The sequence below is a fragment of the Streptomyces sp. A5-4 genome, assembly GCF_051131715.1.
Lineage (GTDB): Bacteria > Actinomycetota > Actinomycetes > Streptomycetales > Streptomycetaceae > Streptomyces.
This window is the reverse complement of the sequence record NZ_CP178591.1, coordinates 3,575,001-3,690,343: the sequence shown is the minus strand read 5'-3', so window position 1 is coordinate 3,690,343 and position 115,343 is coordinate 3,575,001. Positions and strand designations below refer to the sequence as shown.

Genomic DNA, 115,343 nt, shown 5'->3' with positions numbered 1-115,343 from the left:
GTGCGGGTGACCACCTGATCGATCTCCTCGGCTAGGTTCCGCTCGGTGACCGTGAGGCCGGACGGTGCGTGGTCGTGGATGATCCGCGAAAGTACACCTACATGATCGTCGTCCAGCACGATGACTTCGTCGGGGTGCTTTTCTGCGTTCACGATGGTGCGGGCGACGCGGAGCGCTTCGGCCAGGAACTCCAGGGCGTCCTGGGCGTTCTGGATGATTCGGTCCCGCAGTTGCCTGATTCGCTCTGCCAAGGCGGTGTACTTCGCGGACCCTGGTTCGACGCCCTTTTCGAGGGCGGCCTTGATGTTGTCCAGAATCTCGGCCGCAGACGGCGGCCTCTTGTCCTCGTCGTCCTTGTCGGACTTGGGGCGGACGAGGGCCAGCAACTCCTTGAGGATGAAGATGCCCTGGGCGTCCAGGACGAGGGCTTCCTCCTGTGAGGCAGCCACAGAGAAGGAGTGGACGTGGGCATTGATTATTTCCAGGACCATCGGTCCCAGCTCGCCCAACCGTTCCCTCCTCTCCTCGTCGGAGGACTTCTTGAACAGTGTCGCGTACGCGGACCCGAAGAGCCCGAAGCCGTCCTGGTACTTGGCGACCCGCTTGTCGGTATTGATGAGCGGGTACAGCCGGGCCAGTAGCCGGAAGTCCTTGGCGAACGCCTCGGCGGCGGCCGGGGTGGCGTCCAGGAAGGCGTTGATGGTTCGCACGGACTCGTAACCGTGGACCGTGAGGTCCAAGCCATCCACGTTAGCGAGTAGGTCTTCGATGCGGGCGAAGGTGGTGCGGAACTCGGCGACCAGATCGGTCAGGTCGGTGACGAACCCGCCCCCCTTGCCGGCGGACCCCTCTGAAGTGGGGTCGACGACGGCGCGCTGGACCTCTTCGCCCAGGCTGATGTAGTCCACTACAACGCCGGTGGTCTTCATGAATCCGGTGGTCGGGGACACCCAAGTGCGGTTCGGGCGGGTGATCGTCTGGAACAGGTTGTGGGCCTTCAGCGGCTTGTCCAGGTAGAGGACGCCCTCGTTGGGTGCGTCGAACCCGGTCATCAGCTTGGCCGTCACGACCAGGAAGCACAGAGGGTCGTCCGGGGCGAGGAATCGCCGCTTCTGGTCCTCTTCGTCGACATCCGAGAGCCGATACGGCTTCATGGCGGCGTCTTCGCTCTTGGCCTCCGAAACGTGGATGTTCACCTCTGCGGTGATCTGGTCATGCTTGCCGACCTCCGCGAGCACCCGCGACACCTCGAAGCCGGCCAGCAGCTCGTTGATCTTGTCCGTGTATGCCACGGCCAACTCACGGTTGTAAGCGACGACCTGGGCCTTGAGGCCGTTGCGGTACATGCCGGCCAGGTAATGGTCCACGATGTCCTGGCAGACCGTGTGTATGCGGTCGGGATTAGCGAAGACCGAGGTGAGACGCCCGAACTTGCGGGACAGGGTCTCACGGTCAGGGTCGTCGAGGTCGAATTGGTCGGCGAATTCGTCGAACTCGGCCTGCAACGCCTGGTCGTTCATCTCGAAGGTGACCGGGTGCGGGTCCAGCATGACCGGGACGGTCGCTTCGTCCTGCAGAGACCGGGACACCGAGTACCGGTGCAACACTCGTTCTGGGTCGGTCTCTTCGCCGAAAAGAGCGAAAGTGTCGGTTGCGAGGTTCCTGACGGGGGTTCCGGTCATGCCGAAGTACTTCGCGTTCGGCAGTGCTGCGCGCATCTGCCCGGCCAGGGACTTCGAATCGGAGGACTGGGTGCGATGTGCTTCGTCGACCAGCACGATGATGTTGCCGCGGGTCGATAGGTCCTTACCAGCTTCGGCGAACTTGTGGACGGTGGTGGAGATGACGCCGCGCACGTCATCGGCCAGCAGGGAACGTAAATCCGCGCTGAGGGCAGGTTGGTGGAAATAGGCGTCTCCCATCGCCGCGGTGAACACCCCGGAGGTCTGCCGGACGAGCTGGGTGCGGTCCGAGAGCAAGACGATCGTGGGCGACTCGGTCCGAGTGTCGGCCAGCAACAGTGAGGCGGCGAACACCATCAGCAGTGTCTTTCCGCTGCCCTGGTGGTGCCAGATCAGCCCCTTCTTGCCGTTGGCAAGGACTCGCCTGTGGATCAGATGGGCGGCTTCCATCTGCGGGTATCGGGGAAGGTACTTCCTGTCCGCCCCGCCCCCGGAGGTGTCGAAGAGGGCGAAATTGGCAAGCATGTCCAGGATCGTGGCCGGGTTGAGCAACAGCTCGACGGAGCGATGTACGTCGGCTGGCCCGGACAGGCTCTCGTCGTCGTCAGTGGATCGGAACGGCTGCCACAGATTCAGGGGCGAACCAGCGGCACCGAACCGCAACTTCAGCCCGTCGGAGGCGACAGCAAAGACGTTAGGAGTGAAGAACCACGGATATTCGGTGGCGTATATGTCGTTGATTTCGCGGGCTGCGTTGGCCCACCCGGACTTGGCGGTCGGTGACTTGACCTCCACGACAACGAGGGGCAGGCCGTTGACCCAGTAGATGAGATCGAAGCGGCGAGGAGACTTTCCGGGGACGGTAATGGTCACCTCGTCGGACACGACCAGCGCGTTGGCGGTCGGGTTCTCGAAATCGATGACCTTCAAGGCGTGCCACACGCCGTCGGCGCCTCGGAACTCCTTGCGCCCGCGAAGCAGGTGCAGCACCTGCTCGTTGGCCCGCACCAAGCCGCCGTCGACAGCGTTGACTGTGGCGACGATTTCCTCGACCACCCCGTCCACGTCGAACCCGTCGATCACCCCTGGGTTGAGCCGGACGATGGCATCCCGTAGCTGGCCGACGATCACCGTTTGTGTCGTCGCACGTTGCAGCAACCTGCCCGCTGTGAAACGCCAGCCCATCGGGAGGGACCACTGGACCATCAGGTTCTGGAACTCACGCTCTCGAATTCCTTTCGCCACGGCTCAAACCTCCATTTCGGCGGACTCGATGTCGATGGTGCCGTCCAGCAGCCCCGACAGCAGCCTCGCCCGGATTCCGCGGAGACGGGCGGCCTCCGTGCGGATCACACTGATCTGCCCCTCCACCGCATCCAGAACCTCCGCTGTCTGCTCCTGCTCAGGTCGGGACGGGATGGGAAGCGCCAATGACAGGAGTTGGTCGGGATTGAGGCGCTTACGGCGCTGCACGGTTCCGACGACCCTGCTCTGCATCTCCGCCCACAGCCGAGGTGTCCGACAGACGTGCTTCATCCACCCGGGGGCGAGGCCAGCGGCGAGAGTGAAGGTCGGGAACTCGCTGCTTGCCACGAAGCCGGCGAACTTGGCAGGAACCACGGTGATCGGCCCCTCCCAAGCCGTCAGCTTCCGCATCACCACTCGGTTCTCCCGAAGGACGTTCATCGCGGGGTACTCGGTATCCGCGCCGTCGAACGTATCTTTGTCAACAAGCCCTTTTCCCGCATTGAGTACTCCAGCGAGGCGGTAAGTCGTTCCCGCGTCCATCGGAGTCCGCACGACATCGAGGTGCATCACGTCGCCGAGGAACTGGGACTCCGCCTCTCCGCCCTCAGCGGTGCGCCAGAGCAGAGATGTTGCCGCTCGATACACACCCTCTAGCGCATCTGCTTCGTCCCTGAGTGCGACAATTTGATCGTCGACCGCGCCGACAACCTCAACGATCCGTTCTTGCATTCGCTGAGGGGGTACGGGAATCTCGATCCTGCCCAGGTTCGCACCCGAGATACGCACGACCTTCGTCTCGGATACGTACTTGATCTTCTGCGAATGGAACAGAGATGACGCGAAGAAGTATGAGACGTATGCAGGATTGAAATTGTGACGGAAGATGTAGCAGTCATCGTGAACTGCAACGTCGTCGTCGCCCAGCCATGCAACCGCTTTGCCGACGTCATCCACGTTCTCGCTGGTCGCGGCAATGACCAAATCTCCAGAGTGGGCAAGGCGCATTCGTGCACGAGAATCTTCAGCTAGGAATGTGAGGGGATCCCTCGCAGTAGCCTCAAAGTCAGTGTGGATCTGTGCGTAGTGGATACATCCAAGCCCAGACTCCACATAGTCGTTCTTCGTAAAACGGCGACCGCGGACCAAGTCTCCAACTTCTGAGAGCGTCTTTCGGGGCCATTCCCACTGCTCACTCATCGAATCCCTCGATTCCGGCGGACGCGAGGACCGCGAGCATGCGCTGCTCGACCTTCTGGCGCTCGGCGCGGGCGACGTTGTAGACGTCGATGAGGGTGCCGAGGTCTTCCTGCTCGGCAGCGGCATGTTTGATGTACCGGCCGATGTTGAGGTCGTACTCGTTCACCACGATTTCCGAATGTGGTGCAAATCGTGCGGCCAGACCGCCGGGGTGGGCGGGATGACCGTCGACATCAAAGGTGGAGTGGTAGGCGGCCACCACGTTGGCGATGTCAATGTCGGTGAGGATGTTTCGGTTGGTGGATTTAGTGAAGTGTGTGGAGGCGTCGATAAACAGCACGCCGTTTTGCCGCTCTGGGGCCTTGGTTCCGGGAGCACGGAAAACCAGAACACAGGTCGGGATGGTGGTGTTGTAGAAGAGGTTGGCCGGCAGCCCGATGACGGCTTCGAGGAGGTTCTCGTCCAGGACCCGCCGACGGATAGCTCCTTCTTCGCCGCCGCGGAAAAGGACGCCGTGGGGCAGGACGACTCCGGCGCGGCCCTTCTTGGGGTCCATGCTTGCGATCATGTGCTGAACGAACGCCCAGTCGGCCGACTTCGCGGGTGCGGTGCCGCCGAGGGCGCGCGGGTCATTGGCCCAGGGCTTCCACTTCAGGCTGTAGGGCGGGTTGGCGACGATTACGTCGAATTGCTTGACGGACCCGTCCGGCTTCTTGAAGCGCGGGTCCCTCAGGGTGTCGCCGATCTCGACCTTGAACTCGGTCAGGTTGTGCATGAAGAGGTTCATGCGGGCCACACCGGCGGTGTCCGTTACTGCTTCTTGCCCGTTCAGGTTGAGTGTGTACCCCCGCCCTCCATGGGACTTCAGGAGGCTTGCGGAGGCGATGAGCATGCCGCCTGACCCACAGGTCGGGTCATACACCGACTCGTGATTCTTGGGGGCCAGCAGTTCGATGATCAGCTCGACTACCTCGCGCGGGGTGAAGAACTGGCCAGCACGGGTACCGGACCCGTCGGAGAACCGCTTCAGTAGGTACTCGTAGGCTCCGCCGAGCACGTCGTGGGACATGTTGTCCTCGTGCATTTTGGGAGTGCGGTCCATCGCTCGCATGACCGACGCCAGCACTTCCCCCGGCAACACTGCTTCGGAGGTCCAGGTCATGGACCCGAACAGACGGGAGAACTTGTCAGGGTTGGCCGACTCGATGGCTTGGAGGGAAGCGCGAACCCGCTGGCCGAGGCCATGTTGGGCGACGGTGGCGAGGATGGACGACCAAGAGGCGCGCCGTTCCTGGACGGTGCCGGCGTGGATGGACGGAATCTCGAACGACTGGTGGTCGCGGTACTCGATCTCGTGGGCTTCCTCGGCGGAGAGGTTGTCCAGGTCCTTGTACTGGGCCAGGAACTCTTGGTGGTTGTATTCCCAGGTGTCCGACAGATACTTCCAGAACATCAGGGGGAAGACGACCGAGGAGTATTGCGCCTCGGGCATCGCCACGCGCAGCTCGTCGGCGGCGTCCCACAGCCGGCTCTGGATCTCCTGCTGGGTCACTGCCATCAGTTGGGGTCGTCCTTGCTCGTGTCCGGGTGGCGATCTAAAGGCCGTGGAGTCTCCGCTGGGCATCCTATTTAGTCCCTCTGATGGTGAGGGCGTGGTCGCCCTCTTCTGCTGGCCGGTTCACGAAGTCGACTCGGGCTGGTGCAGCCGCGCACACTGCTGCGAGCCTCGTGCTGGTCACCCAAAAAGGATCTTGGCCTCGATGTGGTCGACGATCACGACCTCGGTGAGCTGATCGATGGCAGGGAACAACTGAAGGCTGTCCGTCAGGGCCACGGCTGTCCGCCCAGCGCAACTGAGACCAAAACTGAGACCACGGAACGACGAAGGTCCCGGCCGCTGAGCGGTCGGGACCTTCGTCTGCCCTGGTGGGCGGGTGCGGAGGATACGAGATTCGAACTCGTGAGGGGTTGCCCCCAACACGCTTTCCAAGCGTGCGCCCTAGGCCACTAGGCGAATCCTCCGCCGCAAACAATACAAGACGTTGGGCAGTGCTCGCGAACACGATCCCGGGGGCCGGGGCCCGGCTCGTTTTCCGGGGTGGGCATCGGCTAGGGTGGGTGACAGCCCCTCACGTGGCGCTATCTCACCGAACTCCCCCAGGGCCGGAAGGCAGCAAGGGTAAGTGGGCTCTGGCGGGTGCGTGGGGGGCGTTTTCGTTTGCGCGGGAACAGTTGTCAGTGGGTCCCGATAACCTCGTATACGTGTCGTCCCTTGCGCTGTACCGCCGCTACCGTCCCGAGTCGTTCGCCGAGGTCATCGGGCAGGAGCATGTCACTGCCCCGCTCCAGCAGGCCCTGCGTAACAACCGGGTCAATCACGCGTACCTGTTCAGCGGGCCGCGCGGCTGTGGAAAGACGACCAGCGCGCGCATCCTGGCCCGCTGTCTGAACTGCGTGGAGGGGCCCACACCCACCCCCTGCGGCGTGTGCCAGTCCTGCCTCGATCTTGCTCGTACCGGGCCCGGATCCATCGATGTCATCGAGATCGACGCGGCTTCGCACGGTGGTGTGGACGACGCCCGTGACCTGCGGGAGAAGGCCTTCTTCGGCCCTGCGGGCAGCCGGTACAAGATCTACATCATCGATGAGGCGCACATGGTCACCCCGGCGGGCTTCAACGCCCTGCTGAAGGTGGTCGAGGAGCCGCCGGAGCATCTGAAGTTCATCTTCGCGACGACCGAGCCCGAGAAGGTCATCGGGACGATTCGGTCGAGGACCCACCACTACCCCTTCCGGCTGGTGCCGCCGGGGACGCTGCGCGAATACCTCGGCGAGGTGTGCGGCAAGGAGGGCATTCCCGTCGAGGACGGGGTGCTTCCGCTGGTCGTGCGGTCCGGGGCCGGGTCCGTGCGTGACTCGATGTCCGTCATGGACCAGTTGCTCGCCGGAGCGGCCGAGGATGGTGTGACATACGCCATGGCGACCGCCCTCCTCGGTTACACGGAGAGTTCCCTGCTCGACTCGGTCGTGGATGCCTTCGCGGCGGGCGACGGAGCCGCCGCGTTCGAAATCGTGGACCAGGTCATCGAGGGTGGCAACGATCCGCGCCGGTTCGTCGCCGACCTGCTGGAGCGGCTGCGGGACCTGGTGATCCTGGCCGCCGTGCCGGACGCGCGCGAGAAGGGCCTGATCGACGCGCCGTCGGACGTTGTGGAGCGCATGCAGGCGCAGGCCTCGGTGTTCGGCGCGGCCGAGCTGAGCCGCGCGGCGGACCTGGTCAACACGGGGCTCACCGAGATGCGCGGCGCGACGTCGCCGCGGCTCCAGCTGGAGCTGATCTGCGCCCGGGTGCTGCTGCCCGCCGCCTTCGACGACGAGCGTTCGTTGCAGGCGCGGCTGGACAGGCTGGAGCGCAATGGCGGCGCGTTCATGGCCGCGGCCCCCGGCCCCGCCATGGGGTACGTGCCCGGTCCCGAGGCGCAGGCGCACGCGGCGGTACCGGCGGACGCACCCCCGACCGCTGTCGCCCCGCCCGTGATGCCCGCGCCCGTGGCCCCGGCCGTCCCCACCCCCGTGATGCCCCAGGCTGCCGCCCCGGCGACCGCCGTCCCGCCGGCTGCCCCCGCTCCGCCGGCTGAGCCCGCGCGCCGCCCCGGTGGCTGGCCGACGGCCTCCGCGCCGGGACAGGGGCCCACGACACCGCCGCCCGCGCAGGCCGGGCCCGCTGCGACGGCCCCGGCAGGCGCGCCCGCCCCGGCCGTCGCTCCCACAACGGGCGGCCAGGGCATTTTGAACGTGCAGAGCATGTGGCCGGGCGTCCTGGAGGCCGTGAAGAACAAGCGCCGCTTCACCTGGATCCTGCTCAGTCAGAACGCCCAGGTGACCGGCTTCGACGGGACGACCCTGCAGATCGGCTTCATCAACGCCGGGGCGAGGGACAACTTCGCGAGCAGCGGCAGCGAGGACGTCCTGAAGGAGGCGCTCGCCGAGTCCTTCAACGTGAAGTGGAAGGTCGAGGCACTCGTCGACCCGACCGGCGGCGGCGCCCAGCCGTTGCCCGGCGGCGCCGGAGGCGGCTTCGCCGGACGGCCCCCCGCCCCGGCCCAGCCGCCCGTCCAGGCCCCGCGCCCCGCCCCGTCCGCCCCCCAGGGCCGGCCCGCCGCACCGCCGTCACAGGACAGGCAGGCCCAGCAGCCACCCCAGTCCCAGGGGCCGCCCCAGGGGCAGCAGGCACCGCAGGCGTCGGCGCCCGAGCCCTCCTACCGCTCGGACGCGCCGCCGCCGCCCCGGGTCGCGATCGAGGACGACGTACCGCAGGAGGACGACGCGGACCTCGTCGACTCCGCGCTGTCCGGCCACGACCTGATCATGCGGGAGCTGGGCGCGACGGTCGTCGAGGAGTTCAGCAACGAGTAGGGCCGGACCGCCGGGCGAGCTGCCCGGCAGGGGGACCCCGGCGCGCGGGCTAGGCTGCACCCCGTGAAGGTCCTCGTCATCGGCGGCGGCGCCCGCGAACACGCCCTGTGCCGCTCTTTGTCCCTCGATCCCGACGTCACCGCGCTGTACTGCGCCCCCGGCAACGCAGGAATCGCCGAGGTGGCCGAGCTGCGCCCGGTCGACGCCCTCGACGGTGCTGCCGTGGCCGGACTCGCCACCGAGCTGGGCGCCGGCCTCGTCGTCGTCGGCCCGGAGGCGCCCCTGGTCGCCGGGGTAGCCGATGCCGTGCGCACGGCCGGTATCCCCTGCTTCGGCCCGTCCGGGGAGGCCGCCCGACTTGAGGGTTCCAAGGCCTTCGCCAAGGACGTGATGGCCGCGGCGAACGTCCCCACCGCCCGCAGTTACGTCTGCACCACCCCCCAGGAGATCGACACTGCGCTCGACGCCTTCGGCGCCCCCTACGTCGTCAAGGACGACGGCCTCGCCGCAGGCAAGGGCGTTGTCGTCACCGACGACCTCGAAGAAGCCCGCGCACACGCGCTGGCCTGCGACAACGTGGTCATCGAAGAGTTCCTCGACGGCCCAGAGGTGTCGCTGTTCGCGATCACCGACGGAGTGACCGTCCTCCCGCTGACGCCCGCGCAGGACTTCAAGCGCGCCCGCGACGGCGACGAGGGCCCTAACACCGGCGGCATGGGCGCGTACTCCCCGCTCCCGTGGGCCGACCCCAAGCTGGTCGACGAGGTCATGCAGAGCGTCCTGCAGCCCACCGTCGACGAGCTGCGCCGCCGCGGCACGCCCTTCTCGGGGCTGCTGTACGCGGGCCTCGCGATCACCTCGCGCGGGGTGCGGGTCATCGAGTTCAACGCCCGGTTCGGCGACCCGGAGACCCAGGTCGTGCTGGCCCGGCTGAAGACCCCGCTCGCGCGGATCCTGCTGGGCTCGGCCAACGGCACGCTCGACACCGAGCCCCCGCTGAACTGGCGCGACGACGCGGCCGTGACCGTGGTCATCGCCTCGCACAACTACCCCGGTACGCCCCGCACCGGAGACCCGATCGAGGGCCTCGACGCGGTGGCGGCCCAGGACGCGCCCCATGCGTACGTCCTGCACGCCGGCACCAGGCAGGACGGCGACGCCGTCGTGAGCGCGGGCGGCCGGGTCCTTTCCGTGACGGCGACGGGAGCGGACCTGACGCAGGCCCGCGAGCGCGCGTACGCGGCGGTGGCCAGGATCCGGCTCGACGGTTCGCAGCACCGCACGGACATCGCGCAGAAGGCGGCCTCCGAGGCCTGAGTGCCGCCGCGGGGCCCGGGCTATGCCGGCCCCGTACTGCCGGGCCCGCACGACCTGGCTGGTACTGCCGGGCCCTCGCGTCGCCTGGCCCGGCCTCGCCCTCCCGACTCCGGCACCGCCCGACCCGGCACGACCGCATCCCGGTCGGGGCCGGGCCCTGACACGGCTGGGTCCTTTCCGCAACCCCGCCCGCGGCCCCCGCACGTCAGCACCTTTAGCCAAAGCCATTCCATCGAGTGACCGCTGGGCCATCCGGCTGACGCATGTCGAACCCCCAACTAGGGTGCGGCGAAAGCGTTCCGGCACATGGCCCACCGGCATTGCGATGTCAGTGGTCGGTGCCACAGTGGGGGAGTGAGCAAGCCGTCGCAGGGCGAAGGGGGTGACGTCCGGCTGTGTCCGGTACCGGTTTGAGTGTGGAGAAGGGCGTGCGGTCCGCGCGTTCCAGGGCGCTGTCCGTGGTGCGGATCCGCAGCACGGCCCTGGCCGTCGCTCTGCTGCCCGCGGCCGTCGCCGTCGTGCTGCTCGTGGGAGGCGCCACGGGCCATATCGGCGGCGGTAGTTGGGACGCGGCGCGTTGGGCGGTGACCGTCGGCGCGGTGCTGGTGCTGCTGGTCGCGGCTGCCATCGCGGTCGTGATCGTGCGGGCACGGCCGGCCGTCAGCCCGACGGTGGAGATCGCCGAGTCGTCCGCCCCCGATCTCTACCGGCTGGTGCGGGACCTGGCGGACCGCCTCGACGTGCCCGCGCCGTCCGCCGTGGCACTCACGCCCGATTGCGACAGCTGGCTGGAGGACCGCACGCATCCGGCTTCGGCGTCCCCGTCCGAGCCGGCCTCCGGCCGGCGCAGGTCGACGGCCGCGCCGGTGCTGGTCATCGGCTCGCCCTTCCTGTGGTGGATGCGGGTGGCCGAGCTGCGGGCGGTGCTCGCGCCGGTCGTCGCCGGTACGGGCCCCTCCGCGCACCCCGACATAGCCGCCGCCCGACGCTTCGTGCGCGGGCTCGACGCCGCGGTCGCGGTCTCCGCCCGGCCCGGACAGGGCGCGATACGCAAGCTCCCGCTCGCCTTCGTCGGCTGGGTGTCCCGGCTGCTGCTGCGCGCCTGCCGGGTGCACGCCGCGGAGATGGAGCGGGGCGTCGCCGCCGCCGCGTCCGAGCGGGCGCTGACCGTGGACTACGGGCTGCGGATCGTCGCGCAGGAGCAGGTCGGCCTCGCGTACGCGGGCTGGGACCGGCTGCTGACCCGGGTCGCGCTGCCCGCCTGGCGCATGGGCCGCTGGCCGTCCCGCCTCGACGCGGGCGTGGTCTCCGCCCTCACCGAGCTCTCCCGGCGCGACCGCCTCGCCGAGGGCTTCACCTCCCGGCTCGGCGAGCGCCCCGCGTGCGATCTGCTGGAGGAGCCCGGCGCGGTCGACGAGGCCACGTCGCTCCTCGCCGCCCGGCTCTTCCACGGCGGGCCCGCGGAGCCGGGCCCCGACTGGTCGCCGGTCGACTGGCAGCAGTATCCGGAAGAGGTCGTCGACCGGAAGTGGCGCGCGGACGCGGCACGGCTGCACCGGGTCCTGGACGAGATGGGCGTACGCCGCCCTCCGGACCCGGCGGATCCGGTGGGCCCGACGCTGGCGCGGGTCATCGCACACCTGACGGTGGAGCGCGGCGCGGCCGATGGCCAGGACAGCGGTGACGACGCGGACGCGGAAGCCCTTGGGGCCAGCGGCGCGGAGGCCGGCGTGGGCAGCGATGCGGAAGCCGGCCGACGCGACGACGTGCAAGTCGGGGAGTACGACCACGCCGAAGCCGGAGAGTACGACCCCGCGGAATCCGGCGTGGGCAGCGACCTGGAAGAAGCCCTTGAGGGCATCGATACGAGGGCCGGTGAGGGCGGCGGATCGGAGGCGGGGGAGACGCTCGCCGCGTGCATCAGCGCCGAAGTGGCCCGCGAGGAGGCGGCGGCGCCGCCCGTCGCGCCGAGCGGCTTCACCGACGAGGACCTGTGGGACATGGGCCCCCTCCCGCTCTTCCCGCTCCAGCCGCCGCGTACGGGACGGGAGTTGCTCGCCGATCACGTCACGGCGATGGTCTGCTGCGCCGCTGTCGACACGGCGGGCGCGGCCCCCGGCCTGGACTGGCTCGACGGGCCGACGCTCCTCGTCGACGGTGAGCGTCGGGCGGATCTGGCGGGCCGGGTGCTGAGCCTGGTCGAGGGCGGGGACGCGGAGCCGCTGCGCGAGTGGCTGGCGTCGGTCGGCGTCCGGCCGGAGAAGCCGGTCCGGCTGGTCTGAGGGGCGGGCGGTCCGCCGCCGGATCGGGTCGCCGGGCGGATCCTCGCTGCCCGGGGCTGATCATCCCCCGCGCCCCAACCGCTCCTGCCCGAAACGGCGGGCAGATCCTCGGCCCCGGGCCTTTCGGGTAATCAGCCGTCCCGCACGCCCTAGCCGTCCCGGGCGCCCCGAGCCTCGCGGCACCTCGGCCGTCCCCGAGCCGCCCAGCCTTCAAGCCGTATCGGGCCTTCCGGCACCTCGGGCGCCCGTAGCCTCCCACCCGCTCCAGCCGTCCCACCCGCCCCAGCCACTCTGCGGACATGCTCCCCACCGCCACTCACTCACTCACTCACGCACCCCAGCCACTCCGCGGGCATGCTCCACACCGCCCGCCGCCAAGCGTGTTCCCCGCGCCAGCCGCCAGCCGCCAGCCGCCCACCCCCGTACCCCCAGCGGCGGCAAGCCAAATTCCGGCCCTCCCACTCCCCCGCCCTCGCTAGCTCGCGCCCCCAACCTCCGGACTCCAACGTTCCGTTCACGTCAATTCGCGACGAAGGGTGACGGAGTGCGTGCGTTATGTGATGTGCTGGGGCAAGTAGCTGACAGGTGGAGCACCACTGTTGCCCAGGGGGATCGAGGGAGGGAAGCGGCATGGGGGCGGAATACAGCCGGCGCTGGGAATCGGGGGCCCTCGCGCATGCCGTTTCGGATCCCTTCGGGCAGGGGCCGCTCCCCTGGCTGCGCGGGGGTGAGCACTACTTCGGCGACAGCGGGCAGGTGATCCCCTGGTACGCCGAGCAGCCGGAGTACGGCGACCACGTCGACCACATCGACCAGGCCACCGGGGCCAGGATCCCGCGCCCCCGCAACGCCACCTCCGGCTCCCCCCGCACCGCCGACGACGTACGCCAGCAGATCAAGGGCTTCGTGTCCCCCGGCGCCGCGGCGCCCGGCGAGGCGATCGACTTCCACATCACGGTGGACCCGCCGCAGCAGTTCTCTGTCGACATCTACCGCATCGGCCATTACAGCGGCGACGGCGCGGCCAAGATCACCACCAGCCCGCGGTTGTCCGGCATCGTCCAGCCGCCCCCGCTCACCGCCGACCGCACGGTGTCCTGCCACCACTGGTGGCTCTCCTGGCGGCTCCAGATCCCGACGTACTGGAACATCGGCGCGTACGTCGCCGTGCTCACCACCGCCGACGGCTACCGCTCGCACGTCCCCTTCACGGTCCGCGACGACCACCCCGCCGACCTGCTGCTGCTCATGCCGGACATCACCTGGCAGGCGTACAACCTCTACCCCGAGGACGGCCGCACGGGCGCCAGCCTTTACCACGCGTGGGACAGCATGGGCCGGCTCCTCGGCGAGGAGGACGCGGCGGTCACGGTTTCCTTCGACCGCCCCTACGCGGGCGCGGGCCTGCCCCTGCACGTCGGTCACGCGTACGACTTCATCCGCTGGGCCGAGCGCTACGGCTACGACGTGGCCTACGCCGACGCCAGCGATCTGCACGCGGGCCGCATCGACCCGACCCGCTACCGGGGCCTGGTCTTCCCGGGGCACGACGAGTACTGGTCGGTCCCGATGCGCCGCACCGCCGAGCTGGCCCGCGCCGCAGGCACCTCCCTCGTCTTCCTCTCCGCCAACACCATGTACTGGCAGGTGGAGCTGAGCCCGTCGCCGTCCGGCACCGCCGACCGCCTGCTCACCTGCCACAAACGCCACGGCCCCGGCAAGTCCGCCCTCTGGCGGGAGGCGGACCGTCCCGAGCAGCAGCTGATGGGCATCCAGTACGCCGGGAGAGTCCCCGAGCCGCGCCCCTTGGTCGTGCGGAACGCGGGCCACTGGCTGTGGGAGGCGACCGGCGCCGTCGAGAACGACGAGATCGACGGCCTGGTCGCGGGCGAGGCCGACCGGTACTTCCCACGCACCGCCCTTCCCGAGCACCAGGGCCGCATCCTGCTCGCCCACTCGCCGTACCGCGACGGTGCGGGCACCCGCCGCCACCAGGAGACTTCCCTCTACCGGGCCCCCAGCGGCGCCCTGGTCTTCGCCTCGGGCACCTTCGCCTGGTCCCCGGCCCTGGACCGCCCGGGACACGTCGATCCCCGGGTGCAGCGGGCGACGGCCAATCTGCTCGACCACATCTGCAAACGGGACTGAGAACCGCCCGAAGAGACAGGGCCGGAGCGACGGGGCCGAGGACCCGCCCGGACGGCCGCGGCCCGCATGCGGGAGAATCAGCAACGCTCCTGGATCAACCTACGCGGAGGAACCGTGTCCGGATTCGTAGAAAAGCCCGAGCCACTCCAGCTCCCGGGCCTGACCCACCTCCACACGGGCAAGGTGCGTGACCTCTACCAGAACGAGGCGGGCGACCTCGTGATGGTCGCCAGCGACCGCATCTCCGCGTACGACTGGGTGCTGCCCACGGAGATCCCCGACAAGGGGCGGGTGCTGACCCAGCTCTCCCTCTGGTGGTTCGACCAGCTCGCCGACATCGTCCCCAACCACGTCATCTCCGCGGAGCTACCGCCCGGCGCCCCGGCGGACTGGGCGGGGCGCACTCTCATCTGCAAGTCGCTGAAGATGGTGCCGGTCGAGTGCGTGGCCCGCGGCTACCTCACGGGTTCCGGCCTCGTCGAGTACCGGCAGACCCGCACGGTCTGCGGGCTCGCCCTGCCCGAGGGCCTGGTCGACGGCTCGGAGCTGCCCGCCCCGATCTTCACGCCCGCCACCAAGGCGGCCGTCGGTGACCACGACGAGAACGTGAGTTACGAGGAAGTCGCCCGCCAGGCCGGCGCCGAGACCGCCGCCCAGCTGCGTCAGGCGACCCTCGCCGTCTATGGCCGGGCCCGTGACATCGCCCGTGACCGCGGCATCATCCTCGCCGACACGAAGTTCGAGTTCGGGTTCGAGGGCGAGCAGCTGATCATCGCCGACGAGGTGCTGACGCCGGACTCCTCCCGGTTCTGGCCCGCCGCCACCTGGGAGCCCGGCCACGCGCAGCCGTCGTACGACAAGCAGTACGTCCGCGACTGGCTGACCTCGGACGCCTCCGGCTGGGACCGCAAGGCGGAGCTGCCGCCGCCGGCGCTCCCGCAGGAGGTCGTGGAAGCGACCCGGTCGAAGTACCTGGAGGCGTACGAGCTGCTCACCGGCATCTCCTGGAGCTGAGCAGGGGCCCGAGCGCACGAAGAAGGCCCCGGTCGCGTGGACCGGGGCCTTCTTGCTTCGCTGAGCGGACGACCAGGTTCGAACTGGCGACCTCAACCTTGGCAAGGTTGCGCTCTACCAACTGAGCTACGTCCGCGAGCACCCGAAGGCGCGGAGCTCACTATACCCAACCTCGCTCACGTGCGATGCGCACCGCTGTGTGCCGGTTCTCGGCCCCGATCTTCGACGCGGCCGACGACAGATAGTTGCGTACGGTCCCCGGCGAGAGCGCCGCCCGCTGCGCGATCTCCGCGACGGGCGCCCCGTCCGCTGCCAGTTCCAGCACCTCCGCCTCGCGCGCGGTCAGCGGCGAGTCCCCCGCGGAGATCGCGTCGGCCGCCAACTCCGGGTCCACATAACGGTTTCCGTCCCGCACGCTACGGATCAGCTCGGCCAGCCGCTGCGCGCTGACCGTCTTGGGTACGAATGCCCGCACCCCCGCCGCCAGCGCCCGCTTCAGCTGCCCCGGCCGGCCGTGGCTGGTCACGATCATGCAGCGGCAGTCGGGCAGCTCGACCCGGAGCGCTGTGGCGACACTCACACCGTCGGCGCCGGGCATCCGCAGGTCGAGCACGGCGACGTCGGGCCGGTACGCCATCGCCATCGCCAGCGCCTCGGGCCCGGTGGCCGCCTGCGCGACGACGATCAGATCGTCCTCCAGCGCGAGCAGCGCGGCGAGAGCGCCCCGGATCAGATGCTCGTCGTCGGCGAGCAGAATCCGTACGGGCACAACGCCGGGTACGGGCGGTACGGGCGGTACGGGCCGCTCGGCCGGCCCGGGGGGAGTGGTCATCGCGGCACCTCGCGGTTCAGCGGCGCCTGCGGGCCCGGGGCCACCTCACCGGCGCCGAGCGCCCGCGCGTCCGGCGCCACCTCGCGGACACCCGCCACCCTCTGCTCCAACGGCACCTCCCCGGCCTCCCGCGGATCGCACGCCTCCCGCGGATCGCGCGCTTCTCCGGCCTCCCGCGCTTCTCCGGCCTCCCGCGCCTCTCTGGCCTCCCCCGCCTCCCCCGCCTCCCCGGCCTCCTCCGGATCTCGCGCCTCCCGCACCTCTCCGGCCCCCCGCGCCTCCCGCATTTCCCCAGCCCCCCGAGCCTCCCGCACCTCTCCGGCCCCCCGCCCCAGCGGTACCTCCGCCGTCAGCCGGAAGCGGTCGCCGTCCCGTACGCCCGTGTTCAGCGTGCCGTCCAGCGCCGCCAGTCGCTCCCCGAGCCCTGCGAGCCCCGCGCCCCCGGAGCTGCCCGCAGCTTCGGAGCCGCCCACGCCGCCCAGGCCGCCCAGGCCGCCCGCGTCTCCAGTGCTCGGCGCGCTCTCCGCCCGCACCGCCACCCCGTCGTTCTCCACGATCAGCGTGGCCACTTCGCCCGTCGCCGCCAGCGAGATCACACAGATACTGGCGTCCCCGTGCCGCAGCACATTCGTCGTCGCCTCCCGCACGACCCACCCCAGCGCCGACTGCACGGCCGGCGGCAGGTGCTGCGTGCCTTCGTCGCCGCTCACTCGGCAGTCGATGCCCGCCGCCCTCAACACCCCACGCGCACCTTCCAGTTCGGCCCGTAGATCGGCCTCGCGGTAACCGCGCACCACATCCCTGATCTCGCGCTGCGCCTCCCGCGCGATCCGCTGCACGTCGGCCATCTGGTCCACCGCCTCCGGCTTGCCGCGCCGCGCCAGCTGTACGGCCAGCTCGCTCTTGAGCGCGATCACGGCCAGATTCCGGCCCATGACGTCATGCATGTCCCGCCCGAACCGCAGTCGTTCTTCCGCGACCGCCAGCCGCGCCTGCGCGCCCCGGGCCCGGTCGAGCTCCCAGATCAGCGACAGGAACCAGGCCGTGGGCCGCGCCGCGAGCAGCGCGACGAGCGCCATGATCAGGACCGCCAGCGCGCAACCCACGGCGAGTCCGGTGTCCTCCCCGACCGCGACGATCACCCCGGCGAGGGCCGCCACGAGCGCGACGGTCCAGAGAACGAGCCGTCGGACCGTCGACAGCATGTACACGGACAGGGCGGTGGGCACCAGGGCGAACGGCAGCATCTGGGCCAGGGCCGCCCCGTCACCGATGGCGCCGGACGACTGCAGGGCCACCGCCAGCCCTGTCACACAGGCACCCAGTGCCAGGGAGACGCCCGCCGAGAGGCGGGGAACGGGCGCCGCGTCCAGATAGTGCGCGAGTGCGCGTCGCATCGTGTCCATCGCCACCGCGCACTGGGCCACTCCGAGCACCAACAGGCTCTGCCCGAGGGCGACGGCGCCGGGCTCCCCGTCCAGGGAGACCGTGAGGGGGACGAGGAAGCCGGCCATGAACGACCACGGCAGTACGTACAGCGTCACGCGCATGTACAGGTCCAGCTGCTCGGCCTGGCTCCGCTTGCGCCAGATGCGCCTCATGCCCGCTCCCACACTCGTCCGCACGCTCCCGGCGCTAGCGCCTCGGCTCCCACCGGAAATACCTCTGCACGGCGAATCCTGACAGTACGGTCCACGCCACCGCCGTAGCGACGGCGCCCAGTGCCTCGTAGGCCCCCCGCTGTCCGGTCCAGCCGCCGCGTACCAGCTCCACTATCGGCGACAGCGGCAGCAGCTCACAGATCGAGGCCAGCTTGTCGGGCAGCATCTCCAGCGGCACGACCACTCCGGAGCCGGCCATCGACACCAGCATCATCGGCATGATCGTGAGCTGCGAACCCTCCGCGGACCTCGTGAGGATCGTGGTCGCCGCCGCCAGCGTGCCCGAGAGCACCATGCCGAGCAGGATCCCGACCACCACGAGGAGGGGGTTCTCCGGCATCTCCATGCCGAGGACGGCCGCCCCCGCGACGACCAGCACCGCGCACTGCGCGAGTCCGGCCGCGATCGTGGCGACCGCCGTGCCAGTCAGGATCTCCGCGTCCCCCGGCTCCCCGGTGCGCAGCCGCTTGAGCACCAGCTCATCGCGCCGCACCACATAGACGGTCACCAGCGCCGAGTACACCCCGAAGAGCAGCACGAACGCCACGGCCATCGGCATCACCGCCGACCCCATGGTCAGTCCGGCCTTCTCCAGGTCCATGTCGTCGAAGACCGGACGCATCGCGAAGGTCAGAGCGACCGGCAGCACCAGCGCGGTGAAGAGGACCGCCTTGTGCCGTACGAGCAGGGTCAGTTCGGCCCGGGTCAGCGCGGCCACCCGGCCCGTCGCGGTCGTGCGCACCCGGCTCGACCCGCCCTTCGTGCCCGCCGGATCCATCGTGGTCACTGTGCTCATCGTGCGGCCACCTCTTCGCGCTCCGCCGTTCCGGACGTACCCGTCTTCGCCTCCCGTGCGATGTGCAGGAAGGCCTCCTCCAGCGACGCGGACCGCACATCGAGCCCGCGCAGCTCGACCCCGGAGTCCGAGGCCCAGGCCAGCAGCCCGGTGGCGGTCCGCTGAAGCGTCGCGGTGTGCAGCCGCACCCTGCGGCCGCCCTTCAGTTCGTGTCCTGTGACGCCCAGTTCCCGCAGTGGCGGCAGGTCTCCGAGGTGGTAGGCGTCGGGGAGCTCGAAGGAGATCTGCGCGGGGTACGCGGCCACCACCTCGTCGACGCGGCCCTCGGCGGCGATCCGCCCCTCGTGCATGATCGCCAGCCGGTCGGCGAGCTGCTCCGCCTCCTCCAGGTAGTGCGTGGTGAGCAGGACGGTTGTTCCGTTGTCCCGCAGCTCGCGCACCAACTCCCAGGTGTCGCGCCGCCCTTCGGCGTCCAGGCCGGTCGTCGGCTCGTCCAGGAAGAGCACCTCGGGCCGGCCGATCAGCGCCATCGCCAGGTCGAGCCTGCGCCGCTCACCCCCGGACAGCTGCTTCACCCGTACGCCCGTCCGCCCGCCGAGCCCCACCAGGTCCAGCGCCTCGTCCACGGGCCGTGCGCCGCTGGTGCACCCCGCCCACATGCGCCCCGTCTCGCGCACGGTCAGCTCGGACGGGAAGCCGCCTTCCTGGAGCATCACGCCGATCCGGGGCCGGACCTCGGCGCGTTCGGTGTACGGGTCGTGGCCGAGCACCCGCACCCGGCCCGCGCTCGGCCGGGACAGGCCCTCGACCATTTCCAGGGTGGAGGTCTTGCCCGCGCCGTTGGTGCCGAGCAGCGCGAAGAGCTCACCGCGCGCCACGGAGAAGGAAAGGGAACGTACGGCTGCGAAACCGCCGGCGTAGGTGCGCCCGAGTTCCTCGGCCTCGATCACGTACTCATGGGTGGTCATGTCTCCAGACTTCCGCCCGGTGGCGGTCGGCAGCAGTGCGCGCTGTCATCGGAGCTCATGACAAATGTCATCGGGGCGGGCACACGAAGAAGGCCCCGGTCGCGTGGACCGGGGCCTTCTTGCTTCACTGAGCGGACGACCAGGTTCGAACTGGCGACCTCAACCTTGGCAAGGTTGCGCTCTACCAACTGAGCTACGTCCGCATTGCAACCGGCCCTGAACCTGAGGGCGGTGCGAGCATCATCCTACCGGATCCACCGGAGTGGTCGGTGAGCGATGCAGAGCGGGTGACAGGAATTGCACACTGCGCCTTCCCCCTGGAAGGGGGATGTTCTACTACTGAACTACACCCGCACGCTGCTTGGGGCCCGGCTTTTCGGCCTTGCCCTTCGGCGTGCTCCGAACTCTAGCCGACGTTCAGGGGTGCAATGCAAGTCGGTGCTTCGGCCACTCCCCGGCCGGGCGCCGGACGGCCCTCGGCCGGACCGCTGCCGGGCTCCCGCGCGACCTCGGTCCGTGAGTCGGCCGCGGTCACCGGTCCGGGGACCGCGGCCGACTCACGGACCTCAGACCGATGCCGCGGTGAAGGCCTCGTAGACCTTCTTCGGGATACGTCCGCGGGCCGGCACGTCCATCTGGTGCGAGCGGGCCCAGGCGCGGACCGCCGCCGGATCGGGAGCGACGTCGGTGTGCCGGTAGACCTTGCCGGACCTCGACTGCTTTCGGCCCGCCTCCAGGAACGGCTCCAGGGAGGTGCGCAGTTTCTTTGCATTGGCGGGATTCAGGTCGATCTCGTACGACTTCCCGTCCAGGCCGAACGTGACCGTTTCCGCTGCTTCCCCTCCGTCGATGTCGTCGGAGAGCGTGACCACGACGCGCTGAGCCACGGATATCGGTCCTTTCCTGCGGTAACACCGCGTCTGACGTGCGGCGACACCGGCCATCCGGCGGATTTTCGGCAATGCTGATTTTGTCGCTATTCCTTTGTACAACGACAAGCATTGCATTGTGAAGCCCAGTTAATTTCATCCGCGTGTCCGTGCGCAATCGGGTGCGCTCATTTTTTCCTCGATTTTCCCCCGGGTTGTCGCCGCCGATACCGGAACGTGATCGGAGTCAACCGATATCTACCCGCGTAGATTTTCTGGGCGGGTACGCTGACTGAACCGCCTTACGCACCACACCACCACCGGGAGTGCCCGTGGCACGCGTCGTAGTCGACGTCATGCTCAAGCCCGAGATTCTCGATCCGCAGGGCCAGGCGGTGCAGCGTGCACTGCCCCGGCTTGGCTTCGAGGGAATCGCGGACGTACGTCAGGGAAAGCGCTTCGAGCTGGAGGTCGAGGGGCCGGTCGATGCCGCCGCCCTCGCCCGCATCAATCAGATGGCCGAAACTTTCCTCGCCAACACCGTCATCGAGGACTTCACCGTGAAGGTGGAGGAGTCGAAGTGACCGCTCGCATCGGAGTCGTCACCTTCCCAGGGACGCTCGACGATCGGGACAGCCTGCGCGCCGTCCGGATCGCGGGCGCCGAGCCGGTCTCTCTGTGGCACCGCGACAAGGACCTCAAGCAGGTCGACGCGGTGGTGCTCGCGGGAGGCTTCTCCTACGGCGACTACCTGCGGGCCGGGGCGATTTCGCGCTTCTCGCCGGTGATGGAGACCGTCATCGAGCAGGCGAAGGCCGGTATGCCGGTCCTCGGAATCTGCAACGGTTTCCAGGTGCTGACCGAGTCGCACCTGCTGCCCGGCGCGATGCTTCGCAACAATCACCTGCACTTCATCTGCCGTGATCAGAAGCTGCGGGTGGAAAACGCGAAGACCGCCTGGACCGCCGATTACGCCGCCGGTCAGGAGATCTCCGTACCCCTCAAGAACATCGACGGCCGGTACGTCGCCGACGAGCACACGCTCGACGAGCTGGAGGCCGAGGGCCGGGTCGCCTTCCGCTACCTCGACGGAAACCCGAACGGCTCGCTGCGCGACATCGCCGGCATCAGCAACGCCGCGGGCAATGTCGTCGGCCTGATGCCGCACCCGGAGCACGCCGTGGACCCGCTGGTCGGCACCGGGCGCACCGACGGCCTCGGATTCTTCACCTCGATCCTCAAGAAGCTGGTCAACGCATGAGCCTCGACACGGTCAAGCACGCGACCGAGACCCCGGACGCCGAGCAGCCCTGGGCCGAACTCGGCCTGAAGCAGGACGAGTACGCGCGCATTCGCGAAATCCTTGAGCGCCGTCCGACCGGCGCCGAGCTCGCCATGTACTCCGTGATGTGGTCCGAGCACTGCTCGTACAAGAGCAGCAAGGTCCACCTCAAGCAGTTCAGCGAGAAGGTCCCGCCGAACGACGCGATGCTCGTCGGCATCGGCGAGAACGCCGGCGTGGTGGACATCGGCCAGGGTTACGCCGTCACCTTCAAGGTCGAGTCGCACAACCACCCCTCGTACATCGAGCCCTACCAGGGCGCGGCCACGGGCGTCGGCGGCATTGTCCGCGACATCCTGGCGATGGGCGCCCGCCCGGTCGCCGTCGTGGACCCGCTGCGTTTCGGCGCGGCCGACCACCCCGACACCAGGCGTGTGCTGCCCGGTGTCGTCTCCGGCATCGGCGGCTACGGCAACTGCCTCGGCCTGCCGAACATCGGCGGCGAGGTCGTCTTCGACGAGTGCTACCAGGGCAACCCGCTGGTCAACGCCGGCTGCATCGGCGTCATGAAGCACGAGGACATCCACCTCGCCAAGGCCAGCGGCCCCGGCAACAAGGTGATCCTGTACGGCGCCAGGACCGGCGGCGACGGCATCGGCGGCGTCTCGGTCCTCGCGTCCGAGACCTTCACGGATGCATCAGCGGCCGGCGCCGCGGGCGCGAAGCCCACCAAGCGTCCCGCCGTGCAGGTCGGCGACCCCTTCCAGGAGAAGCTCCTCATCGAGTGCACCCTGGAGATCTTCCGCGAGGACCTCGTGGACGGCATCCAGGACCTCGGCGGCGCGGGTCTGTCCTGCGCCACCTCGGAGCTGGCTTCGGCCGGGTCCGGCGGCATGCGCGTGGAGCTGGACACCGTTCCGCTGCGCGACTCCTCGCTCTCGCCCGAGGAAATCCTCATGAGCGAGTCGCAGGAGCGCATGTGCGCGATCGTGGAGCCCGCCAAGGTCGAGCGCTTTATGGAGATCTGCGAGAAGTGGGACGTCATCGCCACCGTCATCGGTGAGGTCACCGAGGGCACCCAGCTGGAGATCTTCTGGCACGGCGAGCAGATCGTCGACGTACCGCCGCGGTCCGTGGCCCACGAGGGCCCGACGTACCACCGGCCGTACGCCCGCCCGTCCTGGCAGGACGCTCTGCAGGCCGACGACGCCAACAGGCTGGCACGGCCCGCGAATTCGGCCGAGCTGCGCGAGCAGGTCCTCAAGCTGGTCGGCTCACCGAACCAGGCTTCGAAGTCCTGGATCACCGACCAGTACGACCGCTTCGTGCAGGGCAACACGGTGCTCGCCCAGCCCGAGGACGCCGGCATGGTCCGGGTCGACGAGGACACCAACCTCGGTGTCGCCATCGCGACGGACGGCAACGGCCGGTTCGCGAAGCTCGACCCGTACACCGGCGCGCAGCTCGCGCTGGCCGAGTCGTACCGCAATGTCGCCGCGTCCGGCGCCAAGCCGCTCGCCATCTCCGACTGCCTGAACTTCGGCTCCCCCGAGGACCCGGACGTCATGTGGCAGTTCGCCGAGGCGTGTCGTGGACTGGCCGACGGCTGCCAGCAGTTGGGCACCCCGGTGACCGGCGGCAATGTGTCGCTCTACAACCAGACCGGCGAGACCGCCATCCACCCGACACCCGTCGTCGCGGTGCTCGGCGTCATCGACGACGTGACGCGGCGCACCCCGGTCGCCTTCGCGGAAGAGGGCCAGCTCCTCTACCTGCTCGGCGACACCCACGAGGAACTGGGCGGCTCCGCCTGGTCCCAGGTCGTGCACAACCACCTCGGCGGCATGCCGCCCAAGGTCGACCTGGACCGCGAGAAGCTGCTTGGCGAGATCCTGATCTCGGGCTCGCGCGACGGCATGGTCGACGCGGCGCACGACCTGAGCGACGGCGGCCTGATCCAGGCCGTCACCGAGTCCTGCCTGCGGGGCGGGAAGGGGGCGCGGCTGGTCGTGCCGGACGGGCTGGACCCGTTCGTCTTCCTCTTCTCCGAGTCCGCGGGCCGGGCGATCGTGTCCGTGCCGCGCAGCGAGGAGCTCCGGTTCAACGACATGTGCGGGGCGCGTGGCCTGCCGGTCACCCGCATCGGTGTCGTGGACGGCGACGAGGTCGAGGTGCAGGGCGAGTTCAGCATTCCGCTGAGCGAGCTCCGGACGGCGCACGAGGAGACGATCCCGGGCCTGTTCGCCGACACCACCAGCGCCTGACCGTACGAGCGCAGTGCCCCCGCCCGGACCGTTCGGGCGGGGGCACTGTCGTCTCCCCCTTGTGCGGGATTACGTAATTACGTAAAATCGGCCTCATGGAGCTTGAGCAGCGCGTCGCGGAGCTGGAACGACGGATCGTGGCGCTGGAGAGCACGGACGGGGAAGCCGCCGGGAGCACCCCGGCGGTGGGCCTCGGCGACGAATTCTGGGCGCTCGAAGGGCTCAGGGCGCTGCTCGCCGGGGCCGGAGCCACCGACGGCGGTGTGCTGTTCACCGGGGCGGTGCGGCTGCCGACGGGGGAGCGCTACGAGTGGCAGGAGGGCGCGCTCACCGAAGGCGTCCTGGACACCGACTGGGCACCGGCCGCCGAATCCTTCGCCGCGCTCGGGAATCCGGTCCGGCTGCGGCTGCTGCGCGAGATCCTCGCCGGCCGTCGCACCGCGGCCGAGCTGACCGAGCTCGACGAGGTCGGCACGACCGGCCAGATCTACCACCACCTGCGCCAACTGACCGGCGCGGGCTGGCTGCATACGGCCACGCGAGGGCGCTGGGAGGTGCCCGCCGGCCGGGTGGTGCCGCTGCTGGTGATGCTGGCCGCGGCCTCCTGACGACCCCGCAACTCCGATAACCCTGCGATCAAGGGGGAACCGTGACTGCGGCACGTCTGTTCGCGAACCTGTACCGCTGCCTCGCGGTGGCGTTCTTCGCACTCGTCGTCGGAGCGGTATTCGTCGACTACCCGTTCGCCCTCGGGTGGGTGGCGCTGCCCCTGGTCGCGGCGTACGCCGTCACCCTCACCCGGGGCCGCATCGCCCACCGCCGCACAGCGGGCCGGGCCGCGCACCCGGTCGAGGTCGCGCCGCCGGTCACGGGCCGCTGGCCGGCGATCAACAGCCCGGCGGGCAAGACCCCGAGCCACGGCACGCACCAGTACGGCCAGACCTTCGCGATCGACATCGTGGCCGAGCCGGATCCCGGGTCCGGCTCCGCCACCCGCCCCGGCTTCGGTTGGCTCTGGCCGGTCGTCCGGCGGCCCGCCGCGTTCCCCGCCTTCGGTGCCCCGCTGCCGGCGGTGGCCGGGGGGACGGTCGTACGGGCCGCCGACCGTCAGCGTGACCACCTCAGCCGCAACTCGCTTCCGGCGGCGCTCTACCAACCTGTTTGCCGAGGGGGAGATGCGGGCCATGTACGCGCATCTCCAGCAGGGTTCACTGACCGTCGGCCCCGGCGACCGGGTCGAGCGCGGCCAGCTGTTGGCCCGGTGCGGCAACTCCGGCAACACCACCGAGCCCCATCCGCACTTCCAGCTGATGGACGGCCCCGACCCGGACACCTCCCACGGCATCCCGTTCACCTGGACCGGCGTCGGAGTCCCGCGCAACGGCGAGCATTTCACGGTGATCGGCGCCGGTGTCGGATCCAGCAGTTAATGTCGGCTCATGCCTCCGGCCCAGAAGCGCACGCGCCGTTACGACCCCGCGAAGACCCGCGCCGCCGTCCTCGCCCAGATCGACCATGTGCGGGAGGCGTTCCGGGCGCTGACGCCCGAGCAGCTCGCGCTGCCCACCCACCTGGGCGACTGGACGGTCCACGAGCTGGCGGCGCATCTCACCATGGTCGTGGGGACGATCAGCCGCAACATCGAGGGGCCGACCCCACTCAAGCAGGAACTGGCCCTGCTGGAATGGCCGTTCGCGACGGCCGAGCACGCCGGGGACATCTCCGAGGACACCAAGGGCATCGCCGCGTCGGCCCCGGACCCCGGTGCGCTGTCCGCGCTGCTCGACCGCACGGCGGCGCGGGTCGTCGAGCTGCTGGCCGCGACGCCGGACGACCGGCTCGTCGCGGCCCGGCCGGGCGCGATGCGCCTGGACGACTTCCTGGTCAGCCGCACCGTGGAGCTGACCGTCCACACGGACGACCTGAACCGGGCAGCGAGCCTGGCCGTCCCCCTCGACCGCCAGGCGCTGGCGGCCTGCACACGGCTGCTCGCCGACGCGCTCGCGGTGAAGGCACCGGGCGGCTCGGTGGAGGTCCGCATCCCGCCGTTCGCGGTGGTGCAGTGCGTGGAGGGCCCCCGGCACACGCGCGGCACCCCGCCGAACGTGGTCGAGACGGACCCGCTGACGTGGATCCGGCTGGCGACGGGCCGGCTGGGGTGGGCGGAGGCACGGGCCGAGGCGAAGGTCGGCGCGAGCGGAGAGCGGGCGGACCTCGCGCAGCTGCTGCCGCTCCTGGGCTAACGGGCCCGGCCCACGGCGGGCTGCGCCCTTCCCGGCCGCCACGCTCCGCTGCCGGGCCGGCCACGCGCGGCGCCCCCGGCCCCCAAGTGGAACCGGATCCACCACTCGCCCCGTCCCATCGCCATGGATATGTCACGCACATGCCTCCCCGCCACCGCCCTGGCCCTCCTCGCCCTGACCGCGACCGCCTGCGGAACGGACACCGGATCGGACGCCGGAAGCGACGGCACCGTAAAGCCGGATCTGGCCGTCACCGGGATCGACTGGGCCGTCGAGAGCGTGACCGTGGACGGCAAGAAGATGCCCGCGCCCGAAGGGGCGCGGGTCACGATCGACAAGGGCCGCGCCTCCGGCAACAGCGGCTGCAATTCCTTCGGAGCCGATGCCGCCGTCAAGGGCGACACGGTCACTGTCGGCACGGTCCAGTCCACGGAGATGGCCTGCGAGAAGGACATCCAGAAGTTCGAGGGAAGCCTGCAGGCCGCCTTCACCGGGAAGCTCAAGGGCAAGGTGGCCGACGACCGCCTGACGCTGACGACGCCGAAGGGCGACAGCATCGCGATGTCGGCCAAGCCCCCGGAGCCCAACGCCGAGCTCACCGGAACGAGGTGGAACGTGGAATCGCTGATCAAGGGCAAGAGCGTCACCTCGCTGCCCTCGGACACGGCGGGCAAGGCGGAGCTGACCTTCGACAAGGACGGTTCGGTGGGCGGCAGCACCAGCTGCAACAACCTCAGCGGCAAGGCGGCCGTCGCCGGGTCCACCATCACCTTCTCCAAGGTGGCGACGACCCGGAAGATGTGCGTGCCGGAGGCCATGCAGACCGAGCGGGCCCTGCTCAAGATCCTTGGCGGCAAGGCGGATTACGAGATCAAGGGATCCACCCTGTCACTCACCGCCGCGGGCGGCGAGGGCCTGCAGGCCAGGGCCGCTCAGCGGAAGTAGTGGCTCCGGGGGCCGGAGATCACCCGCTTCGCGGACCCTCCGGAATCACCTGGTGGCACTGAGTGCCGCGGCCCGACGGGCGCCCCGCGATACGCACCCACCCGCACCACCACCCCACCTCGCTCCCGCGGTACCCGCGCAAAGCGGGCGGTTCCGGCGCACACCCTGTCGTACTCCCGATCCGGACATTGCCCGGAACCGTCCGCTCCGCCCCAGGTGGGCGCCCGTCCGCGTCCCCAATTCGGACCAGTGGTCGATCTCGCCTACACTGGGTGCCGTGCCTCGTGGTGATGGACGACTCAACCACGACCTGCTCCCCGGAGAGAAAGGCCCCCAGGACGCTTGCGGCGTCTTCGGTGTCTGGGCTCCGGGCGAAGAGGTCGCCAAGCTCACCTATTTCGGACTGTATGCCCTGCAGCACCGTGGACAGGAGTCCGCGGGCATCGCAGTGAGCAACGGGTCCCAGATCCTCGTCTTCAAGGACATGGGACTGGTCTCGCAAGTCTTCGACGAAACATCTCTCAGCTCCCTCCTGGGTCATATCGCGGTGGGCCATGCCCGCTACTCCACCACCGGAGCCTCGGTGTGGGAGAACGCCCAGCCGACCTTCCGTGCCACCGCGCACGGATCGATCGCGCTGGGTCACAACGGCAACCTGGTCAATACGGCGCAGCTCGCCGAGATGGTCGCCGACCTCCCCAAGGAGAACGGTCGCGCGACGCAGGTCGCCGCCACCAACGACACCGATCTGGTCACCGCGCTGCTGGCCGGCCAGACGGACGACGACGGCAAGCCGCTCACCATTGAGGAAGCCGCCGCAAAGGTTCTCCCTCAGGTGATGGGCGCCTTCTCCCTCGTCTTCATGGACGAGGGCACGCTGTACGCGGCCAGGGACCCGCAGGGCATCCGCCCGCTCGTCCTGGGCCGTCTGGAGCGCGGCTGGGTGGTGGCCTCCGAGTCCGCCGCCCTGGACATCTGCGGCGCCTCCTACGTCCGTGAGGTCGAGCCCGGCGAGATGCTGGCCATCGACGAGAACGGACTGCGCACCTCCCGATTCGCGGAAGCGAAGCCCAAGGGGTGTGTCTTCGAGTACGTCTATCTGGCTCGTCCCGACACCGATATCGCCGGCCGGAACGTCTATCTCTCCCGGGTGGAGATGGGCCGCAAGCTCGCCAAGGAAGCACCGGCGGAAGCCGACCTGGTGATAGCGACGCCGGAATCCGGCACGCCGGCCGCCATCGGCTACGCGGAGGCCAGCGGAATCCCGTTCGGCGCCGGACTGGTCAAGAACGCCTATGTCGGCCGGACCTTCATCCAGCCGTCCCAGACGATCCGCCAGCTGGGCATCCGCCTCAAGCTCAACCCGCTCAAGGAAGTCATCCGCGGCAAGCGCCTGGTGGTCGTCGACGACTCGATCGTCCGCGGCAACACCCAGCGCGCCCTCGTCAAGATGCTCCGCGAGGCGGGCGCGGCCGAGATCCACATCCGGATCTCGTCCCCGCCGGTGAAGTGGCCCTGCTTCTTCGGCATCGACTTCGCCACCCGCGCGGAGCTGATCGCCAACGGCATGTCCGTCGACGAGATCGCCACCTCCATGGGTGCGGACTCCCTCTCGTACATCTCCCTCGAAGGGATGATCGAGTCGACCACCATCCCGAAGCCGAACCTCTGCTGTGCCTGCTTCGACGGTGAGTACCCGATGGACCTGCCCGACCCGGAGCTGCTCGGTAAGCAGCTCCTGGAGAGCGAGCTGGCCGCGGGCCCGGCCAACACGGCCGCAGCCGACGCGCTCCGCCGCCCGTAACGCCCCGTTTCACGACACGAAAGTTCCCAGCGCCATGCCTCCTGAATCTTCTGAGCATGCTCCGCAAGCGGGCAACAGTGCCAGCTATGCCTCCGCGGGCGTCGACATCGAAGCCGGCGACCGCGCCGTCGAGCTGATGAAGGAGTGGGTGAAGAAGACGCGGCGCCCCGAGGTCCTCGGCGGCCTCGGCGGTTTCGCCGGCCTCTTCGACGCCTCCGCGCTCAAGCGCTACGAGCGTCCGCTGCTCGCCTCCGCCACCGACGGCGTCGGCACGAAGGTCGATCTCGCCCGCAAGATGGGCGTGTACGACACGATCGGCCACGACCTCGTCGGCATGGTCGTGGACGACCTCGTCGTCTGTGGCGCCGAGCCGCTCTTCATGACCGACTACATCTGTGTCGGCAAGGTGCATCCCGAGCGTGTCGCGGCGATCGTCAAGGGCATCGCCGAGGGCTGTGTCCTCGCGGGCTGCGCCCTGGTCGGCGGGGAGACCGCCGAGCACCCGGGTCTGCTCGGCGAGGACGACTTCGATGTCGCGGGGGCCGGCACGGGAGTGGTGGAGTACGACCAGCTGCTGGGCGCGGACCGTATCCGTAAGGGGGACGCGGTGATCGCCATGGCGTCCTCCGGTCTTCACTCGAACGGGTACTCGCTGGTGCGGCATGTGGTCTTCGACCGGGCCGGCTGGTCGCTGGACCGCGAGGTCGAGGAGTTCGGCCGGACGCTCGGCGAGGAGCTGCTGGAGCCCACCAAGATCTACTCGCTGGACTGCCTGGCCGTCACGCGCACCACCCAGGTGCACGCTTTCAGCCACATCACGGGCGGCGGTCTCGCGAACAACCTCGGCCGGGTGATCCCCGAGCACCTGCACGCCACGGTGGACCGCTCGACCTGGACCCCCGGCGCGGTCTTCGACCTCGTCGGCAAGACGGGCAACGTCGAGCAGCTGGAGCTCGAGAAGACTCTCAACATGGGCGTCGGCATGATGGCCGTCGTCCCGGAGGAGTCGGTGGACGTGACCCTCTCGGTCCTCGCCGACCGCGGAGTGGACGCCTGGATCGCAGGAGAGATCACCGAGCGGGGCGAGCACCGCGAGGGTGCCACGCTGACCGGCACCTATTCACGCTGAGGACACCTTGCGGGCGGTTTGTCGGGGAGACCCCGACAAGCCGCTGAAGGGCACCGTGAACCATGTCCTCGCGGGGAAAGCACAGCCCCCGCGGGGAGCACAGAACCCGGTCCCGGGCTCGCGCCCCGGACCGGGTCAGGTGATGAAGCTGTACGACGTCAAGCGCCGCGACGTTGCGCCGAGGGGCCGGACTGGTCGTCCTCGTCCCCGTCGTCGTTGTACTGCGACGCGTACTGTGCGTACGGGTCGTCTTCTTCGTCGTCGTCCTCGAACGGCTCGCCATTCGGCGGCTGTTGCGAAGTCGAAGCGCCCAGCTCATTGGCCAGACGCGACAGATCTGTCCCGCCGCTGCTGTACTTCAGCTGGCGGGCGACCTTGGTCTGCTTGGCCTTTGCCCGGCCGCGCCCCATGGCTCGACCCCCTCGGTGACGGGGCTCGATGGCCCCAGAGTCTTGACACCCGTTCATGGTTGGGAACGGTCTCTCCTCGGAGAGGCCGGTCCGCAGGACTTCAACGGTACCTGCTTCCGCGGCCATACGGTACGCCGCCCGCATGACATGCCCCGGTGCAGAACCCGCGAGATGCCCTGTACTCGCTGGTCAACCGCGATTTTAACCTCTTCTGGAGGGCCGACCCGCCGAGCGGCGTGAGGCATCTCTCCCCGCCGTCGGGCCGGCCCCGCCGAATGTCAGCGTCCGCGTGCCTCGGACATCCGCTGTTCGGCGATCCTGTCGGCCGCCGCGGCCGGAGGAATGCCGTCACTCTTCGCACGTGCGAATATTGCCAGCGTGGTGTCGTAGATCTTCGCGGCCTTCGCCCTGCACCGGTCGAAGTCGAACCCGTGCAGCTCGTCGGCGACCTGGATCACGCCGCCGGCGTTCACCACGTAGTCGGGCGCGTAGAGGATCCCGCGGTCGGCGAGATCCTTCTCGACGCCCGGGTGTGCGAGCTGGTTGTTGGCAGCTCCGCACACGACCGTGGCGGTGAGCACCGGCACGCTCTCGTCGTTGAGCGCGCCGCCGAGGGCGCACGGCGCGTAGATGTCGAGGCCCTCGACCCTGATCAGTGCCTCGGTGTCGGCGACCGCGGTCACCTGCGGGTGCCGGTCGGTGAGGCGGCGTACGGACGCTTCCCGCACATCGGTGATCACGACCTCGGCGCCGTCCTCCAGGAGGTGCTCGACGAGGTGGTGCCCGACCTTGCCGACGCCGGCGACACCGACCTTGCGGCCGCGCAGCGTCGGGTCGCCCCACAGGTGCTGGGCGCTCGCCCGCATGCCCTGGAAGACGCCGAAGGCGGTCAGCACGGACGAGTCGCCCGCGCCGCCGTTCTCGGGGGAGCGACCGGTCGTCCACTGGCACTCGCGCGCCACGACGTCCATGTCCGCGACGTACGTGCCGACGTCGCACGCCGTCACGTACCGGCCACCGAGGGAGGCCACGCAGCGGCCGTAGGCCAGCAGCAGCTCTTCGCTCTTGACGGTGTCCGGGTCGCCGATGATCACGGCCTTGCCGCCGCCGTGGTCGAGGCCGGCCATGGCGTTCTTGTACGACATCCCGCGCGAGAGGTTCAGGGCGTCGGCGACGGCCTCTTCCTCGGACGCGTACGGGTAGAAGCGGGTGCCGCCGAGGGCCGGGCCCAGGGCGGTGGAGTGGATGGCGATGACGGCCTTGAGGCCGCTGGCTCGGTCCTGGCACAGCACGACCTGCTCGTGGCCGCCCTGTTCCGATCGGAACAGGGTGTGCAGTACGTCGACAGCGCTGCCGGTTGAGTCGGTCACGGTGGTGACTCCCAAATACGAAGCGGCGATGCCCTCCTGCGGGTGGGGAGGGCTGATGGGCAAGAGCGTAGAACCTGGCGGACCCCCTGATGACCGCAGTGCCCAGGATCACCCCCCGGCGCGGTGCCCGTGGGACGATTCCCCTCCGTCCGATCCGTCCGAGTGAGGAGCAGGCGTGGCCCAGGCGTCATCGGTGACCGTCCCGTACGTCTCGTATCTGCGGGTGTACGAACCGCTGGCGGCCTTCCCGGAGCCCGAGCGGGAGCACTGGGCGGGCTACGCGCGGCGCGGGCACCTGCCCACCGCCCAGGACGAGCTGCGGCGCTCCCTGGCCGACCTGCTGCCGACACCTCCGGTCGCGGTGCCGGTGCACGAGAGCGGGGACGCGTTCGTCGCCGAGCTGGACGGGGTGGTGTGTGTCTGCCCCTGGCGCACCCGTCTGCGGGGCTGGTTGGCCCTCCAGGAGCTTCCCGAGCTGTTTCCCGAGCCGATGTTGGACGCGGCGCTGCCGCCCGTCGTACGCCGTCAGGCGGCCGCGGACTTCGAGCGGTGGCTGGAGCGCAATCCGGACGCGCGGCCGTGGATCAGGAGCTCGGTGTGGCACGTGCCGGTGAGCTGGTTCGCGCTGTTCGCGGGCGAGGAGCGCACGTACACGAAGGCGCGGGAGGGCTCGGCGCCGACGCTGAGCTACCGGACGCCGATGGTGCAGGCGCGGCGGCGGGTGGCGCGGGCGCTGAAGGCGCTGCGGGAGCTGCTCGGCGAGGGCCGGGGCGACGGTGGTGCGGGCGACAGCGAGGGCGGCGTCGAGGTGCTGCTCATCGGGGGGCTGGTGGATCGCCTGGTGGATGTGGGGCGCTGGCTGGAGGAGTTCCATCCCCGGTCGCTGGTCGAGCTCGACTACGGCGGCCTGGTGCACACGCTTCCGGCGGAGCACCTCGCCGATGATGTGTCGGCGGCGGACGTCGCCGAGGGGATCGCGGCGCTGCGGGCGGGTGACGGCGCCGGGGCCGGCGAGGCGTACGAGCGGCTGATGGAGCGGTGGCGGACGGTGCGGGAGCGTCAGTTCGCGAACTGAGTGGCTCCGGGGAACGCGGCCGGCGGGCCGAAGGGCCGGGACGTAGGTCCTGATCCGGGCCTTTGACTCAAGCGTGACGGACAGCACTTAGCGGGCTCTTGCGCCCATCCCCCATCCTCATGCCAAAATAGGACAAGGAGTCCGGTAGGGGCTCCTTCCGTCCAAGTAAGGGCGGAAATCTCGGCATTGCGCGCTATGGGGGGTCTGGTGGCTCCTGATCGCTCTGTGACTGATCGTCACCGTGGTGTGACTGTCCGCTATGGCATGGTCCATCGGCTTCGTCGCTGATGAACACCTGGGAGGGCAATTCCATCGGTTTGGCCGACGTGGCTGGACGGATGGTGTAGTTGTAGTGCCGAGGACAAGCCGTTCGTCCTATAACCGACTCGGCCCGCGTCCGCCATTTCGGGCAACGCGGGTCAAGGTGCAGAATTTAGAGGAAAGAACCGTGATGGTTCGGTTCTCCCGAGGAGGCCGCTCATGACCGCTCGCACCCCTGACGCCGAGCCGCTGCTGACCCCGGCTGAGGTCGCCACGATGTTCCGCGTGGACCCTAAGACGGTCACTCGCTGGGCAAAGGCTGGCAAGCTCACGTCCATCCGCACGCTTGGTGGACACCGGCGTTACCGCGAGGCAGAGGTCCGCGCACTGCTTGCGGGTATTCCGCAGCAGCGCAGCGAGGCCTGAACAACCGCATGACCCGCACAACCCCGCATTAACGGGCATCTTCCGGGCCCCCCAACCCGGGAAGCCCACTTGAGCACCAAACGGCAGGAGTCCGCCCCAACGGGCTCCACATCCATGCAGCACGGGTGCGCCGTCGATCGCGCTGGACTCCGCCGGGTCCAGCGCGATCTTTTTTATGCCCTGAGCCATGCCCCCGGGCGGGCTGTCGGCCATGCCCTGGGAGCGCCCCGAGCGGCCGCGCTGTGACCTGCGGGGCGACCTCGCGCCGACCTGTTCCGGGGGTGCTGCGGGCGGCCCCGCGGCCACCTCGTGGCGGTCCCTGCCCCTCCCGCACTCGACCCTCGGGCGGCCTCCGCAGGGTGGTGCAATTGCACATATTAAATTGACCTGTTGTAGGAGGGGAGTAAGTTGACCCGTTCCCGAAACTCTTTCGGTGACTCCCGTCACACGGCAAAAGTCTTGCCAACTCCGAGCCTGCCACTGCCGAGTGAGGCTGTGCAGCGCCGTTGGTCATCGGGGCGGGGGACTTTCGTCCCGGGCCGGCTCGTGCTCCAGGGCGAGCCGCAGGAGCCGACGGCAGATCGGGCAGTGCCTGCCGAGATGTCGATACCCCGACGCGGCCGCCAGATGGGCACGCAGCAGCGCGCGCGCCCCATGTCTGACCCTGACTTCGGATGCCGCCATGCGCCACTTCCGGTGCGGGCCCCCCTGAGGCCCTGTCCTTCTGGGTACCGGTTGACCGCTGACGGCGTCAAGACGCAAGAAGGCCCGGATCCTTGCGGATCCGGGCCTTCCCTCACTGCTTCACTGCGGTCCTGACGGGATTTGAACCCGCGGCCTCCACCTTGACAGGGTGGCGAGCACTCCAAGCTGCTCCACAGGACCTTGATTCGCTTTGCCGTACTGCGCGGCGCTGCGAAGACAGACTGTACAGCAGGTCAGAGGGTGCGGTCGAACTCGCTCCCGGCGAAGGCTCCGTTACGGCGCCAGGGCGTCGATCACCTTCATGATCCGCTTGTCGGAGATGGTCTGCGCGGTGCCCAGAGCGTGCGCGAAGTAGCTCACCCGCAGCTCCTCGATCATCCAGCGGACGTCCAGCACCTCCCGGGGAACAGGCCTGCCCTGCGGCATCTGTTCCAGCAGCCAGGCGTACTCGTCCTGCATCTCGTGGACCTTCTCCATGCGCGTGGTGTCGCGCTGCACGGCCGTCGGCATCTGCTGGAGCCGGCGGTCCACCGCGACGAGATAGCGCATCAGGTCGGGCAGCCTGCGCAGCCCGGTCCGCGTGACGAAGCCGGGCGGCACGAGGGTCGCCAACTGGTCGCGTACGTCGCTGACGTTGTTGACCAGGACCAGGCTGGTCGAGGCCTTCAGACGGCGCTCACAGGCCTGCCAGGCGGCCAGGATCTGCTGCACCTGGTTCACCGTCCGCACGGTCGTGTCGACGAGGTCGGCACGCACCTTCTCGTACAGCTTCCGGAAGGACTCCTCGTCCCAGGCCGGACCGCCGTGGTCCGCGATCAGCTTGTCGGCGGCGGCCGTCGCGCAGTCCTCGAAGAGCGCCTGGATCGAGCCGTGCGGATTGCGGGACAGCGCCAGCTTGTGCTGGTTGGAGAGCTTGTCCGAGGCGAACTTGGCGGGGTTCACCGGGATGTTGAGCAGGATGAGTCTGCGGGTGCCCCGCCACATCGCCTGCTGCTGCTCGGCCTCGGTGTCGAAGAGGCGTACGGCGACGCTCTCGCCCTGGTCGACGAGGGCCGGATACGCCTTGACGGGCTGCCCGGCCCTGCGGGTCTCGAAGACGCGGCTCAGCGAGCCGATCGTCCAGTCCGTCAGGCCCGTACGTTCGACGGACTCGCCCGTCGGCCCGGGCGTCGCCGCCGCGGCTTGGGAGAGCGCCTTGCGGGCCTTGGGCCTGAGCGCCAGCCTGAGCGCTTCCAGGTCCTTGTCCTCGGCGAGCTTCTTGCGGCGCTCGTCGATGATCCGGAACGTGATCTTCAAGTGGTCCGGGACCCGGCCAAGATCGAAGTCCTCGGCGGAGACGGGCACCCCGACCATCCGCTTGAGCTCGCGCGCCAGCGTCAGCGGCAGCGGCTCCTGGAGTGGCACGGCCCGGTCCAGGAAGGCCCCCGAGTAGTTCGGCGCGGGCACGTAGTGGCGGCGGATCGGCTTGGGCAGGGAGCGGATCAGCTCGGTGACCACTTCCTCGCGCAGGCCGGGGATCTGCCAGTCGAAGCCGTCGGACGACACCTGGTTGAGGACCTGGAGCGGGATGTGGACGGTCACGCCGTCCGCGTCCGCGCCCGGCTCGAACTGGTAGGTCACCCGGAACTTGAGCTTCCCCTGGCGCCAGGAGTCCGGGTAGTCGTCCTTGGAGACGTCCCCGGCCTTCTCGTTGATGAGCATCGAGCGCTCGAAGTCGAGCGTGTCGGGCTCCTCGCGCCGCTTGGTCTTCCACCACGAGTCGAAGTGCGCGCCGGACACGATGTGTTCGGGGATGCGCTGGTCGTAGAAGTCGAAGAGCGTCTCGTCGTCCACCAGGATGTCGCGGCGCCGCGCGCGGTGCTCCAGCTCCTCGACCTCGGTCAGGAGCTTGCGGTTGTCGTGGAAGAACTGGTGCGTGGTGCGCCAGTCGCCCTCGACGAGCGCGTTGCGGATGAAGAGATCACGGCTCGTCTCCGCGTCGATCCGCCCGTAGTTGACCTTGCGCTGGGCGACGATCGGCACGCCGTACAGCGTGACCTTCTCGTACGCCATGACGGCCGCCTGGTCCTTCTCCCAGTGCGGCTCGCTGTAGGTGTGCTTGAGCAGGTGCCCGGCGATCGGCTCGATCCACTCCGGCTCGACCTTGGCGTTGACCCGCGCCCACAGGCGGGAGGTCTCGACCAGCTCGGCGGACATGATGAAGCGCGGCTGCTTCTTGAAGAGCGACGAGCCGGGGAAGATCGCGAACTTGGCGTTGCGGGCGCCCACGTACTCGTTCTTCTCGGTGTCCTTCAGCCCGACGTGCGACAGCAGACCGGCCAGCAGCGAGGTGTGGATGGCCTGCTCCGGCGCGCCCGGGGGCGGAGCCCCCTGATCGGACACAGCCTCGTTGACGTGGATGTCCATCTGCTTGGCGACCGTGCGCAGCTGCGCGTAGATGTCCTGCCATTCACGAATGCGCAGGAAGTTGAGGTACTCCGTCTTGCACATCCGGCGGAAGTTGGACGAACCGCGTTCCTTCTGCTGCTCGCGCACGTACTGCCACAGGTTGAGATAGGCGAGAAAGTCGCTCGTTTCGTCTTTGAAGCGGGCGTGCTGCTGGTCGGCCTGCTGCTGCTTCTCGGCAGGCCGCTCCCGCGGGTCCTGGATGGAGAGCGCGGCTGCGATCACCATGACTTCGCGTACGCAACCGTTCTTGTCGGCCTCGACGACCATCCGGGCCAGCCGCGGGTCGACCGGCAGCTGGGAGAGCTTGCGGCCGAGCCCGGTCAGCCGCTTCTTTGGATCCTTCTGCGTGGGATCCAGCGCGCCGAGCTCCTGGAGGAGCTGGATGCCGTCGCGGATGTTCCGGTGGTCCGGCGGGTCGATGAAGGGGAACTTCTCGATCTCGCCCAGGCCGGCCGCGGTCATCTGCAGGATGACCGAGGCCAGGTTCGTACGGAGGATCTCGGGGTCCGTGAACTCCGGGCGGGTGACGAAGTCGTCCTCCGAGTAGAGCCGGATGCAGATGCCGTCGGACGTACGGCCGCAGCGGCCCTTGCGCTGGTTGGCGCTGGCCTGGCTGACCCGCTCGATCGGCAGCCGCTGCACCTTCGTGCGATGGCTGTAGCGCGAGATGCGGGCGGTGCCGGGGTCGATCACGTACTTGATGCCGGGGACGGTCAGGGACGTCTCGGCCACATTGGTGGCGAGGACGATCCGGCGACCAGTGTGGCGCTGGAAGACGCGGTGCTGCTCGGCGTGCGAGAGGCGTGCGTACAGCGGGAGGACCTCGGTGTGGCGCAGGTTCCGCTTGTTGAGGGCGTCCGCGGTGTCGCGGATCTCGCGCTCACCGGAGAGGAAGACCAGGACGTCGCCGGGGCCCTCGTGCTGGAGCTCGTCGACGGCGTCCGCGATGGCGCTGATCTGGTCGCGGTCGACATCCTCGCTGTCGTCCTCCAGGAGCGGCCGATAGCGGACCTCGACCGGGTACGTACGACCGCTGACCTCGACGATCGGGGCGTCGCTGAAATGCCGGGAGAAGCGCTGCGGGTCGATCGTCGCCGAGGTGATGACGACCTTGAGGTCCGGGCGCTTGGGGAGCAGCCTGGCCAGATAGCCGAGCAGGAAGTCGATGTTCAGGGACCGCTCGTGGGCCTCGTCGATGATGATCGTGTCGTACGCGAGGAGCTCGCGGTCCGTCTGGATCTCGGCGAGCAGGATGCCGTCCGTCATCAGCTTGACGAAGGTCGCGTCCCGGTTGACCTGGTCGGTGAACCGCACCTTCCAGCCGACCGCCTCGCCGAGCGGTGTATCGAGCTCGTCCGCGATGCGCTCGGCGACGGTACGGGCGGCGATCCGGCGGGGCTGGGTGTGGCCGATCATGCCCTTCACCCCGCGCCCCAGCTCCATACAGATCTTGGGGATCTGCGTGGTCTTGCCGGAGCCGGTCTCGCCCGCGACGATCACGACCTGGTGGTCCCTGATCGCCGCCGCGATGTCGTCCTTGCGCTGGCTGACCGGCAGCTCTTCGGGATACGTGATCTTGGGCATGCGGGCAGCACGCTGCGCCAGCCGGGCCGCGGACTTAGCGGACTCGGCCGCGATTTCGTCCAGTGCGGCCTGCTGGGCCTCGGGGTTACGGATGCGACGGGCGCCGTCGAGACGGCGGCCGAGCCGGTGGGCGTCGCGGAGCGGCAGCCCTCCGAGCACGGTCTGGAGGTCGGCAAAGGAAGTAGACATACCTCACTGAGGATCTCACCCGTCGCTCGTGAGTGGCGAACCCATTTTTCCGGGTGGCCGTTTCGCGGCGGTTTGGACCCGGGAGATACGGCCGCCCGCGCAGCATCTAGTCTTTCGGGACGCGTACGCACCCGCGCACCCCGCGCGCCCACCGAGGAGAGGCCGAGCCCATGCCCCGTGCCGGCACTCCGCGGCGACGCGGCGCGGTCGCCGTGAGCGTGCTGCTGGGTGCGCTGCTCGCGCTGCTGATGTGCTCGGGGTCCGCGACGGCGGCCACGGGGCCCGCGACGGGGCTCGCGACGGGGCCCGCGACGGGGCCCGACGCGCGGCTCGCGGCGGCTGACGCGCGTGCGCCCGAGGCCGTGACTGTGGCCGGAGCGAGCGCGCCCGACGCCGGGCCGACCGCCCAGGCCCTCCCCGGAGCCGCGTTCGAGTCCGCGGCCGAGGCCGCCCCGGCCGCCGTCGGCGAACAGCGGGTGCCCGGCTGCGGCAAGAGCCCCGGGGGCGACAGCGGGACCGGTCCCGGCACCCCGGCGCGCGGTTCCCCTTCGTACGAGCTGCTGCACGCGCTCTACGACGCCCGCGCCGCCTCGGGCCCGTGGGGTACCGCCCCCGTGCTGCCGACCGTCGAACCCGACCGCGGGCCACCGCCGCTCGACCCGCCGTCCCCGATAGACCTCTCCGTCCTGCGCGTCTAGGCCTCGCCCGCCCCGGGCCCGCAGCAATGGGCCCACGCGGCCGTACGGGCCGACGTGCGAGCCGGTGCCACTCCGCGCCCGGCAGGTCCGGCGCGCGGACCGTCCGCACCTCCCCGTGACCGGCGCCGTGCCCGGCCCGCCCTGCGTGGCGCCGCCCGCCCGGCCGCCGCGCCCCGCCACTTCCCACGCCTCCGGCGCCCAGCGCGCCCACATCCTGTTCAGGAGTACCGGAACACCCATGAGCACCCCCGAGCGCAAGCCCACCCCCAAGACCGCCGCCAAGCCCGCCCCCAGGAAGACCTCCCGCCGCGGCCTCGCCATCGGCGCGGGCGTCGCCGCCGCCGCGGTCCTCCTCGGCGTGGCCTCGTACAGCGCCACCAAGCCCGAGGCCACCTCCTCGGCCGCCGCCGACGACTCCCCGGCCGCCGAGGTGTCCGCCGACCCGCAGGCCGGCGTCCATCCCGAACTGGCGAAGCTCGCCAGGCGCGACGCCAAGGACTCCCTCGCGCAGGGCCGGGCGGACGCGCCCGTCGTCCTCATCGAGTACGCCGACTTCAAGTGCGGCTACTGCGGGAAGTTCGCCCGCGACACCGAGCCCGACCTGGTGAAGAAGTACGTCGACGACGGCACCCTGCGCATCGAGTGGCGCAATTTCCCCATCTTCGGCAAGGAGTCGGACGCGGCGGCGCGCGGCGCCTGGGCCGCCGGGCAGCAGGACCGCTTCTGGCAGTTCCACGCCGCCGCGTACGCGGACGGCGCGAAGGAGAAGGGCTTCGGCGACGGCCGCCTCAAGGCGCTCGCCGAGGAGGCCGGGGTGCAGGATCTCGGCCGTTTCACCGAGGACACCGGGAGCGAGGCCGCCAAGTCGGCCGTGAAGGCGGACCAGGACGAAGCGTACCAACTGGGCGCCACCTCCACGCCGTCCTTCCTCGTCAACGGCAGGCCGATCGCCGGCGCCCAGCCCGCCGAGGTCTTCACCCAGGCCATCGAGGCGGCGGCGAAGGCGGCGAAGGGCGCCGGGCTGGAAAAGAAGGCGAAGGACGACAAGTGAGCCCGGACATCGGGTACTTGGCCGCCTTCCTCGGCGGCCTGCTCGCCCTGCTCAGCCCGTGCAGCGCCCTGCTCCTGCCCGCCTTCTTCGCGTACTCCATCGACTCCACGTCACGCCTGATGGCCAGGACGGGCATCTTCTACGCCGGCCTCGCCACCACCCTCGTGCCGCTGGGCGCGGCCGGCTCGTACGCCGGCCGGCTCTTCTACGGCCACCGCGACCAACTCGTGCTGTTCGGCGGCTGGCTGATCATCGTGCTCGGCGTCGCGCAGATCCTCGGCATGGGCTTCGCGTCACGCCGTATCGCCGCGCTCTCCGGGCGGATCCGGCCGACCACCGCGGTGTCCGTGTACGCCCTGGGGGCCGTCTACGGTCTCGCCGGTTTCTGCGCGGGCCCCATCCTCGGCAGCGTCCTCACCGTCGCGGCCGTCAGCGGCAGTCCGGTCTACGGCGGACTGCTGCTGGCCGTCTACGCGCTGGGCATGGCCGTACCGCTGTTCCTGCTCGCACTGCTCTGGGAGCGCTTCGACCTGGGCAAGCGGCAGTGGCTGCGCGGCCGGACGCTCACCCTGGGACGCTTCGAGCCGCACACCACCTCGCTGCTCTCCGGGCTCTTCTTCATCGTGCTCGGCACGCTCTTCCTCGTCTTCGACGGGACGACGGCCCTGCCGGGACTGCTCGACGTGGACGACTCGTTCGCGATCGAGGAGTGGGCCAACGGCCTCGGCGGGGCGGTGCCCGACGCGGCGCTGCTGGCCGGTGTGGTGGCCCTGGCCGGCCTGGTGCTCGCCCTGCGCGCCTGGCGGCGCAGGGCGCGGGAAGCGGTGGAGGAGGGGTGACGCGAAAGGCCCCGTCCACCGGACGGGGCCTTCGATGTGTAGTGGCTGGGGCCGGGATCGAACCGGCGACCTATCGCTTTTCAGGCGATCGCTCGTACCAACTGAGCTACCCAGCCACGCAGCCTTACGGTTGCAGCGGTCCTGACGGGATTTGAACCCGCGGCCTCCACCTTGACAGGGTGGCGAGCACTCCAAGCTGCTCCACAGGACCTGGCGTGGTGCGAGACTCAGTCTCGCACACGGTTTGTGCGTACCCCCAACGGGATTCGAACCCGTGCTACCGCCTTGAAAGGGCGGCGTCCTGGGCCACTAGACGATGAGGGCTAAGGGCCCACCTGCGCGCTTCACAGCGCGTCGGGGACTTGAGAAGCATATGGGATGTCGGGAGCTATCGCCAAAACGGTTTACGGAGCGTCGGACGGGGAGCCCGGAGAGGACTCCGGGGAGGCGTCGGGGGGCGGCTCGGCCCCCGGCCGGTTCTCCTCCGGGAGGTGGCGGCTGACCTCGGCCGTCGTCAGGCCCAGGCCGCCCAGCGTGATCTCGTCCCAGGCCTGCAGCCGCTTGGTCGTACGGTCCAGATAGAGCACCGACGTGCGGACCTTCTCCGGCTTGTCGTTCTGCAGCGCGCGCAGTCCGCCGCCGCCCGACGAGCCCTCGATCCTGAGCCGGGTGCCGTACTCCATGACCTCGTTCTTCCGGTTGTGCGTGTGCCCCGCCAGGACGAGCGGGACCTCGCCGTCGGTCTCGCGGGCCGCCACCGGGTTGTGCGCGACCGCGATGTCGACGGGGGTGCCGGCCCGCTCCTGGTCGCGCAGGGCGGAGGCGAGCCGGATGCCCGCCATGCGTTCCGCCGGGTCGCCCTCGGCCGCCACCGAGCGGTCCGGGGTGAACTGCGGATCGCCCGTGCCCGCCACTCGCAGACCGCCCACCGTGACGGCGCTGCCCTCGTCGAGTACGTGCACGCCCTTGAGGCCGCGCAGGTACCGCTGGGTGACCGCCGAGTCGTGGTTGCCGCGGACCCAGACGTACGGGGCGCCGAGGTCCGGGATCGGGTCCAGGAAGCTGTTCTCGGCGCCGGTGCCGTGGTCCATGGTGTCGCCGGAATCGATGATCACGTCGATGTCGTACTGCTCCACCAGCGAGCCGATGATGTGCCACGACGCGGGATTGAGATGGATGTCGGAGACGTGCAGCACCCGCGTCGTAGCGGGGTCCGGCTGGTACGTCGGGAGGGTCGAGGTCGCGTCGTAGAGCTTGGTCACATTGGTGACGAGCCGCGCCAGTTCCTTCTGATAGACGTCGAATTCGGCGACGATGCTGCGCGCGTTGCCGACGACGGAGGGCGCGGAGGAGAGCAACCCGGAGAACTTCGGCTCCAGGACCGACTTGGGATTCCAGGTCACGTACGCGCTGACGCCCGAGGCCGTGAGCAGGGCGAGCGCGAGGCCGCCCGCGGCGAGTGCCTTGCGCGGGCGGCGGTAGACGGCCAGCCCCAGCGCGGTGGCCCCGGAGACGACGGCGACGCAGGAGCGCACGGCCAGTTCGGTGGCGCCCGCGGAGACGTCACCGGTGACCTCGCCCTGCAGGCCGGAGAGGCGCTCGGGATGCTCGACCAGGGCCTGCGAGCGGACCGGGTCGAGCTGGTCGACGTCCACGTCGAGGCGGATCGGGGCGATGTGGGTGTTGAGTTCGAGCGCGCCGAGCGGAGAGACGTTGATCTTGGTGCCGCCGGACAGCGAAGGGCGCAGCGTCATGCTGGTGTCCATCGGGCCGACCGGCGTCCGGACGCTGCCGACGATCAGCAGCCCCAGCCAGGCGCCGAGCAGCACCACCGCCGTCAGGCCGAGCGCCCGCTCGTAGGGGTGCGGGGCGTGCACGAGGGCGCTGGTCGGGGAGGCGCGCTGGGAGCGGTAGTGGCGTCGTACGCGGACATACGTGGCACGGAAAGGGTCTCGGGCCATTGCTCCCGTATTCCCTTGCGGAAGGCTCCCTAAGCGGAAGTCGGCGACAATGGGCCCGTGCTGGAGATGACGCGTGAGGAGTTCGAAGAACTGGTCGCCGAGGCCCTCGACCGGATCCCGCCCGAGCTGATGCGGCTGATGGACAACGTCGCGATCTTCGTGGAGGACGAGCCGCCGAAGGACGAGCCCGAGCTGCTCGGGCTGTACGAGGGGACGCCCCTGACCGATCGCGGCGAGTGGTACGCCGGTGTGCTGCCGGACCGGATCAGCATCTACCGGGGTCCGACGCTGCGGATGTGCACGTCGCGGGAGGAGATCGTCGCGGAGACCGAGATCACCGTGGTGCACGAGGTGGCACACCACTTCGGCATCGACGACGCGCGGCTGCACGCCCTGGGATACGGGTGAGCCGGTGAGCGCGGCGGGTGTCACGGGCGGGCGTCCGCGATGAGTGACGCGATCGATCCGGACGTCGATCTCCGGGTGCCCGCGCAGCGCGCCGAGACCAGCGGGCGCGGCAAGTGGCTGGTCCTCGGGGCGATCTCGGTGGGCGGCGCGCTCGGGGCGCTGGCCCGGTACGGCGCGGCGGTGCTGTGGCCGGGGAGCGTGTGGATCACGTTCGGCGTCAATGTGCTGGGCAGTGCGCTGATCGGCGTGCTGATGGTGCTGGTGAGCGAGCGGGGCCGGGGACACGCGCTGCTCCGGCCGTTCCTCGGGGTCGGCGTGCTGGGCGGCTTCACGACCTTCTCGACGTACGCCGTGGACGTGGCGCGGCTGCTGGAGGAGGGCGCGGCGGTCACCGCGATGGCGTACGCGGCCGGGACCTTCGTGGCCGCGCTGGGCGCGGTGTGGCTGGCGGCGTCGGTGACGCGGTCGGTCGTGACGCGGACGGCGGCCCGGTGAGGGCGCCGGCCGTGGCGCCGGAGGGGGGCGCATGACCTGGGTGCTGGTGGCGGTCGGGGCCGCGGTCGGCGCGCCCCTGCGGTATCTGACGGACCGTGCGGTGCAGGCCCGGCAGGACTCGGTGTTCCCGTGGGGGACGTTCGTGGTCAACACGGCGGCCTGCCTGGTCCTTGGGCTGCTGACCGGCGCGCTGATCTCCTCGGCCACGTACGCGCTGCTGGGGACCGGTCTGTGCGGGGCGCTGTCGACGTACTCGACCTTCTCGTACGAGACGCTGCGGTTGGCCGAACGCGGCCGGAAGCTGTTCGCGGCCGCGAACGCGACGGTGTCGCTGCTGGTGGGGCTCGGCGCGGTGTTTCTGGGCGTGGAGCTCGGGCGGTGGCTGCTGCGGTAGCGGGGCCGGGCCGCTCCCCGCGCGCCGTCGTGGGCTGCCGCCGTCGCCGCGTGCTGAGGCGGGCGGGTCGCTGTGGTGCCCGGCCGCTCCGGTCGTCGTGCGGGGCCGTGGCCGTCGAGCCGTGGTCTCCGCGCGCCCCGGGGAGTGACCCGTGCGGTAACCGATGGGCCCGGCGCGTGTCCCTTGCGGGTGAATGGGAGTTGGACAGGTGAACCCCGTTCGCCGTGCCCCGGAGGTGCCGCCCAGTGCGCCAGTTGAACATCCCTGTCCGATTGGCCGCCGCCGCGCTCGCGGTGGCGGCGTCCGCAGGCTGCATGAGTGTGGGCGACGAGGAGGGCAAGCCCTCGCCGACGCGTCCCGCGGCGCGGCAGGGGACGGTCGCCGAGGTGGACGCCGACTCCGGGTCGTCCGGCACCGAACAGGGGCGTACGGGCGGACACGGGGCCACCAGTGAGGGCGGCAAGGACGCCAAGGGCGGCAAGCACGGCAAGGGCGGCCCGCGGGACGAGGGCACGGACGCCGGGCCGGGCGCATCGACCGGGCCCACCGCCGACCCGCCGGACAAGGGCGCCGGGACCGGCGACGGCGTCACCCGGCCCAGGCCGCCGCGCCCCGGCACACCGACGCCGACGGGCGGCGGGCCCACCCCGCCCAAGCCGCCGGTGACGCAGGAGCCTCCGACCCCGGAGCCGCCGCCCGAGCCGACCCCCGAGCCGCCGACGACCTCGCCGGGACCCTCGGCTTCGCCGGCGGCCGACATGAGGGCCGCCGGGATGGGCGAACAGCGCTTCAGTTCACGCGAGCCGACCGCATCACCGCAGGTGGGACCGGTGTAGGAGGGCCGGTTTGCCATAACCGGGGGAGGGTGCGTATGGTTATAGATCGTTTGATCCCATTGCCCGGCGCCACTGAGTTCTCGCAAAAGACGAGAGCAAGAGCGCCCCGTGGCGCGTACTCTCCCTTGCCGTGCTTGACCGCATTGAGGCGGTCGAATTGCGATTCACGGAGTTTGGGCGCGTGCCGAGACTCCGGAAGGTTTCGCATTTCGTATGTCCATTTCCAGCACTGACCGCACCGCCATGCCCGAGAACGAGTCGGTCGACCAGACCGCCGACATCATCGAGGCTGTAGACACCACCGCGGACACCACTGCCGCGGACACCACCACCACCGACGCCGTCGTGGACGCAGCCGACGAGATCATCGAGGTTGTCGAGATCGCGGAGGCCGCCGAGGTCGTCGTGGAGGCCGACAAGGCCACCGACACCACCGGCAAGACCGAGGCCGTCCAGGCCGAGGCCACGGACGACGCGGACGCCGAACCGACCGTCACGTTCGGCAGCCTGGGTCTCCCCGACAGCATCGTGCGCAAGCTCGCTCAGAACGGCGTCACCGCGCCCTTCCCGATCCAGGCCGCGACCATCCCGGACGCCCTGGCCGGCAAGGACATCCTGGGCCGCGGTCGCACCGGCTCCGGCAAGACCCTCTCCTTCGGTCTGCCGCTGCTGACCACGCTGTCCGGTGGTCACACCGACAAGAAGAAGCCGCGCGGCATCATCCTCACGCCGACGCGTGAGCTCGCGATGCAGGTCGCGGACGCGCTCCAGCCGTACGGCGACGTGCTCGGCCTCAAGATGAAGGTCGTCTGCGGCGGTACGTCCATGAGCAACCAGATGTACGCCCTGGAGCGTGGCGTCGACGTCCTCGTCGCCACCCCGGGCCGTCTGCGCGACCTCATCAACCGCGGCGCCTGCTCGCTGGCGGACGTGCGGATCGCCGTTCTCGACGAGGCCGACCAGATGTCCGACCTGGGTTTCCTGCCCGAGGTCACCGAGCTGCTCGACCAGATCCCCGGCGGCGGCCAGCGGATGCTCTTCTCCGCCACCATGGAGAACGAGATCAGCACGCTGGTCAAGCGCTACCTGACGAACCCCGTCACGCACGAGGTCGACAGCGCGCAGGGCAACGTCACGACCATGACCCACCACGTCCTCGTCGTGAAGCCGAAGGACAAGGCGCCGGTCACGGCCGCGATCGCCGCCCGCAAGGGCCGCACGATCATCTTCGTCCGCACCCAGCTGGGCGCGGACCGCATCGCCGAGCAGCTGCGCGAGTCGGGCGTCAAGTCCGACGCACTGCACGGCGGCATGACGCAGGGCGCCCGTACCCGCGTTCTTGAGGACTTCAAGAAGGGCTACGTCAACGCCCTCGTCGCCACCGACGTCGCCGCTCGCGGCATCCACGTCGACGGCATCGACCTGGTCCTGAACGTGGACCCGGCCGGCGACCACAAGGACTACCTGCACCGCTCGGGCCGTACCGCCCGCGCCGGCAAGTCCGGCGTCGTCGTGTCGCTGTCCCTGCCGCACCAGCGCCGCCAGATCTTCCGCATGATGGAGGACGCGGGCGTCGAGGCCTCGCGCCACATCGTCGCCGGCGCCGGTGTCTTCGAGCCGGAGGTCGCCGAGATCACCGGCGCCCGTTCGCTCACCGAGGTCCAGGCCGACTCCGCGAACAACGCCGCCAAGCAGGCGGAGCGCGAGGTCAAGGACATGGGCCGCGAGCTGGAGCGCATCACCCGCCGCGCGACCGAGCTCCGCGAGGAGGCCGACCGTCTGGTCGCCCGTGCCGCGCGCGAGCGTGGCGAGGACCCGGACGAGGCCATCGCGGAGATGGCGAAGGCCGCCGAGGCGGAGAACGCCGCCGTGGCAGCGGCTGCCGCCGCTGTGCAGGAGCGCCAGGCCGCGGAGCGTCGCGACGAGCGCGGCAACTTCGAGCGTCGTGGCAACGACCGCGGTGGCTACAAGGGCAACAACGACCGCGGTGGCGACCGTGGCGGCTACAAGGGCCGTGACGACCGTGGTGGCAGCAGCAGCCGTCCGGCGTTCAACCGTGACGACCGTGGTGGCAGCAGCAGCCGTCCGGCGTTCAACCGTGACGACCGTGGTGGCAGCAGCAGCCGTCCGGCGTTCAACCGCGATGACCGTGGTGGCAGCAGCCGCCCCGCGTTCAACCGTGACGACCGCGGTGGCGAACGTCGTGACGACCGCGGTGGCAGCAGCCGTCCGGCGTTCAACCGTGACGACCGTGGCGGCGACCGTCGTGACGACCGCGGTGGCAGCAGCCGTCCGGCGTTCAACCGTGACGACCGTGGCGGCGACCGCGGCTCCCGTCCGGCCACCGGTGGCGGCTTCCGCGCCGGCGGCTCCGACCGCCCGTTCAACCGTGACGACCGCGCGGCCCGTCCGGCCACCGGCGGCGGTTTCCGCGCCGGCAGCTCGGACCGCCCGGCCAGCCGCCGCGACGACCACCGCGGCAGCAGCGGCACCGGCACCGGCTCCTTCGGCCGCCGCGACGAGAAGCCGCGCTGGAAGCGCAGCTGATCAGCAGCTGATCAAGCGGGCAGGCGGCGCGAACCGCCGGCCCACCAGGTTGCCGAATCACTGAAAGCGGGCCCGTTCTCCACGAACGGGCCCGCTTTTCTGTGCCCCCGAACACCGGTCAACCACCGCCCCCGGCCCGGTAGTTACCGGCCGTCCGCCGCAGCCCCACGGGTCCGCTCCGGGGTCGGCGGGAGCCGCGACGGGCCCGGCGACCGATACCCGATCGGCTGCCGGGCTCGGTGCGACTATGCTCAGGGGTGCCTTGCCGAGGGCCGTTAGCTCAATTGGCAGAGCAGCGGACTTTTAATCCGTTGGTTGTGGGTTCGAGTCCCACACGGCCTACCTGATGCAGGGCGGGGTTTACCCCCTCTGACCTGCTACTTAGCGCCTCGATCGGCTTCGGCCGGTCGAGGCGCTTCGTCGTTCCCGGCCTCTTGCGTGAGCGATGCGTGAGCGGACGGCCCGACAGCAGCCGCTACGGAGGGGGCCTTACGGGCACGTGGCACCAGGGCAGCGGCGGCTTCTGCCGCGGATTTGTCGACCTCCGGCAGCAGACTCGTGTACGTGTCCGAAGTCAGCGTGATGGTGGAGTGGCGCAGCGTCTCCTTGATCGTGTGCAGATCGCCGCCCCCGCCGTGGGTGAGAGTGGCCGCGACGTGACGCAGATCGCGCAAGGTGATCGGCGGGAGATCCGTGGTGGCGAGGATGCGTCGGAACGTCTCGGAGACCGTCTCAGGGTGCAGCCAGGAGCCGTCCTCGCGGGTGAAGACCTTGCCGGTCTCGTTCCAGGCGGCGCCCCACTTTTCCCTGGCGCTCAGCATCGCCTTGTGGTGCTCTCGCAGAAGGGCGACGTTGACGCTGTCCAACGCGATGGTGCTGGCACTGCCGTCGGTCTTGGGGGCGGACTCGTAGGGGTCCCAACCGTCGACGACGATCTCCTTGGCCGGGGTGATCAGGCCGGCGTCCAGGTCGACATCGGTCCAGTTCTGGCCAACGGCCTCGCCACGGCGGAGACCGCGAGTGCCCACGAGGTGGAAGAGCGCGTACAGCCGATCGGATTCAGCTGCGTCAAGGAAGGTTCCGAACTGCGTCGGCGTCCAGACCATCACTGGTGAAGGCAGTTCACTCGTGGCTCGCCAGCGCTCCACTCGCTGAGCAGTCCAGAGGAGGGGCTTCGGGCGTTTGCCGGACTCCAGCTCGACGTGGGAGGCCGGGTTGAAGGTGATGTACTGCTGGGCGATCGCCGAGTTCAGAGCCGCTCGCAGGGTGCGCCGGATGCTCTGCTGGGTGGCGGGGCCGGTGATCTTCCGGAACGGCTTCATCTCGGCGAGTTTTGCCCGCTCGACGGCGAGCCGTGCCCGTTCGGCTGCGACGGGGCGGCCGGGCTTGCTGGGCTTGCACCTGGCGATCTGCTCGCGCCGTTCGAGGTTCTCCGCCTGGATCACCTCGTTGGCGTCGGCTATGTCGTCGTACATCTCCACCAGGTGGCCGACGTTGAGGCGGTCGAGGCGGACATGGCCGATGCGCGGTTTCAGGTGGACGCGGATATGCGAGGCGTACCCGTTGAGCGTTGTCTTCCGTGACTTCTTCGCAGCGAGCCACTGATCGAGCCACTCACCCACCGTGCGCCGACCGATCAAGTCCAAGCCCGCCCGGAAGCGCCTGCGGGTGTCCTCGATGTCGGGCAGCGGAGCTTTCTCGTCGGCGACCTGTTCGAGCAGCCCCGCGATCCGGTCAAGGTCGTGATCATCGTCCGAGTCCGCGATGGCGACAAGGGCTCGTACGTGGTCCAGATCGACCTGCGCAGCCTTCAGCGTCTCGTAGCCGGCGCGGTTGAAGGATCGGCGGGTGCCGTCTTCGTGTGGCGGGAGCTCCTGGCGTATGGAGTAGGAGCCGTGCTTGCGGCTGGTGAGCTTGGGGCACTTCTTGCCGAGCGGCTTGCTGGTCTTGGGGTCGCGGCAGTAGCAGCGGCGGTGGGTGGAGCCCTTCAAGGGCGTTCCTCCGTGGTGGTATCGGGGGCCCATTCGGGCGGGTCGACGTCGTGGAGTGCGGGTGGGAGGTCGGGCGGGACGGCTCCGTCGTCGCGGAGGTCTCGGCGGAGGTAGCGGAGTTTGTACTTTGCGGAGACGGCTCGGTCGGCGTATGTGGTCCGCTTGCGTTCGGCTTCTTCCTGCTGGGCGCGGCTGGTCGCCGTCCTCGCCGCGAACCGGGCCTGCTCCTGTTCGTCGAGTGCGGCCAAGGCGGTGCGCACAAGGCTGGTGTGGGCTTCGAAGTCAGGCACGAGGCCCGGGTCGTGTCCGGGCACTTCCTGTTCTCCGTTGAAGCGGCGCAGGGCGTCCCAAGTCGGCACGAGGCTCTGGAATGGGAGTTCCTGGGTCCGGTCGACGTAGCCGACAGGGAAGACCAGGCAGGCCGGGTACGTCTCCAGGGCAGCCGCCAAGACGATGACGTCCACCAGCGGGAGGCCGGCCCGGCGCCCCGACTCCATGTTGGCGATCACGTTGCGCGGGATGGGATGCCCGAGCTCCTCGCACCGGTCGGCCAGTTCCTGCGCGCTCCACCCCATCTCCTTCCTTCTCCGGCGGACCTCACCGGCCACGTTTGCTTGGACCCGGTCCACCCACTCCGGGAAGTCGTCCTCTTCATTATCGAAACCACTTTGTGTCATGCAGACACATTAGCTTGAGGATGCTGATTGGTGGACGCCTGGAGACGGACGGGATGACCGTGTTCGCCGATGGCTGTACCGAAAGGGATGGCGCATGCGCGAGAACACCACAGAGGGGTCTCCGAAGGGGATGAGCCGTGAGGATCTGTTGGCCCTTCCGGTGGCTGTTGACCTCGAAACCAGCAACCGCGCCCTGGGGCTCGGGCGGAGCAAGGGGTATGAGCTGGCGAAGCGCGGTCAGTACCCGTGCAAGGTTCTGCGCCTGGGCAACGCGTACCGGGTGGTGACCGCGGACCTGTTGAACCTGTTGGGCCTGGCCGCATGAGAGGGCACGTCCATAGCAGACGGTTCTGCGCTGAGCTGACACAGAAACGCTGGACTGTGGACAGACGTGGACGTACTGTCCGTGTTCCCTCGCGGTGCCCAGACGCTCGCGAGAAGGGGGAGGGCCCCCGGCGATGCAACGCCGGAGGCCCCGAAACTCCCCAGCGATCCGATGCGAACCGACCCGGCGGCCAGGGCATACGAGCCCGCCACCGCCAGACAAGGAGCTGTCCGGTGCAACCGGAGAACCCCGAGCGCTATTCCACTTCCACCCTTGGTCAGGCGATCTGGCCCACCGCAGCCATCCCGGGCCAGCCGGGCACCCACCTGCTCGCCGCGCAGGCCGACGACGCCGATCCGAGCCAAGGCGGCGATGCATTTGCCAGCGGCGTCGAGGGGGAGGCGGCGGCGCCGACCGGCCTGGAGGCGATACCCGATGCGGAGGTGTCGTGCGGGTCGATGCTGCTGGATGAACTGCTTGCGCAGATCGCCACGTTCGTGATCCCGCCCTCGCCCCAGGCGCTGGATGCGATCACGTTGTGGGTGGTGGCGACGCATCTGCAGCCCGCTTGGCAGCACGCCCCGCGCCTGGCGGTGGTGGGACCGGCCAAGCGGTGCGGCAAGTCGCGGCTGCTGGATGTGCTGACCGAGACGGTCCACGAGCCGATGATCACCATCAACACCACACCGGCGGCGATCTTCCGCTCCATCGACGGCGAGGAGCCGCCCACGCTCCTGGTGGATGAGGCGGACACCATCTTCGGCCCGAAGGTGGCGGAGAAGAACGAGGAGACACGGGGCCTGCTCAACGCAGGTCACCAGCGCGGCCGTTATGTGACGCGGGTGGTCGGTAACGACCACACCCCGCACAAGTTCGCGACCTTCGCGATGGCGGCGATCGCGGGGATCGGTGACCTGCCCGACACGGTCATGGACCGGTCGGTGGTGATCCGTATGCGGCGTAGGGCCGGGGGGGAGGAGGTGAAGCCTTTCCGCTCGCGGCGCGATATCCCGGTTCTGCGCGAGCTGCGCGACCGCCTCCACTCATGGGCCCGCACGTTGCTGGAGGAGGCCGCCGACTTGGAGCCGGACATGCCGGTGGAGGACCGTGCCGCCGACACATGGGAGCCCCTGGTGGTCGTGGCCGACCTGGCTGGTGGCAGCTGGCCGCGCCGGGCCCGGGTGGCGTGCGCGTGGATGGTGGCCGCTGAAGTGGCGGCTGAGGAGGACCATCCCAGCGGGGCGCGGATCCTCGCCGACATCCGCCGGGTCTTCTTCGCCCAGCGCGAGGTCGACAGCCTGTCCACCGAGGACCTCCTGCACCACCTGCGCCAGGACCCCGAGGCCCCATGGGCCGAGTGGGGACGTAGGGGCCTCGATGCCCGTGAACTGGGCAACAGGCTGCGTGAATTCGACATCAGGCCCGGCAACGTGCGCATGGCCGACCGGACTCAGCGCAAGGGCTACATGCGCAACAAGTTCCTCGACGCCTGGCGCCGGTATTGCCCCACCGTCCACCCCGTCGACGCCGACCCCGTTCGCGGCGAGGGCTGAGCCCCCCGCCCCCGGTTGCCGTCCCTGCCGTCCCTGCCGTGATCTCGCAGGTCACACGGCATGCGTCCGAGACGGCAATCGGGCTCAAGACGGCAACACGATCATGACCGCGTGGTGCCCGTCCAAGACACCGCCCCCATCCGTCTTGCAGCGTCCCTGGCGTATCAGCGCAGGTCACAGCCCTGCTCGCCGAGACGGAAGACGCAACTTCACCGTCCCGGCCAGAAGGGCCACCCCCAGAGGGGGCTCAGGTACGACGAACCGTCTGAGCCTCCTCGTAGGGGGCCGAAGACGCCGGCAGCACCCCCAGGACGGCAGAGCGGGGCTACTGCCGTACCCGCCCTGACCTGCGCTTGCAACGGCCAAGACGGCCAAGACGCACCGCACCACTAGCCCCAGGAGGATCTAGCTTGACCGCCCTTCCCCTCTCCAATCCGCCGCACCATCAGCCGTCGGACGATCGGCCCAGTGATGGGCAGCCGAAGGAAAAGACCCATCGCGATGCCGAGCAGTACGTGCTTGGCGCGGCCGGCTTCGTCATCGTCGCCTTGACCGCCGGTGCGTTCTGGCTCTCCTACGCGCACCTGGCCGGCGTCGCCGGCCAGCACGGGCTCGGCAGCAGCCCGATCCGCCGCTGGGCGTGGCCCGCGACTCTGGACGCGTTCATCATCGCGGGCGAACTGCTCATGCTCCGGGCGGGACTGCGCCACGTCACCGACAGGTGGGCCATCGCCGTCACCGCCATCGGGTCGTCCGGCTCCATCGCGCTGAACGTCGCCGGGGTCAGCGGCACGGGCAACCCCAACGCTGTCCCGCTCCTGGACTATGTGGTCGCCGCGGTTCCTCCGGCCGCCGCGATGGTGGCCTTCGCCGTACTGATGCGGCAGATCCACCAGCTCGTCGAACACCCCACCGGTCACCCGAGCCCCAGTTCCGTGCAGGCGCCGGAACTACCGGTCACCGCACCCCGCCGGCCCGCCGAGCCACCGGCCGAACCTGTCGAGCTCGCGGAGCCACTGGCCGCCGTGTCCGCCCGATCGCCGGAACCACCGGCCGAGGTTGCGGAGAGCAAGCCGCGCGGTGGTCGCCCGCCCGGCGCTCCGCTCGAACAACTGGTGGAGATCGGCAGGGCAGCTGCCGCTGAGAAGGGAAAGCTGACCCGGGCCATTGTCCGAAAGGCAGTTGAGGACAAGGAACTGACCATCGGCAGTGAGCGGCTGACCGAGGTGACGGGCATCCTGCGGGCCGAACTCGAAGCCGCCGCAGCGAGCGGTCCGGCCAGCACCTGACCAGCTCCTACTGGGTGACCGGAACCTCCTTCCGGTCACCCGGACAGGCGGCCGCTGCCCTACGTGCCACCTGCTCATCCACACCTGTGGACAGAACGGAGGTCACCCGCACTCCGTCTGCTTTACCCGCCTCTTCCGGAGACCTGCCCATGGATCACGACCCGCACTACCGCGAAGACACCTCTGAAGAGCCGATGCAGCTGACGAAGTCCTCGACACTGGTGGGACGCCTGATAAAGGCGTTCGGAAAGACAGCTCCTGGCGGAGCCAGTAGTACCCCGAGTCCGACTCAAGGCCGGATTGGGGGGTTCTCCGCCCCGGGGGTGGCGGAGACGGTCCGGCGCCAGGGGGCGCCGGGCCAGGAGGTCGGGGCCGAGGGCGGCCCCGACCCGGACAATCTCCACACCGTGCAGCAGCAGATCCTGCGCCCCGCACGCGAAGACCAGCCCGCCGCCGACGAACCCGCCGCGCAGAGTGTTCAGCCCACGATCCGCCGCTTCACGGGCAACAAGCGCACCGACCGCGTCGGCCCCCTGCGCTTCACCGACGCCGAGCGTCTCCGCCTTCAGGAGACCGCTACCGAGCACGGCTACAAAGGCGAATCCGGTTTCGCCGCCGACATCGTCCTCGCCTTCGTCGCCGGACGGTTCACCGCCAACCTCCCCCTGTCCGAGGACCGTCGCCGCACGCACATGTTCCGCGCCCAGGTCCTGCGTCAGCTCAACCGCATCGGCGTCAACGTCAACCAGATCGCCCGTGCCCTCAACAGCGACTACACCCCGCCCGACATACGCCAGCGCCTCGACGAACTCCACTACCTGCTCACCCTGATCGCCGAAGCCCTGCGCCAACCGACCGACCGACCCGACGGAGGCGTGAGGCCGTGATCGCAGCTATCAAGCCTTCCGGGTCCAACACCCGCGGTCTGCTCGCCTACCTCTACGGCCGTGGAACCCACGACGAACACCTCGACCCGCACATCGTGGCCGGCTTCGCCATGCTCGGCATGCCCGACCCCGGCCGGAACGAGAACGCGACCCTCACCGAACTGGGCCGGTACCTCGATGAACCTGTCGGCCTGCGAAATGGCGAGTTCGGCAAGCCGGTCACTGACCACGTCTGGCACTGTCCCGTACGCGCCGCCCCCGAGGACCGCTACCTCTCCGATGCCGAGTGGGACGAGATCGCCCAGCGCATCGTCGCCGCCGCTGGCATTGCCCCCGCCGGTGACGACCTGGCGTGCCGCTGGATCGCCGTACGCCACGCGGAGGACCACATCCACATCATCGCCACCACCGTCCGCGAGGACGGGCGCCGCCCCAAACTCCACGACAGCGGCATCCGCGTCGGCGACGCGTGCCGTCAGATCGAGAAGGACTACGGCCTGCGGCAGCTGAGGAAGGGCGACCGCACCGGCACCCGCCGCCCCACTCAGAGTGAGATGCACAAGGCCGAACGCCTCGGCTGGGAACAGACCAGCCGCGAGTGGCTCCAGGACCGCATCCGCGCCGCCATCCCGCACGCCACCAGCGCCGAGGAACTCGTCGCGTACCTCGAAGCCGGCGACGTCCAGGTCAAGGCACGCCGCGGCCCTTCCGGAGACCTCCTCGGCTACGCGGTCGGCCGCCCCGGCGACCTCAACAAGGACGGCGAGCAGATCTTCCACCCCGGCGGAAAGATCGCCCCCGACCTGTCACTGCCCAAACTCAAAGCCCGCCTGGAAACCACCGTGCCGGAGGAGCACCCCACCGCCCGCCGCAACCGGCCCACCACCCCCTGGCAGCGGGCCACCGAAGCCCTCGACACCCTCCACACCGAGATCACCGACACCAGCACCGGCGACAGCGGTGACGCCCGGGCCCAGGCACACATCACCGCCCTGGGTGAACTGATGGAAGCCACTGCCCAGAAGGCTCCCGCGGACCTACGCGGCCAACTGCAAGCGGCCAGCAAGGCATTCGGCCGTGCACAGCGCTCACAGATCCGGGCAGAAGACCGCGCCGCCCACGCCCTGCGGACCGCAGCCCGCGACATCGCCAACACCGCCACCGGCCCCGACGGCAGCACCCTCGCCGCCCTCGTCGCTGCCATGGTCTGGGCCGCCCTCCTCGCAGGACGCTGGCACGAAGCCAAGGGCCACGCCCACCAGACCGACGCCGCCCGACAGGCCCTCCAGCATCTCCAGACCGCCGCCGACAACGCCCTCACTCCCACGCTCACCGGACTCGAAGCCCGCCGACCTAACGAGGAGACCCGTCGCACCCTGGCCAGCGACGTACGCGCCGCCGTTCCTGAACACGCTGACCGGATCCTTGCCGACCCCGGCTGGCCCGCCCTCGCCACCGTGCTCGCCGATGCCGAAGCCGGCGGCCACAAGCCCCACCAGCTCCTCAAGGAAGCCGCCGCCAGGCGCGAACTGACCACCGCCCGCCAACCCGCCCGCGTCCTGATCACCCGCATCCAGCACACCAGCCGAAACCCCGCCCCCAACCGCCGCGCCGAAGCCGCCCGTCAACGCACCACCATGACCTACAACGCCACCCAGCAGGCCCGAAGCTCACAACCGGCTGTGATACGTCCCGTGGGCATTGACCAGCCCCACCGTCACCGCCAATAGAACCACCAAGTAACAGGGCGGCCGAGAGCCCCGAACACCACGCGCCCGGGGCGGCGGACGCAGTGTTCGGGGCTACCGAGTTCATCCACACCCGGCTCCGCACCATGACAGGGAGCGAAGCCCGGCAGCGGTGAAACGCACCAGCATCAACGACAGACCGCCCGAGCGGACACGCACTGCCGTCGCGGGGTTGTGGTGGCTGGAGCGGCCGGATGAAGAGGCCATCCACCTGTTCGGGCTGGGGCCGCGTAGGAGGGGCAAAGGCAAACGGCGGGGCGACTCGTTCGAATTCCGGGCAGAGGCAAAGCCTGCCCGAGTTGCCGGATCGGCGTACGGCTTCCTGACCGTGCCCGAGCCCAACCCGAACCGGGCACCGGCCAAAGCCGTTCACGCCCGCCGCCCCAGAAGAGCGCCCCAAAATGGGCGCACAAAACGCACTCGATGTGCACACGGCCTTGCTTGACGATCTATCAGGAGCAACACAACGATGGGAATTAAGTGCCCATCGACCACAGACCAACAGGGCAGCGTAATCAATGAATCTCGGGGAACTCATGCGTACTCTCTTGCGGCGTCGTACCGCCACGGCAGCTACCGTGGCCGCCTTGTGTCTTTTCGGAGCAGCAGCCGTACCGGCCCAGGCCGCGGCGAACCCCAACCCGATCGACTGGAAGGTGTACTCCACTCACTTCGGTCCGGATGGTGAGGACCTCCCGCTCCGCGTTGGGCAGAAGGATGCCGGAAGCATCGACGGGTTTGGCAAGCGGCACATCGAGTCGGGCCACGGGGATGAGATTTCGAGCTGGACCAACATGAAGAAGGACATCGACAAGACGCTGGATCGCGGCAAGTGCGTACCCAACGGCAGCAAGACGAACTGCACCTTGAAGAGCAACACCTTCTCCAACACCCGAGCCGGTGCGATGAAGGTTGTATTCACCGAGCGAGTGGACTCCAAGTCCAAGGATCACCGGCCCGTAGGCATCATCACGGCCTACTATTACGACTGTGGATGCTAAGGACAACGTGCCAACGGTCGCCATGTACCAGCAGTACCTCGAAGAGTTCCGCTCCGAGGTAGCCGACAGCCTGCCCTCCGAGCTAGCCCAGCACGGCGCGACGCTGACTGCACTCTCGTTCTTCGACAATGAGGACGGCGTCTGGGTCGCAGCCAAAGTCGAGCTACCGGGCCAGCAAGAGCCTTGGACCCGAAGCCGACTGATCATCCCGGAACAGGGACCGGACAAGGACGCCTGGCTAGCCGGAACGATCTTCTCCTCAGCACTGATCAAGGAACTGGACACACGGTAGAACCACGGGAGCAAGATGCCTCGGCTATCCGCGTAGGCGGATAGCCGGGGCTTTCCTCGTGACCAAGGCGACTCCGGCTGTCAGCCCGACGCTCCGCGCGGGTCAGTCGGCGGTGTGGATGCTGTTGTGATCGACCTGGACAGACGTGTCGCCTCTCGCGCAGTGGGGCGGCCGTGAGGCACCAGGGGCGCGGTAGCAGGCCGAGGACGGCGAGTCCGGCCAGAACCAGCAGGGTGGCGCCCGTCGCCGGGGCGGGGGTTGCCGGGGTCGCGATCGCTGGCAGGGGCCCAACGCTGGACGACCTTGGCAGGATCATCCTGGCGGTGATGGCACTACCGAAGGTCGGACCGACGTTCATGGCGGTCTGCTTGAGCCCGCCAACGACCCCGGCGTGCCCGGGCACGGGTGTCACCCACGACGGTCCCGGTGGCGGTGACCATCACGCTGGCGAACCCTGCGCCGAGGACGACGAGGACGACACCGGCGATCGCGATTCGGCGCGGTCCGTACCTGCGTAGCGCGGCGCCGGCGACGAGGGCGCCGAGGACCATGAGCGCGGTCAATGGAATGCCTGGGCGGAGGGACGGTCCATCAAGCTGCGCCGACGGAACAGGCATCCACATTTACACGGGCGCGCGGCACGAGCCGGGCTGCGGCCTCGCCAATCGCCGCTTGGGAAGCAGGGTCGTGTACGTGTCCGCCGTGATGGTGATCGAGGAGTGGTCGAGCATCTGCTGGTTCCCACAGGGCTGTGGGACGTCCAGCCGCTTCGTCCGATCGCCGGCTCACGGGGCGACGGTAGGAGCATGCACAGCGAAGGCGTCGTTGTGCCAGGTCGACACGTACTTTGGCCGGAAGAGCATTGCTGCTGCAACCAGCGGGCTGATACTCATGAAGATCCTGTTGTCAGTGGTCTGAGCGATGCTGAGCCCAGCTGCAGGTACGTATCTGCCAAGAGATGCACGGGGGTTGCTGTGACGGGGTGGGACATCGCGCCTGCGGGGGTGCAGTCAGTGATCTCTCAGGTGAGAGAGGCTGCCGACGGCATGAGCGCCGGGATCCGGCTGTACGGGGCAAGCGTTCAGGCGGCGATGGAGTCGGCGGGCACGCTGGCGTTCGGTGGAGAGAGTGCCGGAAGCGGTGGCCCGGCGACCGGGCTGGTGGCGGTGGCGCTGGGGCAGTTCGTCCAGGGGACGGAGACTGACGTGGCGTTCTTGCCGCTGCGTGCCAGGAACTCGGCGAACGGCGCCATCGAGGCGACCAATGCGTACCTCGCCGGGAGTCTGGAGCAGGCGTGGAACGCCCAGCGGCAGGCGGTGTTGGCGCCTGACGTGACGGCGTTTCTGGAGGCGGCCCGCAGGCGGGCGGGCGAGAGGTGATCAGTCCGGAGAAGATACCCACCTTCACCGGTGACCTGGTCGAGCTGCAGCGGGAGATCACCGCTCTGCGGCGAGCGGCGAATGCGATCAGCGAGCACGGCAGCGATGTCCACACCCGCTTCCAGCACCTGAACGCCTCGTACAAGGCTCCTGAGGCGGGGCAGCTGCTTGCCACCACGCAGGCGGTGCAGGACACCTCCGGCACCTTCGCCGGCCGGCTGGAGACGGTGGCCGGGGCGCTCGAGACGTACACGCTCGAAGTCGCCGGACTCATCAAGCAGCTGGAGATGCTGCGTCGGCGGGCGGCGGTGTTCGTGGAGTCGGTCAAGGACGACGAGGGCCCGTTTGAGAGCTGGCGGAAGGACGAGGACAAGGTTGCCGAGCACCAGGCGATCTGGGACGGGGTGAACGCGGCGACCGCCGCGTTCCAGCAAGCCGAGGTGACCTGCGCCGACAAGATCACCGCATTGGTGGACGGCACCCAGTGGCACATCAACGACGGCAGTCCCAAGCAGAAGGACGCCTACGGCTTCAACGCCGAGCAGCTGGCCCAGGCCGATTCCCTTCCGTGGGGCAGTCCGGAGCACCGCGAGATGCTGCCGTTCGGGATCGACTACCACCTGGAGCAGGTGGGGATCAGCGTGTGGGACAACGCTGTCGGCTCGGTCGAGGGGCTGATCGATCTCTTCAGTTCCGGTGAGGAGGGAGGTGCTGCCCGCGAGGGACTGTTCCGGGTGATTGTCGGCGCTGAGGGCTATCTCCTCGACCCGCACGGCGACCGGAAGGACCTCTCGCCGTTCATGAAGAAGCTGATGGACGACAGCAAGCCGCATGCCAAGGAGTTCGGCAAGTCGTTCGTCGCCTGGGACGACTGGGGCACCAACTCCGGCAAGGCAGTGGGCACGATCATCTTCAACGGCCTCACCCTGGGCGCCGGACCATTGGGCGCGGCCTCGAAGGTCGGCTCGGCAGCTGGCAAGGCGGGCGCGGCTTCCCGCGTGGCCGGCACCCTGGCCAGGGTCGGCGAGGTCCTGGACCCGATCGGCGCGGCAGCCAAGACGGTCGGCGTCGCCGCTCGCACCCTGCCCAGGGTCGCCGACCTCACCGCAGGGGTCCGCGCCGCCACCGCAACCGCGGGCAAGACGCACAGTGTCATCGAGTTCCCTGACGGCTCCCAGCTCCGCGTCGAGGACGGCCAGTTCACGCCCGGCAGGAAGGGAGTGCCCGACACCACGCCAGCTCCCCACGAACCGGCCGCCGCCACCCGCACGCCTTCGAGTGAGGCTCCCCGTCGGCACGAACTGGTCGGCGCGGGCGCGCGCGCACCCGAAGCCACCGGGCATACGGGCGACAACCTGCCACCCAACGCTAGCCATGATGTGTCCAGCGGGGCTGGTTCTCACGACAGCCCCTCGACCCACAGCGGTCACGCGGGCGTAGGTGACCAGCACGGACGTCGCGAAGCCGGGGCAGGGTCATCTTCCGGTGGCGGCCACGGAGCCGATACCCCGGATTCCGGCTCTTCGGCGCACTCAGACGCCACACCCCCTGCGGATGGCGGCGATGGCACCGGGCATGCCAATGACGGCCACGGCGGCGGCGAGAACCCTGGCCCTACACCCTCAGGCCCCATGGATCGAGGGGGCGATGCCGAGCACCAGCTACGCGAGGGAATCCGCAGCATTCCCAAGAACACCATGAAGCCCAAAGTGATCGAGAAGATCGTGGAAAGGCTGGGGGAGTCCCCTTCGGGGCGTGAAATCGCTGACATCATCAGTTCCGGCCATCTGTCCCAGTCCCCCGGTTTTAGGGACACCGTCTCCATGTTGGGTTCCGGCCGCCCTGACCAATTTCCTCGGGCCGTGGACCAGCTCCGGCTTGGCGACCAGTTCTACAGAAGCGGCCTGCACCACATCGAGTTCGAAGTCAAGAATCCTGCGATCAAGGCGGACATCGATGTGCGGGTGACAGATGACACAGGAAACAGCTTCGGCTACCAGATGAAGCGGCTCAACAATCCCAAGAACCCATTTGACTCGATTGCCAAGCCGGACAACCTGGGGCAATTGTCAAAGTCTGTGGCCGACCATAAAGTCATGCTCATCGACGGCCAGGGATCAGTCGCCGAGTGGGAAGCTCGAGGGATTCCGGAAGAACTCCTGCAAGTACACAGAGGCGAGCACCCGTTCAAGAGTGAGAAGGGGCGTGGCATCCTGTTCGTACTCCGGCTCGACGACGGTACGATCATTATCCCGCCGGGCTCCAAGGTCGACCCACGAGGTGTTCTGTGATTACGACGACCCCTGTCGGAAGCTGGTCCTGGGAGACCAAAACGCAGACCTCCGACGATGACCTTGCGACACGGTGCACACAAGGGGTTCTCAACGCCTGGATCGTCCTGCGCGCACGCGGTCTCGCCGAAGGCAACGCGCGCGCCGACCTCACCGTCCGAGCCAAGGATGATGACACCGTCCTGCTCGGCCTGAAGAGAGTGCACGTAGACCTACAGAGCGCTCTCTCCGGGAATCAGTTCTTCAGCAACCTGCCGACCGTCGACTGGAATCGTGTTGGCGTGGTGACGATCGACCTCTCAACGCCTGGCGCCAGCCTCCGAGCCGGCCAGCCGCGTCACGTCGAAAAGCTCTTCACGATCACTGTTGACGCGTGGGCGAGCGGTGCGGGAACTCTGACACTTCACACGTTTTCCGATGCCTGGATGTCCCACGACCTTCGCGGTCACAAGCAGCCCGAGGTGCAGGAGGAGAACGCTCCACGCCTTAAGTCCGCTCTCGCTGCCATCGAGCAGCTGACGGAGGCTGAGACCATTCCCTCGGACCCCACTTCGTACGGCATCCCAACCGAGGACGGTTTCGAAGACCTTCCGGACGAAGACCCGGACCTGCTGGATTCCTGGTACATGTTTGAGGTCCCGCGCCGAACTGAGCAGATTCAGGCGAAGCTTCCACGGACCGCGGTGTCATTCAGAATGGAGACCAACTCGCCCGTCGAGTTTTTCGAAGTGGCTGTCGGCGGTCGCATTGTCGGTTACCTGTGGGCAGCTGACGGCGACGACGCCGCAGGGTACGAGCCGCGTACCCCTGCTGGCGATGAGGCGCTCGACACCGGACCCTCATGGCTGGCACGCCTGAGCGAGGCAAAGAAGCGCGGGCTTTCTCCGTCCCAGGCGTTGCGTGACCTGTCAGCGTGGCCCGGCGACTCACAGGCCGGGACCATCGTGTCCGCCTCACTGCGAGAAGCCTCCTCACTGGAGGATCTGCAGGAACTCTCGGGACGCGAGTGACCACCCGCCGAATGGCCAAAGCAGTGAGCGCGAAGAGCAGGACGTCATCGCCCTCACCCCGGAGATGCCGGATGCCCGCAGTGTGCTTGCCGGGCTGTTCGCCGGTGGCCCCGATCTTCGGGTAAGCAGCAGCGCCGACGGGGCTGTCATCCAACTGCGCACGCCGAACGGACCCACATTCCCGTAAGGAAAACCATGTCGAAATTTGATGCGTGCGCCGCGGGAATGCGGTTCCTGGTTCTGGGACCTCTACAAAGTTGCCGCACCGGGTCTGGATTCAGCGCTTTCGACGGTGGCACGGATGAATGAAGTGCTTGTTCGGCTTGGGCTTCTCGTTCCCGCCAAACTTGAGTACCGCTGGCACGTCTTGGGCGTCGGCACAAGCGGCATCACAAGCAGTCTCGAGCTCACTAAACCTCTGGGAGACCCAAGCATTCCGGAACGACTGCTCGGCATGCGCCCCATCGGGTTTCCCACCGCGGAAATCGGTGACATTCACGTCATTGGCGCAGGGACATGGCTTGACGCGACAGGAAAGCCTCAAAAAGAGATGCAGCTGCTCAATTTGTCCGTATCTCCGGCTCCTGTCGGCCTCTCGGCCGAACTGTCCGTGCATCACGACATTTAGGGCTGGTACGACCTCTCGGGCCGTCTGCATCCTGAGGTCTACCGCTACAACGCACCACGGCTCGCGGCAGCCTTGAAGGAGCTCGGCAGTCTGCTCGGCGTGCCCCCCGAACCGGGCGAGCCCACCTACTTCGGCACCGCCACGCCTGAAGGGCTGGCAACGCCGAATGCGTACGACGATGGCTTGGGACCCAATCTCACAGGCAGACTCTGATTCGACCAAGCCGACTCCCTCTGACGCTGACGGCAGTCGACCACCGCTGAAGGATTTTCGTGACACAGGACGTCATTGCCCTCACCCCGGAGATGCCGGATGCCCGCAGTGTGCTTGCCGGGCTGTTCGCCGGTGGCCCCGATCTTCGGGTGAGCAGCAGCGCCGAGGGGGCTGTCGTCCATCTGCGTACGCAGGATGGGCGTTCCGTCGTGACGGTCGAGGTTCCGCTGTTCGTGCAAGTGCCGGGTGAGGTGCGCCGGTTGCTCGGTGCGGGGGCAGGAGCCGAAGCGCCGGTGTGGTGGACCGAGGTGCGGGCGACCACTGCGGTCGCGGAAGCCGAGCGGCTGGCCGGATCGATAGCCGGGCGGCTGGCCGCTCGGCTGGGCGGGTCCACCTGGCCGGCCGACGCAGCGCACACCGGCGTCGTCGCCGTTCCCTCCGAGGACGGTGGCAACGCCGTCGACAGCCCGCTTGCCGTCGACGTCCTCACGCCCCAGGCCGCCGTGATCCTCCAGGACCGTCCGGTGGTCGCCGCGACCACCTGGCTCACCGACCTGATACAAACCAGCATCCCGTCGGGACGCGAAGTGCAGATCGTCACCCCGCCCGGCACGCGGCTGACCCTGCCCGTCCGCACCCTGCTGACCAAGGTCCCGGCCCGCTGGATCGTCCGGGACCCCGACTGCGGCTACTACGACGGTCTCACCGGTGCCGTACTCCACTGGCACGAAGGCCGCTTCACCCAGGCCCTCACGTCGGACGGCCGCACTCCGATCTCGGACGCGTTCCACTCCGGCGCCGGCGGGCAAGACGAACAGCAGCTTCACCTCTCCATCCGCACCACCCACCCCGCCGTCGAAGAACTCCTCCTCGGCAGCGCCTTGGAAGCCGCCTGGCAGGCCCTCACCGGCAACCCACCCGCCGGATGGTCAACCGCCGAGCCCGTCAACCAGCCCTGGTCACCGAGACAACTCACCGAACTGGCCCGCACCCGAGCCAAGAAGGCCGCCCCCACCTGGCTGGTCGCCGTCGGAACCCCCGACAGCCCGGCGATCGCCACCTGCCGCATCATCCGCACCCCGGCCGGAGTCGAGGAACACATCACCCTCGCCGTCGGCCACACCCCAGACCGGCCCCCGCCCCTCGACACCCTTCCCGTACTGGCCGAGACCCTCGCCGCCCGGCACAACCTCACCTCAATGCTCACGCACCTGCGCCCCGGCCGCGCCGACCTGACCACCCCGCCCCACCACGAGCCGCCCCCGGTCCCGCTCTCCTTCACCCTCGGCCCCGACGCCGTACACACCGTCGGCCGCACCCACGCCGAATCCTTCCAGCGCCCGCGCCCGACGCGCCTCGGCCCCGCAACGCGCTCCGCTCTGCACTACACCCTCGGCAACGGCACCGACCCCACCGCCTGGCAACATCTCCAGGACCTCAACAACCACCTGAAAAGCCGCCAGTGAAATTCCGGCTGAGCCGGCGCGGCACGGACAGGTGTCGCAAGATCGGGGCCGATTGCCGGTCAACGGAGCAACCGGGACTCAGCACTCACCCGTCTCACGCCATCGGTCGCAGTCATGCCCCGGTTTCATAAGCGCATTCTGCGCTCCTCGTCGGCCCTGAGCCGGCCGGTCACCCACAGCCGTGTACCGGGCAGATCCTTCAGCGAGCTGCCCAGAGCAACGGTGAGAAGAACCGATGCTGCCCGCCGCTCAGGCGTCCTGCCTCCGCAGGTGGGCTAGGACGTCTGCGACCTCTAGGTCGGACTGGTCCTTGTCCCCTTCCCAGCGGGACATGACCGCGACCGCAGCCTCGGCCATGTCCGCAGGGAGCCCGGCCGCACGCAACGTCTCGGCGATGTCCTGCATCTCGGGGGCCCAGCGCCAGGCCCGTGCCGCCACGCTGGGCAGGTAGGCGGGGTCGGACAGGATGTTGGACGCCATGATCTCGGCCTCCGCCGTGAGCTGGTCGCCGACGCCATGCGCGTCAGCGAGTGCGTGAGCGACTCCGGCGAGCGTTCGGGCGGCCTTCTGGTAGCTGGCGAAGGCCATTTTCAATGCGGAGGCGGAGCCAATGTTGCCGCTCGCACGGCGGATGTGCAGGCAGGTGTCCTTGAACAGGGTGTCCACGAAGTCGGCGGAGTGGCTGTCTCCGGCGAGGTAGAGACGCGCGCTCCGCTGACCGCCGGGTGGCGGACCGAAGATCGCTCCGTCGAGGACGGTGCGCCCGGGCCGAATCCGCTCTGCGATGTGCTGCATCCGCTGCGGGTTGATCGCGTTGGCATCGACGTACACCCCGCTGAAGGCACGGTCGGCGACGCTCGCCGCCACATCCTCCGCGGCCTGCGGCGGGCAGACCGAAAGGACGACGTCGCTTCTCTCCAGCGCCTCGCCGAGAGAGTCGCATGCAATAGCGCCGGCTTCCATCGCCCGGCGCCGCGTCGCCTCGCTTCGGTCATCCGGCACCCAAAGCACCTCGTGGCCTGCCTCGACCGCTTGGGCAGCGACGGCGGCACCCATGGAGCCGGGGTGCAAGAGGGTAACGGTGGTCACTGGCTGCCTCCGGGAGGGAGCTGGGCGGGCGAGCGTTCCTGATGAGCAATGATCGACTCTCGAAGTCCGATCGCGGAAGGCGACCCCGCTCCTGGGTGCAGCGCGAGCTGACGACTGAAGTGACCGATCCGGCGATCGACGCTCTCAGTGCGGCGTCGCTCATTAACGCCGAGGACGGGGTGGATCTGAGTCGCGGCGCCCTCGATGTCGCCTCGGCCCAGCCGGGCCATGGCCAGGTCCATGCGGGCCAGGGACATCTCCCCCAGCCGTTCCTGTCCCGGCGGTGCAGCCTGGAACATCTCCACCGCTTCGTCGGCGCGAGCCTCGGCGTCGCTGAGATGCTGGTTACCGGCGAGCCAGAGGTGGGTGCTGCTGGCGTAGAAGAGCTGCTTCTCGACCGGGAAGGCCATCATCCCGCCGGGCAGTTCATCGCCTTGGCTGAGACGTTCACGCAGACGGTCAGCGGCGCTGAGGGCAGCAAGGGCGTCGCTGCCCCGGTTCAGCTGGCCGTACGCGCGTGCCTTAATGCTCTCCAGCCGGATCTGAGCCGTGCCGGACTCCGGCGTAAAAGCGCTTCCGACTTCGGCCAGGCGTACGGCGTCGGCCGGACGACCGTCCCAGTACGAGATCAGGGCCTGAAGCCCGCGCACCCAGGAGCGCAGGCCGTTATGCCCGGCCAGTTCCCCGAACAGGAAAGCCGTGCGGGCCTGCGTCTCGGCTGCGTCGTAGCGGCCCAGGTCGAAGCTGGCGTTCGCCAGTACGCCGCACAGGACGCCGGCGCCCACGTAGAGGTCACAGGTGTACTGCGGTGGCTGACGCCCTTCGAGGAGTTCGAAGGCGTGGTCACGCAGGGTGCGTACTTCGCGGAAGAGTGGCCCGACGGGCCGGTTGGGGTACGAAACGACGATGCGGCGGATGTCAGCTTCCAGCTGCTCCAGCGTGTGCGGTCCCACATTGCTGCTCTCTGCCTTGGCCGCGAACTGCGCCGACTCGCTGGCCGCCGCCATGACCACGTCTTCAAGGCCGTACTCGGACGGATCCCCTGCCTGTCCCCCGCCAGCCGCTGAATGAAGCGGCGAAGGCGCTGGCCCGGACGACACGGGCCCGAGGAGCCGGGCGGCCGGGATGCCCGGGAACATGAACTCCAGGACGCGACGAGCGACCGTCTGCGGGGTGCGCACCTCTCCGTGCGCGTATCGGAAGAACTGCCGCTTCTCGATCGTCGCGGTCGAGATCGAGCGAGGGCCTTCCAACTCCGCTAACTGCTTGGCCGCTTGTTCGTATCGCGTCTTGAAGACCTGGTGGTCCTGCCAGCCCCGCTGATTGATCAGGGTCTGGAAGAGGGTCGGTCCCGATTGCTCCACAGCCGCTCCCTCGCGCCGGCGCCTTCCTCTGGCCACCACGCTAGACATCAACTGCGCTCAGGTGCAGTCCCGTTAGGAAGAAACCGCGGACGCACGGCCAATAGACATTGGTTCGGCACGAAGGGACCACGTTAGTCATCGCTTAGGGGCTCGTTCAGGCACGAACGGTGGAGCACACTGCGGTCTTCGCCACGGCAACACGCAGACCCTTCGAGATCACGTTCCCCGCCGTGGGTACGCAAGGCCAGGCAGCTCAGGAGGCCCGCTCATGGCAGCGCACCACCAGCTCGCATTCCCCGTCGCCCAAACGGCAGCCGCCGCCCAGCAGGCACGACACCGCGTCGTGACCGCCGTTCGTTCCTGGGACATACAGCTCGGCGAGGACGAACTGGACGGAATCGAGCTGGTCGCCGCTGAACTGGTTACCAACGCCGTGCTGCATGCAACGTCGGGCCCCGTCACGGTCGGGGTCCACCGAAACGGTGCTGCGCTAGTCGTCGAGGTCCATGACACCGCGAAGGCGCTCCCGGAAACGGGCCCCGTGGACGTGAATGCCGAGTCCGGGCGGGGACTGCACCTCGTGTCCGCACTCGCCGACCGCCATGGAACCGATCTCACCCCGACTGGCAAACGCTGCTGGGCCGAGTTCGACGTACCCAGCGGGGCCCTGGATCAGACGACGGACCAGGACAGCGGCCGAGAGCTGCACCTGGTCTCCTACTCACCGAGGAAACCGGAGGTCAAAGCGGCGCGGAGGTCTCGTCCACCGTCGGTGCAGCAGTCCTCCTCACACATGCAGGCGACGGAAGGGCCCCGGCAGTGGCCGAGTGGAGGGCCTGGCGGCGCAAGGAACGCCAACAAGCCATCCCATCGACTGAATAGTGCCGATTTGACAGGCAGTTGGGAGCCTAGACTCGTGCGCTTCCCCGAGGCCCCACTCCCAGCACGGGTCGGCCTCGGGACATCCCAGCACGGGGCGAGGGCCACGGCTCTGCCCATTCCCGACCAAGTGGAGGTTGTTGTGCCTGAGAAGGTCACGAAGGAAAAGGTCCTCGTCTACGTCGTACGCGACGGGCGGCTGCTGGTGTTCCGCCACACCGACTACACCTACGAGGAGGTCGGCATCCAGGTCCCGGCGGGCAGCATCCGCCCCGGCGAGACCCCGGAGGCAGCCGCTCTGCGCGAGGCCCGTGAGGAGACCGGCCTGTCCGACTTCAAGATCGTGCGCAAGCTCGGTGAGACCGAGTACGACATCAGCCCGTACCGGTTCGAGATCCAGCACCGGCACGTCTTCCACCTGGAGCTCACCGAGCCGACCCCCGAGCGGTGGATGAGCCAGGAGGACCACGACGGCGAGCAGGAACCTACTCACTTCGAGTGCTTCTGGATCCCGCTGGAGGCCGCCCACATCCTCCAGTCCGGCCAGGGCGCCCTGCTGGGGCGCCTGTCCGACTAGCCACCTGTCCGGTCACGGCAGCATGGGAGAGGCAGCCGATGAACCTCAGCACAGAACAGCGCCATCCGATCGAGGGGCTCTACCGGGGCCTGGACGTCGACGACACCGGCACCGCGGTGTCGGTCATCGTCAAGACACGCGGTGAGACGTGCGACATCGACTGCCTCTACTGCTACGAGAAGCGCAAAGAGGCTCCCGGAGGGGCACGGGTGGGCGCCGGCCAGGTCAGGCGCCTGGCCGACCTCTTCAGGGGCCGGCCGCTCGCTGTCGAACTGCACGGTGGCGAGCCGCTGACCGCAGGCCGCGACCACATCGCCGAGATCCTCACGGAGCTGGCCGGCCTGCCTCAGGTCGTCTGCGTTAGCCTGCAGACCAACGGTGTCCTGCTCGACGCGGACTGGCTCGAGATGTTCGACGACCTCTGTCCGGATTTGCAGATCGGCATTTCCCTCGACGGGGACGCCCAGGGCAACGCCTGGCGGGTCGGTTACGACGGGAAGCCCGTCTACCCGCGCGTCGCCGCGTCCCTGGATCTCCTGGCAGAACGGGGCCGCAGCGTTGGCGTGATCGCCGCGGTGACCCCAGTGGTGCTGGGTCGCGCCGAGCAGGTCCTGGATCATCTCGCCGGCTTTGGTTCCGTCAACGCGATCAGCTTCGTTCCCTGCTTCGACTCCACGATCCGCCGCTCCACCGCCCTGCCAGGACGGCGCAAGACAGCCAGCCGCTTACTCCAGCAGACCGCAGTGAACGACACCGACGGCCCCGCCTGGGCGGTCCACCCCGACGAGTACGCACAGTTCGTCCTCGCCGCCACCGCCCACTGGATCACCGCCGGGCACTTCGCCCGCATCAAGCTCGAACCAGCCGTTTCCACGATCCGGCGGTTACGGGGCCTACAGACGGGCTTCTGCCACTTCTCCGACCTCAAGTGCGACCACGTCTTCACCCTGTATCCCGACGGCCGTCTCGGCAGCTGCGACGAACTGCCCTGGCCACAGGCCCGCCTGCTTCAGCTTGAAACAGCCAACGGCCAGCACGAAGTAATTCGCGCCCAGCAGGGCTCCCTCCTGCTGAACCAGGGCAAGGCCCTGATGGACAAATGCACCACCTGCGATTACCGCGACACGTGCGGCGGTGGCTGCGTCGCCACCCGCTGGCGTATGGACCCAGCCGACGATCACGACGCGTACTGCGACTACCGGATGCGGATGATCGACGGCATCTCGGCCTTGCTCGTCCAGCCGGCGCACCCCGAAGGCACCTGGTGCCAGAGCCTGCGCTGGCATCCGCGGACCCCCAACAGCATGCGCGACGTGAATGCCTTCCTTACCCGCTGGGACAGCCCGGCCGTCGCCCGCAGGGAGGTGCGGCTGCACACCAGCGAGCACGGCAACATCAACACCGTCGGGCTCGCCGGCGTCCACGAGGCCGACGACCTCGACCCTGCCCACCCCATGTGGCGGGCGTCCATCGAGCCGGGCGTCTGGCCGCTGGTCGACGCCGTCACCCGCGCCTGGGGCCTAATCACATACGACAGCTGCCAGGGCCACCAGTACGCGGACCTGGACCTTCCCCCTGCCGGCCTGCGCGTCGGCATCCTCGCCCGCGACCGCGAGGAGTACGCCCGCACGGCTGCGGCTCTGTGCCGGGCTGCCACCGCCGCGATGCTGGACCTGCCCGAAGGCATCGAGGTCAGCGTCGGCCGCTCGGAACTCACCTGTGAGAGTTCGGGCACCACGACCCCGGTCCTCGACCTGAGCCTGGCCCCCCACCCGGGCCAGGGGTGGGACACCCACTTCGCCCACCTGGTCAAGGCCGCTGCCGTGCTGGCCGAAGCCCTCACCGCTGAGCACCCAGACATGGGCACCACGTGCGCCTGTCCGCTTCCGGTGCCGGCCACCGAGGTGGAGGCGGTGCTGCGGTGAAGCCCGGCGACGAGGTGACCGTCCACCAGTTACTGGGACGCATCGTCTACTTCCACACCCTGTTCATCGAACCCGCCCTCACCTCGGTCGGCCAGCCTGGCACAGGCAAGGCGTGCTGCAACCACCAGGACACCGCGGCGCCCGGACAGCCCGACGTCGGCACGATGCTGGCCGATACCGCGTGGACGGTCCTCGACGAGATTGCCCGCACCCTTGGCGAACACGTGCTGCCTTGCCCCAAGTTCGACCGTCACTGCTGTGCGACCTGCCAGATCGCCGCCTCGGGCGCTGCCATCGGGCAGGCGTGGACGATCACCGAGCACCGCGCCTACCGCCGTCCCCCGCCCACCGACCGGCTCCGGCAGGCAAGCCGCACCACGGCCGCCACCCGCCTCGCCCGCGTCTTCGCCTGGCAGTACGGCGCCGACTGCCCCGTCCTTGCCATGGCCGAGGCCAGTTTGCTGCCCGTCAGCGACGAGCTGCCGCTGACGGGAGAGCTCCTCGCGCTGTGGCAAGACCCGCTGGCCCCGACCAGCAGCCCGGTCGTCACCTGGCTCAACCACTGCACGGACCTCAACGACATCCACCGCGTGCTCCAGCAGAGGGGGACCACGAAGTGATCCACATAGCCGAGACCGTCGGCGTCGGCAGCATTGAGAATTTCCTCAGCGCCGACGAGCGAGCCCAACTCGCCAGCCTGATGAACGAGTTCCTTATCGCCGAGGACGCCGCCCGCTTCGGCGGTGATCGCCGTACCTCTATCCACGAGATCCCCGGCCACAGCACCGAACAGGCCATGGCCGTCTACGAGCCCGCCGGACGCATCGAGATCCCCACCATCCCCGAGGCAGCCGAAAAGCTCCTGTACGCCGCCTTCGAACGCGCCCGCCCGGCCCTGTCCCGCGTCATGCCCTCCATCGCTTTGTGCCGCCCTTGGACGTACGTGGAGTACGGGGTGGGCCAGCACATCACCAGCCACCTCGACGGCATCGCCCCCGAGCCGCTTGCCTGGCCCCGCCAGATCGCCGGCATCAGCGTTGTGATCACCCAGGCCGACGCCGGAGGCGACTTCTACGTCGAGACCGCCTCCAGCGACCGCCTATGGCATGGGCAGGCACCGGATGCCACCGCGCACGGCTACGCGGAGGGCATGTGGCTGGCCCGCGACGGAGCCGACAACTCCGCCACCTGGTTCCAGCAGATGCCCCGCACCCGCTGGAGCGTTGCTCCGGATCCCGGCACCGCCCTGCTGTATGGCTCCCAGCTCGCACACGGCACCCTCCCGATCACCGCTGGCAGGGTCGCCAAGTTCATCAGCTGGTTGATCGCCGAACCCACCACGGCGGAGTGAGCGCGTGCTCCTGGCCCTGGAAGGCATAGCCGGCGCCGGAAAGAGCACCCTCCGAGACCGGCTCCTGGCAGACGCCCGCACCACGGGCATCGCCCTCAGCCACGTCGGCCAGTTCTCCTGGCTCTCCCATCCCTCCACCCGCACCCTGATCCGCCTGCGGGCCGGACACGCGGGCGACCCCGACGAGGCCATCGAGGCCGCTTGCCAGGACCTGACCCTCCACTCCCGCTTCAACCTCGCCCCCGCCCTCGCCCAAGGCCCGGTCCTCGCCGACCGGCTCACGCTCTCCACCGCCTGCCTGCTCGCTCTACTCCACCAGCAGTCCGTCGACGAGTACGTCGAACGCCTCGCCGAACAAGGGTCAGCCCGCCCGCAGCTGACCGTTCTGCTGACCACCGAGGCCGACATCTGCCACGCCCGCATCACCAGACGGGCGACCGCCCGGCGCTTCACCGAGCACCCCGAGGCCGCCGCCCGGCTGGCCGACCTATACCAGGAGGCCGCCAACGCCTGGGCCAAGATCACCGGCCTGCCGGTGCTGCACCACCCTTGCACGACCCGCGCCGACCTCGACGCCCTGACCGCTGCCTGCATGGACCAGCTCCGCGCGGCCAGCCGCTCTACACCTCCGACCACGGAAGCGAACAGATGAGCCTGCACCCGATGCATCCCGCAGCCTGGGTCCTCGATCAGCTCCAGACGGACGGCTGGCACGTCAGCGGCCTCCTCGCGTTCACCCGCGCCAGCACGCTGGTCAAGGCCAGCCGCCCCGGCCAAGACGACGTCGTCGTGAAGGCCGGCTTCGGCAGCAACCACGTCCTGAGCGAACTCGAGCCCACCGAGCGGCCCGCCGCGTACGGCTTCTACTGGTACGCGCAGATGACCGAGGCGGAACGAGCCCTGGCCCGCGAGGACTTCCGCCACGAAGCGGAACTCACCACCGCCGCCGCCGGAACCGACCACGTCGTCCCCTTGCTGGAACAAGGCAGCTCGGAGCGGTTCGACTGGTTCACCATGCCGCACTGCGACGACGGGAACTTTCGGGCCTTCATGGCCTCCTCGAAGGACACCAGCAAGGGCCTGAACATCCTCGCCGACGTCGCCGACGGGTTGGGAAGCCTTCACCAGCGCGGCATCGTCCACCGCGACGTCTACCAGGAGAACATCCTCATCGACCAGGGCCGGGGTCTGATCACCGATCTGGGGGCTGCCCGTCGCATCACAACCCCGCGCGGGCCGGACCACCGCGGCCCCGAGGTTCACTGGCCGCCCGAGTACTTGACCGGCTACCACGAAGCCACCCCGGCCGCCGACGTCTTCAGCCTCGGCGTCCTGGTCTACCGCTACCTGTGCGCGGACATCCCTCGCCTCGGCGGTCACACGAACTTCACTGTCATCCCTGATCCGTTGCGATCCCTCGTCGCCGCCGCGCTCTCCGCCCAGGCTGCCGATCGCCCCCGTATGGGCGACCTACGTGACGCGCTCCGCACCGCCGCCAGGTCCCTCAGCACTGACTGACGCCAGGGAGGCCCGCACATGCACATGCCCAGGGCGAGATCACCGCCGCACTCCTAGGCCAAACACCAGAGCCCAGGGAACAACCCGAAGCCACGAGACCGAAGGCGGAACAACCCATGAGCAACGATCGCATCGCCGACTTCCTCGCCGACGTCGAGGACCTGCGGGGCGAGGACGACACCGTCCGTACCACCGCCCACACTTCCAGCGTCTCGGCCGAGGGCTGGCCGGCCGCCGAAGCGGACACCACCACGACCGTCGCCTGAACGCTCACAGCCGCCCGGCGCTCTGAGCGCCGCCGGTGAACACACCTGGGGCCGGGCCGCCAGCATGCGCGCCCCGGCCCCAGGCCCGACCACCGAACAGGAGCCCTTTCGTGGACACCCTCGGCGCCCTCTTCGACTTCCCGCCGATCACCCGCCTCCACCACGACCGCACCCGTCGCATCCACGCAGTCATCCGCCCCGACACACAGCCGCCTCACACCGGCATGAACCCGGCCACTGACTATTGCCTCGCCCACCACGCCCTCGAAGGAGCTGAAGCCGCCGCCCGCGCGGGCAACAACACCACCTTCGACTGGTACACCGGCCACCCCGACGCGGACGCCTCCACCAACTCCACGCCTACCGCCGTCGGAGCTCGCGTCGTCATCAGCCCGGACCTCACCGACCTGCCCCGATCTCCGATCTCCGAGACCCCCTATTACGTGCTCGGTCCCAACACCGAACCTGCCCCGCCGCAGCTACGCGACCTCGCGGCCGTCGCGTACACCGCCGCCATGGACGCGGGCTTCGGCGACCTGCTCGCCGCGCACGCCGTCGTCCTGTGCCTGCTGCGCACCAAGAGCCTCGGCGACACCCTCGATAGCTGGACCATCACGCGCCTGCCCGGCACCGTCTTCATGGACCACGTCGGGGACCCGGTTGTCCTGGCCCGTGACCTCATCCACGAGGCCGGCCACAACTGGATCAACGACGCCCTCTCCGCCACCGGTTGCAAGATCGACGATCAGGCGCACTTCCACTCCCCTTGGAAGAAGACGATGAGGCCCGCCTTCGGCTTCCTCCACGCCTGCTGGGCTTTCCCCCTCACAATGCTCTACACGGCCCACGCGCTGAATGGCACCACAGGAGACCTGCACCGCTTCCTGGCCGCCTACCTCGACCAGCAGCGAAGCCTCCTCGCAGGCACCGCCGCCGACCACCCCCGCGCCCTGGAACTGATCAGCGACGACGCCCTCTGCCTCCGCCTGGCTGCCGTCTACCAGCAGGCGCTTGCCCTGTGAACGCCGACCGCCACGAGGCCCCGGGCCTGTCCCTGCTGGTCGATAGGCCCGGCGAAGACCCCGTCCTCCTACAGACCGGCCTGGCCAGCCTCGAACACGGAGTGCCCATCAGACCGAACACCACGTTCAATACCGGCTCCGTCGCCAAACAGATCACCGCCCACCTGGTCCTGCTCGCCGCCCGAGACAACCTGTTCCATGTCAACCAGAAGGCCGCGGACCTACTGCCCAGACTCAAGATCAGCGACGTCACCATCGCGGACCTGGTAACCCACCAATCGGGCATCCGCGACGCCGAGTCCCTGCTCTCGCTCACCGGCTTCCGCGACCTCGACCACTACACCGCCGACGACCTACGAACCCTCGCCTACCGCCAGCACCGGCGCGCCGTCACCGAGGGCCATTTCCTCTACAGCAACACCAACTATCTCCTTCTCGCCGAGATCCTCGAATCGGTCCACCGCACCACACTGGCCCACCTCGCCCGGCGCCACCTGTTCGACCCGCTCGGCATGAACGACACCCACTTCAAGGCCGACCCCCGCCACGTCATCCCCAAAGCCGCAGCCGCCTACCAGGCCACCCCTCACGGCTGGCAGCACGCCGAAACGCCGGTCACGCTGCCCGGGCCCGGAACCCTGTGGACCACCGTCGGCGACCTCGATCGATGGCTCGCGCATCTCCACCAGGAATGGCAGCACGAACACCGGCTCCCCAGGGAGGACGCCCTCAGCTACCAGCCCAGCGACCACCGGCCCTACCTCTACGGACCCGGCCTCTACGCCGACGCGCGCCCCGGACGCACCGCCGTGTTCCACTATGGCCACGAACAGGGCTTCTCCGCAGCGACCCACCTGGACGCCGCGGGACTGCGACTGGTCTGCCTGTCCAACAACGCCAACATCGCAGCCGACCAGGTCACCGCCGCACTCCTGCGGGAACTGCGTGAACACCCGGACCGGAATCAATCGGACCTCCTCCGCCGGGCAGCAGCGCGCCAGCGAACGCCCAAGGTTGCCGTCGGCACCCGGCCCCCGCTCGGCGACCACAGCCCGCACATCGAGCTCGGTACCTTCACCTGCGACCAGGCCCCCGGCACCCTGCGGCTCACCCACTACGCGGGCACCCTCCACCTGTGGCGCCGAGGGGCCAGGGACCAGCTCACCCAAGCGGGGCCGAGGGCGTACACCGGCAACGGCTACACCCTCACCTTGAACGGCGACACGGAGCAGGCGGACCGCTTCACCCTCGACCTCGACCGGGCGCCCGGTCTCACATACGTCCGCCAGTAGCCGTCGTCCACGAAGCCGCTCCCAACGGCGCACAGTCCCGACCGAGGGCAAAGCACGGTGCACACAGATGTTGGCGTGCCTCGACGACGGGAGTGTCATGAATCAGGTGTGGGTCTCCCCGAAGGAGTGAGCCTGATGAGTACGACGACTGATCACCTGATCGAGGGCGTCGACGGCGTGTCACTTGCCGAGGTCGGCGATGGCGCTCAGGGTGCCGACGTGAAGTCGATGCCGGTATCGCACAACGGTCTGTCCAGCGAGCTGCTGGAGGAGCTGGCCGCGCTCGCGGCCGAGAAGGTCCGCGGCGGGGGACTGCGGCTGATGGGCGAGGGCGGCCTGTTGCCGGAGCTGGCCCAGCACCTGATGCAGTCCGCTCTGGAAGCCGAGATGGACGAGCATCTGGCCGTGGAGGCCGGCCGGGTCGGTGGACGCGGGTCGCGCTCGGGTGGCAACACCCGTAACGGGTACCGGGCCAAGAAGGTGATGACGGAGGTCGGTGCTGTCACGGTGCAGGTCCCCAGAGACCGGCTGGGTACCTTCCAGCCCCGGATGCTGCCCAAGTACGCCCGCCGCACCGGCGCGTTGGACGACCTGGTGCTCTCGCTGACCGCGAAGGGACTGACCTCCGGTGAAATCGTCTCCCATCTCGCCCAGACGTACGGGATGACGACGACAAAGGAGACCATCTCCACGATCACCGACAAGGCCCTGGAATCGATGGCAGAGTGGCGCACGAGGCCGCTGGACTCGGTCTACCCGGTCATCTTCATCGACGCCGTGCACGTGAAGATCCGGGACGGCTCTGTCGCCAACCGGCCCATCTACGTGGCCGTCGCGGTCACCGCCGACGGCTATCGCGAGATCCTCGGGCTGTGGGCCGGGGACGGCGGCGAGGGCGCCAAATACTGGCAGACGGTGCTGACCGAGATCAAGAACAGAGGCGTCCGTGACGTGCTGATGCTGGTCTGCGACGGGCTCAGCGCCCTGCCTGACGCAGTGAACGCAGTCTGGCCCCAGACCGTGGTCCAGACCTGCGTGGTGCACCTCCTGCGTGCCAGCCTGCGTTATGCCTCGCGCCGCGACTGGGCCGAAGTCGCCCGCGACCTCAAGCCCGTCTACACCGCCGTCAACGAGGACGAGGCCCGGACACGGCTGACGGACTTCGACGACAAGTGGGGCAAGCGCTACCCCTCGATCGCCGGGACCTGGGAGCGGGCCTGGAGCGAGTTCGTGCCCTTCCTCGGCCTTCCCGACGCCATCCGGCAGGTCGTCTACACCACCAACGCGATCGAGTCCCTCAACGCCCGCTACCGGCGCGCGGCCCAGGCCTGCGGACACTTCCCCAACGAGACCGCCGCCCTCAAGCGCCTCTACCTCGCCACCCTCGCCCTGGACCCCACCGGCCGCGGCCGCCAGCGCTGGAACAACCGCTGGAAGTCGGCGTTGAACGAGTTCGACGTCCTCTTCGACGGCCGCCTCACCGCCGGACGGGTGTAGACCGAACAGCCCACCGAAAAACCTGTAGGCCAAACAGACGAACCACACCTGAATCCTGATAGACCCTCGACGACCTGACCACCTTCGACCGGTGGTGAATCGAACTGGAGAGATGCTCGGTGCTTGACCGCATGGTGATTCCTGGGATCGCTGAGTTCGCGCGAGGAGGTCTGACCGCGCCCCCGCAGACCGATGACCGGAACCCCTGGGTGAGCGGGGTCTGCTGGCTGTACTGCGGCCAGCGCTGGACACGCGTCTTATGGATCGGGCCAGCAAGCGTCGCGGGCATACAAGCCCCGATGTTCGCGTGCAGCCCCTGCATCGCCGAACTGCACGAGCGGGTGTGGCAGTCCGTGCTCCTCGGCGACGAGCCGGACAACGAGCCTCCAACGAAGCTCGTCACAAATGACGAGCACAACGGACGACGCGGAGGTCGCCATCGAGGCCGCAGTAGGTTCCTGCGCTCTCGAACACGATGAAGGTCCTGATGACGTTATCCACAGGCCCGTCGGGAAGCGGAATCCCCTGGCTAGGCTGTCCCCATGGCAACAGAAGCACCAGCAGTGGCAATGGATCTTGTGCTCCGGACGGAAGCGCGAAGGCAGGAGTCGTCTTCGGCGCTTGACCCCAAGCAGCGCGCGAAGCTGGGCCAGTACTTCACCCCTGCCCCTGCCGCGGACTTCATTGCCTCGCTGGCCAGACTGGAAGCGCCGGACACGATCCGCATCCTGGATCCGGGTGCCGGAGCCGGCTCCCTCACAGCGTCCCTCGTGATGCGCATCCTTCGCGAACGGCCTGGAACGCGGATCAGCGTCACGGCCTGCGAGGTCGACCCCCAAGTACACGAGACCTTGGCGGCCACGCTCGCGGATTGCGTCAATACGGCGCGCGCCGTCGACAGCCACGTTGAGGTGAGCCTTGTACAAGGCGACTTCATTGCATGGGCGACTGCGGATGAGGTCTTGGGCGCCCAGGGCCGAGGCCCCTTCGACCTCGTGATCATGAACCCTCCGTACAAGAAGCTCGCCGCGAACTCTCGCGAACGCAGGGCAGTGACGGCGGCATGTACTGAGACATCGAACCTCTATTCGGCGTTCATGGCGCTCGGCGTCCACCTTCTCGCGCCTGGCGGGCAGCTGGTGGCGATTACGCCTCGCAGCTTCGCCAACGGCCCATACTTCCGGCCGTTTCGTAGGTACTTCCTGGATCACATGCACATTGACCACGTGCATGTATTCGAATCCCGGAACAAGGTATTCGCTGACACGGACGTACTCCAAGAGAACGTGATTTTCTCGGCGACCCGCACGCATTCCCCGGAACGCCGCCCGGTCACGGTATCGACCAGTCAGAGCTATTCAAGCGATATCCGCAGCCGATCTGTTCGATACGAAGAGATGGTGCACCCGGCGGATCCCGAGTACTTTATTCACATCAGCGCCGACGAGGGAGACGTCCAGCTCGCCGCAGTACACGCAAGCATGCCGGCCGCCCTCCCCGAGATCAGCTGCCAGGTTTCCACGGGACGGGTAGTCGACTTCCGGAGTAAGGAACATCTGCGCCCCGATCCGGCCGAGGGGGCAGTTCCGCTGATCTACCCCCTCCACATGCGGGAAGGGGCGATTATTTGGCCAGTTCCCGGAGCGAAAAAGAACAACGCTATCATGCTCAACGGCGACACTGAGAAGATGACGTTCCCTTCCGGTTACTACGTCGTCGTGAAGCGCCTCTCCTCCAAGGAAGAGAAGCGCCGTGTCGTTGCCTCCGTATTCGATCCGGATGAGACACCGTGTGATCGGATCGGCTTCGAGAACCACGTAAATGTATTCCACAATGGCGGCGAAGGAATCGCGAGGGAGGTCGCACGCGGCCTCTGTCTTTGGCTAAACTCCACCCTTCTGGACCGCTTCATCAGACGATTCAGCGGCCACACACAGGTCAACGCCACTGATCTGAGGAATCTTCGCTATCCCAGCAAATTGCAGTTGGACGCCATGGGCCGAGACTGGCCGCAGGGTGCGTTGCCCGATCAGGAGAAGATCGATGACCTGGTCGAGCGCCACTTGTGACGGTCCGGTCCATCCTGCTCCTTGACGGTTAGTGTGGATTGCCGGAGTACGCGGAATGGCTGATTCTGTGCACGTTGGCGGAATCCCGTCGGTCCCTGTGGCTCGGGCTGGTCGGTGACCTCACGCCCCTGTCTGAGTTGCCCTGTAGTGTGACCCCCGCTTATTGCACCGGCACATCTGGGGAGGGCTAGCGAGTGACAGAAGCGCAGCAAGAGAAGAAGCTTGAGGAAGCGAAGGAAATTCTTGCGGCGATAGGGATGCCCCTAAAGCAGCAGAACACCCGAACTGCCCTGGTGCTGCTCTCGATGTTCGACCTCCGCCCAGCGCAGGGCTGGTCAGAGGCCAAGGTAAATACCCTCGGGATCACCGAATGCATGGACTGGATGGCTGATCACTATCCGGACATCCCGAAGGGGACGAAGGACCCGATCAGGTATGCGCCAAACAGTCGAGAGTCGGTCCGTAAGGAATCCGTGCATCAGCTCGTGTCCGCCGGTGTCCTCTTCAAGAATTCCGATGCACCGGGCAGGGCCACGAACGACAAGAACAACCGCTATCACCCGAGCCCTCTGGCCGTGAAGGCACTCGCATCCTTTGGGACACCCACATGGGATATCGCGCTGGAAGAGTTCCATAAGGAGTGGGGGAAGCTGCGCGATAAGTGGGCTGCCGAACGGGCGGCCCACCGCGTCCCTGTAGTGCTTCCCGATGGAACCGTCACGTCCCTGAGTTCCGGCGATCACAGCGACCTCATCAGAGACATCGTCGAGTCCTTTGCGCCGCAATTCACTCCCGGCGGCACGGTCGTCTATCTAGGCGACACCGGATCCAAGTGGATCGTGGAGAAACCGGAGTACCTGGCAGAGCTGGGCGTCGTGGTGGACCCGCACGGCAAGATGCCGGACGTAGTGATCCACTACACCGAGAAGGACTGGCTGGTGCTGGTGGAGGCAGTCACCTCAACTGGGCCGGTCAACGGCAAGCGGGTCGACGAGCTCAAGGAACTCTTCAAGGGTGCTCGCCCGGGTCTGGTGTTCGTCACGGCATTCCAGACGAAGAAAAAATTCCGTCAGTTCGCGGCCGACATCGCCTGGGAGACGGAAGTCTGGGTCGCAGAAGACAGCACGCACATGGTGCACTTCAACGGCGAGCGTTTCCTGGGGCCGTACGACCAGCATCAGTGAAACGACGAGGGCCGCCCCGCAAAGCGGAGCGGCCCTCAAGAAGATATCGGCGACGACCTACTCTCCCACGAGGTCCCCCTCGCAGTACCATCGGCGCTGGCAGGCTTAGCTTCCGGGTTCGGAATGTTGCCGGGCGTTTCCCCACCGCTGTGGTCACCGAAAATCATTACGCAACCCCTAGGGCTGAGCGTTTTCGTGCGATCAGTATACAGGTGGATGGATGGCGGAGGGCGTCCCGCCCCAGCAGGCCGGGTGTCCCAGCCGACAGAAGCCCCGAGTGCAGGGAACTGAGCTGGCGACCCTTGGGCTGCCTGTCGCCGATGGGCGAGAATCAGCCAAGTGCGCAACGTGGCAAGGGAGTTATCTAGCCACTGGCCATGCGTTGTGCTTGCGGGTGGCTACGCTGCGTGCCTCCAGAGATCTCCTGACGTGGGCGGATCCGACCCAAGGAGAGACGCTTGAGCACTCATCTGCGCTTTGCACCCGAGATCCTGATCCGCCTGGGCGAGGAGTTGATCCCGCACCCAGACCTCGGGGTGATCGAACTGGTCCGTAATGCGTACGACGCGGATGCGACAAAGAGCATCGTCCAGCTCCACAACGCCACTCAGCCCGGCGGCACACTTGTGGTCGAGGATGACGGCGACGGCATGACGGCCGAGGACATCCGCGAGGGCTTCCTCCTTATCGGGAGGTCGTCGAAGTCTGGCGCACCAGATAGCAGCCGCTCCAACCGCCGTCGAATCGGAGAGAAGGGCCTGGGCCGGCTGGCGGCGCTGCGCCTTGGGCGCCGGGTGGAGTTGTTGTCGCGCCCGCGTGGTGAGCCTGGCGTGGAGCACAAGCTCGTCATCGACTGGTCTGACTATGACTCGGTTCGCTCGGTCGAGGAGGTCGAACTCGCGATTGTCAGCCAACCAACGTCGAAGGCCCCCGGCACTTCGTTGACTGTGCATCAGTTGCGACAGGGTTTCGACAAAGAGCAGATGGAGCGGCTTGCCCGTGCCATGCGACTGCTCACCGGGTTCTTCGATGACGAGGACACGGGTTTCACTGCGACGCTCATCGCCCCGCAGTTCGATCAGGTCTCCGACGCTGTAAATCGAAGCTTCTTCAATGAATACGAATACAAACTCGAAGCTGATCTAGACGAGCAGGGGTACGCAAGTACCGTGCTCTACGACTGGAAAGGGCGCGTAATTACCCGAGGGGAGCACATCGACGTCGCGCCGGACAGCCGTGGGAGTCGCTTGCAACCCCCTCTGCGATATCAGGCGCCGGCTGCCTCCTTCGAGCTGTGGATGTTCCTGCTGGATAAGCGTTCGTTCGAACGGCGCGCGTCGAAGGTCAAGTTCGCAGAGCTGCGTCCTTGGCTGCGGGTCGTGGGGGGTGTTCACCTGTTCCACCGAGGGCTGCGCGTGCATCCTTATGGGGACCAGGGTTTCGATTGGCTAGACCTGAACCTCCTTCGGGCCCGCAACCCGCAGCTGCGCCCCTCCACCAACAACAGCATCGGGCGGGTGTCGGTAGACGACCCAGATGGTCTCCTAATCCCCAAAACGGACCGAATGGGGTTCCAGGAGAATGCCGCCTTCATTGAACTTCGTGAATTCTCCCGAAGTGCCACAGAGTGGGCAGCGAGGGAACGGAAGAGGATCCGTGAGGGTGAGCGGCTAGGAATGACTCCGCCCGTTCGCCACGCCGAGCCCGCCCCTATCGACGACCGCCGCGAGGCGCCCAGGGCTTCCGCAGGCGGCCGTGGGGCTTTGGAGACTGCGTCGCAGCCAGAACTGTTGACATTGTCGCCAAGCCTCCCTGTTCAGCGTCAAGAGACCAGCTTGCCGACGATACGACGAGAGCACCTGCTGTATCGCTCCCTTGCCACGGCCGGGATCCTTACTGTCGCGTTCGCGCATGAGACAGCAGCTGAAAGCGACGTCGGCGAGGCTGGTCTCGGGGCAGTCGGACTTGCGGGAATCGCTAGGCGAGCGGCCCGGTCGGACAGCTTCCGTGTCGAGGTCCTCGACCTAAATGAGGTGGTCAAGCATGCCTTGAGTGCGGTGCGCCCCCAGTTGGAGCGGCGTGGAATCGCCCTCAACGAGGAGTTCTGGGACGAGTCGATCCCTGTTGCGGGTTCAGTTTCGGACCTGGAAGCGATCGTCTTCAACCTGGCCGCCAACGCTATGAGCTCATTCGCTCGCGCCGGTGATCTGTTGGGAGAACGCGCGGTAGTGGTTCGCACTCGGGTTGCGGACGGCCACGCGGTTGTCCACTTCTCGGATTCAGGCCCGGGCATTGTCGACGTCGACTTCGTAGAGATGTGGCGTCCGGGCGTGACCGGCGGCGGGTCCGAGAGCGCCGGACTCGGACTGACGATTGTCCGGGATGCCGTGGCTGACATGTGCGGCACGCGGTCTGTGGTTGAGGAGGGGGCCCTGTCGGCTGACGCGTACGGGGAGCTGGGGGGCGCGTCCTTCCATATCCGCCTGCCGATGCGGGCTGTCGGCGAGTAGCGAGAGCAGATCCAGGACGCGCTCCCGCCAGTGTGCGTCAGCAAAGCGTGACCGGGCGGGGTTGGCACAAGGTGTACGGGGCGGCAGATCGACAGAGAGCGATGTGGCTCTGCCCCCCAGGGACGTCGGGACCGGGTGTGATCACCGGTCCCGGCGTCATGATTTTGTGGGGCCTCGTAGTGCATAGATCTTGGGTCGAACTCCGGAGGCGACGGCCTCGCAGTCGACACAGCTGCGAACGGGGCGCTGACCTCGCAGAACCACCGGAGTCATGGTTGCAGTCCTGGTTGCATTCAATTACGTACAGCACCGTTCACAGAGCCCGCTCCCACACACTCCGCCCGCAGGTCAGAACACTCCCGCGCATCGTCGAACCCCCGGACGAACATTTGGAAAGCGTGTTGCCCCGGCCTTCTTCAACGGAGACCTGGCTGCGTGAGCGATGCGTGAGCGGACGTGCTGACACGGCACGCATAGTTCTGGACCGGACAGCAAGCGACACGTCTCTGACCAGGTATTTCTGGACCAGCGCGGAAGCTTACGGAAGGCCCGGCAGGATCCTGCCGGGACTTTTAATCCGTTGGTTGTGGGTTCGAGTCCCACACGGCCTACCTGATGCAGGGAGGGGTTTACCCCCTCTGACCTGCTACTTAGCGCCTCGATCGGCTTCGGCCGGTCGAGGCGCTTCGTCTTTCTCGCCCTCATGCGTGAGCGATGCATGAGCGGACGGCCCGACAGCAGGCGCTACTGATGCGGTTCTGCGGAGCCTGTCGGCTGTGAGAACGCTGGCCGGTGGCTGGGGCGCGCACAGCCCAGCCAGTCGGCTATGGAGCTGCCAGCGCCTCTTCAATGGCATCTACGGCTTCGGCAAGGTGGCGGTAGACCTGCGTCTTCAGCCCCATGCGCCTAAGACCGTGAGTCAGGGGATCGCGCATGTGCCGTTCGCACACGACGAAGTCGGCGTAACCCGCTGCGCAAGACAGGTAGACCATGTCCGTAAGATCGTTTGGGCGCCACTTGGTGCCTTTGTTGAGATGCCGGTTGTGGAGCATCTCGCGGAAGAGCCCCAGCGCCGGGAAACTGCGGATGTCATCGGCTGCCTCGTTCAGTATCCAGCGATGGAAATCGTCGACGGGGAGGGCTGCCGCATGAGCCTCCTCGGCCAGTTCCGCACTGATGTCCGACAGTAAGAAGGCATCGATGGCCTTCCGCTTCTGCTGGGAGTCGAGATCCTGTTCGTCGAGCCAGTCGCTGAAACGTTGATTCGAATCGGCCCAGCCTGTGTCCGGCCCCGGCTCGATGCGCTCGGTGTCCAGCATGGTGTCGATCGATACCGTCGCGGAGACCAAAGCCTCCGTCGCGAAGGCTTGAGCTGGCTCGAAGGTTGTTGGCGCCGCATAGTGCTGCATGCCGCGCGCAGTGGATGAGTACAAGGCGTCCGGGGACAGCGTAAAAACGGGGGCTGAGCGGACTTTCGTGAGCTGCCCCGACCGCTGGCAAAACCCGTCATGGATTTCGTCGCGCCGCGTCTGCAGGGCATCTCGCATCTGCCAGCCTCGGCTGTGCTTCAAGACCGTCAAGCCGAGGCTGTATCGCTTGGTGGTGTCGAAACGCTTCGTGGTTTCGGAGTAGTGGCCGGCGGATGCAGGCAGGACGATGCCTCCCTCTACCACCCACTGCACCAGCTTTTCAGCGGCACTACGGCTGGCCTCGCTCACCTTTGACGGCGTGTGGAAGGCATTGCTGATCTCGCTCCACTTGTTCTGGTCGAGATACACGACGAGGCGTCCGGCCAGTTGATCTTGTGCGCCGTCGCGCCGAGGCAGCTCAAAGAGAATGTCGTCGCCTGCACGTGTGACGGCCAGCAGCACGTTGAGAGACGGAGTGACATGCAGTCTCGACAGTGTGCTGCTGGCCTCGAACGGCGAAGATTCCATGGGAAACCGCGCCTCCTTGCCATCAGAGCGCGCCTCCAGTCCGCAGCCGACGACGCGCTCACTCAGACGCTCACCGAACTTGAAGCCCGCCGTCCCAAGGAGGAAGCCCGTCGCACCCTGGCCAACGACGTACGCGCCGCCGTTCCCGAACACGCCGAGCGGATCCTCGCCGACCCCGGATGGCCAGCCCTCGCCACCGTCCTCGCCGACGCCGAAGCAGGCGGCCACAAACCCCACCAACTCCTCAAGGAAGCCGCCGCCCGCCGAGAGCTCGGCACCGCCCACAGGGCCGCCCGCGTCCTGATCACCCGCATCCAGCACACCAGCCGCGACCCCGCCCCCAACCGCCGTGCCGAAGCAGCCCGCCGCCGTACCACGACACAGGCCACCGGGCTGCAAGCCTCAAGGCCAGAACCCGCTTCAAAGGCCCCTGCCGCACCAGCAGACCGACAGCACCGTCATCGTCGTTAGAAGCCACCGTCGAGGCGAAGGCACCTGAGCAACAACGGCTGCTGGGCAGGTCACCAGGCGCGGTGACCGGCCCAGCAGCCGGAGCACTCCTATGCGCGCGGAGCTTTCGCTGTGAAGAGGTGTCACAGGCTCCCTGGGATCCGCCTTCGGCCTCATCCACGACGCAACAGGCCGCCCCGCGCGCGATGCTTCCCAACGTGGCGTCCGCCGGGCTGCTCGGCCGTCGTCAGCGTGCTCGGCGGGGCCAGACGGGTCGGTTCATCGCGAAGGAGTATGGACTGCCAGACCTGATCCTGTAGGGCTCGGATGCACGGGCCACACGCGTACATCGCTGCCTGGGCTCCGGCCATGGTCACGGGACCGATCCACAGGACGCGGGTCCAGCTACGGCCGCAGTAGAGCCAGCAGTAGCCGTCAATCCACGTGTTGCCGTCGTCGGTATCCGCTGCTGCGGGCAGTCCCCCGCGGGCGAATTCAGCGATGCCGGGTATGACCTGGGGCGTCGTGGCCATGTCCATAAACACAACTCAACCCTCGCGATCACTCGCTCGGGGCGGCTGCCCTGGCTGACTCCTGCTTGTCGATATCGGCGAACAGGAGGGTGGGTTCGGCCAGGATGTCGCGGCCGGATTCGCTCTTGTAGATCTCGTCGACGCTGCCGAACCGGGCCTTCGAGTAGTCGAGGTCGAGGAGGTCTGCCGCCTGTCGGACCGATGCCTCGTCGGGACCTTCGATCTCGACGAATGTGGGGAGGTCCGGCCAGGTGTCGAAGTCGAAGGCGACCTCACCCAGGCGCCATTCCTCGCGGTAGTTCTCCTGGTAGCGGACTTCACGCAAGCCGACGCTGCGGAGAATCTCAGCCATGGCGTGCAGGTCCGAGACCTCCGTCTCGATTTCGGTGGTGCCGTCGATCGTCGTGGGGTCGGTGACCTGCTTCAGCGTGAGCGTGGAGCGAGTGGCCTCATCCCTCAGGCGAATCCAGGCGCCACCTTCAAGGGCGTCGTTCTCGAAGATCTTCCGCGTGAGGAGGGTGCGTGGGAACGCCTGGACGGCTCCGAGAGCGGTCAGCTTGGCCTGGAGGTCGGCGACGTCGATGGCGAGGAACTTCGCCTCGTACTCGTGCTTCATGTGTCCTTCTTCCCGTGGCTCTAGGAGGGGGTGGATGCGCGGGCAGCGAGGAGAAGGCCCATGCGATGGGTGTGGTCCTGCAACTGTCCGACGTGCGCCTGCTCGGTGAATTCGTTGGTCCGCAGAGTGAGCAGAACGTCCCAGTCACCGATGAAGAACTGCCGGAGCCTCTCCGGGGACGTGTAGTGCTCAAGCCTGTGGTGGCGCTGCTCGATGGGCATCATGAACTCCGCGCCGAACAGACCGCCAGGCCGGACCAGACGCTGCATGCGGTCGACGAACTCGCCCAACGGGCGGTGGTGGTTGGCACTGTAATGCCACGAGCAGCTTGTCCAGACTGCGTCGCAGCGGTCGGTCACAGGCTCCGCTGCGAGGAAGTCCTCCTCTACGACCTGCACGCGGTCGTGGAGCCCTTCGTGCCTCAGCCGGTCGATCAGCCCCATCGCGTGACCGGTCTTGTCACCCGGAAGTTGGATCTCGCCGCCGTGAAGGGCGAGCGGGTCGCGTTCGATGGCGATGACGCGGTAGCCGGCCGCAGCCAGGGGCAGGACGAGCCTTCCGTCGCTCGCACCGATGACCGCCACAGTGGAGTCAGGCCCGGCACGCTCCTCCAGCATGGCGAGGAACTGCGGGAAGAAGGTAAGGGTGTGCCGCCACATGCTCGGTGTCTGCACTGGCTTGCTCTCCTTGCGGGTTGGCGGTCAGGACGGCCTGGAGCACCTTGCCGGGGGTGAGTCCGGTGGTGTCCACGTGGTGCATCGGGAACGAGGTGTAGGCGTCAGTGATCTGATCTGCTGTGATCTCCGCGAGGGCATCCCAACGGGAAACGGGCTTCTCGCGCCTGGCGAGGCGGCGCTGACGCTCACCCTCCGCGCAGACGAGGTAGTAGGTGACGGGCTGCGGCAGGTCAGTCGGCAGCGCCACGGAGAGATCGGCCCCGAAGGCAAGGTGATTGGCCAGGCAACGGGCGAAGTAGCTTTCGACGACGACCGGTGTGCCGGCGGACAGGTACCGCTGGATCTGAACAGCCGCGGTGAACAGGGCTGAGAGGTAGAAGCACATTCGGGCCTCGACGTTCCCCAGCCGGTCCACCTCCTGCCGCAAGGCTTGGTGGGTGAGCGGCACGGTCGGGACCAGGACGGCACCACGGGCGACCGCAAGCATGGGCGCGAGAGTCGATTTGCCAGTTCCGCGGAGACCTTCGAGGCACTCGAACGGCGCTTGGTCAGACACGTCCGTACACCACGTCCGGAACCGCGAGGGTGAGTTCGTCGGTGGCGGACGGCCGGTGGTCGATGTGGCCGGCGAGCTTGTCGTACCAGAAGGCGTGTGAGTCCTTGCCTACGGCCTTGCAGGACATGGTCAGTGCGCCACGCGGGTCGGCTTCGATCCGTTCGATGGCCTTGGGGCCTCCCTCAGGAGCGCAGAGCTCCGGGGCGCCGTGCTCGGACAAGTCCTCGTCGACGATCACCTCGATGGTCAGCTCGGCTGCTGCGAGTTCGCTTCGAAGGCGGTTGTAGGCCGTGGGGTCGGTGACCAGCAGCTCGGGATGAGCGGCTGCGTTGCCAACCGGACGGAGGTGGTGGAGTTTCAACTGCTCTGCCCCGTAGTACTGCAGGGTTCGGGCAAGCGGCAGCACCTCGTCGATGTTGCGCGAGGTGACCGTCATGGTCGCACCGGTGCGGACACTGAGCCCGCGGGCGGTGTCGAGGGCGCTAAGCGCACTCTGGTAGCTCCCGTGCTTGCGGATGTGGTCGTTGGTCGAGCCGACGCCCTCCAGCGAGACACGCAGCAGGTCCAGGTCGGGGGCGATCTCCGTCAGCTGGCGCACGATCCGGTAGCCGTTGGTGCAGATCTCCACCTGCATGCCCAGTTCCTGCTTGGCATACCGGACGACCGGGGTGAGGTCTCTGTAGACGAACGGCTCGCCGCCCAGCAAGGTGACAGCCTCGGTGGCGTACTGATCGCGCATGAGGGTGAGGAGGTTGATTGCCTCGTCCGCGGTGAAGGCATCGGCGTGCTGGAGCCTCTTGCCGTGGAAGCAGTGCAGGCACTCGAAGTTGCAGCGGTAGAGCAGCTGTAGGTACAGCATCCGGATCCTGCGAATCCCGGTGACTTCCCCGATCATGTGCGTCTCCTTGGGGCAGTTGCCTGGTGGGAGACCTGATGCTGACGGAATGACACCGGACCGCATCACCGCGTATCCGGACGATCCGAGGACGTCCTGGGACGTTTTCAGTGTGCCGCGAAGCTCTCCAGGGCCCGGAGAACATGCGGGGTGTCCGTCAGATCCGGTAGCACCACAGAGGCGCCGGCGGCTGCCAGTTCCTCGGGACTGTGGACGCCAGAAGCGACCGCGATGATTCCAGAGCCTGTGACGAGTGCAGCCTCGACATCTCTCGGCGTGTCCCCTACGAGCACGACAGGGACGTCTTCCCGTACGCCTCGAAGCCTCTGGGCGCGCTCTCGGGCGACGGCTACGAGGCCGGGACGCTGGAGGGCATCGGCGCCGTAAGCGCCGACAGCCAGATCGAGCAAGGGGGCAAGGTCAAAGGCCGATACCTTCACGTGCGCATTGGCCGCGATATTGCCGGTCAGAACAGATGAGACCCAATTCTCCTGCACCGAGACGGCCTTGAGGGCATCGCGTACACCCGGCAGGGCCGTTCCGCGCCTACTGAGATCGTGTGCACGTTGCGCTCCAGCGTGGGCAAGGGCAGCCTCGACTGCTGCCCAGTCCGGTTCGGGCAGCCCATTTCGCTGGAACATGTCGCGCATGATCAGACGGTCCGTGCGGCCCTCTGTCCGCGCCGAACCAGCCGGCTCGGCGCCCGCCAGCGCCGCGAACGCAGCAGCGTAGATCTCCTTGCTCACGCCTGAGTTGTCGATGAGCGTGTGGTCGATGTCCCACAGGACGATGAGCTCCATACCGACAGCGTAAATAACCCAAGCGCGGCGCCAGCTCTTCGGGAACGTTACGTAGCGTCCTTGCCCGCCACCGGCCGTCTCGGCTTGTATGGCGCTGTGAACGAGCGACTGCACTCCGTACTCGCACAACGAGGCGTATCACCAGAGTCGCTCGCCGAAGCCTGCGAGGTAGACCCGAAGACCGTCGGTCGCTGGCTCGGCGGACGCGTCCCACACCCACGCCACCGATTCCGTGCCGCTCAACACTTAAGGGTGGAGGAGACGTTCCTCTGGCCCGCTCTGCTGTCGAACGCGGGCCAACCTGCTGTCGGCTTGGACATCGAGCTCGTCGGCACCTATCAAAACCGCGCCAGCGTTCCTCGGGACACGTGGCTCTCTCTGCTGAAGGGAGCCCAGGAGCAGATCAGCGTGCTCGTCTTCTCCGGCACGTTCTTCGCCCAGTCCAACCCGCACGTCGCCAAGATGCTCGCCGAGCGCGCGGCCGAGGGCGTCCAAATTCGCTTGTGCTTCGGCAGATCGAACGGTCAGGCCGCAGCCATCCGTGGCCGCGAGGAAGGCATCGGCGACACCCTCGCCGCCAAGATCCGCGCCTCCCTGACCTACTACCGCCCCCTGCTGTCCGAGGCGGGCTGCCAGATCCGGCTGCATGACACCACGCTCTACACCTCCCTGTTCCGCTACGACGACCAACTGCTGGTCAACCCGCATGTCTGGGGTCAGCCAGCCAGCGCCAATCCGCTACTGCATCTCAAAAGAGTCGACGCCACGGGGTGGTTCGACAACTACGCTCAGAGCTTCGAAGCAGTCTGGGCCAACGCACGGTCCTGGACGCCGGACCAGGAGGGGACCTCTTCACGTGGGCAGGACTGAGTACTACAACGATCCCAAGGCGCCCAAGGCGAATACCCTCGTCCCGGCCAATAACCTGCTCGTAGTCGACGACAAGGGCGCCATCCTGCTCCAGCGCCGGCGCGACACGGGCCAGTGGGCCCTACCGGGTGGCGCTCAGGACATCGGCGAGACCGCCGCACAGTGCGCGGTACGGGAATGCCTGGAAGAGACCGGCATCATCGCCGAGATCACCGACTTCCTGGGCGTCTACACCAACCCGAACCACATCGTCGCCTACACCGACGGCGAGATCCGCCAGCAGTACGAGAACACGTACATCGGCCGCCCCGTCGGAGGCGAGCCCACCATCAACGACGAGGCAGACGGCGTTCGCTTCGTCCTGCCCGCCGACCTCGACCAGTACGACATCCACCGCAGCATGCGCCAGCAGATAGGCGACTACCTCGCGGGTACGTACCCCTACCTGGGCTGAGCCGCCAGCGCCGCTTCCACCCGCCCGGCAGCAGCAAGAATCTCCGGCGATGCCCTACGGATGAACCGCCCCACCAGACTGCCCGCTCCGTAGCGGTCCATGATCTCCGCCAGCCGGGCCTCAGCAGACGTGCGTTCCCCATCGGGCGTCGTCGTCATGTCGCAGTACACCAACGCGTCCACGAGCCGCTGGTCGTCGAGCAGCGGAAACTCGGCTTCCAGCACGCCCCGCAGCCCCCGCTCCTCAGCTTCCAGAAACGCCAGCGAGTGGTTCGCCACCAACCGCACCAGCCGCTCATCCGCAGCATGGACGTCACGGAGGAACCGGGCGCCATCCAGCGAATGAAAGCCGGTCACGGCCAGCCGCGGGGCGTAGCCCACATCGTGAAGCACAGCGGCAGACGCCAGCAGGTCTGCGTCATCGCCCAGGACCTTCGCCAATTCGGCCGCGCGACGCGCGACGCCTTGCGAGTGTGCCCACCGACGAGGAAGCGGCTCACTCAGCTCCGCTTCGGCTACCTGACACGCCCAAATTGCCAGCGCTTCGTTCATGGCTTGGACCTTCCCGGATACAGGGCCGCACATTCCGAAGCGTGCAAAGCAGCACGTCGTACGGGCGTCCAGGGTGCCATGGGTATCGGCTGGCCGGGCGCAGAGCAAGGACGTACGCGTCTCACCAGGAGCTGCGTGCGCCTGTCTACCCCGCGATCCATTTCCCATGGAGAGTAATATTTCTTCTCGGAAACCAACTGTAAGGGATCGTTAAATTTCGATCATGGCCTGTATCTAACCTCGATGAAAATCATGCCTGTTGGGATGGGTTATTTCTTGCCATAGAGATCTTGGCGTGATTCTTCCGTGTAGTAATGGATCGTAAGTCGCTCTTGCCCGTTTGAGGGGCCAGTTTTACGATCGCCCACTTGTGTCGCTGAAAGCTGCGGGCTTTCAGTTGCCACTGGGGTGGTTGGAACTAGGTGGGGGCTGCGAGTGAGTCAGGGAAGTATTGAGCCGAATAGCATCTCTGAGGCAGATGAGGCTCGGCGGCAGGAAGAATACCGAAGTAGCGTCAAGAAATTTGACGAGATAGAAGATGACCTGAGGACCTCGCGGACCTTCCAGAGAATCTATGTTCTGTGTCTGCTGGGCGGGGTCGTACTTACCTTCCTCCTCGGTTACACAGTTATCGTGGGGCTGTGGAAGACGCAGCCTGTGTTCACTCGCTGGGCTGGCCTCATCATCGTCAACTGTCTTTGGATATTGATGGGGTGGGCACTATGGAAGAACCGCAAGAAGGTTGTCGACCGAACGGGTGCGCTGCGCAATGCCCTCCAGGATCGACAGACTGCCGCCGCCAAGCTACCTCTTGACTCACCTTCCGGGCTTCGTATCTATCGCGAAGCCTCGCTTGATCTGATTGATCAATATCGGAAATCAGCGAACAAGAATCGACAGATTAATAACTTCTTCCAGGGCGTCATCATCACTGGGTCAATCGTCACCTCGACGCTTGCGGCGATGAATGAGGGAAGTAGTCAGGTGTTGCGCATTTCTGCAGCTTCCCTCAGTGCGTTTGTCGGAATTTCGGCAGGGGTGACCGGCTATTTCAAATTTCGCGAGCGTGGATACAATCTTCAATCCACAGCAGATGATATCGAGAAGCACTACAATGCCTCGCAATTCATGCTCGACGAATACGCTGGCCGTGATGGCGAGCCGCCACTTCCTGAGGCTGAACGGCTTAGGATGTTTGCGCGTTATGTGGAACGGCTGAAGGAAGAGCAGCGGAAGCGCGAGCTTCAGCTTGAAACATCCAGCTCCGGGAATGAGGAGCGTGCGAGCTGATGTTCGTTCAGTGTGCTTCGGCTCATTCCACTGCGGTCAGACGTTTGGCGTGGCTTTCTGGGGATCGGAAGTGAGGCCGCGACGGGCCAGATGGCTCCTCGCCCCACTCTGGCAGTGGAGGGCTCGACGTCTCATGGCTGCGCACGGTGCGTCTATGTCCGACTCGACTGCCTGGTGCCTTGTTGCTCTTGCGCGGGACCCGGTGGAATACATGCCGCTCGTGCGGCACGTCGTGGTTCAGCGATCGCAGGGTGCATCGCTAGAGCCCGGGGTAGCCCTTGATTCGTGGCGGGACCTTGAGCCGCGTGAGCAGGCGAGACGCATCGCCTGGCTCGACCGGCATGGAGCCACGCCTCTGCACCGGTTGGGTGTGCCCGAGGAGATCATCGAGTTGGCCGGCCTGCACGTAGTTGAGTGGCGGCTCCCGCCGGGACGAGACGCGGCTTCCATCGTTGCTCAGAACCGCCCCCGCTCCTCGGGGGACATCTCGTAGTTCCGCAGCTATGTAGCGATCTGCCGGGGGCTTCTTCCTCACCGGCGGCTCGGACACCCGAAGCTTCTACGGGATGGAATAGATCAAGAAGCCCAACAGGTAGTCACCCTGTTCTACAACAGCGGTGCGAGCCAAGGCAGGCAGAGCAGGTGGGCGGCCATCACGGCGGCCCCCTCAACGGGAGGGCAAGCGCCCACCCTCTGAGCCGCACTCTCGCCAACCGGCGCGCCTGAAGGCCGCTCAGAACGGTTGAGTAGACCAGCGCTTTTGCCCTTGGCACCGTGCGGGACTTTCCGAGCGTCTGAACGGCACGTGATTTCCCTCAAGGTGGCTACACGGAGACATGGAGTGATGACGGTCCCGACATCGATTCGGGTGCCATCATTGCCAAGATTGAATGGGAGGAGGCGCCGGGATTCGATCGACTCCACTCAAGGAGTACTTCGCCGACGCCCCGGCGACAATCGAAGAGCTTGTGGCGTTTCGGCACATCGAGACCGAGGAAGTCGATGAGTTTCAAGTGCATCACGTGGGCTTCAGTGAGCCTTTGGAACAGGTTCTCCGCAAGATTCGTGCTCGGCGAACGGCACCGTGCGCCTCGGAGCGCCGCAGGGCATGAGTGGACTGCCTCACGGTCCGTTCCCAGCTGAACCACTCAGCAGTCGGGCCTCATCTGGCTACCTTCGCCGTGGTCTCAGTTTGCTTACTTGTGACACAAAGGTGCGCTGGTCGGAAAGGCTGGATGCGTGAGCGGACGCGCTGGCACCCTCCGATCATCGGCTGGACTGGCCGACAAGGCGAACTTCGCTGACCCAGGGAAACAGGACAGAAGGGGTGCGGTCGATACCACCCAGCATGATTCTTCCTGGACTTTAATCCGTTGGTTGTGGGTTCGAGTCCCACACGGCCTACCGCTCAGCCCCAGGTCAGGGAGCATCTGATCTGGGGTTGATTCTGTTTCACGGGCCACGCCCCGCCCATGCCCCGTGGGCTGCCCCGGCGGTCGCTCCCCAAATCACCGCCCTGCGGCACGGTGGCGCGGCGCCCCGGGGAAAGTGGTGGAGCGGTGCTCCACGGATGGCGTAGAGTCAGGTTTACCGACGCGGGGTGGAGCAGCTCGGTAGCTCGCTGGGCTCATAACCCAGAGGTCGTAGGTTCAAATCCTGCCCCCGCTACTGAAGTAGTGGATGAAGGCCCGGACTCAATGAGTCCGGGCCTTTGTCGTGCCCCGGTACGCCCCCACTGCCAGTCCGTCCCCCAATTGGCCGACCTCGGTTAGCCGTCCGGCGCGGCTGCGGCCAGCCTGGGTGGGGCGCGGTACCGTCCGCAACCGGGCGCGGACTGGCAGGAGACCACAGGTGGGGAAGCAAGGCACAGCGGGTGGGGCGGGTGCCCGTACGACCCGGCGGTTCGTCCGGGCTATGCCCGCACTGCTGATCGTCGGCGGTTTGTTCTTCGACCTCATGACCCCGTCGAACTTCACGGCGTCGCCCCTCTTCGCCGCCGCCCCGCTGATCGCCGCCCCGCTCTTCTCCCTCAGCAACACCGTGCTGACCGGGATCGCCTCGACCCTGGCCATCGCCGGGCTGCACGTTCGTACGCAGACCGCGACACAGGTCGAGGCCGCCACCGAGCTGGTCACCGTGGTCACCGTGGCCGCCCTCGCGGTGGTCATCAACCGTGTCGTGCGGCGCAGCGACCGCGAGCTGGCCTCCGCCCGGGAGATCGCCGAGGCGGCCCAGCGTGCCGTGCTGCCCACGCCCGCCGACCGGATCGCCGGGCTGTACGTCGCGGCGCGCTACGAGGCGGCGCAGGCGGACGCCTTCATCGGCGGCGACCTCTTCGCCGTGCAGGAAACGCCGTACGGCGTGCGCCTGGTGGTGGGGGACGTCCGGGGCAAGGGGATGGACGCCGTGGAGGCCGTCGCGGTGGTCATCGGAGCCTTTCGCGAGGCCGCCGAGCAGGAGTCCTCGCTGGAGGGCGTCGCGCAGCGGCTGGAGCGGGCGCTGGCGCGCGAAGGGACCCGGCGCGACGGCCTCGACGCGTTCGAGGGCTTCACCACCGCCGTGCTCGCCGAGATCTCTCGGGACCGTGGAGTCCTACGGCTGGTCAACCGCGGCCACCCCGAGCCGTTGCTGCTGTACGCCGACGGGGCGTTGGACGTCATCGAGCCGGTCGAGCCCGCGCTGCCGCTGGGGATGGCCGAGCTGGGGGCCTGGCCGGACCGGGCGCAGGAGCACCCCTACCCGGCGGGGGCCACGCTGCTCCTCTACACGGACGGCCTGTCCGAGGCCCGCGACGCGGCGGGCGTCTTCTACGACCCGCAGGCGCGGCTGCGCGGCCGGATCTTTCCCGGGCCCGAGGAGCTGCTGGGCGCGCTCATCGACGACGTACGGCTGCACACCGGTGGCGGGTCCACGGACGACATGGCGCTGCTGGCGGTCGGGCGGCCCTCCGAGGGGCAGCAGGACCGGCGCAGGACCGTGGAGATCGTCAGGCGGGCCGAGCGGCAGAGACCGGCGGCAGCGGGCGGGCCGGGGCGCGGGGCAGGGGCAGGAGGCGCGGCAGCGGGCGCGCCCGACGGCGGGCCACCCCGTGCGGCGCCCGGCAGTGGGTTCGGCGATGAATCCGGCGATGGATCCGGGACGCGCTCCGGTCCCTGAGGACGCTGGAAAGGTCGCGTTCCGCCTTGCTGCGACGCTCCGTAGTCGTAGCGCACCGCTGCGCGTAACAATTGACGAACCGTCAAGAAATCGATGTTTGCTGAGTGTCGATCAACTCGACCCGTTGTGACCGATTGTGTCCCGCTAAGTCTGTGGCGAAGACGTTAACGATCACCAGGAACAGCTTGGAACCGGACCGGGTCTCTATTAACGTTCGATAACGCAGCGCGGTTGTCCCAGTCGTCGCAAGAGGCGACACCGTGTGCATGCGCCGAATTCCGCAAGGGAACCGGGGAACCATGTTCCTTGGGGTGAATCGGGCCGAACCTGGCCCGTAGGAGACCTTCCTGCTCCGAACCCGTCAGCTAACCCGGTAGGCGAGAAGGAAGGAAAGGAGCACGCCTCCGTGGCGTCCAACACCCCTGCCCCCGTGGCCCCCCTGCCCCCCTACGGGGTGCCGAACGACCCCGCCGACCTCATTCGCGGGGAGGGTACTTGGGAAGAGTGGAATCCCACCGAGGACTCCATTCGTCCCGTGCGCGGCAAGCACCGCGTGGCCAAGCAGCGCGGTGGCATCGCCCGCAGCTCCACGGTTCTGGGTGTCGGAGTCATCGCCGCCGTCGGCGCGGGCGGCATCGCCACCGCGCAGGACAAGCCGGCCGTCTCGATCTCCCTTCCGGACGCCATCACCGACTCGCTGCCCGACGCCAAGTCCCTTCCCGGCGTAGGCGCCCTGTTCTCCGGCGACGCGAAAGACTCCGGCGTCACCACGGGCGAAGCGGTCGTCGCCGCCACCCCGCTCACCACCGCCGGTATCAGCACCGCCGACGCGCAGCAGGGCACCACCGACGCCGGCGAGTTGCTCCGCGCCCGCATACTCCAGCAGGCCGACCAGCAGCAGGCCGCCGCGGACGCCGACGTCGCGCAGGCCGCCGAGTCGGCCGCCGCCGAGCAGGCCGCGGCGGATGCGAAGTCCCAGCAGGACGAGGCGAAGGCCGACGCCGCCGAGAAGGAGCGCAAGGCGGAGGAAGCGGCCAAGGCCAAGGCCGAGGCGAAGCGGCTCGCGAAGCTGGCCGCCAGCTACTCCCTGCCGACCTCCTCGTACACGCTCACCTCCACCTACGGCCAGTCCGGCTCGATGTGGTCCTCCGGTCAGCACACCGGGCTCGACTTCGCTGCCCCGACGGGCACGCCGGTCAAGGCCGTGCACGGCGGGACCATCAAGTCGGCGGGCTGGTCGGGCTCCTACGGCTACCGCATCGTCCTCGAACTCGATGACGGTACGGAGATCTGGTACTGCCACCTCTCCTCGATGAGCGTCACCTCGGGCGACGTCGGCACGGGCGACACCATCGGCAACGTCGGCGCCACCGGCAATGTGACGGGCCCGCACCTGCACCTCGAAGTGCACACACCCGGCGGCGACGGCGTCGACCCCGCGTCCTGGCTGCGCGGCAAGGGCCTCAACGTCTGAGACCTCGGGCCGGCTGCGGGAGTCCCGGAGCCGGCCGGGGAATGCATGTGCCCGCCATGCGGTTGATCAACCCATGACTTCTCTCCGCAAGCTGGGCAGCTCCGAGCTCGCCGTCTTCCCGCTCGCCCTCGGTGGCAACGTCTTCGGCTGGACCGCCGACGAGGCGCAGTCCTTCGCCGTCCTCGACGCGTACGTCGCCGGGGGCGGCAACTTCGTCGACAGCGCCGACTCCTATTCGGCCTGGGCCCCGGGCAACGAGGGCGGCGAGTCCGAGCGCGTCCTCGGCCGCTGGCTCGCCTCGCGAGGCAACCGCTCCGAGGTCGTCGTCGCCACCAAGGTCGGCGCCCACCCCTCGTACAAGGGGCTGGCCGGTACGAACATCAAGGCCGCCGCCGACGAGTCGCTGCGTCGGCTCGGCACCGACCACATCGACCTCTACTACACGCACTTCGACGACGAGACCGTGCCCGTCGAGGAGATCATCACCGCTCTCGACCAGCTGGTGAAGGACGGCAAGGTCCGCGCGATCGCCGCCTCCAACATCAGCGCCGAACGCCTCCGGGCGTCCCTGGCCTTCTCGGAGCAGGAAGGGCTGGCGCGCTATGTCGCCCTCCAGCCGCACTACAACCTCGTCTCGCGCGACACCTACGAGGGCGAACTCCAGGACACCGCCGCCGCCGCTGGCCTGTCCGCCGTCCCGTACTTCGCACTCGCCTCGGGCTTCCTCACCGGCAAGTACCGGCCCGGCGCGACCGTCGACAGCGCACGCGCCACCGGTGCGGCCAAGCACCTGGAGACGGAACGCGGGCAGAAGGTGCTCGTGGCGCTCGACTCGGTGGCCACGGCGCACGGCGCCGAGGTCGCGACCGTCGCGCTGGCCTGGCTGGCGGCGCAACCGACCGTGGTGGCGCCGCTGGCCAGTGCCCGGACGGTCGAGCAGCTGCCGGCCCTGCTGGCTTCGGCCGAGCTGAAGCTGTCGGACACCGAGCTGTCCCAGCTCACGGCCGCTTCGGCCTGACCGACGCCGACCCGCCGTCCGTCCGCCGTCCGTCCGCCGTCCGTCCGTCCGCGTGAGGCGGCCCGTTGGCGGCTACTGCTGCCGATACGGGTTGTACGCCGCGTAGTCCTGGTGGGGGGCATGGCCCGGCCCCGGCGCGGGCCGCTGCGGCGGAACGGGCCGGTAGGCAGGCGTGGGCCGGTACGGAGGAGGCGCGGGCCGATACGGCGGCGCGGCGTGGTGGGGCGCGGCGGGGTGGAACGGCGCCCTCGGCGGCGCCGCCCACACCCGGCCCGTCGCCCGCGCCGCGTACTCCAGCGCGGGCCCGGCCACATCCTTCCGCTGCCACAGGTGGTGCAGCAGCTCCTGCTCGCGCGCCGCGAAGTCCGCGCCCACCCGACCGCGCCGGGCCCGGTGGCGCAGAAAGGCCAGGGAGGTCGCGAAGGCCTCGTACTCGGCGACCGTACGAGCCGCCGCCCGGCCACCGTGCACCCGGGCAGCGGCGTCGCGCGCCACCGAGCGGGCCCGCATGGAGGACAGCGCGAGCGGCTCGTGGGCGCCCAGCCAGCCCGCGCGCGCGTAGGCGGGCAGCGCGGCGGAGACGGTGTGCAGCTCGCGCTGGCGCGTCCACACCGCCAGCCAGGTGAGCAGACCGAAGGCGGGGACCATGAAAATGGCGTACACCGCGTAGAAGCCGTACTCACCGAAGGTCCCCGAACCGTTCCACAGGGCGTGCATGCCCATCGCGAAGGCCAGGCCGAGCAGGGGCAGCGCGATACGGCGGACCCGCCCCCGGTGCGGCGCGAGCGCGGCGAGGCCGAAGCCTATGCCCGTGAGCACGGTGAACAGCGGGTGCGCGAACGGTGACATGACGATGCGTACGAAGAAGGTCGCCGCCGTCACCGACGCGAAGCCCGAGGCGCCCATCTCCTGGTCCTGACCGAAGGCGTTGCCGAGATAGAGGATGTTCTCGGTGAAGGCGAAGCCCGTCGCGGTGAAGCCCGCGACGACCACTCCGTCGACGATCCCGTTGAAGTCGCGTCTGCGGAAAAGGAAGATCAGCAGGAGCGCCGCCGCCTTCGCGCTCTCCTCCACGACCGGGGCTATCACCGTGGCGCCGAGGGTGTCGGCGCCGGCCGGATCCGCGGTGGCGGTCGCTATCCAGCGGGTCGCGAAACTGTTCGCGATGATCGCGACGAGAGCGGCGGCGAACGCGCCCCAGGCGAAGGCGAAGAACAGATTCCGCCAGGGGCCAGGCTCCACCCGGCCCAGCCAGCGGAACGCCGTGATCAGCAACGGCACCGGCAGCACGGCCAGGCCGAGACCGACCAGGAAGCCCTGGGTGCCCGTCTGGTCGCGGACGATGGCCAGGATCACCAGGGCGCAGAGCGCGAGCAGCGTGATCACCCCGCCCGCGCGCACCGCCTTCCTGTGCCAGAAGGAGCGGCGGGGCTTATAACGCCAGTGCGCACGCGACGGTACGGCGGCGAACTGCGGCTGCTGCTCACAGTCCGGGACCGCCGGATCCTGCCGGGGGCGCGGAGGCGACTCGTACACCCGTCGACCCTAACGAGCGGCACTGACACCTGGCGATGCCGCCCTGAGCCCCGGCGGGGCCTACACGCGGCGGAACAGCAGGTCGTGCACGGCGTGGCCCTTGTCGAGACCCTGGCCCTCGAACCGGGTAAGTGGCCGAAAGGCGGGCCGTGGCGCGTAATCGCCGTCCGGCCGGGTGTTCTCGAACTCGGGGTGCGCGGTGAGCACTTCGAGCATCTGCTCGGCGTACGGCTCCCAGTCGGTCGCACAGTGGAGCACCGCGCCGGGCGCGAGGCGGGTGGCCGCCAGGTCCAGGAACTCCGGCTGGATGAGGCGCCGCTTGTGGTGGCGCTTCTTCGGCCAGGGGTCGGGGAAGTAGACGCGCAATCCGGCCAGGGAGGCGGGCGGAAGCATCTCGCGGAGCAGGATGATCGCGTCGCCGTTCGCCACCCGGAGGTTGGTCAGTTCGGCGCGCTCGGCGAGGGCGAGCAGGTTGCCCTGGCCCGGGGTGTGCACGTCGACGGCGAGGATGCCGGTGGCGGGGTCGTCGGTGGCCATCTGCGCGGTGGCCTCGCCCATCCCGAACCCGATCTCCAGGACCACGGGCAGCCCGCCGCCCCCGAAGAGCTTGTCCAGGTCGAGGACGTCCAGCCCGTCGATGTCCAGCCCCCACCGGGCCCACAGCCGCTCCAGCGCGTCGACCTGCCCGGCGGTGACCCGGCTGCGCCGCGGCTGGAAACTACGAATCCGCCGCTCATGGTGAGACCCGGCGGGGTCGGGCGCGGGGCCACCGGGAAAGCGGGGCTCACCCTTGGGCCGGTGAAGGGCTGCGGGGAGCGCGGTGGGCGCGGCGGGGCGCGTATCGGGAGACTCAGACACAATGCGTCGATTCTACGGGGGCGGGGTACGGGGGTGCGGGTGCGCCTGCGGCGGGCTGTTCCCCCTACCCGCCCTTTCCCGAAACTGGGGACCGAACCGACCCGCACACCCAGCCGCCTCCTACCCCACCCCCAAAACCCCCAGCGCCCGGCGGGCCACCTGCCGCCCGATCGGCAGCGCCGCCGTCGCCGCGGGGGAAGGCGCGTTCAGGACGTGGATCGTTCTCGGCGCCTGGCGGATCAGGAAGTCGTCGACCAGCGTCCCGTCCCGCAGCACCGCCTGCGCCCGTACCCCCGCCGGGGCCACCCGCAGGTCCGCCTCGGTCGCGGCCGGCAGCAGCCTGCGCACCGCCTCGGTGAAGGCCCGCTTCGACAAGGAGCGGTGCAGCTCGCCCGCGCCGTAGCGCCAGTGCCGCCGGGCTATCCGCCAGGATCCGGGCCAGCCCAGCGTGCCTGCCAGCTCCCGCGGCCGGATCGACGACCAGGCGTACCCTTCACGGGCCAGCGCGGGCACCGCGTTCGGCCCGACGTGGACGCTTCCTCCGATGCCCCGGGTCAGATGCACCCCGAGGAACGGGAACGCCGGATCCGGCACCGGATACACCAGGCCCCGGACCAGCTCGGGCCGGGCCAGCTCGTAGTACTCCCCCCGGAACGGCACGATCCGCATCCCCGGATCGTCGCCCGCGAGCCGCGCCACCCGGTCGCAGTGCAGCCCCGCGCAGTTCACCAGGACCCGCGCCCGCAGCACCGCGCCGTCCGATGTGCGCACCGCGACGCCCCAGGGGCGCCGGTCGACGGCGGTGACCTCCGCGCCGTAACGGATCTCCGCACCCGACGCGCACACACTCTCCGCGAGCTGCGCGGCGACCGCCCCGAAGTCGCACACCCCGGTCGAGCCCACCCGGATCGCGGCCAGGCCCCGCACCTCCGGCTCGTACTCCGCGATCTGCGCCGGGCCGAGCTCCCGCACCGGAATCCCGTTCTCCCGGCCGCGCTGCACCAGCGCGTGCAGCCTCGGCAGCTCCGCGCGCCCGGTGGCGACGATCAGCTTGCCGGTGATCTCGTGCGCGATGCCGTGCTCCGCGCAGAACTTGACCATCTCCGCCGCGCCCCGCACCGCGTATCTCGCCTTCAGCGAGCCCGGCCGGTAATAGATGCCGCTGTGGATGACCCCACTGTTGCGCCCGGTCTGGTGCAAGGCGGGGCCCCGCTCCTTCTCCAGCACCACCACGCGCGTGCCCGGCGCGGCGCGCGTGATCGCGTACGCGGAGGAGAGCCCGACGATGCCGCCGCCGACGACCAGCACATCGCAGTCGTAGCGGCCGTACCTGTCGCGTCCCTCGTGCGTCATCGGAATCACCTCCCACCCCGGCCGTGTACCCCGAGAAGCGCAGGGAGCGCGCCCCGGACTACCGATGATGCACCGGCCCACTGACAATGCCCTCGAACCGGGACCGGGCGGCCTCCGCCACGGGAGGCGGAGGCCGCCCGGCCCCGGCCCGAGGCCCTACGCGGGTGCCACCAGCAGTGGCCGCGCCCGCTCCCGCAGTTCCGCGACCCGTGGCTCGTCGCCGTACGGCTCCAGCCGGTGCAGCAGGTCCCGTACGTACTCCGTGGTCCGCGCCGACGAGATCCGCCCCGCGACTTCCACCGCCCGCGTCCCCGCCGCGCACGCCGCGTCCAGGTTTCCCGACTCCAGCTCGGCGACGGCCGACACCACGAGACGCAGCCCGTGCGAGCGCACGAATTCCTCCGTCGGCCGCGACAGCGCCTGCTCCGTGAAGCGGCGCACCTGGCGCGGCGCCTTCAGGTCGCGGTAGCACTCGGCGGCATCGGCCGCGAACCGGTCGTAGGAGTAGAAGCCCAGCCACGTCGGATCGGGATCGCCGTCCCGCGAGCGCTCCAGCCAGCCCTCCGCCGCCTTCAGCGCGGCGCCGGCCGCCTGCGCGTCGCTCGCCTTCGCGTGGGCGCGCGCCTCGACCAGCCGGAAGAAGCTCATGGTGCGGGCGGTGGCGAGCCCCCGGTTGCGCTCGACGGCCGCCTGCGCCAGGTCCACGCCCTCGTCGGCGAAGCCCCGGTACGTCGCCTGGAGCGACATCGACGCCAGGATGTACCCGCCGAGCGGCACATCGGCCGCCGCCCGCGCGAGCCGCAGCGCCTGGATGTAGTAGCGCTGGGCGGCCTCCTGCTGACCGGTGTCGAAGGCCATCCACCCGGCCAGCCTGGTCAGTTCGGACGTCGCCCCGAACAGCGAGCGGCCCACCTCGTCGCTGTAGGAGCCGAGTAACAAGGGCGCCGCGTCAACACGCAGGCACTCCGGGACCATGGACGAACGCCAGTCCCCTCCGCCATATTTGGAGTCCCAGCGCCGTGCGTCCTCGGCCGCTTCCCGCAGCTTCACCACATCGCTGTGCCCGACCCGCAGCGGCGTCGCGTCCGACGCGCTCTCGGCGGCGGTGGAGTCCCGCGCGACCGACGAGTCGGCCGGGGTTATCAGCCAGCGCGACGCGGGGGTGGCGTACGCACTGACCGCGAAGGAGCCGGCCAGGGACTGCCAGATTCCGCCGCTGCCCGCCCGCCTGCCAGCCAGATCCAGCCGGTACAGCTCGGTCGCCGAACGCACCGCCGCCGACACGTCACGCGGGAAGGCGAGCCCGACCTCGGGCGCCGGATCGGCGTCCGCGAGGCCGATTTCGTGCAGCGGCACGGGACGCCCGAGCTTGGCGCCGATCGCCGCGGCGATCAGATGGGGCGCGGCGCCCTGCGGCACCATGCCCTTGGAGACCCACCGGGCCACCGAAGTCTTGTCGTACCGCAGTGTCAGGCCACGCTGGGACCCGAGGTCGTTGACCCGCCTCGCCAGGCCTGCGTTGCTGATTCCCGCGAGGGCGAGAACCGTGCCGAGCTTTTCGTTCGGCCCGCGTTGCTCCCTGGACATGCGCCACCCCTCGACACAGACGGCCGTCCGGCGGGACATTCCCGGCTTTCCCGCCCGCACAACCACGCGGCCAGCCCAGCCGGAATATGCGCCCCGCGCAGGACATCAGTTGCACCCAGCGTAGTTCTCCGCATCCCGACCGTTAAGAGGCGGCGTTCCGGATGGCGAGATTGTTGTTCGGGAGGAAGCTCCCAGGACGCGTCCCGTGCTCCGTGTGTGTGGCAGTGCGCCCGGCCTGCGCTCTCCTCGGGGCGGGACGGGAGCGCTTCCATGGAAGTCGCGTGGGTCGGCCCGCTGCACTGGATCCAGTGGGCTGGGGGACTCCGCCGCCTACATCCCCGCGGGCGGCGGACCGGTCCGGGAGGCGAACACCGCCTCCCGGACTGTGCGTTCACCCATGGCCTTCGCCTGCCGTGAGAATGGCTGAATCACGACTGTCGTCCGGTGCCGTTCCAGGCCGGTCCCGGAGCCGTTTCGCGGCCCGCGCAGTCGGCACAACTGTCGTCCCGTCACTTGAGCCCCAACGCCGGTCGACACACGGATGTTTGTGGCGATTCGCTCAAGCGTCGCGCGCAGAGGCCCCATTGACTTGCCCGCGCGCATCCCGTAGCCCCTCCAGTACGCCGTTGTCGTGGCAGCATGGTCCCCAAGCGACTTCGATGCGTGCGGTTTGGTTTTTCCACAGCCTGTGGAGGCGGCGATGCGGTGGTTGGTGGGGTGGAGCAGTATCGCCGCGAACTTCGGAACGGTCGGGCAGGTCGGATCGGTCGGCGCGGTCGGGACAGCAGGCGTGGTGGGCCCGGCCGGCGGACCCGACGAAGAGGCACGCACCGTGCACCCCGTCGGCTCCCAACTCCTCTGGGGCGACCCCGACCCACTGTGGGCGGTCGGTGACTGGCGCCCCGACGAGGTCCGCACCATCACCGTCGACACCTTCACCCGCCTTGCCGTCCTCGGCTGTTGTGGAGCATCGGACGAACAACTGCGCGTCGGCCTCTTCGCGGCGCGCGGCGGCGCACTGCGGCACCTCACCGCGTGGTCCGGCAGTTATACGGTCGTCGTCCAGGTCGGCAGACGGATCACCGTCGTCGGTGACCTGGCAGGAGCCCGCCCCGTCTTCTACACGCCCTGGGCCAATGGCACCGCGTACGCCACCGCCGCGCTTCCACTCGCCGACCTCATCGAGGCACAGCTGGACATCGGCCACCTCGCGGCGCTGCTCGCCTGCCCCGACGTGCCCGAGGCCCTGCGCGACGGCACCCCGTACGCGGGTGTGCGGCGCATCCCGCCCGGCCACGCCCTCGTCCTGCGCGAGGGCTCCCGCGAGATCACCGGCTACGAACAGGTGGCGTCCCTGGCCGTCGCCGCGCCCCAACTCGACCCCGAGCGCGCGGTGGACCTGGTGCGCGACGCGCTCGTCGAAGCGGTACGGGCCAGGCTCACCGCACCCCGGCACGCCCCGGAGACCATGGCGCCCGACCCGGGCCCGGTGCCCGGCATGGGGCCCGCGGAACGCCGCGCGGCCCGCGGCGCACCCGTCCCCGGCATCGGCGCCGACCTCTCCGGCGGCAGCGCGTCGGCGACCCTCGCGCTCCTCGCCGCGGGCCTCCCCGGTATGCCCGGCACGGTCCTGGGCCACGGCACGGGCGCGGGGGAGCGTCTCCTCGCCGTCACGTTCAACGACCTGGCCTCCGACCCGCACGGCCGCGAAGCCGAGCTGGAACGGGCCGGCGCCATCGCCGCCAACCCCCGGCTGCACCACGTCGTCGTCGCAGGGGGCGAAGAGGCCCTCCCGTACGCCGACCTGGACAGCGGTCCCCTCACCGACGAGCCCGGCCCGTCCCTGGTCACGGCCGAGCGGCACCGCCGCCGACTCGCCGCGGGCAGCGCCGACCACTTCACCGGGCACGGCGCCCGTCAGGTCCTCGACGCACACCCCGCCCGCCTCGCCGATCTCCTCATGGACCGCCGCCGCCGTGACCTGCTGCGCCCGGTCGCGGCGCTCGCCAAGGTCGAAGGGCCCTCCGCGCACTCGCTGTTCCTCCCGCTGACCGTCTACCGCGCGGCCCGCCGCCTCGCCCGTACGCCGTACCGCACCGGCATCGAGGAGGCGGCCACCCGCCTGATGGAACGCCGCTTCGACGAGCCGGGCGCGTGGGGCGCGGGCAACGGCGCGGGCGCGCTCGACGCGTCGCTCGCCGCGCTCGCCTGGAGCCGTCCCGGCCCGGCCGCGCGCTGGCTGACCGGCGAGGCGCTCGCTGAAGTATCGGTTCGCCTCCAGGGCTCCGCGGCGCGCCCCTCGTCGATACAGCGACCCGGCGAGGCACGCGCGCGTGGCGCGCTGACCCGCGCCGCGTCCGATCACCGGGTGTTCGAGCAGGCCGCGGAGGTCCGCAGCCAGCGGCTGCACGCGCCCTTCCTCGACAACCAGGTCGTACGGGCCGCCCGCACCCTCCCCGAAGCCCTCCGCGTCCAGCCGGGCGCACGCGCCGCGATCCTGCGTACGGTCCTGTCCGGCGCGGGTGTCCAGGACCTGCCCGCGGGCTGGGGCGCCACCTCGCACGCCTCGTCGGCGGCGGCCGACCGGGTCGGACTGCGGGCGGCGGTGGATGACTTGATCGCGCTGTTCGACGCACCACTGCTGGCCGACGCGGGCATCGTCGAGGCACGCGTCGTGCGCAAGGCGCTGAGAGCGGCGGCGGAGGGCGAACGGGTCCCGCTCGACGGCCTGGCCGACCTGGTCTCCACGGAGCTGTGGCTACGCCGCCTGGTCTCACGGCGAGGCACCTGCTGGACAGGCACGGCGGCCCCACGCCAGCGAGCAGTAGCAGGCGGAGTCCCACCACGGCGAAGCCTGTAACCCGGACCCACGCCCTGCGGCGCGACCCTCGGCCTTGCAGTTCTTCGCCGTGCGGCGGTGGGTGGGGCGGGTCTTCGCCGCGCGGCGGTGGGTGGGGCGGGGGTGCATGCGCGATTGGTGTCGGGACCTGTGTTTTTCCGCCGCGTCGCAGCTGGTGCGTCGGGCGTGCGCGCGCGGTGCTGTCCCCGACCTGCGCTTCCTGCCGCGCTCCGGCCTGCGGGCCGGGCGAGGCGGGGCGGCCGCCTGCGGCGCGGGTTGTCGGATGCCGGATGGCGCGCCATGTCAGCGATGCCGCGCGATTTCAGCCCGTCCGGCGCTTGCGGACCCGCACCGGGGCGTGACGCCGCCGCCCGCTCCCTCACCCCGTCATTTCAGCCGTCCGGCGTTTGAGGACCGGGGTCTGGGGCGGAGCCCCAGTTTCGGGAAGGGCGGGTAGGGGACAAGCCCCGCACCCCACCTACTCCCCGCAGCTGATCCGCGCTTGGGCCCAGTCCGAAAGCACCACCGAGCTGAACGGGTCGTCCGGCTCGACCACGAGCCGAACCGTCTCGCGCCCGGACACATCCGCATGCACCGGCACCGCCGCGCCATCCCCCCGCACCACCTTCGACTTCCACAGCAGCGCCCCGTCCCCGTACACGGAGAACCGCACCGCCCCGAGCCCCATCGTCATGTCGTCGACACCGGCCACCGCGTCGTACGTCGTGCAACGGCGATTGAGGTCGATGGTCACCGAGGACGCCCCGTGCACGGTCACGCCGTGCCCGTACTGCTTCCCGCCGATCGACATGCCGTCCCGCTGCCACAGCCAACTGCTCTCGGCGATCCGCACCTCGGGCTTGGTGTGATCGCCGAACACCCCGTAATCCAGCCGGTTCACCTGGTAGACGACCGGCGCGATCGGTGGCGGCGGCGGCGGAGGAGGAGGTGGCGGGGCCGGCTTCGGCGGGGGAGTGGTCTTCACCGGCGGCTCCGGCGGAGGCGGTGGCGGAGGCTTCGGCGCGGGCGGCTTGGGCGCGGGCGTCGGCTTCGCCTTCGGAGGCGTCGGCTTCGGCGTGGGAGACGGCTTCGCGACCGGCACCACCGGCGGCTCCGGCGCCGGCGGCTTCGGCTCGGGCTTCGGCTTCTGCGGTACGACGGGCTGCGCGACCGGCGGTTTGGCCACCGGCGGCTTCGGCTCGGGCTTCGGCTCGTCCCCGGCGAGGGCGAACACCACGCCCGCGGCCACCGCGACAGCCACCGCCGCCGCGATCGCCGCCTTCGCGGGCGCACCCATCGCCTCCGCCCCGGCGGCCCCGGCGGCCCCACCGGACGCGCTCCCGCCACTCGCGGCGGCAGCCGCCCCCGCACCCGCCGCACCTGCCGCGCCACCCGCCACCAGGCCGGCGGCCTTGAGCGTGAACCCACCGGCGATCCAGCCGATGACCGCGACCGGAAGCAGCGCGGGAATCCCGGCATTGACGTCGTTCAACTCACCGGCGGCGACCCGGCACTTCGCGCAATCCTCCAGATGCTTGCGCAGCCCCCGCTCGGCCCGCATGCGCAGACCGCCGCGGGCGTACGCGCCGAGGCGGTCTGCGTAGTGCGCGCAGTCACCACCCGCTGTCAGGGCGGAGCTCACATGCGCCTGCAGATAGGCCTGCTTGAGCCCCTCGCGGGCTCTGCTGGCCAGCACCGCCGTGGCGTTGGGCGTCAGCCCGAACAGCGGCGCGACCTCGCTCGGCGACTCCTCCTCGACCGTGGTGTGCCAGAGCACGGCCTGCCAGCGCTCGGGCAGACTGCGAAAGGCCTGCATGGCCAGCGTCTGCTCGGCCTCGTGCATGGCCCGTACGTCGGCTCCCAGATCCAGGGTGTCCTCGTTCGACCCGTCCGACGGCCGGGCGGACTCGGCGGCGAACAGCGCGAAGTCCTCGACCAGTTGCTCGCGCTTGGCCGTCTTTGTCCAGGCCGCGGCGACGCGTCGTACGGTCGTCAGCAGATAGGCCCGCACGGCCTGCTCGGGACCAGCGCCTCCGCGCACCGCCTGCAGCGTGCGCGCGAAGACCTCGGCCGTCAGATCGTCCGCGGTGTGCGCGTCCCGGCAGCAGGTACGCGCATACCGGCGCACGGCTTCCGAGTGCCGCCGGTAGAGCGCTTCGTACGCGCTGTCGTCACCCGCCCGCATCCGCTGGATCAGCGCCGCGTCGGAGGCCGTCAGGGCCTCGGCGGAAGGCGACTGCGGCGGCTGGGCCGATTCCGTCAGCGGCGCGCTGCCACCCTCGCGCTGCAACGGGACGCCCGCGTCCTCGGCATCCGCAGGCGGCCACGGCCCGGGAAGCACGGTCCCGCCCTCGGCGTCACCGCTCGTGCGGCCCGGCCCGCCCTGGCTGGGCACCTGCCGCGCGGGCAGACCACCGACCTCCGGGCCGCCGCCGACCTGCCCGGCACCGCCAGGACTCTCAAGCGATTCGTCCCGCCCCTCAACACCCATAGCGGAAGCCCCCGTAAGCACCCTCAGACCGCAACACCGGGCAAGAGTCGCACAGGGTGAACCACGGACCGCCACTCACGACCGGCAACCACTCGTCCGGGGTGTTTTACCGGATGCGAGCGCTAGCCTTCACCCCATCGGGGAAGGCTCAATCGCCCTCACGAGCCCACGACTTCGGCGCGTGATGACCCCCGGCCGGCCTCGCCGGGCCCCTTCGGGCCCGCCAAGGGAGGGCCGACCGGCCGCCGGGCGGAACGGCGACCGGGTCGGTCGTACCCCGGCACGGGCAAGGAGTCGCGCCCCTTACACATGCAAGAGGCAGCCGCAGGAAACCGCCGCCCGACTCACACGGGCCTGGACCGCAGCCCCTCCAGCAGGATGTCCAGCAGCCGCGTGGAAGCCGCCGCCTGCTGCGCCGCGTCCGGCAGCGAAGGCGCAGCCGTGGCTATCACCAGCAGCACATCGGCCACCGTCACATCGCCACGCAGCTCACCGGCCGCACGCGCCCGGTCCACCAGCTGCCCCACGACCGCGAGCAGGGTCGCCGCGCCCGCGTCGATGCTGTCGCCGTCGTCCAGGCCGTCAAGACCGAAGTCGGACGTCCGCTGCTCCGGCCGCTGCTCGACCAGCCGCAGCTCCGGCCCCGCCGGGAGACCGGACTGCCGCTGCTGCGGCACCCGTGCCTCACCCTGCTCCGCCGTCGGCTCGTCGACGTCCACGCCGACCCGCAGCACCTGGGGCGGAAGCAGCCGGCCCGCGCCGGAAGCCACCGACGTACGCAGGAAGCGCGACAGCGCCGACCACGGCTCTTCCTCCTGGCCCAGGGCAGTGCGCGCCTGGTCGGTCAGCCGGGAGGTCTCCTCGTCGGCTATCCGGCGCACCAGCACGTCCTTGCTCGGGAACCGCCGGTAGACGGTCCCGACCCCGACCCTTGCCCGGCGCGCGACGTCCTCCATCGGCGCCCCGTAGCCCAGCTCGCCAAAGACCTCGCGAGCCGCTCTCAACACATGTTCAAGATTGCGCTGTGCATCAACGCGCAGCGGCGCGGCACGGGATCCACCCGCCACCACCCGCCCGTTGCTGTCTGTGGCGACAGCAGTCTGCCAATGAGAGTCCTGAATGCGCATCAGCGTTCCCCCGGTAATGATGTCTCCCCCCGGAGACTCCCCGCCCTGACTGTCAGGAGCGCAAATCTGGTCGCTCCGACGAGATACGAACATAGTTGAGCCGGAGTGGATTCAGAAGGGGGTAGTTCCGCACGGAGCGCCCGCCCGATCGGAGTAGGGACCGAAACCTTCCTGATTCGGCCGCTGCCTACCCTCCATCCCCATGCCCTGACCTGCGAACCTTCCAAAACAGCCGGGAATTTCCGCACCCCATACCCCCCATGACCTCCGATCACACAATTTGCTGGGCCTGTGGACAAAGTCCTGATGCCGTTGCGTCATGGGGTGGTGAAAGCTCATAACTCACCGGGGTCGAACCCCGGATCCCCGCCCCGTACCCGGATTCTCGTGGTCGGCGGCGGCTATGTCGGGATGTATACCGCGCTGCGCCTCCAGCGGAAGCTGAAGAGCGACGAGGCCGAGATCGTCGTGGTGACGCCCGACCCCTATATGACGTATCAACCTTTCCTCCCCGAGGCCGCGGCCGGCTCCATCTCGCCGCGTCACGTCGTCGTGCCGCTGCGCCGTGTGCTCGTCGGGTGCAAGATCGTCATTGGCGAGGCCCGGTCGATCGACCACGCCAAGCGCATCGCGACCGTCGCCACCCTCGCCACCGAGGAGGAGGGCGCAGGACCCATCGAGATGCCCTACGACGAGCTGGTCCTCGCCCCCGGTTCGGTCTCCCGCACACTTCCGATCCCCGGCCTCGCCGACCTCGGCATCGGCTTCAAGACCGTGGAAGAGGCCATCGGTCTGCGCAATCACGTCATCGAGCAGATGGACATCGCCTCCGCCACCCGTGACCCGGCGCTGCGCGACGCGGCACTCACCTTCGTCTTCGTCGGCGGCGGCTACGCGGGCGTCGAAGCGCTCGGCGAGCTGGAGGACATGGCCAGGTACGCCGCCCGCTACTACCACAACATCAAGGCCGAGGACATGAAGTGGATCCTCGTCGAGGCGTCCGGCCGCATCCTCCCCGAAGTGGGCGAGGAGATGGGCCAGTACGCGATCCGTGAGCTGCGACGACGCAATATCGACGTACGGCTGGAGACCCGCCTCGACTCCTGCGCGGACCGCGTCGCCGTGCTGGACGACGGCTCCCGCTTCCCCAACCGGACGCTCGTATGGACCGCCGGCGTCAAACCGCACCCCGTCCTCGCCGCCAGCGACCTCCCGCTGAACGAACGCGGCCGGCTCGCCTGCACCGCCGAGCTCAGGATCGACGGCGCCGAGCACGCCTGGGCGGCCGGTGACGCCGCCGCCGTACCCGACCTCACCGCGGACGAGAAGGGCAAGGAGTGCGCGCCCAACGCCCAGCACGCGGTACGCCAGGCCAAGGTCCTCGCCGAGAACATCGTGGCCTCGCTGCGCGGCGAACCGCTCAAGAACTACGAGCACTCCTACGTCGGATCCGTCGCCTCGCTCGGCCTCCACAAGGGCGTCGCGCATGTCTACGGCCGGAAACTCAAGGGCTATCCGGCCTGGTTGATGCACCGTGCCTATCACCTCAGCCGCGTGCCGACCTTCAACCGCAAGGCACGGGTCCTCGCCGAATGGACGCTCTCCGGGCTTTTCAAACGCGAGATCGTCTCGCTCGGCTCACTGGAACATCCGCGCGCCGAGTTCGAACTGGCGGCCGGTGGGCATCCGCCCAAGACGCCCTGACGACTGTCAGTGCGGTCGGTCACAATGGACGTGTGACCATAGGTGGGCTCACACCTGCACAGAGTGACCCGCTGTCGCCGCCCGGCGGCGCCCCCGAAGCGACACCCGGCAGGGCAGCAAGCCCCGACCATGCCGGCCGGACAACACCATGAGGCCTGAACGTCAGTGAACTTCACGCGCTGGAGCGCCCGTCTCCCCGGAACGCAGCGCCGCGCCGCAGCGCGGACCGACCGTGGCTCCGTGCCGGCAGCCCGCGGTGAGTACGCCCGGCGGACCGGGCACGATTCCGACGCGCCGGGGGGCGACTCCCTGGACGCCGCGCCTGCTCTGGACGAGCTCTCCGTCCGCGAGGTCCTCGGCAGACTTCCCGCGCTCGTCGCCCTCGTATACGGGCCCGAGCACCGCGTCGCGTACGTCAACGACGCCTACGCCACCGCCTTCGGCCCCCGCGAGCCCGGCGCCCCGGCGGCCGTCGCGCTGCCCGAGCTGGAGGAGCTCGGACTGCTCCCCCTCATGGATCAGGTCCTGCGCGGCGGCACGCCGCGCACGGTCAAGTCCCGCAAGATCCCCAAGGGCGGGTCGTACACGATCACCTGCACGCCCATCGAGACCCCGGGCCGTGGCGGGGGCGAGGGCGGCGTCCTCGTCTTCGCGGCCGACGTCACCGACCACGCGGAGGCCGCCGAGCGGCTGCGCGCCAGCGAGCGCCTGCTCCGCGAGACGGCCGTCACCCTCCAGCGCTCGCTGCTGCCGCAGGAGCTGGAGCAGCCCGACGACCTGCGTATCGCCGCCACGTATCAGCCGGGCGGCACGGAAGCGGCGGTCGGCGGCGACTGGTACGACGTGATCACCCTCGGCGCCGGCCGTACGGCCCTGGTCATCGGTGACGTGATGGGCCGCGGCGTGCGCGCGGCGGCCGTCATGGGCCAGCTCCGCACAGCGGTCAGGGCGTACGCCCGGCTGGATCTCCCGCCGCACGAGGTGCTCCAACTGCTCGACGGCCTCGCCGCCGAGATCGACGCCAGCCAGATCGCCACCTGCGCGTACGCCGTGCACGATCCCAACGAGAGCCGTCTCGTCTACGCGTCGGCGGGCCACCTCCCGATCCTCGTCCGTGACGAGGACGGCACGGTCCGCCGCGCCGAGGACCACACGGGCCCCCCGCTCGGCACCGGCGGCTGGATGCACACCTCGGGCACGATCGGCCTGCCGCCCGGCTCCACGGCCGTCCTCTACACGGACGGTCTGGTGGAGCGCCGCGGCGAGGACATCGACGAGGGCGTGGACCGCCTGGAGACGGCAGTGGCCGGCGCGACCGGCGCCCCGCAGGTCGTCTGCGACCGGCTGATCCGCGCTCTGGGTGTCACCGCGGAGCACGACGACGACGTCGCGGTCCTCGTCGTCCAGCACCCCGCCCGCACCGGCCACAACGCGGAGCTCTTCCACAACGCGGCCCTCGAACTGCTCGGCGGCATCGAAGCGGCCCCGCGCGCGAGGGCCTTCGCCTCGGGCGTCCTCGCGTCCTGGCGTTTCCCGGTCGAGCTGTGCGACCTCGGTGTCCTGGCGGCCAGCGAGCTCGTGGCGAACTCGCTGCAGCACGGCACCCCGCCCATGCGCCTGCGGCTCCGCAGAACGGACCGCCGCCTGATCATCGAGGTGACGGACGGCGACGACCACCTGCCGCGCCGCCGCCGGGCCGACCCGGCGGACGAAGCGGGCCGCGGCATCTCGATCGTCGCGACGATCGCCTCGTCCTGGGGCAGCCGCCGCACGCCGGGAGGCGGCAAGGCGGTCTGGTGCGAATTCGCCCTGCCTGAGCCGGCGGCCTGAGCCGGCCGGCTCAGGCGACCGGCTCGGCCTGCCGTTCCGCCTGCCGCGCCTCGGGTACGGAGGAGGCCACCACGAGCGACTTGACCGGCAGCGGCCGGTCCTGCGCAGGGGTGAGCCGCTCGCCGAGCCGCAGCGCCAGCACGCTGATGCCGAGCGAGAAGACAATGAAGGTCACGATGTACGGCGCGTGCAGCGAGGCACCCATGGGCCCGCCCACCGCCGGACCGAGGGCCAGCGCGAGCTGCTTGACCAATGCGAAGGCCGAGTTGTACTGCCCGACCATCGACTCCGGCGCCAGGTCCACGACCAGCGGCGCGACGGTCGGCGACAGCATGGCCTCACCGAGTCCGAAGAGCGCGTACGTCGAGATGAACGCGGCCGTCGCCATGGTCTGGCTGCCGTGCCCGAGCCCCGCGTATCCGGCGACGATCCAGGCGAAGGCCCAGATCAGCCCGACGAGCGCGATGACCCGTGAGCGCCGACGGTGCTCGACGAGCCGCAGCACGACGAATTGCGCGACCACGATGACCGCCGTGTTGGCGGCGAGCGCGAGCCCGAGGGTCGACGGGTCAATGCCGGCAGCCTCGGTCCCGTACGCCGCGAGCCCCGACTCGAACTGCCCGTAACAGGCGAAGAACAGTACGAACCCGAGCACGCACACCCGCACCATGGCCTTGTGCCGCATCAGCACCCGGAAGCCGCCCTGCGGGACCGCGTCGTTCTTCGGCACGGCGCCCGGGACGGCCGCCGCACGCGGGAGTTTCACGCCCGCCACGATGACCGCCAGCACCAGGAACATCACCGCTTCGACGGCGAAGAGCAGCAAAAAGCTGTCGGGCCGGCTCTTGTCGACGATCTGGCCGCCGATCAGCCCGCCGATGCCGAGGCCGAGGTTCTGCAGGAAGAACTGGGTGGCGAAGGCGCGGGTACGGGTGGCGGCGGTGGAGGACCACACGATCATGGTCGCGAGGGCCGGCTGCATGACCGCGGTGCCCGCACCGAGCAGGGCCGCCGAGAACACGGCCATCTGCACATTGCCGGCCAGCCCCATGGACAGGGCGCCGATCGAGGCGGTGACCGCGCCGGTCAGCAGGACGGGCAGCGGTCCGCGCCGGTCGATGATCCGGCCGGTGAACGGCAGGACGAGGAGCGCGGCCACGGCAAAGACGGCGAGCACCACGCCCGCCGTAACCGAACCCAGATCCCGCACTTGAGCCACATACACGTACAGATACGGAACGGTGAAGCCGATACCGAACGCGCTCAGTGCGTTCCCCGTCTGTATCCGGCGCATCGCAGCGCCCATCGCCCTGGTCACACTCACCTGCCTCGAGGTCTTGTAGGAGAGATGAAGTCTGAAGACTTCAAAGCTAAAGTTAGAACCTCAACACTACACATGCAAGGACTTAATGGCGAACGGCAGTCGTGTCATACTGCGCGGCATGCCTGAGACCCCCACGTCGTCCGGCCCGCAGGAGCCGAGCCTCGACGAGCAGATCGCCGCCTATCAGCGCGAGTACGGCGATCTGGACCCCCAGGTCGAGAAGGTCGTCTCGGCCCTCGGCCGCCTCAACCGCCGGATGAACGTCGCCTACGGCCGCCAGGTCGCGACCCTCGGGATCAGCAATACGGAATGGGAAGTCCTCAAGACCCT

93 protein-coding genes, 10 tRNA genes, 1 rRNA gene, 1 other RNA gene, 3 pseudogenes and 1 riboswitch (2 of these 109 cut by a window edge) are annotated in these 115,343 nt (G+C 68.8%); of the genes and pseudogenes, 64 read left to right on the top strand and 44 right to left on the bottom strand.

Features of this window, described 5'->3' with window-relative positions; translation table 11 throughout:
• The 4 genes from ACLLJJ_RS16905 to ACLLJJ_RS16890 all read right to left on the bottom strand — a co-directional run.
• Positions 1–2,927, bottom strand: partial view of a type I restriction endonuclease subunit R gene (locus ACLLJJ_RS16905; RefSeq protein ID WP_434591958.1) — the 5' portion only. The gene continues 151 nt to the left of window position 1, outside the view; only the first 2,927 of its 3,078 coding nucleotides appear in the window; the start codon lies at positions 2,925–2,927; its stop codon lies beyond the left edge, outside the window.
• A 3-nt stretch (positions 2,928–2,930) separates the two neighbouring features.
• Positions 2,931–4,127, bottom strand: a complete 1,197-nt coding sequence (locus ACLLJJ_RS16900; protein WP_434591955.1) for a restriction endonuclease subunit S — start codon at positions 4,125–4,127, stop codon at positions 2,931–2,933.
• The gene (locus tag ACLLJJ_RS16895; RefSeq protein WP_434600441.1) at positions 4,120–5,685 is read right to left on the bottom strand and encodes an N-6 DNA methylase; all 1,566 of its coding nucleotides are present in this window, start codon (positions 5,683–5,685) and stop codon (positions 4,120–4,122) included. The genes ACLLJJ_RS16900 and ACLLJJ_RS16895 overlap by 8 nt, the downstream gene beginning before the upstream one ends.
• 379 nt (positions 5,686–6,064) lie before the next feature.
• Positions 6,065–6,149, bottom strand: a tRNA-Ser gene (locus ACLLJJ_RS16890).
• A gap of 98 nt (positions 6,150–6,247) precedes the next feature.
• Here ACLLJJ_RS16890 and ffs point away from each other — a divergent pair.
• The 6 genes from ffs (at position 6,248) to ACLLJJ_RS16860 (ending at position 15,304) form a co-directional block, all read left to right on the top strand.
• An RNA gene (gene ffs / locus ACLLJJ_RS16885) (signal recognition particle sRNA small type) lies at positions 6,248–6,346 on the top strand.
• Between the two features lie 43 nt (positions 6,347–6,389).
• Entirely contained in the window at positions 6,390–8,543 is a 2,154-nt protein-coding gene (locus tag ACLLJJ_RS16880) for a DNA polymerase III subunit gamma and tau (RefSeq protein WP_434591952.1), read from the top strand.
• A gap of 63 nt (positions 8,544–8,606) precedes the next feature.
• Complete coding sequence (gene purD / locus ACLLJJ_RS16875; protein ID WP_434591949.1) at positions 8,607–9,860, top strand: phosphoribosylamine--glycine ligase; 1,254 nt, start codon at positions 8,607–8,609, stop codon at positions 9,858–9,860.
• 410 nt (positions 9,861–10,270) lie between these two features.
• The gene (locus ACLLJJ_RS16870; RefSeq protein ID WP_434591946.1) at positions 10,271–12,142 is read left to right on the top strand and encodes a hypothetical protein; all 1,872 of its coding nucleotides are present in this window, start codon (positions 10,271–10,273) and stop codon (positions 12,140–12,142) included.
• Positions 12,143–12,772: 630 nt separating this feature from the next.
• Entirely contained in the window at positions 12,773–14,290 is a 1,518-nt protein-coding gene (locus ACLLJJ_RS16865; protein WP_434591943.1) for a N,N-dimethylformamidase beta subunit family domain-containing protein, read from the top strand.
• 114 nt (positions 14,291–14,404) lie between these two features.
• The gene (locus tag ACLLJJ_RS16860; protein WP_434591941.1) at positions 14,405–15,304 is read left to right on the top strand and encodes a phosphoribosylaminoimidazolesuccinocarboxamide synthase; all 900 of its coding nucleotides are present in this window, start codon (positions 14,405–14,407) and stop codon (positions 15,302–15,304) included.
• A gap of 63 nt (positions 15,305–15,367) precedes the next feature.
• Here the strand turns inward: ACLLJJ_RS16860 and ACLLJJ_RS16855 are convergent.
• The 8 genes from ACLLJJ_RS16855 to ACLLJJ_RS16820 form a co-directional block, all read right to left on the bottom strand.
• A tRNA-Gly gene (locus tag ACLLJJ_RS16855) sits at positions 15,368–15,440 on the bottom strand.
• Between the two features lie 24 nt (positions 15,441–15,464).
• A complete protein-coding gene (locus ACLLJJ_RS16850; protein ID WP_434591938.1) occupies positions 15,465–16,136 on the bottom strand; it encodes a response regulator in 672 nt (223 codons plus the stop codon).
• Positions 16,133–17,737, bottom strand: coding sequence for a histidine kinase (locus ACLLJJ_RS16845; RefSeq protein ID WP_434591936.1), 1,605 nt, complete (start codon positions 17,735–17,737; stop codon positions 16,133–16,135). The genes ACLLJJ_RS16850 and ACLLJJ_RS16845 overlap by 4 nt, the downstream gene beginning before the upstream one ends.
• Positions 17,738–17,771: 34 nt before the next feature.
• Positions 17,772–18,593 carry an ABC transporter permease gene (locus tag ACLLJJ_RS16840; protein WP_434591934.1) on the bottom strand — a complete coding sequence of 274 codons (822 nt, stop codon included), beginning with the start codon at positions 18,591–18,593 and terminating at the stop codon, positions 17,772–17,774.
• Entirely contained in the window at positions 18,590–19,561 is a 972-nt protein-coding gene (locus ACLLJJ_RS16835; protein WP_434591931.1) for an ABC transporter ATP-binding protein, read from the bottom strand. Before ACLLJJ_RS16835 ends, ACLLJJ_RS16840 begins: the two co-directional genes overlap by 4 nt.
• Positions 19,562–19,691: 130 nt before the next feature.
• Positions 19,692–19,764 (bottom strand) — tRNA-Gly (locus tag ACLLJJ_RS16830).
• Positions 19,765–19,843: 79 nt separating this feature from the next.
• Positions 19,844–19,915, bottom strand: a tRNA-Gly gene (locus ACLLJJ_RS16825).
• 212 nt (positions 19,916–20,127) lie between these two features.
• Positions 20,128–20,448 (bottom strand): histone-like nucleoid-structuring protein Lsr2, encoded by a 321-nt coding sequence (locus tag ACLLJJ_RS16820; RefSeq protein ID WP_283519317.1) that lies wholly within the window; start codon positions 20,446–20,448, stop codon positions 20,128–20,130.
• 314 nt (positions 20,449–20,762) lie between these two features.
• On the opposite strand from ACLLJJ_RS16820, the gene purS reads away from it, so the two are divergent.
• The 9 genes from purS to purM all read left to right on the top strand — a co-directional run bounded on the left by purS (position 20,763) and on the right by purM (position 30,097).
• The gene (gene purS, locus ACLLJJ_RS16815; RefSeq protein ID WP_283519318.1) at positions 20,763–21,014 is read left to right on the top strand and encodes a phosphoribosylformylglycinamidine synthase subunit PurS; all 252 of its coding nucleotides are present in this window, start codon (positions 20,763–20,765) and stop codon (positions 21,012–21,014) included.
• Positions 21,011–21,691: a phosphoribosylformylglycinamidine synthase subunit PurQ gene (purQ, locus tag ACLLJJ_RS16810; protein ID WP_434591926.1), complete on the top strand. Its 681-nt coding sequence runs from the start codon at positions 21,011–21,013 to the stop codon at positions 21,689–21,691. Before purS ends, purQ begins: the two co-directional genes overlap by 4 nt.
• Positions 21,688–23,976 (top strand): phosphoribosylformylglycinamidine synthase subunit PurL, encoded by a 2,289-nt coding sequence (purL, locus tag ACLLJJ_RS16805; protein ID WP_434591923.1) that lies wholly within the window; start codon positions 21,688–21,690, stop codon positions 23,974–23,976. Before purQ ends, purL begins: the two co-directional genes overlap by 4 nt.
• Positions 23,977–24,071: 95 nt before the next feature.
• A complete protein-coding gene (locus ACLLJJ_RS16800) occupies positions 24,072–24,584 on the top strand; it encodes an ArsR/SmtB family transcription factor (protein ID WP_434591920.1) in 513 nt (170 codons plus the stop codon).
• Between the two features lie 576 nt (positions 24,585–25,160).
• A complete protein-coding gene (locus ACLLJJ_RS16795; RefSeq protein WP_434591918.1) occupies positions 25,161–25,406 on the top strand; it encodes a M23 family metallopeptidase in 246 nt (81 codons plus the stop codon).
• A 9-nt stretch (positions 25,407–25,415) separates the two neighbouring features.
• Positions 25,416–26,219, top strand: a complete 804-nt coding sequence (locus tag ACLLJJ_RS16790) for a sterol carrier family protein (protein WP_434591915.1) — start codon at positions 25,416–25,418, stop codon at positions 26,217–26,219.
• Between the two features lie 129 nt (positions 26,220–26,348).
• On the top strand, positions 26,349–27,164 hold the full coding sequence (locus ACLLJJ_RS16785; RefSeq protein WP_434591912.1) for an META domain-containing protein: 816 nt from the start codon (positions 26,349–26,351) through the stop codon (positions 27,162–27,164).
• Between the two features lie 277 nt (positions 27,165–27,441).
• Positions 27,442–28,968: an amidophosphoribosyltransferase gene (gene purF, locus ACLLJJ_RS16780; RefSeq protein WP_434591909.1), complete on the top strand. Its 1,527-nt coding sequence runs from the start codon at positions 27,442–27,444 to the stop codon at positions 28,966–28,968.
• A 34-nt stretch (positions 28,969–29,002) separates the two neighbouring features.
• Positions 29,003–30,097 (top strand): phosphoribosylformylglycinamidine cyclo-ligase, encoded by a 1,095-nt coding sequence (gene purM / locus ACLLJJ_RS16775; protein WP_434591906.1) that lies wholly within the window; start codon positions 29,003–29,005, stop codon positions 30,095–30,097.
• A 158-nt stretch (positions 30,098–30,255) separates the two neighbouring features.
• On the opposite strand, the gene ACLLJJ_RS16770 is transcribed toward purM, so the two are convergent.
• Positions 30,256–30,507 (bottom strand): DUF3073 domain-containing protein, encoded by a 252-nt coding sequence (locus tag ACLLJJ_RS16770; protein ID WP_283519331.1) that lies wholly within the window; start codon positions 30,505–30,507, stop codon positions 30,256–30,258.
• 278 nt (positions 30,508–30,785) lie between these two features.
• Positions 30,786–31,877, bottom strand: a complete 1,092-nt coding sequence (locus tag ACLLJJ_RS16765; protein ID WP_434591902.1) for a Leu/Phe/Val dehydrogenase — start codon at positions 31,875–31,877, stop codon at positions 30,786–30,788.
• Between the two features lie 175 nt (positions 31,878–32,052).
• Between ACLLJJ_RS16765 and ACLLJJ_RS16760 the strand changes: the two genes are divergently transcribed.
• Both ACLLJJ_RS16760 and bldC read left to right on the top strand, forming a co-directional pair.
• Entirely contained in the window at positions 32,053–32,952 is a 900-nt protein-coding gene (locus ACLLJJ_RS16760; RefSeq protein WP_434591899.1) for a hypothetical protein, read from the top strand.
• Positions 32,953–33,432: 480 nt separating this feature from the next.
• The gene (bldC, locus tag ACLLJJ_RS16755) at positions 33,433–33,639 is read left to right on the top strand and encodes a developmental transcriptional regulator BldC (RefSeq protein ID WP_003949541.1); all 207 of its coding nucleotides are present in this window, start codon (positions 33,433–33,435) and stop codon (positions 33,637–33,639) included.
• Positions 33,640–34,149: 510 nt separating this feature from the next.
• Here the strand turns inward: bldC and ACLLJJ_RS16750 are convergent.
• From ACLLJJ_RS16750 to hrpA, 3 genes are all read right to left on the bottom strand, one after another.
• Positions 34,150–34,323: a DUF6274 family protein gene (locus tag ACLLJJ_RS16750; RefSeq protein ID WP_434591840.1), complete on the bottom strand. Its 174-nt coding sequence runs from the start codon at positions 34,321–34,323 to the stop codon at positions 34,150–34,152.
• 126 nt (positions 34,324–34,449) lie between these two features.
• Positions 34,450–34,524, bottom strand: a tRNA-Asp gene (locus tag ACLLJJ_RS16745).
• Between the two features lie 93 nt (positions 34,525–34,617).
• Positions 34,618–38,565: an ATP-dependent RNA helicase HrpA gene (gene hrpA / locus ACLLJJ_RS16740; protein ID WP_434591837.1), complete on the bottom strand. Its 3,948-nt coding sequence runs from the start codon at positions 38,563–38,565 to the stop codon at positions 34,618–34,620.
• Positions 38,566–38,735: 170 nt separating this feature from the next.
• On the opposite strand from hrpA, the gene ACLLJJ_RS16735 reads away from it, so the two are divergent.
• From ACLLJJ_RS16735 to ACLLJJ_RS16725, 3 genes are all read left to right on the top strand, one after another.
• Positions 38,736–39,263 carry a hypothetical protein gene (locus ACLLJJ_RS16735; RefSeq protein ID WP_434591834.1) on the top strand — a complete coding sequence of 176 codons (528 nt, stop codon included), beginning with the start codon at positions 38,736–38,738 and terminating at the stop codon, positions 39,261–39,263.
• A 238-nt stretch (positions 39,264–39,501) separates the two neighbouring features.
• On the top strand, positions 39,502–40,314 hold the full coding sequence (locus tag ACLLJJ_RS16730; RefSeq protein ID WP_434591831.1) for a DsbA family protein: 813 nt from the start codon (positions 39,502–39,504) through the stop codon (positions 40,312–40,314).
• The gene (locus ACLLJJ_RS16725; RefSeq protein ID WP_434591828.1) at positions 40,311–41,153 is read left to right on the top strand and encodes a cytochrome c biogenesis CcdA family protein; all 843 of its coding nucleotides are present in this window, start codon (positions 40,311–40,313) and stop codon (positions 41,151–41,153) included. The genes ACLLJJ_RS16730 and ACLLJJ_RS16725 overlap by 4 nt, the downstream gene beginning before the upstream one ends.
• Positions 41,154–41,195: 42 nt before the next feature.
• On the opposite strand, the gene ACLLJJ_RS16720 is transcribed toward ACLLJJ_RS16725, so the two are convergent.
• The 4 genes from ACLLJJ_RS16720 to ACLLJJ_RS16705 all read right to left on the bottom strand — a co-directional run bounded on the left by ACLLJJ_RS16720 (position 41,196) and on the right by ACLLJJ_RS16705 (position 43,114).
• Positions 41,196–41,269, bottom strand: a tRNA-Phe gene (locus ACLLJJ_RS16720).
• A 20-nt stretch (positions 41,270–41,289) separates the two neighbouring features.
• Positions 41,290–41,364: transfer RNA gene (locus tag ACLLJJ_RS16715), tRNA-Asp, on the bottom strand.
• 40 nt (positions 41,365–41,404) lie between these two features.
• Positions 41,405–41,477: transfer RNA gene (locus ACLLJJ_RS16710), tRNA-Glu, on the bottom strand.
• A gap of 80 nt (positions 41,478–41,557) precedes the next feature.
• A complete protein-coding gene (locus ACLLJJ_RS16705; protein ID WP_434591825.1) occupies positions 41,558–43,114 on the bottom strand; it encodes a metallophosphoesterase family protein in 1,557 nt (518 codons plus the stop codon).
• A gap of 57 nt (positions 43,115–43,171) precedes the next feature.
• Between ACLLJJ_RS16705 and ACLLJJ_RS16700 the strand changes: the two genes are divergently transcribed.
• From ACLLJJ_RS16700 to ACLLJJ_RS16675, 6 genes are all read left to right on the top strand, one after another.
• A complete protein-coding gene (locus tag ACLLJJ_RS16700; RefSeq protein WP_283519346.1) occupies positions 43,172–43,522 on the top strand; it encodes a metallopeptidase family protein in 351 nt (116 codons plus the stop codon).
• A 39-nt stretch (positions 43,523–43,561) separates the two neighbouring features.
• Positions 43,562–44,017 carry a fluoride efflux transporter FluC gene (locus ACLLJJ_RS16695; RefSeq protein ID WP_434591822.1) on the top strand — a complete coding sequence of 152 codons (456 nt, stop codon included), beginning with the start codon at positions 43,562–43,564 and terminating at the stop codon, positions 44,015–44,017.
• A gap of 31 nt (positions 44,018–44,048) precedes the next feature.
• Positions 44,049–44,411: a fluoride efflux transporter FluC gene (locus tag ACLLJJ_RS16690; protein WP_434591820.1), complete on the top strand. Its 363-nt coding sequence runs from the start codon at positions 44,049–44,051 to the stop codon at positions 44,409–44,411.
• Positions 44,412–44,665: 254 nt separating this feature from the next.
• Complete coding sequence (locus ACLLJJ_RS16685) at positions 44,666–45,247, top strand: hypothetical protein (RefSeq protein WP_434591817.1); 582 nt, start codon at positions 44,666–44,668, stop codon at positions 45,245–45,247.
• Between the two features lie 243 nt (positions 45,248–45,490).
• Complete coding sequence (locus tag ACLLJJ_RS16680; RefSeq protein WP_434600440.1) at positions 45,491–47,794, top strand: DEAD/DEAH box helicase; 2,304 nt, start codon at positions 45,491–45,493, stop codon at positions 47,792–47,794.
• A gap of 269 nt (positions 47,795–48,063) precedes the next feature.
• Positions 48,064–48,136: transfer RNA gene (locus ACLLJJ_RS16675), tRNA-Lys, on the top strand.
• A gap of 35 nt (positions 48,137–48,171) precedes the next feature.
• On the opposite strand, the gene ACLLJJ_RS16670 is transcribed toward ACLLJJ_RS16675, so the two are convergent.
• Together ACLLJJ_RS16670 and ACLLJJ_RS16665 are read right to left on the bottom strand one after the other, a co-directional pair.
• Positions 48,172–49,785, bottom strand: coding sequence for a site-specific integrase (locus ACLLJJ_RS16670; protein ID WP_434591814.1), 1,614 nt, complete (start codon positions 49,783–49,785; stop codon positions 48,172–48,174).
• The gene (locus ACLLJJ_RS16665) at positions 49,782–50,462 is read right to left on the bottom strand and encodes a transcriptional regulator (protein ID WP_434591811.1); all 681 of its coding nucleotides are present in this window, start codon (positions 50,460–50,462) and stop codon (positions 49,782–49,784) included. Before ACLLJJ_RS16665 ends, ACLLJJ_RS16670 begins: the two co-directional genes overlap by 4 nt.
• A 94-nt stretch (positions 50,463–50,556) precedes the next feature.
• Here ACLLJJ_RS16665 and ACLLJJ_RS16660 point away from each other — a divergent pair, with 94 nt between their 5' ends.
• The 7 genes from ACLLJJ_RS16660 (at position 50,557) to ACLLJJ_RS16630 (ending at position 57,557) form a co-directional block, all read left to right on the top strand.
• Positions 50,557–50,787, top strand: coding sequence for a hypothetical protein (locus ACLLJJ_RS16660; protein WP_434591808.1), 231 nt, complete (start codon positions 50,557–50,559; stop codon positions 50,785–50,787).
• Between the two features lie 233 nt (positions 50,788–51,020).
• On the top strand, positions 51,021–52,340 hold the full coding sequence (locus ACLLJJ_RS16655; RefSeq protein WP_434591806.1) for a DUF3631 domain-containing protein: 1,320 nt from the start codon (positions 51,021–51,023) through the stop codon (positions 52,338–52,340).
• Between the two features lie 410 nt (positions 52,341–52,750).
• Complete coding sequence (locus ACLLJJ_RS16650) at positions 52,751–53,629, top strand: DUF2637 domain-containing protein (RefSeq protein ID WP_434591803.1); 879 nt, start codon at positions 52,751–52,753, stop codon at positions 53,627–53,629.
• A 323-nt stretch (positions 53,630–53,952) separates the two neighbouring features.
• The gene (locus ACLLJJ_RS16645; RefSeq protein ID WP_434591800.1) at positions 53,953–54,516 is read left to right on the top strand and encodes a MobC family plasmid mobilization relaxosome protein; all 564 of its coding nucleotides are present in this window, start codon (positions 53,953–53,955) and stop codon (positions 54,514–54,516) included.
• Entirely contained in the window at positions 54,513–56,246 is a 1,734-nt protein-coding gene (locus tag ACLLJJ_RS16640; protein WP_434591797.1) for a relaxase/mobilization nuclease domain-containing protein, read from the top strand. The genes ACLLJJ_RS16645 and ACLLJJ_RS16640 overlap by 4 nt, the downstream gene beginning before the upstream one ends.
• Positions 56,247–56,800: 554 nt before the next feature.
• On the top strand, positions 56,801–57,265 hold the full coding sequence (locus ACLLJJ_RS16635; protein WP_434591794.1) for a hypothetical protein: 465 nt from the start codon (positions 56,801–56,803) through the stop codon (positions 57,263–57,265).
• The gene (locus ACLLJJ_RS16630; protein WP_434591791.1) at positions 57,255–57,557 is read left to right on the top strand and encodes a hypothetical protein; all 303 of its coding nucleotides are present in this window, start codon (positions 57,255–57,257) and stop codon (positions 57,555–57,557) included. Before ACLLJJ_RS16635 ends, ACLLJJ_RS16630 begins: the two co-directional genes overlap by 11 nt.
• Before the next feature lie 190 nt (positions 57,558–57,747).
• Here ACLLJJ_RS16630 and ACLLJJ_RS16625 read toward each other — a convergent pair.
• Positions 57,748–58,126: pseudogene (locus ACLLJJ_RS16625) on the bottom strand (MFS transporter); the annotation flags it as partial.
• A gap of 150 nt (positions 58,127–58,276) precedes the next feature.
• Here ACLLJJ_RS16625 and ACLLJJ_RS16620 point away from each other — a divergent pair.
• From ACLLJJ_RS16620 to ACLLJJ_RS16600, 5 genes are all read left to right on the top strand, one after another.
• Positions 58,277–58,936 carry a DUF6507 family protein gene (locus ACLLJJ_RS16620; RefSeq protein ID WP_434591788.1) on the top strand — a complete coding sequence of 220 codons (660 nt, stop codon included), beginning with the start codon at positions 58,277–58,279 and terminating at the stop codon, positions 58,934–58,936.
• Positions 58,933–61,227 (top strand): hypothetical protein, encoded by a 2,295-nt coding sequence (locus ACLLJJ_RS16615; RefSeq protein WP_434591784.1) that lies wholly within the window; start codon positions 58,933–58,935, stop codon positions 61,225–61,227. Before ACLLJJ_RS16620 ends, ACLLJJ_RS16615 begins: the two co-directional genes overlap by 4 nt.
• Complete coding sequence (locus tag ACLLJJ_RS16610) at positions 61,224–62,237, top strand: hypothetical protein (protein ID WP_434591781.1); 1,014 nt, start codon at positions 61,224–61,226, stop codon at positions 62,235–62,237. Before ACLLJJ_RS16615 ends, ACLLJJ_RS16610 begins: the two co-directional genes overlap by 4 nt.
• A 301-nt stretch (positions 62,238–62,538) precedes the next feature.
• Positions 62,539–62,865: a hypothetical protein gene (locus ACLLJJ_RS16605; RefSeq protein ID WP_434591778.1), complete on the top strand. Its 327-nt coding sequence runs from the start codon at positions 62,539–62,541 to the stop codon at positions 62,863–62,865.
• 272 nt (positions 62,866–63,137) lie between these two features.
• Complete coding sequence (locus ACLLJJ_RS16600; protein ID WP_434591775.1) at positions 63,138–64,544, top strand: DUF6177 family protein; 1,407 nt, start codon at positions 63,138–63,140, stop codon at positions 64,542–64,544.
• A gap of 249 nt (positions 64,545–64,793) precedes the next feature.
• On the opposite strand, the gene ACLLJJ_RS16595 is transcribed toward ACLLJJ_RS16600, so the two are convergent.
• From ACLLJJ_RS16595 to ACLLJJ_RS16585, 3 genes are all read right to left on the bottom strand, one after another.
• Positions 64,794–65,633, bottom strand: a complete 840-nt coding sequence (locus ACLLJJ_RS16595; RefSeq protein WP_434591773.1) for a DUF1932 domain-containing protein — start codon at positions 65,631–65,633, stop codon at positions 64,794–64,796.
• Positions 65,630–66,997, bottom strand: a complete 1,368-nt coding sequence (locus tag ACLLJJ_RS16590) for a hypothetical protein (protein ID WP_434591770.1) — start codon at positions 66,995–66,997, stop codon at positions 65,630–65,632. Before ACLLJJ_RS16590 ends, ACLLJJ_RS16595 begins: the two co-directional genes overlap by 4 nt.
• A 253-nt stretch (positions 66,998–67,250) precedes the next feature.
• Positions 67,251–67,439, bottom strand: a complete 189-nt coding sequence (locus ACLLJJ_RS16585; RefSeq protein WP_434600692.1) for a hypothetical protein — start codon at positions 67,437–67,439, stop codon at positions 67,251–67,253.
• Between ACLLJJ_RS16585 and ACLLJJ_RS16580 the strand changes: the two are divergent.
• A pseudogene (locus ACLLJJ_RS16580) lies at positions 67,365–67,571 on the top strand (ATP-binding protein); the annotation flags it as partial. The gene ACLLJJ_RS16585 and the pseudogene ACLLJJ_RS16580 sit on opposite strands and share 75 nt — an antisense overlap.
• Here ACLLJJ_RS16580 and ACLLJJ_RS16575 read toward each other — a convergent pair.
• A complete protein-coding gene (locus tag ACLLJJ_RS16575; protein ID WP_434600691.1) occupies positions 67,488–67,706 on the bottom strand; it encodes a hypothetical protein in 219 nt (72 codons plus the stop codon). The pseudogene ACLLJJ_RS16580 and the gene ACLLJJ_RS16575 overlap by 84 nt on opposite strands.
• A 312-nt stretch (positions 67,707–68,018) precedes the next feature.
• On the opposite strand from ACLLJJ_RS16575, the gene ACLLJJ_RS16570 reads away from it, so the two are divergent.
• From ACLLJJ_RS16570 to ACLLJJ_RS16515, 12 genes are all read left to right on the top strand, one after another.
• A complete protein-coding gene (locus ACLLJJ_RS16570; protein WP_434600439.1) occupies positions 68,019–68,453 on the top strand; it encodes an NUDIX hydrolase in 435 nt (144 codons plus the stop codon).
• A 38-nt stretch (positions 68,454–68,491) separates the two neighbouring features.
• A complete protein-coding gene (locus tag ACLLJJ_RS16565) occupies positions 68,492–70,378 on the top strand; it encodes a radical SAM protein (RefSeq protein ID WP_434591767.1) in 1,887 nt (628 codons plus the stop codon).
• Positions 70,375–70,998, top strand: a complete 624-nt coding sequence (locus tag ACLLJJ_RS16560; protein ID WP_434591764.1) for a hypothetical protein — start codon at positions 70,375–70,377, stop codon at positions 70,996–70,998. Before ACLLJJ_RS16565 ends, ACLLJJ_RS16560 begins: the two co-directional genes overlap by 4 nt.
• Positions 70,995–71,729, top strand: coding sequence for a hypothetical protein (locus ACLLJJ_RS16555; RefSeq protein WP_434591762.1), 735 nt, complete (start codon positions 70,995–70,997; stop codon positions 71,727–71,729). Before ACLLJJ_RS16560 ends, ACLLJJ_RS16555 begins: the two co-directional genes overlap by 4 nt.
• A gap of 4 nt (positions 71,730–71,733) precedes the next feature.
• Positions 71,734–72,381, top strand: a complete 648-nt coding sequence (locus ACLLJJ_RS16550) for a hypothetical protein (RefSeq protein ID WP_434591759.1) — start codon at positions 71,734–71,736, stop codon at positions 72,379–72,381.
• Entirely contained in the window at positions 72,378–73,247 is an 870-nt protein-coding gene (locus ACLLJJ_RS16545) for a protein kinase domain-containing protein (RefSeq protein WP_434591756.1), read from the top strand. Before ACLLJJ_RS16550 ends, ACLLJJ_RS16545 begins: the two co-directional genes overlap by 4 nt.
• Positions 73,248–73,363: 116 nt before the next feature.
• Positions 73,364–73,513 (top strand): hypothetical protein, encoded by a 150-nt coding sequence (locus tag ACLLJJ_RS16540; RefSeq protein WP_434591753.1) that lies wholly within the window; start codon positions 73,364–73,366, stop codon positions 73,511–73,513.
• A 110-nt stretch (positions 73,514–73,623) separates the two neighbouring features.
• Positions 73,624–74,535, top strand: a complete 912-nt coding sequence (locus tag ACLLJJ_RS16535; RefSeq protein WP_434591750.1) for an aKG-HExxH-type peptide beta-hydroxylase — start codon at positions 73,624–73,626, stop codon at positions 74,533–74,535.
• A complete protein-coding gene (locus ACLLJJ_RS16530) occupies positions 74,532–75,827 on the top strand; it encodes a serine hydrolase domain-containing protein (protein ID WP_434591747.1) in 1,296 nt (431 codons plus the stop codon). Before ACLLJJ_RS16535 ends, ACLLJJ_RS16530 begins: the two co-directional genes overlap by 4 nt.
• A 228-nt stretch (positions 75,828–76,055) precedes the next feature.
• Entirely contained in the window at positions 76,056–77,324 is a 1,269-nt protein-coding gene (locus tag ACLLJJ_RS16525) for an IS256 family transposase (protein ID WP_434600248.1), read from the top strand.
• A 542-nt stretch (positions 77,325–77,866) separates the two neighbouring features.
• Complete coding sequence (locus ACLLJJ_RS16520) at positions 77,867–79,393, top strand: Eco57I restriction-modification methylase domain-containing protein (protein ID WP_434591744.1); 1,527 nt, start codon at positions 77,867–77,869, stop codon at positions 79,391–79,393.
• A 194-nt stretch (positions 79,394–79,587) separates the two neighbouring features.
• On the top strand, positions 79,588–80,577 hold the full coding sequence (locus ACLLJJ_RS16515) for a BsuBI/PstI family type II restriction endonuclease (RefSeq protein ID WP_434591741.1): 990 nt from the start codon (positions 79,588–79,590) through the stop codon (positions 80,575–80,577).
• A gap of 44 nt (positions 80,578–80,621) precedes the next feature.
• On the opposite strand, the gene rrf is transcribed toward ACLLJJ_RS16515, so the two are convergent.
• A 5S ribosomal RNA gene (rrf, locus tag ACLLJJ_RS16510) occupies positions 80,622–80,738 on the bottom strand.
• Between the two features lie 297 nt (positions 80,739–81,035).
• Between rrf and ACLLJJ_RS16505 the strand changes: the two genes are divergently transcribed.
• A complete protein-coding gene (locus tag ACLLJJ_RS16505; RefSeq protein ID WP_434591738.1) occupies positions 81,036–83,087 on the top strand; it encodes an ATP-binding protein in 2,052 nt (683 codons plus the stop codon).
• Positions 83,088–83,911: 824 nt separating this feature from the next.
• Here the strand turns inward: ACLLJJ_RS16505 and ACLLJJ_RS16500 are convergent.
• The gene (locus ACLLJJ_RS16500) at positions 83,912–85,177 is read right to left on the bottom strand and encodes a hypothetical protein (RefSeq protein WP_434591735.1); all 1,266 of its coding nucleotides are present in this window, start codon (positions 85,175–85,177) and stop codon (positions 83,912–83,914) included.
• Between ACLLJJ_RS16500 and ACLLJJ_RS16495 the strand changes: the two are divergent.
• Positions 85,058–85,495, top strand: a pseudogene (locus ACLLJJ_RS16495) (mobilization protein); the annotation flags it as partial. The gene ACLLJJ_RS16500 and the pseudogene ACLLJJ_RS16495 overlap by 120 nt on opposite strands.
• A 152-nt stretch (positions 85,496–85,647) precedes the next feature.
• On the opposite strand, the gene ACLLJJ_RS16490 reads toward ACLLJJ_RS16495, so the two are convergent.
• The 6 genes from ACLLJJ_RS16490 to ACLLJJ_RS16465 all read right to left on the bottom strand — a co-directional run bounded on the left by ACLLJJ_RS16490 (position 85,648) and on the right by ACLLJJ_RS16465 (position 89,551).
• Positions 85,648–86,007 (bottom strand): hypothetical protein, encoded by a 360-nt coding sequence (locus ACLLJJ_RS16490; protein ID WP_434591732.1) that lies wholly within the window; start codon positions 86,005–86,007, stop codon positions 85,648–85,650.
• Positions 86,008–86,035: 28 nt separating this feature from the next.
• On the bottom strand, positions 86,036–86,623 hold the full coding sequence (locus tag ACLLJJ_RS16485) for a class IV adenylate cyclase (RefSeq protein ID WP_434591729.1): 588 nt from the start codon (positions 86,621–86,623) through the stop codon (positions 86,036–86,038).
• 20 nt (positions 86,624–86,643) lie between these two features.
• A complete protein-coding gene (locus tag ACLLJJ_RS16480; protein ID WP_434591726.1) occupies positions 86,644–87,297 on the bottom strand; it encodes a class I SAM-dependent methyltransferase in 654 nt (217 codons plus the stop codon).
• Positions 87,215–87,787 carry a hypothetical protein gene (locus ACLLJJ_RS16475; protein WP_434591723.1) on the bottom strand — a complete coding sequence of 191 codons (573 nt, stop codon included), beginning with the start codon at positions 87,785–87,787 and terminating at the stop codon, positions 87,215–87,217. The genes ACLLJJ_RS16480 and ACLLJJ_RS16475 overlap by 83 nt, the downstream gene beginning before the upstream one ends.
• 61 nt (positions 87,788–87,848) lie before the next feature.
• Positions 87,849–88,751 (bottom strand): radical SAM protein, encoded by a 903-nt coding sequence (locus tag ACLLJJ_RS16470; protein ID WP_434591720.1) that lies wholly within the window; start codon positions 88,749–88,751, stop codon positions 87,849–87,851.
• Between the two features lie 107 nt (positions 88,752–88,858).
• Positions 88,859–89,551 (bottom strand): HAD family hydrolase, encoded by a 693-nt coding sequence (locus ACLLJJ_RS16465; RefSeq protein WP_434591717.1) that lies wholly within the window; start codon positions 89,549–89,551, stop codon positions 88,859–88,861.
• A gap of 96 nt (positions 89,552–89,647) precedes the next feature.
• Here ACLLJJ_RS16465 and ACLLJJ_RS16460 point away from each other — a divergent pair, with 96 nt between their 5' ends.
• Positions 89,648–90,421 (top strand): helix-turn-helix domain-containing protein, encoded by a 774-nt coding sequence (locus ACLLJJ_RS16460; RefSeq protein WP_434600438.1) that lies wholly within the window; start codon positions 89,648–89,650, stop codon positions 90,419–90,421.
• A complete protein-coding gene (locus tag ACLLJJ_RS16455; protein ID WP_347117804.1) occupies positions 90,408–90,875 on the top strand; it encodes an NUDIX hydrolase in 468 nt (155 codons plus the stop codon). Before ACLLJJ_RS16460 ends, ACLLJJ_RS16455 begins: the two co-directional genes overlap by 14 nt.
• On the opposite strand, the gene ACLLJJ_RS16450 is transcribed toward ACLLJJ_RS16455, so the two are convergent.
• On the bottom strand, positions 90,863–91,426 hold the full coding sequence (locus tag ACLLJJ_RS16450) for an HD domain-containing protein (protein WP_434591713.1): 564 nt from the start codon (positions 91,424–91,426) through the stop codon (positions 90,863–90,865). The two genes, ACLLJJ_RS16455 and ACLLJJ_RS16450, sit on opposite strands and share 13 nt — an antisense overlap.
• Positions 91,427–91,861: 435 nt before the next feature.
• Here ACLLJJ_RS16450 and ACLLJJ_RS16445 point away from each other — a divergent pair, with 435 nt between their 5' ends.
• The 5 genes from ACLLJJ_RS16445 to ACLLJJ_RS16425 all read left to right on the top strand — a co-directional run bounded on the left by ACLLJJ_RS16445 (position 91,862) and on the right by ACLLJJ_RS16425 (position 98,364).
• Positions 91,862–92,716, top strand: a complete 855-nt coding sequence (locus tag ACLLJJ_RS16445) for a DUF4231 domain-containing protein (RefSeq protein ID WP_434591710.1) — start codon at positions 91,862–91,864, stop codon at positions 92,714–92,716.
• Between the two features lie 1,594 nt (positions 92,717–94,310).
• A tRNA-Met gene (locus ACLLJJ_RS16440) sits at positions 94,311–94,384 on the top strand.
• A gap of 246 nt (positions 94,385–94,630) precedes the next feature.
• Entirely contained in the window at positions 94,631–95,872 is a 1,242-nt protein-coding gene (locus ACLLJJ_RS16435; protein ID WP_434591707.1) for a PP2C family protein-serine/threonine phosphatase, read from the top strand.
• Positions 95,873–96,131: 259 nt separating this feature from the next.
• Positions 96,132–96,267: riboswitch (cyclic di-AMP (ydaO/yuaA leader) on the top strand.
• Positions 96,268–96,278: 11 nt separating this feature from the next.
• Positions 96,279–97,346, top strand: coding sequence for a M23 family metallopeptidase (locus ACLLJJ_RS16430; RefSeq protein ID WP_434591704.1), 1,068 nt, complete (start codon positions 96,279–96,281; stop codon positions 97,344–97,346).
• 73 nt (positions 97,347–97,419) lie between these two features.
• A complete protein-coding gene (locus ACLLJJ_RS16425) occupies positions 97,420–98,364 on the top strand; it encodes an aldo/keto reductase (RefSeq protein WP_434591701.1) in 945 nt (314 codons plus the stop codon).
• A 72-nt stretch (positions 98,365–98,436) separates the two neighbouring features.
• Here ACLLJJ_RS16425 and ACLLJJ_RS16420 read toward each other — a convergent pair whose 3' ends face one another.
• The 4 genes from ACLLJJ_RS16420 to ACLLJJ_RS16405 all read right to left on the bottom strand — a co-directional run bounded on the left by ACLLJJ_RS16420 (position 98,437) and on the right by ACLLJJ_RS16405 (position 103,698).
• Entirely contained in the window at positions 98,437–99,900 is a 1,464-nt protein-coding gene (locus ACLLJJ_RS16420) for a PrsW family intramembrane metalloprotease (protein ID WP_434591698.1), read from the bottom strand.
• Between the two features lie 60 nt (positions 99,901–99,960).
• Entirely contained in the window at positions 99,961–100,758 is a 798-nt protein-coding gene (trmB, locus tag ACLLJJ_RS16415; protein WP_434591695.1) for a tRNA (guanosine(46)-N7)-methyltransferase TrmB, read from the bottom strand.
• 120 nt (positions 100,759–100,878) lie between these two features.
• Positions 100,879–102,111 carry an L-2-hydroxyglutarate oxidase gene (lhgO, locus tag ACLLJJ_RS16410; protein WP_434591692.1) on the bottom strand — a complete coding sequence of 411 codons (1,233 nt, stop codon included), beginning with the start codon at positions 102,109–102,111 and terminating at the stop codon, positions 100,879–100,881.
• A gap of 156 nt (positions 102,112–102,267) precedes the next feature.
• On the bottom strand, positions 102,268–103,698 hold the full coding sequence (locus ACLLJJ_RS16405; protein ID WP_434591689.1) for an MFS transporter: 1,431 nt from the start codon (positions 103,696–103,698) through the stop codon (positions 102,268–102,270).
• Between the two features lie 700 nt (positions 103,699–104,398).
• On the opposite strand from ACLLJJ_RS16405, the gene ACLLJJ_RS16400 reads away from it, so the two are divergent.
• The gene (locus ACLLJJ_RS16400) at positions 104,399–106,558 is read left to right on the top strand and encodes an asparagine synthase-related protein (protein ID WP_434591687.1); all 2,160 of its coding nucleotides are present in this window, start codon (positions 104,399–104,401) and stop codon (positions 106,556–106,558) included.
• Between the two features lie 457 nt (positions 106,559–107,015).
• Here the strand turns inward: ACLLJJ_RS16400 and ACLLJJ_RS16395 are convergent, their stop codons facing one another.
• Together ACLLJJ_RS16395 and ACLLJJ_RS16390 are read right to left on the bottom strand one after the other, a co-directional pair.
• Positions 107,016–109,028: a sigma-70 family RNA polymerase sigma factor gene (locus ACLLJJ_RS16395; RefSeq protein ID WP_434591684.1), complete on the bottom strand. Its 2,013-nt coding sequence runs from the start codon at positions 109,026–109,028 to the stop codon at positions 107,016–107,018.
• A gap of 344 nt (positions 109,029–109,372) precedes the next feature.
• Entirely contained in the window at positions 109,373–110,155 is a 783-nt protein-coding gene (locus ACLLJJ_RS16390) for a TetR/AcrR family transcriptional regulator (RefSeq protein ID WP_434591681.1), read from the bottom strand.
• 306 nt (positions 110,156–110,461) lie between these two features.
• On the opposite strand from ACLLJJ_RS16390, the gene ACLLJJ_RS16385 reads away from it, so the two are divergent.
• Both ACLLJJ_RS16385 and ACLLJJ_RS16380 read left to right on the top strand, forming a co-directional pair.
• Positions 110,462–111,859 (top strand): NAD(P)/FAD-dependent oxidoreductase, encoded by a 1,398-nt coding sequence (locus ACLLJJ_RS16385; RefSeq protein WP_434591678.1) that lies wholly within the window; start codon positions 110,462–110,464, stop codon positions 111,857–111,859.
• A gap of 165 nt (positions 111,860–112,024) precedes the next feature.
• Positions 112,025–113,689, top strand: coding sequence for an ATP-binding SpoIIE family protein phosphatase (locus ACLLJJ_RS16380; protein ID WP_434591675.1), 1,665 nt, complete (start codon positions 112,025–112,027; stop codon positions 113,687–113,689).
• Positions 113,690–113,699: 10 nt separating this feature from the next.
• Here the strand turns inward: ACLLJJ_RS16380 and ACLLJJ_RS16375 are convergent, their stop codons facing one another.
• Positions 113,700–114,995: an MFS transporter gene (locus ACLLJJ_RS16375; protein ID WP_434600437.1), complete on the bottom strand. Its 1,296-nt coding sequence runs from the start codon at positions 114,993–114,995 to the stop codon at positions 113,700–113,702.
• Between the two features lie 136 nt (positions 114,996–115,131).
• On the opposite strand from ACLLJJ_RS16375, the gene ACLLJJ_RS16370 reads away from it, so the two are divergent.
• A protein-coding gene (locus ACLLJJ_RS16370; RefSeq protein ID WP_434591672.1) for a MarR family winged helix-turn-helix transcriptional regulator crosses the window boundary here: on the top strand, positions 115,132–115,343 show its beginning. Its footprint extends 346 nt past the window's final position; only the first 212 of its 558 coding nucleotides appear in the window; the start codon lies at positions 115,132–115,134; its stop codon lies off the right edge, out of view.

Bases quoted from the DNA above. Each gene is read 5' to 3' on its own strand.
- ACLLJJ_RS16900 (WP_434591955.1), bottom strand. From the start codon at position 4,127: ATGAGTGAGCAGTGGGAATGGCCCCGAAAGACGCTCTCAGAAGTTGGA.
- ACLLJJ_RS16895 (WP_434600441.1), bottom strand. From the start codon at position 5,685: ATGGCAGTGACCCAGCAGGAGATCCAGAGCCGGCTGTGGGACGCCGCC.
- ACLLJJ_RS16865 (WP_434591943.1), top strand. From the start codon at position 12,773: ATGGGGGCGGAATACAGCCGGCGCTGGGAATCGGGGGCCCTCGCGCAT.
- ACLLJJ_RS16850 (WP_434591938.1), bottom strand. From the start codon at position 16,136: ATGACCACTCCCCCCGGGCCGGCCGAGCGGCCCGTACCGCCCGTACCG.
- ACLLJJ_RS16845 (WP_434591936.1), bottom strand. From the start codon at position 17,737: ATGAGGCGCATCTGGCGCAAGCGGAGCCAGGCCGAGCAGCTGGACCTG.
- ACLLJJ_RS16840 (WP_434591934.1), bottom strand. From the start codon at position 18,593: ATGAGCACAGTGACCACGATGGATCCGGCGGGCACGAAGGGCGGGTCG.
- ACLLJJ_RS16835 (WP_434591931.1), bottom strand. From the start codon at position 19,561: ATGACCACCCATGAGTACGTGATCGAGGCCGAGGAACTCGGGCGCACC.
- purL (WP_434591923.1), top strand. From the start codon at position 21,688: ATGAGCCTCGACACGGTCAAGCACGCGACCGAGACCCCGGACGCCGAG.
- ACLLJJ_RS16800 (WP_434591920.1), top strand. From the start codon at position 24,072: ATGGAGCTTGAGCAGCGCGTCGCGGAGCTGGAACGACGGATCGTGGCG.
- ACLLJJ_RS16795 (WP_434591918.1), top strand. From the start codon at position 25,161: ATGTACGCGCATCTCCAGCAGGGTTCACTGACCGTCGGCCCCGGCGAC.
- ACLLJJ_RS16790 (WP_434591915.1), top strand. From the start codon at position 25,416: ATGCCTCCGGCCCAGAAGCGCACGCGCCGTTACGACCCCGCGAAGACC.
- ACLLJJ_RS16785 (WP_434591912.1), top strand. From the start codon at position 26,349: ATGTCACGCACATGCCTCCCCGCCACCGCCCTGGCCCTCCTCGCCCTG.
- purM (WP_434591906.1), top strand. From the start codon at position 29,003: ATGCCTCCTGAATCTTCTGAGCATGCTCCGCAAGCGGGCAACAGTGCC.
- ACLLJJ_RS16770 (WP_283519331.1), bottom strand. From the start codon at position 30,507: ATGGGGCGCGGCCGGGCAAAGGCCAAGCAGACCAAGGTCGCCCGCCAG.
- bldC (WP_003949541.1), top strand. From the start codon at position 33,433: ATGACCGCTCGCACCCCTGACGCCGAGCCGCTGCTGACCCCGGCTGAG.
- ACLLJJ_RS16750 (WP_434591840.1), bottom strand. From the start codon at position 34,323: ATGGCGGCATCCGAAGTCAGGGTCAGACATGGGGCGCGCGCGCTGCTG.
- hrpA (WP_434591837.1), bottom strand. From the start codon at position 38,565: ATGTCTACTTCCTTTGCCGACCTCCAGACCGTGCTCGGAGGGCTGCCG.
- ACLLJJ_RS16735 (WP_434591834.1), top strand. From the start codon at position 38,736: ATGCCCCGTGCCGGCACTCCGCGGCGACGCGGCGCGGTCGCCGTGAGC.
- ACLLJJ_RS16730 (WP_434591831.1), top strand. From the start codon at position 39,502: ATGAGCACCCCCGAGCGCAAGCCCACCCCCAAGACCGCCGCCAAGCCC.
- ACLLJJ_RS16705 (WP_434591825.1), bottom strand. From the start codon at position 43,114: ATGGCCCGAGACCCTTTCCGTGCCACGTATGTCCGCGTACGACGCCAC.
- ACLLJJ_RS16695 (WP_434591822.1), top strand. From the start codon at position 43,562: ATGAGTGACGCGATCGATCCGGACGTCGATCTCCGGGTGCCCGCGCAG.
- ACLLJJ_RS16690 (WP_434591820.1), top strand. From the start codon at position 44,049: ATGACCTGGGTGCTGGTGGCGGTCGGGGCCGCGGTCGGCGCGCCCCTG.
- ACLLJJ_RS16680 (WP_434600440.1), top strand. From the start codon at position 45,491: ATGCCCGAGAACGAGTCGGTCGACCAGACCGCCGACATCATCGAGGCT.
- ACLLJJ_RS16665 (WP_434591811.1), bottom strand. From the start codon at position 50,462: ATGACACAAAGTGGTTTCGATAATGAAGAGGACGACTTCCCGGAGTGG.
- ACLLJJ_RS16660 (WP_434591808.1), top strand. From the start codon at position 50,557: ATGCGCGAGAACACCACAGAGGGGTCTCCGAAGGGGATGAGCCGTGAG.
- ACLLJJ_RS16635 (WP_434591794.1), top strand. From the start codon at position 56,801: ATGCGTACTCTCTTGCGGCGTCGTACCGCCACGGCAGCTACCGTGGCC.
- ACLLJJ_RS16605 (WP_434591778.1), top strand. From the start codon at position 62,539: ATGAATGAAGTGCTTGTTCGGCTTGGGCTTCTCGTTCCCGCCAAACTT.
- ACLLJJ_RS16585 (WP_434600692.1), bottom strand. From the start codon at position 67,439: ATGCAGCACGGCGTTGGTAACCAGTTCAGCGGCGACCAGCTCGATTCC.
- ACLLJJ_RS16565 (WP_434591767.1), top strand. From the start codon at position 68,492: ATGAACCTCAGCACAGAACAGCGCCATCCGATCGAGGGGCTCTACCGG.
- ACLLJJ_RS16545 (WP_434591756.1), top strand. From the start codon at position 72,378: ATGAGCCTGCACCCGATGCATCCCGCAGCCTGGGTCCTCGATCAGCTC.
- ACLLJJ_RS16540 (WP_434591753.1), top strand. From the start codon at position 73,364: ATGAGCAACGATCGCATCGCCGACTTCCTCGCCGACGTCGAGGACCTG.
- ACLLJJ_RS16525 (WP_434600248.1), top strand. From the start codon at position 76,056: ATGCCGGTATCGCACAACGGTCTGTCCAGCGAGCTGCTGGAGGAGCTG.
- ACLLJJ_RS16520 (WP_434591744.1), top strand. From the start codon at position 77,867: ATGGCAACAGAAGCACCAGCAGTGGCAATGGATCTTGTGCTCCGGACG.
- ACLLJJ_RS16490 (WP_434591732.1), bottom strand. From the start codon at position 86,007: ATGGCCACGACGCCCCAGGTCATACCCGGCATCGCTGAATTCGCCCGC.
- ACLLJJ_RS16485 (WP_434591729.1), bottom strand. From the start codon at position 86,623: ATGAAGCACGAGTACGAGGCGAAGTTCCTCGCCATCGACGTCGCCGAC.
- ACLLJJ_RS16475 (WP_434591723.1), bottom strand. From the start codon at position 87,787: ATGCTTGCGGTCGCCCGTGGTGCCGTCCTGGTCCCGACCGTGCCGCTC.
- ACLLJJ_RS16470 (WP_434591720.1), bottom strand. From the start codon at position 88,751: ATGATCGGGGAAGTCACCGGGATTCGCAGGATCCGGATGCTGTACCTA.
- ACLLJJ_RS16465 (WP_434591717.1), bottom strand. From the start codon at position 89,551: ATGGAGCTCATCGTCCTGTGGGACATCGACCACACGCTCATCGACAAC.
- ACLLJJ_RS16450 (WP_434591713.1), bottom strand. From the start codon at position 91,426: ATGAACGAAGCGCTGGCAATTTGGGCGTGTCAGGTAGCCGAAGCGGAG.
- ACLLJJ_RS16435 (WP_434591707.1), top strand. From the start codon at position 94,631: ATGCCCGCACTGCTGATCGTCGGCGGTTTGTTCTTCGACCTCATGACC.
- ACLLJJ_RS16425 (WP_434591701.1), top strand. From the start codon at position 97,420: ATGACTTCTCTCCGCAAGCTGGGCAGCTCCGAGCTCGCCGTCTTCCCG.
- lhgO (WP_434591692.1), bottom strand. From the start codon at position 102,111: ATGACGCACGAGGGACGCGACAGGTACGGCCGCTACGACTGCGATGTG.
- ACLLJJ_RS16405 (WP_434591689.1), bottom strand. From the start codon at position 103,698: ATGTCCAGGGAGCAACGCGGGCCGAACGAAAAGCTCGGCACGGTTCTC.
- ACLLJJ_RS16400 (WP_434591687.1), top strand. From the start codon at position 104,399: ATGCGGTGGTTGGTGGGGTGGAGCAGTATCGCCGCGAACTTCGGAACG.
- ACLLJJ_RS16395 (WP_434591684.1), bottom strand. From the start codon at position 109,028: ATGGGTGTTGAGGGGCGGGACGAATCGCTTGAGAGTCCTGGCGGTGCC.
- ACLLJJ_RS16390 (WP_434591681.1), bottom strand. From the start codon at position 110,155: ATGCGCATTCAGGACTCTCATTGGCAGACTGCTGTCGCCACAGACAGC.
- ACLLJJ_RS16385 (WP_434591678.1), top strand. From the start codon at position 110,462: ATGCCGTTGCGTCATGGGGTGGTGAAAGCTCATAACTCACCGGGGTCG.
- ACLLJJ_RS16375 (WP_434600437.1), bottom strand. From the start codon at position 114,995: ATGGGCGCTGCGATGCGCCGGATACAGACGGGGAACGCACTGAGCGCG.